Raw genomic sequence first — 88,646 nt, forward strand, 5'->3', positions numbered from 1 at the left:
CTTTCGATATCACACCCCTGCTGAAAAAGGGGAATGCACCGCAGGAAATTGTGGTAGGTGTATGGGACCCAACGGATGAAGGGCCGCAGCCCAATGGAAAGCAGGTCGTAAAACCGAATGGAATATGGTATACACCGGTTACCGGTATCTGGCAGACCGTGTGGCTGGAAGGGGTGGCGGAAAGTTATGTGGTGGCTACAAAGCATACACCTGACATTGATAAGGGAACAGTGTTGATACAGGCCGTGGTCGAATCGGCGCAGCCGGGCGACCAGATCCGGGTCTCCGCCTGGAACGGTACAGCGAAAATAGCGGAGGAAACCGTGCCTGTCGGCACCGATGCGTTGCTGCCCATCGCCAATGCCCGGCACTGGTCACCGACCGATCCTTTCCTGTACGACCTGAAAGTTGCCCTGATCCGTGGTAATAAACCAATAGATGAAACTTCAGGCTATTTTGCCATGCGGAAAATCTCCATGGGCAAAGATGGCAACGGCATCCAGCGTATACTGCTCAATAATGAATTCCGCTTCCAGTATGGCCCACTCGATCAGGGCTGGTGGCCGGACGGCTTGTATACCGCGCCGACAGACGAAGCGCTGCTGTTTGACATTAAAAAGACCAAGGCAATGGGATTTAATATGATCCGGAAGCACATCAAGGTGGAACCTGCCCGGTGGTATTACCATTGTGACCGCGAGGGTTTGCTGGTATGGCAGGATATGCCAAGTGGCGATCTGGGCGGCAATCACTGGGATATGCGGCCGGGCCTGACCTCCGGACGGCAGTACGATAAGGAGCGGACCCCCGAATCTGAGGCCATCTACCGAAAGGAATGGACAGCGATTATGGATGCGCTTTATAATTTCCCCTGCATTGTGGTATGGGTGCCCTTTAATGAGGCATGGGGGCAGTTCAAAACCCGGGATATTACAACATGGACCATGGCGCACGACCCCTCGCGGCTGGTCAACAGCGCCAGCGGAGGGAATTTTTTTGGCGTGGGCCATGTGCTGGATGTCCACAATTATCCGGACGCCGTGATGCCACGTCCGGAGCTGTTCGGTGCCAATCAGGCATTGGTGCTGGGCGAATTCGGTGGTCTGGGACTGCCCATTGTCGGTCATACCTGGCAACAGCAGGACAACTGGGGGTACCAAAGTTTCAAAAATGCGGATGAACTTCAAAAACGTTATCAGGGGCTGGTGAACGACCTGGCACACCTGATTCCGCTGGGCCTCTCCGCTGCCGTATATACTCAAACCACCGATGTTGAGATTGAAACCAACGGGCTCATGACATACGACAGGGCAGTTATCAAAATGCCGGAAACGGTATTGCATAACTTACATCAATTGCTTTATCAGCAGGATCCGGACTAAAATACCGTCATGCGTCATCGATGCCGTTTGTCATAAACCTTAGTTTCAGTATAGTTTAATTTCATGAGTGATCAAACCCAATTTATCGCGCGAATTACCACCTCCTATCGCCCGAAAGGCGCCGCTATTTTTCTCGGTGCAGGAATCCTGGACGGCCAGGTTGTTGCCGACGCCAAAGTAAACCTGGCGTTAAAAATGATGAACCGGCATGGACTCATTGCCGGCGCTACCGGAACGGGGAAAACCCGTACACTTCAACTGATTGCCGAACAGCTTTCGGATGCCGGCGTGCCGGTGTTCATGCTGGATGTGAAGGGCGACCTGTCCGGGCTGCATCAGCCCGGCGCATCGAATCCTGCGCTGGTTGAGCGGGGAGAGGCATTAAAATGGCCCTTTGTACCTGCCGGCTTTCCGGTTGAATTGTTTTCCCTATCGGGAGAGACGGGCAATCCGATGCGCATCACCGTGACGGATTTCGGTCCGGTAATGCTGGGCCGGATCCTGCAGCTTAACGATACGCAGACCGGTGTGTTGGCCGCACTTTTTAAATATGCCGAAGATGAGCAGATGCCTTTGGTGGATTTTGCGGATTTAAAGAAACTGCTGGCTTATCTTTCAGACGGGCCGGGGGCCGAAGCGATTAAAGCGACCTACGGCCGTATCAGCGGAAGCACTTCCGGTGCCATCCTACGGAAAATAGTTGCGCTTGAGCAACAGGGTGTTGCCCATATTTTCGGCGAAAAGCAGTTTGATGTCCAGGACTTGTTTGAGCGTGTCGACGGAAAAGGCGTCATCAGCCTGCTGAATATTTCGGATATTCAGCACCAGCCGATTCTGTTTTCTACGTTTTTACTGAGTCTTTTGGCGCAGCTGTTCAGGAATCTTCCGGAGGTGGGCGACCTGGATAAGCCCGAGCTCGTATTTTTCTTTGATGAAGCACATCTGCTGTTTAAAGATGCGCCAAAGCCATTCCTCTCGCAGGTTGAGCAGATTGTCAGACTGATCCGCTCCAAGGGGGTAGGGGTATTTTTCTGCACCCAGGCACCGACGGATATCCCCGAAACGGTACTGGGCCAGCTGGGAAACCGGGTGCAGCATGCACTGCGGGCGTTTACACCAAACGATGCCGAAGCACTCCGCAAAACAGTACGTACTTATCCTCATTCCGATTTTTACGAAATAGACCGTGCGCTTACCTCCCTGGGAACGGGACAGGCGCTGATTACGGTACTCAACGAAAAAGGAATTCCGACCGAAGTGGTGGCCACGCACCTGATCCCGCCCCGCGCGGTAATGGGACCCTTGGAGGGAACAGCCTATCAGCAGCTGGTTAATGGTTCGCCTTTTTATGCCAAATACCATGAAACGGTAAACCGTCGCAGTGCCAGCGAGATGCTGGATGAGCGGGAGGAAGCCCGGAAAGCGGAAGAGTTCCGGGAGGGCAATACAGGCACAAAACCCACGGCCCGGCGCGGAAGTGCCCGGCAAACCCCGATGGAAGCCGCGACCAAAGCGGCTTCGGCAACCCTGGCCCGTGAAGGAGTAAAGCTGCTCGGTAGGATCGCAAACGGCATATTGGCCGCCATGTTCCGCCGCAAGCGGTAACGGAAGCGGTACATTGCCGCGAAAAGCGGGATGCTAACGGTAACAACGCGATTTATTCACGCTGGTTTTTATCCTGCGATTATCGTTTGCATATCGAAGCAACTTTACCTAAGTTTGGCAACAATCGATGGGAAATTCCGTTTATTGCTTTAAAAACATACATTAGTTAAACATGAGTAAACCGACATTATTGATTCTTGCCGCCGGAATGGCGAGCCGTTATGGGAGCATGAAACAGACTGATGCCTTTGGCCCCAATGGAGAGACTATTATCGACTACTCCATTTACGATGCCATACGCGCCGGTTTCGGCAAAATCAGTTTTATTATCCGCCGGGAATTTGAGGAAAAGTTCCGTGATATTTTTGAGCCGAAACTGAACGGCCGGATTGCTACCGATTACGTGTTTCAGGATTTCGATCTTACGCCTTTTGGTATCGATAAGGAAATCGAACGGGCTAAACCCTGGGGCACTGCCCACGCGGTGCTTTCGGCACGTAATCAGATCAACGAGCCTTTCTGCGTGATCAATGCTGATGATTTTTATGGCTACGAAGCATTCGAAAAAATGGCGAAATTCCTGACAGCCGGCGTAAAGGATGATACCTTTTCCCTGATGGGATACCAGATAGATAAGACGCTTTCTGACTATGGATCGGTGTCCAGGGGGGTCTGCCAGGTGGATGACGAAGGCAACATGACCGGCATTAATGAACGCATCAAAGTCTATTTTAAAGACGTAGACGGACAGAAGCGGATCTTTTATGAGGAAGATGGAAAGGAAACCGAATTACCACGGAGCAGCCGCGTATCCATGAACTTCTGGGGATTCACACCGGCGGTATTTGCTGAAACCGAGGCCCTGTTCAAAGATTTTGTAGCCGCCAATGAACACAACCCCAAGGCAGAATTCTTTATTCCGCTGGTGGCTGACGCACTTATTAAAAGCGGTAAAGCGCGGTTTAAGGTGCTGCCCACTTCGGAAAAATGGTTTGGTGTAACCTATCAGGAGGATAAACCCATTGTACAGGAAAGCATTGCCCGGCTGGTCCGGGATGGTGTTTATCCTGAAAAGCTGTTTTAAGCTAAAGCAAAAAGCCCCGCAGATCATTTCTGCGGGGCTTACTTTTTATCCGTTCCTTCCGACTATTTTTTATCGTCGTCTTTCACTTCTTCATATTCCACATCGGTCACATCATCCGTGCCACCGCCTGCCTGCTGTCCGGCACCGGCATCACCGGCTGGCTGTCCGGAAGCTGCTGCGTCCTGTGACGCCTTGTACAATTCTTCCGAAGCTGCATTCCAGGCATTTTGCAGTGCAGCCTGCGCTGTTTCAATCGCGGCGAAGTCCTTGGCGGCATGTGCATCCTTCAATTTTTTCAGCTCTTCTTCGATCGGTGCTTTTTTGTCGGCGCTGATCTTATCGCCGTATTCCTTCAATTGCTTTTCGGTGGAGAATACCAGCGCATCTGCTGCGTTCAGCAGGTCGATTTCCTCTTTCGCCTTTTTGTCGGATTCGGCATTGGCTTCTGCTTCCTGCTTCATTTTCTTGATCTCATCCTCCGACAGGCCGGAAGAAGCTTCGATACGGATTTTCTGTTCCTTTCCGGTAGCTTTATCCTTAGCCGAAACATGCAGAATACCGTTGGCATCGATATCAAACGTTACTTCGATCTGTGGTATGCCACGCGGTGCGGGTGGAATGCCGTCCAGGTGGAACCTGCCGATGGTGCGGTTTTGCGCAGCCATTGGACGCTCGCCCTGCAGAATGTGAATTTCCACTGAAGGCTGGTTGTCAGACGCGGTGGAGAACACTTCCGATTTCTTTGTCGGGATCGTGGTGTTCGATTCAATCAGCTTGGTCATTACACCGCCCATGGTCTCAATACCCAATGACAACGGGGTAACGTCCAGGAGCAATACATCCTTCACCTCTCCGGTCAATACCCCGCCCTGGATAGCGGCACCAAGTGCTACTACCTCGTCCGGGTTTACACCCTTTGACGGATCTTTGCCGAAGAATTTTTTTACGGCATCCTGTATGGCAGGAATACGGGTGGAACCACCCACCAGAATAATCTCATCGATATCAGCGGGAGAGTAGCCTGCATTTTTCAATGCAGATTTACAGGGATCAATGGTACGCTTAATCAATCCGTCGGCCAGCTGTTCAAATTTCGCACGGCTTAATGTGCGCACCAGGTGTTTGGGCCCGGTTTGATCAGCCGTGATGTACGGCAGGTTAATCTCCGTAGAAGAGGAGCTTGACAGTTCGATTTTGGCCTTTTCAGCAGCTTCTTTCAACCGTTGCAGCGCCATCGCGTCTTTGCTGAGGTCGAAACCGCTGTTTTCGCTTTTAAATTCGTCGATCAGCCAGTCGATGATAACCTGGTCAAAGTCGTCCCCACCCAGGTGCGTATCGCCATCCGTGGATTTTACTTCAAATACCCCGTCGCCCAACTCCAGTACGGAAACGTCATGGGTACCGCCACCGCAGTCAAACACGACAATTTTCATGTCTTTATTGGCCTTGTCCAATCCATAGGCCAGCGCAGCAGCCGTAGGTTCGTTAATGATGCGCTTTACGGTTAAGCCTGCAATTTCACCTGCTTCTTTAGTTGCCTGCCGCTGGGCGTCGTTAAAGTAAGCCGGCACGGTAATCACGGCCTCTGTTACTTCCTGGCCCAGAAAATCCTCAGCGGTTTTTTTCATCTTCTGCAGAATCATGGCAGAGATTTCCTGAGGCGTATATTTACGGTCGTCAATTTCCACCCGGGGGGTGTTGTTGTCGCCCTTAACGAGGGTGTACGGTACGCGGTTAGCCTCTTTGCTGGCCTCATCGTAGGTAGTTCCCATAAACCGTTTGATGGAATATACGGTCTTTTTGGGGTTGGTAATGGCTTGACGTTTGGCAGGATCTCCCACTTTGCGCTCGCCATTCTCCACGAAAGCCACAATAGACGGTGTTGTGCGCTTTCCTTCGTTGTTCGTGATCACTACCGGCTCGTTGCCTTCCATCACGGCTACGCAGGAGTTGGTAGTACCTAAGTCGATTCCAATAATTTTTGACATATCTAAATTTTCCTTTTATACGTTGATGAACAAAATTTTACCTTTTAAGGTGTATCAATGGCTGTGCCAATCCCTGTACCGTGCCAATTATTTGCAGTTTAACGTATAAAGTACAGGTTGGGTTACAAAATCCTGACATTGTGTCATTTTTTGCTGCGGGGGACGCTGCGGAATCTGCTACATTGTACTCAGCGGACATTGCGGTCGTCTTGCCGTTTGCTTTGACTGTTCTTCGAGACTGGTTCGGGACTCCTTCGGGGATTCCTCGAACGTCTTCGGAACGCAACGGATTGCATGCCGAGCAGCCCCGAAGCGGAGTCGAACACGGGTCGAACCCGCCTCGAAGAACAGTCGAAGGAGCCCCGAAGGAGTCCCGACGCGCACTCGAAGCGCCCCCGAAGGATCCCCGAATAAGCGCCGGAAAGGGGGCAGCCGCGACACAGAAAGTGGATGATGCCGCTGGTTGGATTGCTGCTTTTTGCGTATAATTGATGTTCATTAGTAAACTGTTTGCCTATGCACATCGAACAATTGCGCGATTACTGCCTTCGGAAGCCCGGGGTTACGGAAGGCTGTCCCTTCGGACCGGATACCCTGGTGTTTAAGGTAACAGGGAAAATCTTTCTCCTGACCGGGATGGACAGCCGACCCCTGTCGTTTAACGTGAAATGCGATCCGGCGTATGCGCTGGAACTGCGCGAACAGCACCCGCATTCCGTGTCAGGTGCATATCACATGAATAAAAAGCACTGGAACACCGTTGTGTGTAACGGCGAGCTGGATGATCGGACATTAGCCGGATTCATTGACCATAGCTACGACCTGGTGGTGGCCGGGCTGCCCCGGAAAGACCGGGAGATGCTGCGTTAATTCCTGTGCCAGTTTTGACATTGGCAAGACCGGCTGCTCATCGGTAATGCGTATTTTTGCAGCGCAGCAAATAGCACATTGTTATGGATTTTACCGCTTACCTGTCCGAGTTCGGACGCATCCTGAATAACCCCAACCCACCGGCACCTTATGATCGCTCCGAATATCTTGATTATACGCGGCTCAATTGGTCGAGGATGAACCGCTGGCTAAAGAAAGGGCAGCTGGATCCAGCGTTTGTCGGAGCAGTAACGCGTATTTCCCATCCACAGCAATGGATCGTGATTACGGAACCCTGGTGTGGCGACGCGGCACATTCCCTGCCTTTCCTGCACCTTGCCAGTACGCATAACCCACTGATTTCGGTGACCTTCGAACTGCGCGATTCCCCGCCCTTCCGGATCAACGAATACCTTACTGCCGGAAGTAAATCCATTCCGAAACTGATTATCCGGAACAGCGCCGGCGAAGACTTGGCTACCTGGGGGCCACGGCCGGCCGCATGCCAGGAGGTGTATCAGCAGCTGCTGGCTACCGGGGCGGATTTCGAACGGGTTAAAACCGATCTGCAGCATTGGTACAATAACGATAAGGGGAAATCCCTGCAGGCCGAGCTAACCGTTGTCCTCACGGACATCCTTCCACCCACCGCCTAACGCCTTATATAGTGCTACTTTCGCATTCAGTTGCTGCTGTTTGATGGCCACCAGGTCCAATTCACTGGTGAGTGCACTGCTTTGGGCGGTGATCACCTCAAGGTAGGTTGCATAACCGCTCCGGAAAAGCAGGTTTGCATTTTTAACTCCCAAACGGGAAGTGGTCACCCGCTTTTCCGCAATTTCGTACTGTTCATGTAATTTGTCTATCATGGCCAGTGCATTGGTTACTTCGTTGACGGCATCGAGCACGACCTGCTGGAAACCAAGTTCGGCTTTATCGCGCTCCAGCCTGGCGATTTCGTGCTGGGTTTTCAACCGTCGTCCACTGAATATCGGCTGCGTAACCCCGCCGATAATCCCACCGAAGAGTGCGCCCGGGATATTGAACCAGTTCTGTGGTAGCATCGCATTCAGTCCGCCCGAAGCATTGATGGTCAATGCAGGGTAGCGGTACGCCTGGGCTACTCCCACCTGCGCATTGGCCGACCGGAGGGCCAGTTCGGCCTCCCGCACGTCGGGCCGGTTGGCTACCATAGACAATGGAACGCCCGCGGCCAGGTTATCCTCCGTTACGAAATCATCCAACCGGCCGGAGCGTACAACATCCCGCGGCATTCGTCCGGTCAGGGCCATCAGTGTATTTTCCTGTACGGTGACTTCCTGTTCCAACTGGGGGATTAACGAGGCGGCAACCAGCATCTGCGACTCCGTCTGTTGTACGGCCAGGGCGGTTACTTCCCCCGCATCGCGCTGCAGTTTGACAATGTGTAATGTGCTGTCGTTTAGTTGCAGGTTGCGCCGGGCTACCTCCAGCTGTTCGTCCAGCATCAGCAGGTTGTAATAACCATCGGCAATGGCCGCAACGAGCGCGGTCTGCACGGCTTTCCGGGCCTCATAAGTTTGTAGGTATTCCGCAAGGGCGCTTTCCTTTTGCCGGCGTATTTTACCCCAGATGTCGAGCTCCCAGCTGACATTGATTTCGGAAAAATACTGCGACTGCAATCGATACAGGTTTTCGGGTGCCTCGCCCTCGCCGGGCCGTTCGTACCAGTTGGACGATGGGTTGGAATAGTAATCACGCGACCGCCACTGCTGATTGACTCCGCCAAGCTGTGCTTCCACTTCGGGGAGGAAAGCCGCCCGCGACTGCCGAAGCGACTGGTTGGCGATTTCAATGTTTTTCAGTGCCGCCTGCATGTCATAATTATTGGCGATGGCGGTATCAATCAGTCCGACCAGGGTGCTGTCAGTAAAAAAGTCGCGCCAGGGAATATCGCCGATATGGGTGGTGTCGCGGTTCAGGCTATCGGCCTGCCGGTACGTATCCGGCAGGTCCAGATCCGGTCGGACATAATCTTTCCCTACGTTGCACGATGCGACGAGCAGCGGAATAAAAAGCAATGCTAATCGGCTATACTGCATACTGGATTGTTTCATGTTCATTCGTTTATTTTCAATGGTCCGCTCGTTAGTCTTCGTCTTCCGTCTTCAGCCTGTTTTTAACCCGTTCGTCGAGGTGCTTAAATAGCACATACAATACGGGGATGATAAAAATACCCAGCGTAACGCCGGCCAGCATCCCGCCGGCCGTACCGAAACTGATGGAATGATTACCCTGGGCAGAGGGGCCGACGGTCCACATCAGCGGAATCAATCCGGCCACAAATGCAAGTGAGGTCATCAGAATGGGACGAAGACGCATGCGAGCGCCTTCAATTGCCGATTCTAAAATGCTCAGTCCCGCACGGCGTTGCTGCACGGCGAATTCAACAATAAGGATGGCATTCTTGGCCAGCAGGCCGATCAGCATGATGAGCCCGACCTGCACGTAAATGTTGTTTTCAAGTCCAACGAGGTTTACGGCGGCATAAACACCGATTAATCCCACGGGTACCGACAGTAAAATGGCCAGCGGCAGGATGTAACTTTCATACTGTGCTGCAAGGAGGAAATAGACAAACAGGATGCTGAGTGTGAAAATCAGCGTGGTCTGACTGCCCGATTGCCGTTCTTCCAGACTCATTCCCGTCCATTCATAGCTGTAATTCGCCGGCAGGTGTTCGGCTGCCGCTTCTTCCATGGCATCCATGGCCTCGCCGGTACTGTAACCTTCCGCAGGACTGGCATTGATCGCGATGGCATTGTACAGGTTATAACGGTTTACGATTTCGGGCCCCATCACCTTATTCAGGGTGATCAGTGTATTGGCCGGTACCATTTCCCCCTTGTCGTTGCGAACAAAGATGGATTTGAATGATTCCGGATTCTGGCGGTATTCGAAATCGGCCTGCATGTATAGCCGATACTGCCGCCCGAACCGGTTAAAATCGCTTACCCGCACACGGCCGTAATACCCCTGGACAGTACGCATCAGGTCGTTGACATCCACACCCAGGGCTTTTGCCTTCACCGGGTCAATGGCCAGCTCGTATTGGGGGAAGTTGGCGTTGAAGGTCGTGTAGGCAGATGCAATTTCCTTTCGGCCTTCCAGGATGGTGATGAACGAATCTGCTGCCAGTCCGAAATCATACATGGAACCACCCATCCGGTCCTGCAGCACAAACTCCAGGCCGGAGAAATCACCGAATCCCTGTACGGTCGGTCTTGGGAACACACTGAATGAGGCTTCGTTAATCTGTTCCAGGTCTTTGCGTATGGTGTCCATAAAGGCATTGATGTTCCGGATTTCGCCCCGCTCCTTCGTGGGCTTGAGGTTAATGTACCCCACAGCAAATGCAGAGCTGGCACTCGCGTCAATGGCATTATAACCGGAAACCGTCGTCATCCCCTCAATTGCTTCGCGCTGCTGGAGAATGCTGTCGGCCTTGGCCAATGCGTCTGTTGTACGGGCGAGCGAGGCGCCCGGCGGCATCGCCATGGAGTACGTGATGAAACTGTCATCTTCTGTAGGAATGAAGCTCGACGGTGTCCGACCCATCGCCCAGATGCCCAGCAACGTAATGACCACCAATCCCGCGATGCTGAGTGCCTTCCGTTTGATCAGGAAATGCAATGACCCGATGTATTTGCCGGAAAAGGAATCGAAGGCGGTGTTGAATGCCGTGAAGAATCGATCTTTAAGCCGGTTCAGACCCGATAACGCCTGTTTTTCCTGCGGGAGCTCGGCTGTCAGTCCATCCTGGTGTTTCGGCCGTTTGAGCAAAAGCGCGCAAAGTGCCGGTGTAAGGGTGAGCGCATTCAGTGCCGATATCAGGATGGCCGTGGCCAGTGTGTACGCAAACTGCTGGAAGAATATACCCGATGGCCCGCTCATGAAGCCCACCGGAAAAAATACAGCGGCCATGACCATGGTGATGGAAAGGATGGCACTGGTAATTTCGCCCATGGTCGACAGCGTAGCTTTCCGGGGGCCGAGGGTGGTCCGTTCCATTTTCTGGTGTACGGCCTCGACGACCACAATGGCGTCGTCGACCACAATCCCGATCGCCAGCACGAGGGCAAACATGGTCAGCACATTGATCGAAAACCCGAACAATTGCAGGAAAAAGAACGTACCGACGAGCGATACGGGGATTGCGATGGCGGGAATGAGCGTGGAACGGAGATCCTGCAGGAAAATAAATACAATGAGAAAGACCAGGATAAACGCTTCAAAAATAGTGTGCTGCACCTGACTGATCGATTCATCAATCTGGTCGCGTACACTGTAGCTGATGTTGTAGTGGATGCCATCCGGAAAATTCCGGGATAACCGTTCCAGCACATCCCTGATCTGAATGTCAATTTCCCGCGCATTTGAGCCGGATGTCTGGATGATATTCAGCGTAAGTCCGGGATAGCCGTTAACCTTGTTGTCGCTCCCGAGGTTGGTGGCGCCAAGTTCAACCCGGGCAATGTCGCGCAGGTAGAGTACGGACCCATCCTCATTGGTTTTGATTACAATCTTTTCGAACTCTTCCGGTAACGTAAACCGGCCTTTGTGCCGGAGGATGGTTTCAAAAGCTTCATCGGAGGTTTCACCGAATTTACCCGGGGCAATCTCAAAATTCTGGTCGCGTATTGCAGCGGTCACATCTTGGGGCACCAAGCCGTAGAGTGCCATCTTTTCGGGGTTCAGCCAGGTACGGATGGAATAATCACGCGCACCGACGCGCCTGACCTGCCCGACGCCATCCACCCGTGATAGCTCACGCATGAGGTTAATCTGCGCATAAGCCTGGAGGAATGTTTCGTCGTATACGGTATCGGGATGGTCGCTGTAAATGTCGATGGTCATGATGATCCCGCTTTGCCGGGGCTCTACAGTAATGCCCGATTCGATTACCTCGGCGGGAATGTTGGCGTTGGCTTTTGAAACACGGGTCTGTACATTCACCGCTGCCTGGTTGGGATCGGTGCCGGTTTCAAAAAAGACGTTGATATTGCCCGACCCCGAGTTAGTGGCGGATGAACGGATGTACGTCATGTCGGGCACACCGTTGATGGCCTCTTCTATGGGCAGGAGTACCGCACCGGCCACCGTTTCGGCGTTTGCGCCGGGATACGATGTGGATACCGTAACACTTGGCGGGGCAATTTCCGGAAAACGGGTAATGGCCAGCTGCCACATGCTAACGAGCCCGATGATGACGAGCAACGTGGATACTACGGTAGCTAAGACCGGTCTGTTGATGAATGTTTTAAGCATAAAAAGTAACTTGTTCTGCCTGTGCAATAGCCCGAGGGAGGCTGTTACATGCGCACGGCCCTATTAAAAGCTGTTAAAAAATCAGTAAGTAGCCAGGTATACTAACTGCCTGCGGGGTTTTTGATAATGGGTTGGATCTCCATGCCGTCGGTAAGCTTATCAAAACCGGTCAGGATAATCCGGTCGCCCACCTCAAGGCCCGCCTCCACAATGTAATTGGAACCGCTGCTTCCACCCACTTTAATCGCCCGCTGTTTTACCGTGTTCTCCGGTGTCAGCGTATAGACAAAGATTTTGTCCTGTAAGGCGGTTGTAGCAACCTGGGGGACCAACAATACGCCGGATTGACTTTCTTCCATCTTCAACGTACCGCTGTTTCCGGAGCGGAGAATATTATCGGGGTTGGGAAATGTAGCGCGCAGGGATATAGCCCCGGTGGTACGGTTTACCTGCCCATTGACCGCGTCAACCACGCCTTTTTCCGGATAGGTTTCGCCATCAGCCAATACGAGTGATACGTAAGGAATCAGGTCGGACGATCCCGATTTGCCCAACGTGTCTTCCTGCGCGGTCTTTTCCGTTTCCGGTTGGTTCTGTCTTTTGTTGAAGTAGAGAAAATCCGATTCGCTCATGGCGAAATACACAAATACATCATGCGTATCCGATAATACCGTCATGGGTTCCGAATCGCTTTTGGTAACCAGGTTTCCGATCCGCTTCGGGATCCGTCCGATGTAGCCGCTTACCGGTGCTTTTATGGTGGTAAATCCAAGATTAATCCGTGCCGTGGCAACAGCGGCCGTGGCCTGGTCGAGCGACGCTTTGGCTACATCGTATTCCGATTTAGCCGTACGGAGCCGCACTTCTGAAATTACTTCATTCACTACCAGTGGCCGTAAACGCTCGACTTCCAGCTTGGCATTTTCCAATTTGGCTTTCTCCACATTTTCACTGGCAATCGCATTATTGAGCTGTTCCTGATAGGGCAGTGGATTGACCTTAAAAAGTTTCTGGCCTTTTTTTACAAAGGCTCCCTCATCCACGTAAATCTCTTCCAAAATGCCCTCAACCTGTGGACGTATTTCTACATTGGCTGTGCCTTCTATCGTTCCCAGATAGTCCCTTACAGTAATGGCTGTGGACGTGTCTACAACGTGTACGGGCAACGCCAATGCGGCCTGTTCCCGCTCGTTCGTTTTGGACGATCCGATGGTACAACTTGAAAAATTAATACTGGATATTCCTATTAAAGTGCTGATTATTAATGTGTTAATTTTATTTTCGGTTTTGATGCTCATAGCTGTTTCTCGTTTAATGTTCTAATAGCTGGTACTGTTGTTAATGATGATGCTGTTGCCGCAATTCAGTAAGCCGCGGTTGTTATAGGTAAAGTCAGAATACATGCCAAGGTTCATCTTGGCCGTCCGGGCACGATCAAACATTTAGGTAGCTTGCGTGTTACTATTTTCGATTACGGAGTCAACGGGAGGGGATGATGAACCATCGGAATAACGGATATGAAGTTACACTATTCGATAACAAGGGCACAAAGTCCCATTGTCGCTGCGGCAATACACGATGGCCATATTGTTGACCGCACATTGCGTGCTTACCTAACCCTGCAGGAACATGAACGTTTTCGGGAAGAGGACCCGTATACAGATTACTTGGCCATGCTGCCGGTAAACCGGGTAACGGTAAAGACATCTCGGTTTCAGCTCGACTTAAACCGGCGCCGCGACAGCGCTATCTACCACCGGCCCGAGGACGCGTGGGGATTGCAGGTCTGGCAGCCGGAACTGCCCAATGCCCTGCGCCAAGAACTGCTGCAGCAATACGATGCCTTTTACGGGGACATGGCTGCACTGCTGGACGATACGATAGCGGCATTTGGTGGTTTTGTGGTGCTGGACATTCACAGTTACAATTACCGGCGTGAATCGCCGGATGCCGAAGCCGAAACGGCGGAGAATCCGGAAATCAATATCGGCACGGCGCATAATCGGGCGCCATGGAAAACCTTCGGCGAGCGCTTTACCCGTTTTTTAACGCACCACCGGATTAGCAATCACCCCGCTGATGTCCGGGAGAACATCAAATTTGGCGGCGGCGGATTTTCGGAATGGATCAATGACCGGTACGGGTCTTATGGCTGTGTTTTATCGCTGGAGTTTAAAAAGGTATTCATGGACGAATGGACCGGCAGGGTAGACATACAGCACCTGAATGACTTGAAACAACTGCTGCGGTGCAGTATCCCGTATTTACTGGATATGCTTGACGAAAAGCAAAAGGAAAGGCCTGATGACCACTGAAGCAAAAAAATACATCAACCGTATTGCCGACAAACTCAAAAAGGGCAACCCGTTGCATATGGACCTGCCGAATGGCGGAAAACTGCACCTGGATCGCCCCGTACCTTTTTTACTGGTTTATCGGATACCGCCCGGGGCTGAAGACACATTTACACCCACACTCGGTGAAACGGAATCGGCCTACCTGGTTTCGTCCGCTCATCCGGATGATGAATCGACCCGGCTGACGATCAAAACGATTGCCAATAGCCTTGCTGATAAATTTGGCGGATTCATGCTGCTTGAGGTATGGCTTTCGGATCAGGCGGATGCGGCGGCATTTACCATTCACCTGAACCAGAAAAGTGCGTTGCCGGTAGCCGAAAAGCTGCGGAATGAATTGCAGGAAATCCGGCTGAGCCAGAGTCGCAAGATGGAAGCCGTGTTGGAACGGGAGAAAAAAATGCCCGCGCCACCGTACTATGATGCGCTGATGGGCAATGAGGAAGCCCGTAAAAGTGAGATCATCCTGATTGGCCTGGAAATCGCACCCATTTACATCGACCAGCAAACGGGATTGCCTTACCCGTTGATCCTGCGGGAATTGCGTGAAGGGTTCGGCAAAGCACTGAAAAAGAGCTTTTTTGAATTCGTGCGCATGCAGACTTCATACAATGCGGCGCATTTTGAAATGCTGGGAACGACGGAGCTGCACGAACTGGTATGGGAAATTGACGACAAGCTGGCCGAGTATACCCAGCTGTTTGATTTTCTGTTGCTGGTAACGCCAATCAACGTGAAGGAGGAGTGGGCCGGATTTTCCAAAAGCAAGTACCTCGGCACACCTTCGTTCCACTACCGTCCGATGCCGATAGACCCCGAGCTGATTAAACGTAAACTGTATAACCTGCCTATTGAGCACATTTCGGACCCGACACTTGCGTACCTGTTCCGCGACAAGCGGAAGGAGATCGACCGCATGCTGAACATGCTGGGCGAGCGGGAGAAACCCGATTTCCTGTACAGCAGCCAGCAGCTTTTCGGAAATATCGAGGAAAGCCTGCTTGAGACAGCCCGTGCCATACTGGTCGCCGCCGAGCCCAGCGAATTGCCGAAACAACGTGAAATGCTGCAGGCGGCCGAATTTGCCAGCCTGGCTGAGGCCGAACTGCAATTCTTAAAACGGCAGTATGGCCAGGTATCGACGGCCGTCCGGATCCGGGAGGATGTGGAAGGGGTGATGGTTTCCCGGGGTACACTGAACGTCAGCAGCCGGTACCGGATTTCCCGGGCCCGGGCATTTGCGCTGGTCCAGCATGAGATCGGTACGCACGTGGTGACCTACTATAATGGGATGGCGCAGCCGCTGAAATTGTTTTACCTGGGCGTACCCGGTTATGAACAATTGCAAGAAGGGCTTGCCGTACTAGCGGAATACCTGGTTGGCGGGCTTACCAACGAGCGGATCCGCACGCTTGCCGCGCGCGTGGTGGCCGTATACCACATGATTGCCGGCAATTCGTTTTCGGATACTTTTTTTATGCTGACGGATAAATATCAGTTTAAATCGGAAACAGCCTTTCACATTGCCATGCGGGTATACCGCGGCGGAGGGCTCACCAAGGATGCCGTATACCTGAAGGGCCTCCTCAATGTCATCGAGTACATTAAGCAGGGAAAGGATATCACCAAACTGCTTGTTGGCAAAATCAGGCAGGACTACCTGCCGGTCATTGAGGAATTGATGCACCGTGGCCTGCTTAATCCGTCGCCGTTGCGCCCCAGGTTTCTGGATAAACCATTCATCGACCGGCTGGATGATATTAAAAACGGCGGCAGCATTTTTAAAATGATCGGTTAATTAACGCTTTTATCGCTAACTCACGCAACATGAATATTGGATTTTTAGTTAATCAAACACACAAGGAAGGGGCTGAATATACGACTACCGGACTTGCGTTGGAAGCCCATCGGATGGGTCACCAGGTATATTATATCGGTGTGGGCGACCTGGCTTACCTGGCTAACGGGCAGATGGGCGCCCATGCGCGCAGCCTGCCGGATCGGGAATTCCGGTCGCCCGCCACCTTACTGGAGGCCTTGCGTGAGAGCAAGAAGGAACCGGTCAGCGCGAAACAACTGGACGCACTGCTCCTCCGGAATGATCCGGCAGCGGATCTGGAAAGCCGGCCATGGGCGCAGGATGCTGGTATCTCCTTTGGCCAGCTTGCCAGCGAACAGGGCGTTACTGTACTTAATGACCCCCACGGGCTGGTTTACGCATCGAGTAAAATGTACCTGCAGTATTTTCCGGAAAAGGTACGCCCGTCGACCATCATTACCCGGAATATCGCTGATGTGGAGGCCTTTTACCGCGACCACCAACGCAAAATTATCCTTAAGCCCCTGAAAGGATCCGGTGGAAAGAATGTGTTTCTCGTTGATAAAAAAGACAGCAAAAACATGAAACAGATCGTGGAAGCCATCTGCAGGGATGGTTTTGCCATTGCCCAGGAATACCTGCCGGAAGCGCGGAAAGGAGATATCCGGCTGTTTTTGCTGAATGGCGAGGTGCTGGAGACGGACGGCAAACCGGCCGCTATCCGGCGGGTTCAGCAGGGGGGAGATATCCGCAGTAATATCCACCAGGGCGGCGAAGCAAAGAAGGCGACCCTGAACAAACAGCTCCGGGAAATTGTGGAGGTCGTATCGCCGAAACTCAGGAAGGACGGTATGTTTCTGGTCGGGCTCGATGTAGTTGGGGATAAGTTAATGGAAATAAACGTGTTCAGTCCGGGTGGATTGCGCCACGCAGGGAAATTGCACGGCACGGATTTCTTTCCGACGGTTATTGCCGCAGTAGAAGAGCAGGCAGCGGCACGCCGGCATAAAACGGCGTAATGAAATGTTAAAATTGCCGCAAGCATTGGCGTGATTGGGCAAAAAAGAATATATTAGCCGGGTGTGCAAAGCTAATATTGACTTGAATGAGCCTGATCAAAAAAATCGCTTCCTGTTTATTTTTTAGTCTGTTTTTCGTAGCTGCGTTTGCCCGGCAGGATACCGTTAGTATCAACACGTTGGTTGAGCGTACCCAGAAACTGCTGGACGCCTACCCGATCGAAAAGGTACACCTTCACTTTGATAAACCTTATTATGCAGTCGGCGATACGGTATGGTTTAAAGCCTACCTGAACAGTAACATGTACGATTACGACCTGAGTAAGGTCGTGTACGTGGAGGTCATGAACGGCCGCGATTCGCTGATGCAGACGCTGCGTATCCCACTTGCCGACCGGATGGGCGACGGCCACCTGGTGCTCGACCAGGAATGGTATACCCAGGGCAATTACCGGTTCCGCGCCTATACCAAATGGATGGTCAATTTTGACCCGGCTTATTTCTTCAATAAGATTATCCCGATTGGCGATGTGCTTAACAATAACCTGCACCATACCATCTCATTCAAGGATGTCAGCAATGGCAAAAACGCCCGTTCGCAGGCTACCATTCAATTCAGGGATCGTGAAGGGAAGATTCTGAACAACCGAAAAATCAATTGGCAGGTGACTTCGGGCTGGGAGACCCTGGACAATGGAAAAGGGGAAACGGATGCCATGGGTAACGTCATTATCAATATTAATGGAAATGACCGGGAGCTGCTGCGCGCGGGCAACCTGCATGTATCGTTAACCCCGCAAAGCGGATCGGCATCGCCGCTTGTCGGAAGGTTTCCGCTTCAGGCAGCCCTTTGGGATGCCGATGTGCAGTTTTTTCCGGAAGGTGGTGAATTGATCGCCGGACTGACCCAGAAAATAGCCTTTAAGGCGGTCGGAAATGACGGATTGGGGCTTCCTGTGAAGGGCGAGGTAGTCGGTCCGGATAACCGGGCCGCAGCATCCTTCACCGACACACACCTGGGCATGGGACAATTTACTTTCGTTCCCCAGGCCGGAAGTTCCTATACCGCGAAAGTAACTTTTGAAAACGGGCAGGAACGGACCTATCCGTTGCCGCCGGTGGTTGCCGAAGGTATCGGTCTGACATTTTTAAAGGCTGATACAGCCCAGATCCAATTGGCTATTGTGGCCAATGAGGCCTTTCATAAAACCCACGAAAATGAGGTGTATTACGTGATCGCCCAAAGCAACGGCATCCTGTGCTATGCCGCCCAGGCTACGTTGCGGAATTCCTCGGTACTGATCAACCTGCCGAAGGACCGTTTTCCAACGGGTATCGCTCAGTTTACCCTGTTTACATCGAACGGTAAGCCGATCAGCGAGCGGCTGGCTTTTGTGGAAAATATCAAACCGCTCGATATCCAGGTGACGTCGGATAAACCGGCTTACAACGCAAAGGAACCGGTGAACCTTGATATCGCGGTAAATAACAATGGTGACCCGACCGCGGGCGGCTATTCGATTTCAGTGACAGACGAAACGAAGGTTCCTTTTGATGATAATCAGTCGGTTACGATTCTTAGTAACCTGCTGCTCACATCGGATATTCAGGGATATGTGGAGCAGCCGAATTTTTATTTTAACGGGCCGGACGGCATCCGGTGGGAGGCTTTGGATGTGCTGCTGCTGACCCAGGGCTACCGCCGCTTTTCGTATGAGGAAGTGCTGGCCGGGCAGTATCCACAGGTGTATTTCCTGCCGGAACAGGGGATCGAGATCTCGGGTGTGTTGCGCCTGAATAACGGGAAACCGGTACCCAATGGCGGACTGCTGCTTTCCATACCCGAGCGGAGTTTCCGGACGGATACCTACACCAATGAAAACGGGGAGTTTGCTTTTAAGGACCTGGTGTTTACGGACTCCGTGCGGGTGACGATCAATGCGCGTGGTAATGATAATTACCGGAATATGGTCATTAATGTAAACCCCACGCAGTTTCCGGCAATCGATTCGAGCAGCTACCGGGCCGATAACCTGCTGAACATCGACACATCGCTCGCCCCGTACCTCAGTAACAGCCGCAATGAATACCGGACTTCCATTCTGCTGGAAGAAGTGGAGGTGACCGGCAGAACCGGCCCGGCATTCACACATAAAGACTATCCAGCCCTTTCGGGGCTAAGCATGGCAGACCACCGCATTGAGCCGGATCGCCTGAAGGGCTGCAACGTGCTGATGATGTGCCTGCGTACGGTGCTGACGGGAATTACCTACGATGATCGCAGCCAGAACTTCTACATTACGCGTGATTACAATGCCGGAGGGCGTATACCCGTGCAGTTTTTTCTGAATGGCATGGCTGTGGATGTAAATGCGCTGAATGGCATTGTACCCGCCGAAATTGAGGGTATTGAAATATTTATGCGTGATGAGCTGGGCGTAGTAAGCCGCAGCTACCAGAATAATGGCGTCGTTTCCATATACACCAAAAAGAAAGAAAAGGCACCCCGGATGTCGCTGAGCGAAATTGAAAGCATGCTGCCTAAAAGTAATATTATTGACCTTACACCGCTGGGATATGTCAAGGAACGCAAATTCTACGTGCCGAAATATGACACCCCCGAACGCCGCGCGGTAAATGACATCCGCTCCACAATATACTGGAATCCGGATGTAACTACGGGTGACGACGGGAAAGCGCGGGTCAGTTACTATAATGCAGATGGAAAAGGCAGTTACCGTGTCGTTGTAGAGGGCACGGACGTGCATGGCAACATCGGCCGGACGATCTACCGGTATACGATAAACTGAGGCATGGTTATGTGCCGCTGCGTGGCGGCGCCCCGGGCTCAACCTCGAGTTCCTGCTGGATGATCCTTACCGCATAGGACGCGGGTGAAATGCCCTTGCCATACCGGTGTGCGTAGGCTTTCGTGAATTCGGCCCCAAAATATAGGATTGCCGCCGAATAATAAATCCATAGCAGCAATACAATGACGGCACCTGCCGCTCCATAAGCCGATGCCGGCGCACTGTATTGCATGTACAATGAAATCAGGTACCGGCCCAGCATGAACAGCAGTGCGGTGAAAATGGCGCCGCCGACGGTATCACGAAAACGCAGGCGTGCATCGGGCAACACGCCGAAAATGGTGCCGAACAGGGTGGTAATCACCAGGAACGTAAGCCCGATATTAATCCACTCCACCATCCAGAGGGAGATTTCGGGAAAATACTGTCCAATCTGGTTACTCAGTGCCACAATAATTCCGTTCAGGAGGAGGGAAGCAATCAGCAGGAAGCCCAGGCCAAGTACCATGGAAAAAGAAAGAGCGCGGTTAATCAGCATTTTCAGCCATCCCTTTTTAGGTTTCGGTTTTAAGCCCCAGATGGTATTCAGCGAGTCCTGTATTTCCATAAAGATCGTGGTCGAACCCACGATCAGTGTGCCGATGCCAATGGCAATGCCGATACCGGATTCATTGGCGAAACTGATCTTTTCGATGAGCTGCTGGATCTGTGCGGCGACGTCGGCGCCGAACAGGGAGGTCAGCTCGTCAAATACCTCGGTCCGCACACCTTCCTGCCCGGCGACATGCTCGCCATACAGAAACCCTACCGTCCAGATGACAATCAGGAGCAGCGGTGCAATGGAAAAGAGGGTATAATAAGCCAGGGAAGCGCTCATCTTCATTGCCCGGTCGCTTGAAAACGAACGGTAGGTTTCCATTATGAGCTCTCCTATTTCTTTGTAAAAGGAAATACTAAACGCCTTCATGGGCCAATATCATTGAAAATGGAGTCGTCTCCGTTAATAAAGCGCCATTATTCTTCCGGATAGATGCCGTCGATCACGGTTTCGTTGCGCTGCAGGATGACTTTGCGCTTCAGGCTAAGCTTCGGCGTTAGCTCGCCGGCATCAATCGTCCATTCCTTTGGCAATAGCACAAACTTCTTCACCTTTTCCCACTGGCCAAACCCCTGGTTGAGCCGATCAATTTCACGCTGGTATTTGTCAATAACCGCATCCGATTTAATGGCCTCTTCTCTTGATTTAAAGGGAACGCCCTTCACTTTGCACCATTTTTCAAGTTCATCAAATGCGGGCACAATCAATGCAGAGGGGAATTTCCGGTTTTCGCCCACCACCATCACCTGGGCAATCAGCGTGGATTCCATGAATTTATTTTCCAGTGCCTGGGGGGCGACATACTTTCCGCCAGCGGTTTTGAACATCTCTTTTTTCCGGTCGGTGATGCGCAGAAATCCATCGGGAGTCAGTTCGCCTATATCACCGGTGTGAAAATACCCCTCGCTATCAATCGCCTCGGCGGTGGCCGCGTCATTTTTGTAATAGCCGATGCTTACATTGGGACCACGGCAGAGGATCTCACCGTCGGCGGCAATTTTGACTTCGACACTCCGGAGCACCCGGCCTACGGTACCGAATTTTACGCCGTCTTTCTCCAGACTGTTCACGGCAATTACCGGTGATGTTTCGGTAAGCCCGTACCCTTCGAGAACGGGTATTTCGGCAGCCCAGAAAACACGTGAAAGACGGGGTTGCAGGGCTGCACCACCGGAGATGAGTAGTTTGATGTGACCACCCAGGGCGGCCTGCCATTTGCTGAATACCAGTTTGCGGGCAATTCCAAGCTGCAGGGCAAACCACCAGCTGTTTTTTCCCGGCTCCTGATAACGGAGACCCAGTTGCAGTGCCCAGAAGAAAAGGTGCCGTTTCACACCCGAGAGTTCCTTGCCTTTGGCTACAATACGGTCATATACCTTTTCAAGCACCCTGGGAACCGTCGTAAACCCGTCCGGCTTTACCTCATTGATGTCGGCCACAATGGTATCCATACTTTCGGCATAATGGATTTCCACGCCTTTCAGGAAGTATAGGTACACCACCATGCGCTCAAAAATGTGGCACAACGGCAGAAAACTGATGGCTTTTTTAAAGAAACCGGGCAATAGGTGCTGGCAGTCGTCTACATTACTCATCACATTCCTATGCGAGAGGAATACGCCCTTCGGTTTACCCGTGGTGCCCGAAGTATAGATCAGTGTCAGTAGGTCGTCCGCGCTCACAGCCTCCCGGTAAGGGGTTAGGTCAATGTCGCTTTGCTTGCCTTCATCGATCAGCTGCTGCCACGAAGGCTGATCCTTTACCGGATCGAACGTATAAATAGGAGCCGCCAGATCGTGTTGCTTAAGCGCCTCCTGCACTTTTTCATATAACTCGGTGTCGCTTAACAGGATGATTTTTACGCCTGCATCGTGGATAATAAACGAAAGGTCCTGGCTGGATAATGTGGGATAGAGCGGAACAATCGCCGCACCCAATTGGCTGACCGCAAAGTCGCAGAAATTCCATTCCGGCCGGTTTGCAGACATTAACGCAATTTTATCTCCCTTGCCGATCCCCCGGGCGGCCAGGCCCCTGCTGAGCTGGTCGACAACGGTCAGGAAGTCGTCCGTGGAGTAGGTTGTCCACTGTCCGTTCGCCTTTCCGGCGACCATTACGGATTTGGCGTGGTTGGCTTTATAATGGGGGAGAATGTCAAAAATGCGCATTGGAGCTGCCATATCAGGTTATTTTATCCCGGTTTATCGTGTTTGAGATATAATACACTAAAGATAACAATTATTCGCTGAAATTGTCGTTCTGAAATCGAAGAATTAGCCTACATTTGGCATTTGTTTTGAAAGAAAGGCTATGATAGCTTACTTTCGTTTATCGTTTACATTACATATTAGCTCGTTATCGCATGAAAAGAAAAGGATTTGTTTGGTTAGTGGTTTTGATGGTCATCGGGGTTGCACAGCAAACGGCGCTGGCCCAGGAGGGTCCAACCTATTCACGGGCCGTGGGTGGTCGCTTTGGTGTGGCAAACGGGATTACCTATAAGCATTTTCTAACGGAGAATAATGCGATAGACGGGATTGTGAATTTTCAGGGTAACCGGAACTTCACCATCTTTAAATTGCTGGGATTATACGAAATTCACCGTCCCATCACGTTTATCGATGTGGAAGGCCTGCAATGGTACTACGGCTTTGGTGGCGGGCTTGGGGTATACCGTTATAAAGATATCGACGAAAATGGCATGGCCTGGAGTTTCGATGGCGTAGTCGGGGCAGATTATAAAATCCCCACGGCGCCGATCAACCTTTCGCTCGACTGGAAGCCTACGATGGAACTGACACCCGAATCGGGCGTACGGTTTGACGGGATTGGCCTGTCTATCCGGTTTGTTTTTTAAAGATATGGACGATGCCGGCATCCCCGCGGAATGCCGGCAGCCTGTCGGCTATTGCTGGGGCTGTGAAAGCCAGATGCTGCCCAGCCGTTCCTGCTCTTCGGTTGCACCGGATAGCGGCATAATATTGAATGCACCCTTTGTTTCCTGTCTTAACGTGATCGCCAGTTCCCGCACCCGGCCATCACGCGACACCAACACCTGCAGCACATCACCTACCGCTGCCGTCTGCATCACCCGGTTCAGTTCTTTGCCGCCCGCATCGAGCCGTTCGCCGTTGATGGCAATCACCTCGTCGCGTACATTGATGCCGCCGTCCCAGGCCCCGGTACCGCGGCTGACGGCAGATACCATAATGCGCCCGTCGTTTACCGAGGTAGCGAAGCCAAGCTCGGGAATATTCCGGTCTTCATGATAATCCACCAGTTCGTAACCCACTGCATTCAGGTAGCGGTTATAGTCGATCGGTTCGGTCGTTTGGGCGGCCTGGAAAATATCGGCCAGCGATGTACCCGCCACTTCCTCCATCAACTGCTGCAGCTCCGCTTCCCTGAAGCCCCTCTTTTTTTCGACGTAGAAGGTTTGGTAAGCGGCTTTCAGCACATCGTCAAGCCGTTTTGCCCCGGTGGTCGCCTCGAGTATCCGCAGGTCGAGTATCAGGGCCAGTAACGCCCCCTTGTTATAATAGGATACCGACGTGTTGGCCGAATTTTCATCCGGGCGGTAATACTTGATCCAGGCGTCGAAACTGGCCTGTGCGGCAGACTGTATCCGGTTGCCCGCACGGTTCTCAACGGCATTGACATCGTTGACCAGCGCCTGCAGGTACGCAGATTCGGTCAGGAAGCCGCTCCGCCGGAGAATCAGGTTGTCAAAGTAAGCGGTAAAGCCTTCCATGATCCACAGTGACCGGGTGTAATTCTCCGCGTCGTAATTGAATGGACCGAGTTCGATGGGGCGAAGCCGTTTGACATGCCATAGGTGAAAATATTCATGGGCCACCAAACCGAGGAATCCCACATAGGAACGTTCGTTCTGGTAGCCGTTGCGACTGGCGCCCAGCACGGTTGAATTGAGGTGCTCCAGTCCGCCGCCGCCTGACTGGTAGTTGTGCACAATAAATACATAGCGTTTGTTGGGGTTCACACCAAAGACTCGCGTACACTCCTCAATGATGGTCGAGCAGTCGCGGATGAGCCGCTCTTTATTGTAATTGCCGCCGCCCACCATGGCTATTTCGTGGTGGACGCCGGCGGCCTCGAATGTGATAATATCCTGGTTGCCGACTTCAATGGGCGAGTCAAACAGCTGATCGAAATCCGCGGCTTCGAATGTATTGGGCTTCCCGGCCACAGGTTCGAGTCCGGTCGAAACCGAAGACCACGCAGGGTGGGGGACTACGGAAATTTCCGCGGGATGATCCAGCATCCCGTCCACATACAGGAAAGTCGCCGCAGGCGATAGGAATGCATGGCTGTCGTCAATAAAATTGGTGCGGACCGATACCTCAAAGCCATAAATCCGGTAGTTGATAACGATCCGGTCACTTTTACCCGAAGCAACGCGCCAGGTATTTTTATTGATTTTACTTATTTCAAGGGAACTCCCTGAAGCATCGTGTGCTGCAACACCTTCCACATGTTTGGCATACTCACGCACCAGGTATGAACCGGGTGTCCATACGGGCATTTTTACATCGATGAAATCCTTCTTCAGTCCAGAAATTTCCATTTTTATTTCGGCATAGTGTGCCTGGGGTTCTTTGAAAGAAATCTCGAATCGGATGTGGGTGTTACCAAAGGCAGGGGCGGTGAAGGTGACCATAATGATAAACAGATTGGTAAAAAAATTTTTCATGCTCATGTCAGACTAGGCGTAATGCAAAAGTATAAGTATAGGACGATGTGCCAAAGGAATTAACGGTTTTGCTGTAAAAAATGTGATACAGGTATTAATTACCCGGGTGAGAACAGTAGTTTTGACATGTTAAGTGTGTATATTTATTATTCCTTAAAGCGGATAAAACACAGTTTAGCATGCCAGATACTAAAAATGAAACGAAATTACCTTTATATTGCGATAGCGGTGGTCGCTGTGGCGTTTGTCAGTTACTTTCTGACACGTAACGGCAAGGCAAAAGTAGCCGCTCCCGAAGCGGGGCAACGGGGTGGCCCCATGACCGTGAACGCCCTTGTTGTCGAACCTCGTGCCTTTGCCAACATCATTACCCTATCGGGCTCCATCGAGCCCAATGAACAGGTACAGATCCGGAGTGAAGTGTCGGGCATCGTACGGAGCCTTGGCTTCCAGGAAGGGTCCATGGTGCAGAAAGGCCAATTGTTGCTGCACATCGATGATTCCGAGTTGCAGGCCCAGCTGATCCAGGCCCAAAGCCGTGAAAAACTCGCAGAAGATAACGAAAACCGGGCGCGGCTGCTGCTGGAGAAGGAAGCCATCAGCCAGCAGGAATACGACGTGGCCCATGCGGACCATGAATCGGCTAAGGCGCAAACGGCATTGATCCGTGCGCAGATCGCCAAAACAACTGTCCGTGCGCCGTTCAGCGGCAAAGTAGGACTTCGGTCGGTCTCCGAAGGAGAATACCTTACGCCCACTACCGTAGTGGCCAACCTACTGAGCATCAATCCGGTAAAAATCCTGTTCTCCGTGCCGGAGAAATACAGTACGCAGATCCTCGACGGGCAGGACCTTAAATTTTCGGTCAGTGGTTCAGACGCCAAGTACGATGCGAAGATTTACGCCATTGAACCCGGAGTCGATCCGGCAACGCGCACGATCAGCATCCGTGCGCTGGCCAACAATCCCGGGGGACGGTTATTCCCGGGTTCGTTTGCCCGCATTGAATTGCCGCTGGAGCGCATCGACACGGCGGTGCTGATCCCTACACAGGCAGTGATTCCCGTACAGAATGGGAAACAGGTTTACCTATTTAAAGATGGCCAGGCAAAGGCCACGCCGGTGGAAGCGGAAAACCGAACGGCCAGCGAGGTGTTGGTTAACGAAGGGATCGCCATTGGCGATACGGTGCTGGTCTCCGGCCTGATGTCGTTGGCCGACGGTACCCCGGTACAGGTCGATCTAGTTGAATCAAATAATTAACCGACGATGAGTTTATCCTCCACCAGTATTAAAAGGCCCGTGCTGACCATCGTGATGAGTTTGATGCTCATCCTCTTCGGTATTATTGGCTATACATTTCTGGGCGTCCGGGAATTCCCGTCGATCGATCCCCCGATTGTGTCCGTGCGAACCAGTTATTCGGGGGCGAATCCCGATATTATCGAGTCGCAGATTACAGAGCCGCTGGAACGGTCCATCAATCAGATTGACGGCATCCGCAACATTTCCTCAACCAGCAGCCAGGGGTCAAGCCGCATCAACATCGAATTTTTACTGAGCAAAGACCTCGAGGAAGCGGCCAATGACGTTCGCGATAAGGTATCACAGGCGATGCGGAGCCTGCCGCAGGACATCGACGCGCCTCCGGTGGTTTCGAAGGAGGATGCGGATTCCGAACCGATCATTGTCATGACGGCCCGGAGTGAATCGCGCTCACCGCTCGACCTTGGGGATATTGCCGACAACGTACTGGCCCAGCGGTTACAGACCCTGCCGGGAATCAGTTCGGTGCAGATCTGGGGAGAAAAGCGCTATTCCATGCGGTTATGGATCGATCCGATGCGGCTGGCTGCATATGGCCTGACGCCACTGGACGTACGGAACGCATTGAACCGGCAGAATGTGGAACTGCCATCGGGGAAAATTATCGGGGATAATACGGAACTGACCATTAAAACGATCGGCAACCTTACCACGGAAACGGAATTCAATGACCTGATCATCAAATCCGATGGCGACCGTATCATCCGGTTCAGCGACGTCGGCAGTGCCGTGCTCGGTCCGCAGAACCTGGAAACCGAATTCCGGGAATCGGGTACTCCGATGGTGGCGCTGGCAATCATCCCTCAGCCGGGGACGAATTACATCGATATTGCGGATGCATTTTATGAACGCATGGAACAGCTCAAAAACGAGGTGCCCGCCGATGTGCAGCTGGATATCGCGATGGATAACACGCTGTTTATCAAAAAATCTGTTCTGGAAGTCGCTGAAACGATATTGATTGCCCTGGTGCTGGTGATTCTGATTATCTTTCTGTTCTTCCGGAATTGGGGAATTGCCATCCGGCCGCTGATCGATATCCCGGTTTCGTTGATCGCCACTTTTTTTGTCATGTATTTATGTGGTTTCTCCATTAACGTGCTGACTTTGCTGGCCATTGTATTGGCCACCGGATTGGTAGTGGATGATGGGATTGTGGTCACCGAGAACATCTATAAGAAAGTGGAAGAGGGGATGTCGCCCATCCAAGCGGCCATCAAAGGGGCTAATGAGATTTTTTTCGCGGTTATCTCGATCTCCGTTACGCTGGCAGCAGTCTTTTTGCCGGTCATGTTTATGGAAGGCTTTGTGGGGCGGCTGTTCCGGGAGTTTGGCGTAGTCATCGCATCGGCCGTACTCATATCGGCATTTGTATCGCTGACCCTGACACCCATGCTCAATGCTTACCTGATCCGGAGTGAAGGGCCTAAACATTCCAGGTTCTATCATTTTACCGAACCATACTTTGAAAAGATGACAACGGGATATGCAGCTTCCCTGCGCCGGTTCATGCATGTCAAATGGCTGAGCTTTCCCATCCTGGCAATCTGCTTTGGGCTGATTGCCTGGTTTTGGGTACACCTGCGGAAGGAAACGGCGCCTTATGAAGACCGGGGGGCAATCAATGCCAGTATTACGGCCCCGGAAGGAAGTACATTTGAGTATATGGACCGGTTCATGCTGAAACTCATGACACTAGTGAATGACTCGGTACCCGAAAAAGTGGTTAATATGGTCAATACCTCACCCGGTTTCTCCGGTACGGGATCGCCCAATACGGGGCGGATGCGCATTGTACTGGTGCCGCCGGATGAACGGGTGCGCTCGCAGGATGAAATTGCCGAGGCGCTGAGCCGGCAAACCCACCGGTTCACCGAGGCCCGTACGTTTATCTCACAGCAACCCACCATTTCGGTGAGCCGCCGCGCGGGCATGCCCATCCAATACATTATCCAGGCACCCAATTTTGAAAAACTGGAAGAAAAAATCCCTGAGTTTATGCGATTGGCGACGGTTGATCCGGCGTTTGAAAATGTGGATGTTAACCTGAAGTTTAACCGGCCGGAACTGAATGTCAGCATCAATCGGGAAAAGGCACAGAGCCTCGGGGTTTCCGTGCTGGATGTTGCGCAAACGTTGCAGCTATCGCTCAGCGGCCAGCGTTTTGCTTATTTTATTATGAATGGCAAACAGTATGAGGTCATTGGCCAGTTTATGGATCAGGACCGGAGTTCGCCGTTTGATCTGGCTACAATATCGGTGCGTAACGCAGCGGGTGAATTGGTACAGCTGGATAACCTGGTGAGCCTCGCTGAACACAGCAGCCCGCCGCAGCTGTATCATAACAACCGGTTTATGTCGGCTACGGTTTCTGCATCCCTCGCCCGGGGGCATACGATTGAAGATGGAATCAGCGCGATGGATAGCATCGCCAGCAAGGTGCTTGATGATAGCTTTTCAACGGATCTGGGTGGTGAATCACGCGATTTTACGGAAAGCAGTTCCAACACGGCGTTTGCGTTCGGACTGGCGTTATTGCTGGTATACTTGATCCTGGCGGCGCAGTTTGAAAGCTTTTTGGACCCATTTATTATCATCCTGACCGTTCCCATGGCGGTTGCGGGCGCCATGCTCTCGTTATGGCTTACCGGCGAATCATGGAATGTGTTCAGCCAGATCGGTACGATCATGCTCATCGGGCTGGTTACGAAAAACGGAATATTGATTGTGGAGTTTGCCAATCAGCTGAAAGAGAAGGGTGTGCCATTGAAACAGGCCATTGTGGAGGCCGCCGAGGCACGGCTGCGGCCTATTTTGATGACAAGTCTGGCCATTGCACTCGGTGCATTGCCGATTGCCCTGGCATTGGGCGCTGCGGCCACAAGCCGCATCGGCATGGGGGTGGTTATCGTGGGGGGAACCCTGTTTTCATTGATCCTTACCCTTTATGTTATTCCGGCCGTGTATGCCATGTGGTCGAGGGAATACAAGGCAAACCGCGAACTGCAGGAGGCGGAAAAGGTGGAACAAGAGGTGGTAAGTATGACCCACGCCTAGTTGAAACGAGATGGATAGACGGCCTGATTCTTTGATGATAATGAAGATATTATTGTGTTGTGCCCTGCTGGTGTTCCCTTTTTTGGGAAAGACCCAGTCGATCATGACGTTGAACGAAGCCATTGCATTGGCACTCGAAAGCAATTATGACATCCAACTGGTGTCGACCGATGTTGCTGTTGCCGAAAATAATGTAAACATCGGTAACGCGGGGATGCTGCCGACCGTCAGCGCTGATGTGTCGGCCGCTGCGGGCATCCAGAATACCACGCAGACACTGCTGGATGGCGAGACCCGCTCGGTGCGTAACGGCGAGAGCCACTCCAGTGCCTACGGAGTGAGCCTGGACTGGACCATATTCGATGGCATGCGGATGTTTACCCGTTACGAGCAACTGAAGGCCTTCAGGGCCCTGGGTGAGGCCAACCTGCAGGCTTCCATCCTGAATACGGTGTATGAGGTTGTCAGTAATTATTTCAACCTCGTGCATCAGAAACAGCTGATTGCAGCCACGCAAACTGCATTGGAACTGTCGGCCTTCCGGTTACAGACGGCGCAGAATCAGTATCAGATCGGGCGCGCGTCCAAGCTGGAGGTGTTGGCGGCCCGCGTCGACCTGAATACGGACACCACGAATCTGCTGCGTCAGCGCGACCTGTATAACAGTGCCCATGTCCGGCTCAATGAACTGCTGGGTCGCGCTGTGGACACGGATTTCGGCGTGGTGGATACGGTGATTATTTCTCGCGATGTGCATTATGAAGACTTATTGCTTTCAGCACATAACCAGAACCCGACATTACAGTCAGCACAGATTAACCAGCGAATCAACGAGCTTGAACTTAAGCTGGTAAAAGGCAATCGCTATCCCGTAGTCAATGTTTCCTCGGCCTATACCCGGTCCCGTTCACGTACAGAACTTGGGTTTTCCACACAGTCAAAGAACAATAATTTTAATTACGGCATTACCGCTTCCGTCAACCTGTTTAACGGATTTTTACAGCGGCGGAATGAACAGAATGCCGAGTTGGGCATTGAATCGGCCACTATCCTGGTTGATCAGGTGAAAAAAAATATTGAAGCACAGCTTCTTACTGCATTCCAGACGTATCTGATGAACCTCGATCTCGTCCGGCTGGAGGCAAATAATCGGGCCATTGCCCAGGAGAATATGGATATTACGCTGGAGAAATTTAAACTGGGCAGTATTGCGCCGCTGGAATTCCGGGAAGCACAGCGTAATTTCGTGGATGCCAGTGCACGGTACAGCACCGCGCAGTACCAGGCGAAGCTGGCTGAAATATCCCTGCACCAGATTGCCGGTGCCCTGAAAATGGAGTAGAATACCGGTACTTGTGCCCGGAAAAATCGTTTTTCCCGGTACTATACCGGAACACCGTTCCCCGTACGCGAAGACCCGGACATGCGCTGTGTTTTCTTCTTTTTTTGTGTAAATTTGTGTTAACAATTGTTCGTTATAAAGCTAACTGGCTAAATAGTTGAGGGTTCAATGATATTAGTTGCTGATAGTGGTTCTTCACAATCGGATTGGATGCTGGCCCTGCCTGACGGCAACACGTTGTCGTTTACGACGAAGGGGCTTAATCCTTTTTTTGTGAATGAAAAGGAAATCGCTAAGATTATCCAGCATGTGCCGGATATTCAACCTTATATGGATCACATTGGGGAAGTGTATTTTTTTGGCTCCGGCTGTTCCAGTCCGGATCGGCGTGAGCTGGTATCCAATGCGCTATCACCGCTGTTTGCCAACGCATTTATTTCTGTCGAAACGGAGCTGATCGGTGCGGCATATGCAACATGTGGCGACCGGAAAGGGTACATTGCTACCCTGGGAACCGGGTCCGATGTAAGTTTCTTCGACGGGAAAGAGGTGTTACCTACCCGTCAGGGTGTGGGCTATGTCCTCGGCGACGAGGGTTCCGGTGTGTGGTTTGGTAAAAAGCTGATTACGGGATTCCTGTATCAGACCATGCCCGCTGATCTGCGGGATAGCTTTGACGCGCGATTCCGCCTGAATAAGGAGGCCGTTATAAAAAATGTATACCAACGGGCCTCTCCTAATGTATACCTGGCTTCGTTCGCACCATTTATGAGCGACCACGCTGACCACCCCTATATCGATGGGATATTACGGGATGGGTTCCGGGAGTTTGTGATGACCAATATCAAACCCTTTCCGGATTACCGCGATTACGTATGCCATTTTGTGGGAGCTATTGCCTTTTATTTCCGTGACCAGTTACGTCAGGTCTGTGAACAATACGGGGTTAAGGCCGGGAAAATACTCAAGAGTCCCATCGAGGAATTGTTCAAGTTTATCGTTGAACGTGAACATTACTACGAAACACAGCCTAATCCTTAGGGATTAGCCGCAATAACACATGATTAATTAAATACGTAAAGCAATGAAATGGTTATCATTATTATTAAGCATGTCGGTGATGGCATCTGCCGATAATGTGCATCAGTTTACGGTTACATCCGTAGAAGGCCAACCGATTCAACTGTCCCAATATAAGGGCAAGAAAATCCTGATTGTGAATACGGCTTCGGAATGTGGTTTTACCAAGCAATATGCGGGACTACAGGAACTGGCCGAGCAGTATGCGGATAAGGTGGTGGTGATTGGCTTCCCGGCAAATAATTTCGGGGGGCAGGAGCCAGGGAGTAATGCGGAAATCCTGGGATTCTGCCAGAAGAATTTCGGCGTAACTTTTCCGCTGGCGGAAAAGAGCAGCGTGAAAGGCGCAGATATTTCACCCTTGTTCCAATACCTCATTACGGCGAGCAACCCGGATTTCACAGGCGAAATCAAATGGAATTTTGAGAAATTCCTGATTGATGAACAAGGGAATCTGGTTCACCGGTTCCGATCCGACGTAGAGCCCATGAGTCTGGAGCTGACCAGCAAACTTTAGTCCGGGCACAATACAAAATGATGAAGCCTCCTGATGGGCAGGAGGCTTCAAACTAACCAATTATAAACCTAAAATTATGAAAAGTCTTCGTTTAGGGATTGCCGGTTTGTTACCTGCCATCCTTTGGTACAAAGATACACGCAATATTTTGGGTAGCCTGATTTTTTATGTTAATTTTTGTTAAACAAGTTGATAAAAGCAGACCCTGCAGCGTGGTTCATAACTCTCTCTTTCGCCCAGCAGTAGCTTTTCGTCATTATCGGCAATCCGGAACGAATAGTTTGCCGGCGCGCCGCACTGCATACACACCGCGTGCACTTTGGTGACATGCTCGGCAATTGCCATCAGTGCCGGGATCGGGCCAAAGGGCCGACCCTTGAAATCCATGTCTAACCCTGCCACGATCACACGGATACCTTGATTAGCTAGGGTGTTGCATACACCGGGCAGCCCGTCATCAAAAAACTGCGCTTCATCAATGCCCACAACCCTGATTGCGCTGTCGAGCGATAAAATATCCGATGCATGGCTTACCGATTTTGACCTAAGACTGTTACTGTCGTGGGAAATGACGTCGGCTGCATGGTACCGGGTATCGGTCGTGGGTTTGAAAACTGCGACATCAAGACGAGCGAGCTGTGCCCGGCGCATCCGGCGGATAAGTTCTTCGGTCTTTCCCGAGAACATAGACCCACAGATGACTTCAATGCTGCCGTACCGCGCATCATTATGCATAAAACGATGTTCTGAAAATAACATGGTGCAGGGTTTTATCAACCCGCTTATGCCTTTGCTGTGATGCAGGAGCATAAACGGAACCGCTAATATCCAAATTAATATTAAATTTCATCAATTAAGGTGCCGCTTTTGACTTGTATATAAACGCAAGTTTAACTAAGTTTGATGGATATTCAAATGTGTACATAATCAATGATATGGCTACGAAACAGCAGATTTTTGAGAAGATAGGTGTATTGCTGGAAGATATTAACGACCAGATGCAGGCGCTTGGAACGGGCGTGGAAGGCGATACGCTGAAAACGGATTTGTTTGAAGCAACGGTAAACTATTTTGCAGCACATGTTGGTGTTTATAATAAGCTGCTGAAAGAAGAATTGAAGCAACCGGCTGAAACGGGAACCGCTGAACAGCATATCGCGGATACCGTTGCTGTTCCGGCAGATGATGAAATAATAGCGGAAGACGGCAAAGGAACGACGACGGAGGAACTGGATGATCCGGGGGTGGACGATGGAGTCAGGGAATCAGATGAAGTAACGGAAGAACCGGCAGATGAAGAAAGTGCGATTATCTTTACACCGGAATCGCAGTCGAACGATGTAGAAGATGAGCCATTGGAAACAGCGGAGCCCGTGGAAGAAATAGTGGATCAGGATCCGGCGGACGAACCTGTGGAAGATACGAAGGAGATGAAGGAAGACAGTTCAGCGGATCAGGGTGAGCAACCGGACGAAGCCGATCCAAAGGCGACTCAGGGTAACGGTGATGAACAGGAGTCTGCACCTGCGGCATCGGTACCAGTGGCCGATGATGTGAAAGATGAACCGGTTCAGCCAGATACCGGTCAGCCCGCACCCGACGATCAACGGGACGCCAATGAGGCTACCCATGAAGTGACTATTGAGGAGAAAACGTTTGCCGCGACGGAAGCGGACCTGCCTGCTCCGGCGGAAGAAAAACCACAACGACCCCTGTCCATTAACGAAATCATGTCGGCCCAGCGCAAGGCGGGAAGTAATCCGGTTTTGGGTATGCAACGGGGCGACGGGGCTAAAATAACCGATCTGAAATCAGCCATCAGCCTGAATGATAAGCTGCTTTTTATCAAGGATTTGTTCAATGGGTATAGCTTGGCCTACAGCGAAGCGATTGAATTGCTCAACCGCTACGATGATTTTGCTTCGGCGGAGACTTTTCTGCAAACCAACTATGCGCAGAAGAATAACTGGGCCGAAAAACCGGCGACCGTCGATAAGTTATATGCCGTTATGCGGAAACGGTTTGGCAATTAATCGAGCCGTACACTGCCATATCGGGAACTGATGCTGACCGAATTGCTGCCTGATTTACTCCAATAACCGGTATAGCTTTTTGAGGTGTTCCCACCCGACTGGCTATTGATATAAGCATGTTGGTCGTTGTAATCGAACCCGCCGTAGCTTACCGCTACATTGAAATTAAATGCAGCGCCGGGAGCGGGATTAATGTCAACGCTGGAATAAGCGGCAGCGACGTTGGCCTTTTGAATGTTTTTCCCTAATCCCATTTCAAAGCCTCCGCTATATTTTAAGCTAACATCGGCCTCCCGGTTAACCAGGCCGATTTCACTTCCGCTGGTGTAACTCAGCGCTAAGGTCAACCGTTCGGCTTCACCCAGGGTGAAACCACCATACCGTACCGATACTTCGCCTTCATTGACATAAGCGACATCGCCCCGGGAATAGGCAATGGAAAGCGTATTTCCACGCGCATTCAGCCGGCCGGCTGCCAGGCTGCCGTAGCTCACGGAAATATGTGCCTGGCCATCGCGGTCATCCAGTTCAACGGCGCCGTAGCTGTTGGAAACCGCAAGCGCATTCTGCCGGGGCATGTAAACTTCATAGTCAATATTCAACGCCCGGTTATTACCCCCGGACGTCAGCATCGACCACCAGTTGCTGGATTCGGCCGACCCAATGACTGTTTTTAACGTAATACGGTTGCCTGTTTTGGATTCATCAATGGATACCCGGTCTAATGCTTCTTGGGCCCGGTTCTCGGAACTTTCAGCGGTACGCACCCGGATGGTTATTTTGATCTCGTTTCGATCCCAGTTATGTACGGCCACCTTGCCGTATCGATTGTCGATATGGAGTGAATGGCTGCCGGTAACCGGATAGCTCTTTTCAATGCGTTTTTCTTTTTGGAATGCAAAAGCGGTGGCGAACGGCTGGTCCCAAAGGTGCTGCCAATCCATATCCGTTGCTTCAGCGGCCAGCGACCGGGCCTGTTCTGCAAGCGCCGGAACATCTATTTTTTCTATTTGAGCCCTGATTTCCTGCCGCTGTACTTCGGATACCCGGGCCAGTTGCTGGGCATCTTTCACCAATGCCGGGATGTCAATCTGCCTGATGGCATCTGATGCTTCCATACCGATCCGGCGTGCGTTTTCGCTGATATCCCGGATTGCTTCATCGATATCTTTATTGCTGTTGTGGGACTGGGCCAACAGGGGGACTGCAGGTAACAGGAGCAGCGCGAATAACAGGTATGGGTTAAATCTGTTCATTTTTGGTGGCATTATGTTTTTCTTTTTTTACATAGTTCATAATTTCCATCTGCTGGCCAAGTACTTCAATTTGTACCTGCAGATTGCGGATCATTGCCTCCAGGGTTAATTCCTTGTTGGGGCTCTGCGAAAGTTCCTGTTTCAACGCATTATAATTGGTCTCCATCTGACGGAGCACCTCGGAAAACTCGCCGTAAAGCACCGGGTTGGAGGCTGCAAAATCGGCAATGGAATCCCGCTTTTGTGTTACCAGTCGTGCATAGGCCTGCTGTTCCGCGGCAAGTGCGGGATTGATGCGGCTGTAATCGTCATATGCCCGCTGCCTTCCGTAATGATAGATCGTTAGGCCCGCCATCCCTGCCAGTACGATTGTGGCGGCTATCCGTATCAACCGCCTTTTCCAGAATTTGCGGGCCGGAGGTTGGCTTTCTTGCTGTGCATCAAGTGCCGCTGCAATGGATAACCAAAGCCCCTCTGGTGGGACAGCATGGTCGAAATCTGCCCGGTTATGCTGTATGAATTTTTTTAGCTGCTGTTTCATCTCCTTACCTTTATTCTTTTTTCTATACTCGCTTTCGATCTTAATTAGCCAGATAATCCAGCAATTTTCGCCTACCCCGTAAAAATTGACTCCGGGAGGTCGCCTCGTTGATATGCAAAATGTGTGCAATTTCCTCGTGATCGTAACCTTCGAGTAGATATAGTGTCAGTACCAGCCGGTAACCTTCGGGCAGCCTGTTGATCGCCTGTTTGACCGCTTCGACCCGGAAGGTAATATCTTGTTCTTCGGTATCTTCTTCAGCCACATACTCCCCGTCTTCAATCGGACACCATGTGACTTTCCGTTTGCGCAATGCGGAGATCGATTTATTGACGACGATCTGCTTCATCCAAAGGCCAAAGGTGCTTTCCTGCCGGAAATTATCCAACCGGGAAAATGCATCGATGAACGCCTCCTGCAATACATCTGCTGCTTCCGCTTCGTCCTGTACAATGCGAAGCGCCGTATTGTACATGGCTTTTGCATATAAATGGTACAGCCTGAATTGCGATTGGCGATCACCCCGTTTACAGGCCAATACCAACTCATAGTGTTCATCATTGAATGAGGCTTTCAATTAATTGTGTTTTGCTATACTATCCAAAAATACATGATTTCACTGACGGTCCCTCTGCTTCTGATTCACTTGATCAATAGACGTTGAAATCACCGGGGCGTTGCACCTTTTTGAAAAAAAAATGATTATCACGTTTTCCAATAAATTATTTTTGCGGTCCATGCATATCATACAACTCAAAAAAGGGAAAGACAAAGCCGCTTTTCAGTACCATCCGTGGATATTTTCCGGGGCCGTAGCGCAGTCACCGGAGGTCACGGAAAACGGAGAACTGGTACAGGTAGTTAATCATGCAGGTGATTTTGTTGCCTATGGCTATTACAACGGCGAATCGCGTGTAGCCATCAGGTTGCTCGAGTGGCGTGCCGACTGCCCTCCCGATGAGCAGTGGTGGCGTCAAAAAATACGACGTGCCGTGCAGGCAAGGACAGCTCTGCTACAGTCGGCGGATACCGATACCTTTCGGCTTATCTTTGGGGAAGCTGATTACCTGCCCGGTTTAATTGTAGACCGTTATGCCGATTTTATTTCACTGCAGGTTCATGCTTCCGGCGTGGAGCGGATGAAACCAGTCATCATTGATGAGCTGAATTCGCTCCTACACCCTCATGGGATATATGAACGTAGTGATGCCCGGGCGCAGCAACATGAGGGACTGACCACGGAGAATGGGTTGTTGGCAGGTGTATTACCCCCGGAATGGGTAACGGTAAAGGAGCACGGGATTTACTACGGTGTAAATATTGCGGAAGGGCAGAAATCGGGTTTCTATTGCGACCAGCGTGACAATCGGTTGATTACCGCTGGATATGCCCGTGATAAACGGGTACTCGATTGTTTTTGTTATTCGGGTGGTTTTTCACTTAACGCACTTGCCCGCGGTGCCCGTGAAGTGATCAGCGTTGACAGCTCGGCGTTGGCGCTTGAGGCACTGGGAAAAAATATGGATCAGAATGCATTTGACCGCCGTAATCACCGGATGATCCATGCCGACGTAAACAAACAGTTACGTGCTTTTGCAGATGCTGGGGAGCGGTTTGATCTCCTGATACTTGATCCACCGAAATATGCCCCTTCGCGCTCCAGCCTCGATAAGGCGGCCCGCGCTTACAAAGAGTTAAATAGGAGGGGACTATTGCTGCTCGAAAGCGGCGGTTTGATGGCTACGTTCTCCTGTTCGGCAGCCATGGATATGGATACATTTAAACAGGTACTCGCCTGGGCGGCAATGGATGCTGATAAGGAAATTCAGTTTATCCATCAATTTTCCCAACCGGAAGACCATCCAATAAGGGCTTCGTTTCCTGAAGGGGAGTACTTGAAGGGGGTACTGGTCCGGGTAGTATAAAGCGGCAGAAATACGGCATTTGGTGCAGGGATAGCGATGCGATAAATACGCAAAGGTAAGTTTATTCCATATAAGGAAAGGGCGGTTAGTCTTTTTGGGAGAGCGCGGCCAGAATCACATCGCAGGCAGCAATGATTTCTGCCTCACTGATGGTGAGTGGCGGCGCGATACGCAGGGCAGTTTCGCAATGCAGAAACCAGTCAATCATCACACCGTGGGAAGCACAATAGGTGCTGACGGCAGACACTTGGCGGAAGGTGTCTAGCTGCAGGCATAACATCAGGCCTTTTCCGCGAATTTCGCGTATTGCCGGATGTTGCAGTCGTTGCCGGAATAACTGCGCTTTTTCCTCCACATGCTGCAGGAGACCATCTTCGGTAATTACGCGAAGCGACGCCAGCGCGGCTGCACAACTGACTGGATGGCCACCAAAGGTGGTAATGTGTCCTAATATGGGGTTTTCTTTAATGACATCCATAATCCGTTTATTGGCGATAAACGCCCCGATGGGCATACCGCCGCCCATGCCTTTGGCGAGGAGCAGGATGTCGGGTACTATTCCGTAATGTTCAAAAGCGAATAACCGGCCTGTGCGACCGAAACCGGTCTGTATCTCATCGAAAATAAGCACGGCGCCCACTTCATCGCAACGTTTGCGGACGGCCTGTATATAGGCCGGTGCTGGCACCTGAATGCCTGCTTCGCCCTGTATGGCCTCAAGTATAACCGCTGCGGTAGCATCGGTAATCCGGTCGAGATCATCAAAATCGTGATATCGGATAAATCGGATATCCGGTAACAGGGGAGCATAAGCCTGCCTGTATTCGGGGTTCCCAATAAGGCTCAGCGCACCTTGGGTACTGCCATGATATGCCTTGTCTGCTGCAATAATCTCCCGCCTGCCAGTAGACTTTTTAGCGATTTTCATTGCCCCTTCGGTGGCTTCGGTCCCGGAATTGGTGAAGTAGACGCTGTTGAGGTGCTGGGGAAGTAATGTAAGTAGCGCGGTAGCCAGCTGTACCTGCGGCGCCTGGACAAATTCACCATAAACCGTTACGTGCAGGTATTTGTTGAGTTGATCGGATATGGCTTCCAGCACTTTGGGATGGCGGTGACCGATGTTGCTGACTGCAAAACCGGACACCAGGTCGATGTATTTCTCGCCGTTGGGGCCAAAAAGATAGACTCCTTCTGCACGGTCGATCTCAATAAGCCGTGGGGCATCCGAAGTCTGGGCAGTATTCAATAAGAAGAGCTGGCGATTATTAAGCATACTTCGTACTGATGGACTTAATTATTCCTGGTCCCGTCCATTACGGCGTTGCTGTAGTTCGCGCATTAGGTAGTTGCGAAATTCTTCTTCCACAGCGAAGAACTGCGAAGCACGTGCCGCACCAATGACATTGGAAAAGCGTTGGCGATAAATTTTCTTAAGTTCCAGTTCCTTAGCGTCAAACGCCAGGACATCACGGCTGGAATTAAATCCATTAGGTTGCAGCGATTGGCTCTGGCTTTGCAGGTAAGTACGGGCGGCTGGGCGCCTGTCCCGTTTTTCCTGCCGCAGCTTGGAAAACTCCGCCCGGTATTGGTTATAAATCGGGAAAAACTTTTCCGCCTCTCCGGGTGATAAGTCGAGCTCCTTCGTGATAAACGCAATCTTTTCCATTTCGATCCGCTCAAAACGCGCTGCCCGGCTTTCTTGCGCCCATACACTGGTTGCTACGGATGATAGCAATACAGCGATCACGATCTTGAAATAGTTAACCATGGTCATGTTACAGCGTATTATTGAGGTATGCTTCAATATCCTCTTCACTTAATTCGTTTAATTCGACGGCAATGTCATCGTCCCGGTCCAGGTACTCCGCAATATATGTGATATCGGCTGGCTCGCCGTAAAACTCGAGGTAACTCAGTATTTCCTGATCAGATACCGTTGCTAAACGGCTTTCTTCCCGGTTGACTAATCCGAGATATCCCATTATGCCCAATACACCCACCACACACGCCGCCGCGGTATATCGCAGCCATGTCCGGGGGATTATTCGCCTGACCGGGGGAACTGCCAGCGCACGTTTATCCTGGCTTATCCGGTTGAGTAGGGAGGCTTGGGAGACTTCAAAATAGCCGGCTGGCACGGTAAAACCCGATGTGCCGGCCTTCTCCCTTAGCTTTTCTTCTGCAACCTTAATCAGTATTCGATCCTGCAGTTGATCGAAATAATCCGCATGTGGAGTGAATGCGGCTTCTGAAGCAGCGATGTGCTGGCACCGTTGAAGGATACGGCGATTTGATTCTTCAAAATAATGATCCGGCACGGTAAATGGAGTAGCTTGCAGGGAACCAGCTACTTCCTCCAATCCGTTCAAATCATGATGTGTATCTTTTTCCTTCATGGTACTGCTTAGATACAAATGGTATCCGAAGGTTTAATCATGCGCCTCAAAAAACTGCGCTATTTTCTTTACTGCCAAATGATAAGAGGCTTTCAACGCCCCGACACTGGTGCCGACAATTTCTGAAATTTCTTCATATTTCAAATCGTCAAAATATTTCATGTTAAAGACCAATCGTTGTTTTTCAGGAAGGGTCAGCAATGCCTGCTGTAATTTCAGCTGCGCTTGGGTTCCATTGAAATACGTATGGTCGGCCAGCGAATCAACTAAATATGCCGAACCCTCATCATCCAGGGAAATTTGCTGGCGCTGTTTCTTTTTGTTCAAAAATGTGATGCATTCATTCGTGGCAATCCGATAAAGCCAGGTGTATAGTTGCGCATCCTCCCGGAAGTTTCCCAGATTTTTCCACACTTTGACAAAGATATCCTGTACCAGGTCATCGGCATCATCGTGGTCGATGACCAGCCGGCGCACATGCCAATAAATCTTTTGCTGATACTTTTTCAATAACTGGGCAAACGCCTCGTCACGTGTACGCTCATCTGCAAATTTTTCCAGTATTTGGGCGTCTTCCATAGCTCAGACATGTGCGAAGCCACACACGCAGGGATTACTTTCGTTTAATTACCCGTTGTACGGCAGCCACGATGTTAGCCGCGTTTAAGCCGTACTTTTCCATTAATTGCGCCGGTGTACCGCTTTCGCCGAAGCTGTCGTTTACCGCCACATATTCCTGGGGAGTAGGCCGGTGTTTGGCTAATACCTGGGCAATGCTATCACCCAGCCCACCGAGCCGGTTGTGTTCTTCGGCAGTGACCACGCAACCCGTTTTGGCTACTGACCGCAGCACGGCCTCCTCGTCGAGTGGTTTAATGGTATGAATATTAATAATTTCTGCATCAATACCCAGGTCGGCTAACTGCTCACCGGCCTGTATCGCTTCCCACACCAGGTGGCCAGTGGCGAAAATGCTTACGTCTTTACCTTCGTTAACCATCCAGGCCTTGCCTATTTCAAATTTTTGATTGGTATCGGTGAAAACAGGAACAACCGGCCGACCGAAACGCAGGTAAACGGGGCCGTGAAGATCGGCAATGGCCATAGTAGCCGCCTTTGTCTGATTATAATCGCACGGATTGATTACCGTCATTCCGGGCAGCATTTTCATCAGCCCGATATCTTCCAGAATCTGGTGCGTTGCTCCGTCTTCCCCTAAAGTCAGGCCGGCATGTGAAGCACATATTTTTACATTTTTGTCGGAATAGGCGATCGATTGCCGGATCTGATCGTAAACACGTCCGGTTGAAAAATTGGCGAACGTCCCCGTATAAGGAATCTTTCCGCCGATCGTTAACCCTGCTGCGATACCCATCATATTGGCCTCAGCTATTCCGATCTGGAAGAATCGGTCGGGAAACGCTTTGATAAAATCGTTCATTTTAAGCGAACCGATCAGATCCGCACACAATGCAACCACCCGGTCGTTGCGGCGACCAGCTTCCAATAATCCCGCCCCGAATCCTGAACGGGTATCTTTCTTTTCAGTATATGTATATTTTTTCATGGTTATCCGTTAATAGTCTCCCAGGGTTTCCTCCAATTGGGCCAGTGCGGCGGCGAGTTGCTCGTCATTAGGTGCCACGCCATGCCATTTGTGTGACCCCATCATAAAGTCTACACCATTACCCATCTCGGTTTTCATAAGGATTAATACCGGTTTTCCTTTGCCGGTATGTGCTTTTGCCTCCTGAAGCCCTGACACCACTTCGGCCATGCTGTTGCCATTCATCTCCAGTACATCCCAGCCAAAAGATTCCCATTTAGCTTTCAGGTTGCCGAGCGATAAAACGTCTTCCGTAGCGCCGTCGATCTGTTGGCCATTATAATCGATGGTAGCAATCAGGTTGTCCACCTTATTGTATGGAGCGTACATGGCGGCTTCCCAAATCTGTCCCTCCTGTTGTTCACCGTCTCCCATCAGCGCATAAACCAGGTTATCGTCGTGGTTCAGCTTCTTTGCCAGTGCTGCGCCGATTGCCACGGAGAGTCCCTGTCCCAGTGATCCGGATGCCACCCGGATGCCCGGAAGCCCCTCGTGGGTAGTAGGGTGACCCTGCAGGCGGGAATCAATTTTTCTGAACGTCGCCAGTTCACTGACTTCGAAATACCCGGCCCGGGCCAGTGTGCTGTAGAACACGGGGGATATGTGACCATTGGAGAGGAAAAAAAGATCTTCTCCGATGCCATCCATTTCAAACCCCTGTTTCCGCTTCATGATGCTAAAATACAGGGCTACAAAAAAGTCAGTGCAGCCTAACGATCCACCGGGATGTCCCGACTGACAAGCATGTACCATACGCACGATATCGCGCCTGACCTGCGATGCAATTTTTTCCAGTTTGGTGATGTCTTCGCTCATTTTATATACTTGCTTCAGATTTTGGTGCTAAAGTTAGTTATTTTAGGTTAGATATGGGATGTAAGATGTCAGATTGGATAACACGGAGTACCGGTTGGAACGATGATACGGTGTTGCGACTATAGCATAGGTGCCAGTATCTTCCACACATTGTCTGCCAGTATCTGATGGCCTTCTGCGGTAGGGTGTATGCCATCCTGTTGATTCAGTGCTGTCTCTCCGGCCACACCATCAAGTAGGAACGGAATAAATGCCATGTTGTTTTCTTTGGCCAATGCCGGAAATATGGCCCTGAAGGCCTGTACATAAGTGCCTCCCATACTCGGTGGTACCATCATGCCAGCCAGTACCAATTGACACTCCGGATACTTCTTTTTTACCTTGTCGATGATGTTTTGCAGATTTTTATGCGTCTCATCTGTAGGGATGCCTCGAAGCCCGTCATTAGCCCCCAGTTCGAGTACGAAAATAGCTATCTCCTCATTAAGCAGCCAATCGATGCGTTCGTTTCCACCCGCCGATGTTTCACCGCTTAATCCGCCGTTGATTACCCGGTACGGCAGTTCGAGGGAATCAATCCGTTGTTGAATAACTCCAGGAAAGGCAAGGTCCTGATGTTCCAGACCCAGTCCGGCTGTAAGGCTGTTGCCGAAAAAAAGAATGTTTTTGATTTTTTCCTGGGACCGAATTGCCGTATCCTGTAATGTTCCGGTTGCGCTAGCCGATTCTTTTTGCTCAGACGAATTGCTACAGGCAGCAAAAAAAGTCGCAACCAACATAAAAAACGCCCCCGGCAGCTTATATTTTAAGAGAAAAGGAAGAATAACAGACTTCATATCGGCGGTGGAGTTACATAGCCTCTGCTACCACTTCCTGTACCTCAGGTACCATCCGCTTTAACAGGCCCTCTATACCCGCTTTTAGCGTAATAGTCGACGAAGGACAGCCACTGCACGAACCACGCAGTTCAACAACCACGGTTCCTTCCGCAAAGGATTTGTAACTGATGGCACCACCATCCTGTTCTACCGCCGGCCGTACATAATCGTGCAGGATCTGCTGGATTTTAATCTCCGTTTCCGTGCCTTCAAAATTTACATTTTCGTCTTTTTCAATTTCCTGTACCTTAAGTTCGGCTTCTACCGCGCCCTTGACAAAATCCTTGAGGATCGCTTCGATATCTTCCCACTCGGCATCGTCGGTTTTGGTAATGGTTACGAAATTACTGGCAAAGAACACACCGTTTACGAAATTAAACTTGAAAAGTTCGCGTGCAAAAGGGGAGGCATTTGCTTTTTCCCGATCCGGAAAATCCAAGCTTCCGTTGATCAATAATTTGTTGACCAGGAACTTCATCGTTGCCGGATTAGGGGTATATTCGGTATATACGTTAATAGTAGCCATTTTATACACTGTTTTTACAAAGGTATTAAATTCCATGTGTATTTCAGTCAGCGTGAAGTCAAAGGGTAGATTTCCACATGTTACGTGCGTATACGGGTACATTTATGTGATGATAGTTCAGTCAGATTCGTCACGTAAAAAGACACCCAGACCTGCAAACTGCTGCAATGGGTATCAAGGTTTGTAGGTTCTGAAACGCGGGGAGCGCATACATAGGCCAGCTTATACGCTTATCGCCGGGAAATGAATAAGAGAGTCTATTCGGCGTCATTAGCAGGAGGCGCTGGATCCTGCTGTGACTCTTTCACCTTATTAACGAGTTCCTTACCTGTTTTGCCTGCTTGTGTGGCTAAATCGGCAATCTTATTACCCGCTCCTGTAAATAACTGCTGTAACCGCTCGCCATCGTCCGTTTTGAAATCCTGTAGTGAAGTGACCTCATTCATCCCCGATACATCAAACTGCAAATAAGGTGCTTCAGGGAACCCCATTGCCCTGGCAATGAATACTGTTGGAATCCGTAACCTTTTCGTGTTGTATTCCTTAACGGCGTGATTGTATTTTTCGCGGCTTTCCTGGATATTCTGCTCGCACTGCTGTATGCTATCCACCAACCGGTGATACTGTTCATTGGCTTTTAGGTTGGGAAATTTTTCAGCAATTCCCTGCACTGTGGCTAATACAGTGCCGGATTGCTGATAGGAGTTGGCTAGGTTGGTAGCCGACGTATCCTGCGATACCTTGAGCTGGATCAGCTGCTCACCTTCCTGGTAATTTTTCACCACATCGATTAACTGGTTAATTAATGCTAACTTTTTGCTGATTGCTACCTGGGCATTGGAAGCCTTTTCACGTACATCCTGCGCCAATTTCTGCAATCCATTGTAAGAACTGGCGGCCACGATGAGGAAGAGTACGAGCAGAGTAATAAAGGAAAATAACATAATACGATATGTGTTAACGATTCTGGTTGGATAGCAGGATAGGTACATAAAATTCGCCATCGGTAATGATTACTTCTTTCAGGTCTGGATACGGTGTATAAGCACGCATCGAAAATGTGCCCTTGACGGTTGTATCGTTAATCTGGCTAAACTGGGCAGATGCAACGTCTTTCACTTCAAATGGAAGTGATGGCGATTGGTAAAGCTGCGCATGGTACTTTTCAGCCGATGCGCTGTAATGCGAACCGAAGACCTTCGAAATACGTTGATTGTATTCGGGCCACTCAAGCCGTTCCGAAAGTTGGTAGACCGTGCCTGTCTTGAGTGGTCCGGCGTCCGTAACGGCAAGGAAAATCGCATCCCTATCCTGATCGTTTTCCTGCAAACGTCCTTGTATGAGGCATTGCCTGGCATCAGTATCGGGTAGCGTAAGAAATATTGCGTAGACTAGTTGCTCATCTGTGTATTCGTGGCTTACCCCGTTGGCTTTATATCGAATATAATATGCCCCGGGAGCATCCGCTTCTTCAATGGGTACATCATCCGATTTACTGCATGCACCTGCCAAAAATCCCAGACAAACCAGTATGGCGATAAAACGTAAAGGATAATTGCCCATCGTGGTGATTTTTTTTCAAATAGAAGCTTCTTCTATGAAAAAAACAACACTCAATGATTAACTGCCGCTTCATGATGATTAACTGCTGATGCCGGATGAATATGTGTGATGGGCCTGATAGCTGCAGGCTGATCACCCATGGCATTGCGATATTTTAAATTGTATATGCCCTTATCTTTCTGTAAGTTTGATTCAGAAATCTCTGCAAATGAAGAAACTGACAACCTTTACCTGTGTTTCAATGATTTGTTTATCTGCTACGGGGCAAACGCTCGTTGATTCGCTTAAGAATGAATTGGCCGGCCTTTCCTCTGCCGATACAACCCGCGTAACCTTACTGCTCAATATCGCTGATGCGCTTGTGTGGAATGATCCACAGGAAGCCTTAACATACGTAAAACAGGCGGCCCGGTTAACCGACGATCTCCGATGGCAAAAGGGTAAAGCGTATGCCTTACGGCAAGAAGGCGTTATATACTATGAGCAATCAGATCCAACACGTGCAATGGACCGGTTTCACGACGCACTGAAGGCTGCAGAATCGCTGCAGGACCGATCTTTCGAGGCTTCTATTTATAACAACATTGCCAATATTTACAGCGATCTGAAACAATACGATATGGCGCTTGACCATTACAGGCGCTTATTAACCGTTTCCGAAGCACTTCAGGACACGACGAAGATCATAATTGCTACAGTAAACATAGCCAGTGTGTATATCGAACAGCAACAGCTGTCGATGGGTATCGCTAGTCTGAACCGGGCACTTTTATTAGCCCAGTATATTAAAAATAAGCGGTTTGAAATGGCTATCCAAAATAACCTGGGAAGGGCACTGGCTAAACGGGGTGATGATGAGTTGGCGCTCGGGCATTTCAACAATTGTTTACAGCTCGCCGAACAATTGGGTAGCGACGGCATCAAAGCCAACGTGCTCAATAGCATCGCCGAAATCATGTTCAATCGGCACCAATATGCCCAGGCCGAAGATCGAAGCAAAGAGGCACTTGCACTGGCGGAAAAAGTAGCTGCCCTCGAATGGCAAGCTAATGCCTGGCAGACGTTAAGTAACATCCATGAACGCCAACGCAAGCCAGGTGAGGCGTTGCACGCTTATAAACAGTTCATCGCTCTTCGTGACAGCGCTGTAAATGATGAAAAGAAAGCGGAGATCACCCGTAAGGAAATGCAGTTTGCATTGGAGAAACAGGAGGCGGCTGCTGTTGCTGAGATGGTACGCCAACGAAGCATCACCTATGCCGTCATTGGCGTGGCTTTAGTGATCATGGGCGCATTTGCTTTTGGTTGGCGCTTGTACAAGCGTAAACGTGACAGTGATGAGCTTAAGAAGATCGCTGAATTTGAAGCATTGGTGGCCGACACGGAGATGAAAGCATTGCGGGCCCAATTGAACCCACATTTTATCTTTAACGCATTGAATGCCATTGGCAACAGTATTGCTGAGCGGGATTTTGATACTGCGGGAAGTTACCTCACCCGATTTGCCAAACTCATTCGGCAGATTCTGGAAAATTCAGAGCGTAAGGAAATTTCCTTAACCACCGATTTGGAACTGTTAACGGGATACATTCAGCTCGAATCAATGCGTTTACAAGGAAAATTCACATATTCAGTAGACGTCGCGGCAGATATCGATCCTGAAAACACCCTTGTACCACCGCTGATTATGCAACCATTGATCGAAAATAGTATCTGGCATGGAATCCTGCCGAAGGAAGGTCCTGGACACATACAAATTCGGGTACAGAAGGAAGAAGAATCGCTTTGCTATACCGTGGAAGACAATGGTATAGGAAGGACGAATGTAAACGGGCAGTCTGCCACAGCTAAACGGTCCATGGGAATTGCTTTGACAAAAGCGCGGGTTTCGATTGCGGGTACGCATCAAAATAAACCGTCGGCTATTTTGTTTGACGATTTGCCCGATGGGCTGGCGGTAACAATTAAACTGCCACTGTCGCTACAATTTTAATCAGATATCGCATGATCAATGCCGTTATTATAGACGATGAGCCACACTGTATCCAGCATCTGCAGCGACTCCTGCAACACTATGCTCAAGATAACGTGCGGTTATTGGGCACATTTGAGAATATTGAACAGGGGATTGTTGCAGTTGGAGAACTGAAACCTGATTTACTATTTTTGGATATTCAACTGCAGGGACAGACTGGTTTTGACCTACTGCGCCAGCTTGATACCAGTCGGATAGCCATTATTTTCATCACAGCATATGATCAATATGCCGTGCAGGCATTCCGGTTCAGCGCAACGGACTACCTCCTCAAGCCTGTTGATGGCGACGATTTGATAGAAAGCTTACGAAAAGTAACCGATAATATCGAAAAAAAAGAAGCAGCTGCCCGATATGAACTTTTATTTGAGCATTTAGATTATCCGCCGGGTATGCAGGCCAAAATTGCGTTACCATCTGCGGAAGGGTGGGATTTTATTTCGATCGATAATATCATTCGATGTGAAGCCCAGGGTAATTATACGTTATTTATTTTGCGAGAAGCAAAACCACTCCTAGTTTCCAAGACATTAAAGGGGTACGAACAGTTGCTGGAGAGTCGAGGTTTTTTCCGGATTCATCACGCACACCTGATCAACCTGAATCATATCAATAAATACCATAAAAGTGGATTTGTGACCCTGAACGACGGGTCCAGTGTTGAAGTGTCCACCAGAAGACGGGAGGCCTTTGTAGCCCGGTTAACCGCACGTAGCAGATAGTCTTCCTTTCGCTTGGGGAATCGAATGCTTTACCAGTATGGTAGTCAGGAAGTCATTTTTTAGGATCTTTCCAATAGGAAATAACCAATACTCGTATCTTTGCTGCTATAGTAATTACGTCTAATTTGATGAAAGCGATTCAGTTATTGTTAGCCGGGTTATTTATAACTGTTGCCGTAGCCACCGGCCAGGAAGCGCCCGCAACGCCTAAAACGGTATTAGTAGATTCCGCCTTGGCCCAGCGTTTATTTGCGGTGGACGGTGAGCAGACCACCGTAGGCCAGGTATTGGCTGCCAACCGGGGAAAGACTGTGCTGCTATACGTATGGGCTACTTGGTGTCCTGATTGTATCAAGGGGTTTCCGGCACTTTATGCGCTCCAGCGCGCTAATCCGGATGTTCATTTTTTATTCCTTTCCTTGGATCGAGAAGCGCAACGATGGACCGATGGGATTGAAAAATATCAGCTAAAAGGTGAGCATTACTGGTTTAAAACCGGGTGGAAAAATGCATTTACGAATTACATCGACCTGAACTGGATTCCGCGGTACATGGTCATTGATCCCAAAGGTGATATCGCTAGCTATTATGCGATTAGTGCCGATGACCCAGCTATACAGCGGGCCATCGACGAGGTCGCAGACCGGTAACGGACGGGTTTAAACCCCCGTATAATTCGCCGGTGTGATGGACTTAAGTTCGGTTTTTACACGCTCATCGACGTTAAGCCCGTCCACAAAGCCAGCAATTGCCTCTTGTGTCACCGCCTCATTGGTTCGGGTCAGTTCCTTAAGCGCTTCATAGGGCTTCGGATAGCCTTCGCGTCGCAGTATGGTCTGTATGGCTTCAGCCACCACAGCCCAGTTTTGCTCCAGGTCGGCTTTTAATGCGTTTTCGTTCAGAATGAGTTTCTGAAGCCCACGGACGGTTGATTTTATTGCAATCAATATATGCGCCATCGGAACGCCGATGTTACGCAGTACAGTGGAGTCGGTCAGGTCGCGCTGCAACCTGGAAATCGGCAATTTAGCCGCCAGGTGTTCCAGCAACGCACTGGCGATACCCAAGTTACCTTCCGCATTCTCAAAATCAATGGGATTCACCTTGTGGGGCATAGCCGACGAGCCAATCTGGCCTTTGGTGATCTTCTGCTTGAAATAATCCATGGAGATATACGTCCAAATGTCCCTGCAAAGGTCAATCATGATCGTATTAATGCGTTTCAGCGCATCACAATGTGCGGCAAAATAATCATAATGCTCAATCTGGGTGGTGGTTTTTGAACGGTGCAGACCAAGCGTGTCCTCAACGAATGCATTGCCAAAAGCAACCCAATCCGTTTCCGGGTAGGCGACCTTATGGGCATTGAAATTGCCGGTAGCCCCCCCGAATTTAGCGCCATAGGGTATCGCTTCCAGTTGCTGGCGCTGCGCGATCAGCCGTTCGGTGAAGACACGTATTTCCTTCCCCAGCCGCGTAGGAGAAGCTGGCTGCCCATGTGTCCGGGCAAGCATAGGTACCTTTGACCAATCGGTAGCCAGGCGGTCCAGCGCATCGATCAGCGTATTCAGCTGTGGCAGATAAACCTCCATGAGGGCCTTCTTCCAGGAGTAGGGAATGGCGGTATTATTTATGTCCTGTGAAGTCAGGCCAAAATGGATAAATTCGAGCGAATCGGTCAACCCCATTGCTTCAAAACGGTCTTTCAGGAAATATTCGACCGCTTTTACGTCGTGATTGGTTTCTTTCTCTTTCGTTTTGATCCATTGCGCATCTTCGAGTGAAAACTGTTCGTAAATGGCTCTTAATCTACCATTAAGTGTGCCGTCGAAATGCTGCAGTTGCGGGATACCGCTGTTGCAAAGACGGATAAAATACTCAACCTCAACAAACACCCGGTATTTGATGAGCGCATATTCGGAAAAGTAGTCCGCCAATTCCTTCGTGGCGTTATGGTAGCGGCCGTCAACAGGAGAAACAGCCGTAAGCGGTAATAAGTCCATGCATTGTGATTTGTCGCAAAGGTAAAAAAATGTAGGGAGAAACTTAGGGAAACGAAGGACTCTGCATGGAATCTGTGGTTTTTAATGAGTCCACGCTCCTGGCGCGCGAAGTGTCGCCCCAGGTCGGGGAGTCATCCGACAGTGTATCAGTTAACATGGAATCGCCGACCGAACGGTCAGGGTAAGGCGATCGTTCTTCATTTTGCCCGCGGTTTCCGCAGGATAATACCATCAGGCTAACCGAAATCAGCAGGACTAGCGTGCCCGCTTTCAGGATCGGTGTTTTTTGTTGTGAAGTGTTCGAATAAGAAGTCATCGTCGTCTGTATTATGTGTGCTTACTGAAAGCAACAGTGGCTTCTGCCAGATGTTTTAAAAAAAGCCAATTTCGAATTCATGTTAACAAAAACGGGCTACGGTTGTTACCTTAACAGACAAACAGACGTTCCGCACATGGATCATAATGAAAGTCAACATAAAATACTTATTGCACTGATTGCAATTCATAAAGAACGCATCGCGCTGTACGAAGAGCTAGTGCGGCATGTGCCGGGAAATCCCATCGAATTGCGGTCGGCACTGGAAGACCTGATTGCCCAAGCGCGCATGTTCAAGCAGGCCCTTATTGAAGCAATAACTGGCTATGGTGAACTGTCGGACATTGGGAATGAATCCGACCGACCGGCGTTCTATGAAACCTGGTGCAGGCAGGTGGCGGCCATACGCGATCGACCATCCACGGTGCAACTGATGCACATTGAGCAGGCGATGCAGCTGGCTTATGAAATGGCCCAAGCCGACTTGCAGGATGAAACGATCGGCGATATGCTCCAGAGCCAGCGGGACGAGCTTGATTATAACATCACCAAACTTCATCTTCTTATCCGGAAAACAGCGGATAACGCCGAATAAAAGTAATCACGGATATGAAAGTAGTGAAACAGGAACTGACAACTATTTATCGGGATGCATTGAAGTTACTGCTCGATTCAGGATGTGAATTTATGGTGGGCGGCGGTTTCGCGGTTGTTCAATATACCGGCATTTTTCGGGATACCAAAGACCTGGATGTATTCTGCAGGGCAGCAGATTATCCAAAAATACTGAAATGTTTCGCCAATAACGGATACCGAACGGAACTGACGGACGTGAGATGGCTTGCGAAAATCTTTAAAAATGACTGTTTTATCGACATTATCTTTGATACCGTAAACAACATTTGCACGGTGGACGATGTATGGTTCGATCATGCGCAGAAGGGTAATTTCTGCGGCCTGGATGTGAAATTCATTCCGCCGGAAGAATTGATCTGGTGCAAAATATACGTTCAGAACAGAGAGCGGTATGACAGCGCCGACATTAATCATATTTTATTGAAATATGGGCGTAGCCTGGATTGGTCGCGCCTGCTGCAGCGGCTCGATGCACATTGGCACCTGCTACTTTCACAGCTGACCATTTTTCAGTTCGTTTATCCGGCTGATTACCGGGATATCATTCCGGATTGGTTGTACCACGATTTGCTGGCCCGGGCCCGGGAACAATATGAACTGCCTCCGCCCGTTGAAAAAGTATGCCGTGGACCATTAATTGATCAAACCCAGTATGCGACCGATATCAAATCGTGGGGATATAAAGCGTACACCATTAAAACCGTATGAGCACAATGGAAGCAGTAAAAAAGCGGGTCCGCATTGCGGCCACAGCCGATTTGCATGTCCGTGAAACCGATCGCGGGAAATGGAAAGATTACTTCAAGGCAATCTGTCAGGAGGCTGACATCCTGGTGTTAGCGGGCGACCTGACAGATACGGGCGATGAGGATGAGGCGGCATTGTTGGTGGAAGAACTGAAAGGGTGTAACCTAGCTGTCGTGGGGGTGTTGGGGAATCATGATTATGAAAAGGACCGGCAGAAACTAATCAAACAGGTACTTAATGAAGCAGGCGTTCAGATCCTGGATGGAGAATCAGCCATTATACAGGGGGTGGGTTTTGCAGGGATAAAGGGCTTTGGCGGTGGTTTTGGCAATCATATGCTCGCTAAATTCGGTGAGGGCATGATGAAAGCGTTTGTGCAGGAAGCCGTGGAAGAGGCGCTCAAACTGGAACGCGCCCTTGCTCGACTGGGGCAGCATCATGGTCAATTGAATAAGATCGCTATCATGCACTATGCGCCGCTGGCAGCCACCGTTGAGGGAGAACCGTTGGAGATCTATCCTTTCCTGGGATCTTCGCGCCTTTTGGAACCGTTGCAACGCAATAAAGTGGCTGCAGTTTTTCATGGCCATGCGCATATGGGCCAATACGAGGGGCAGACTGCAGACGGTACGAACGTCTGGAACGTATCCCTGCCGGTGCTGGCCAGACAGGGTAAAATCCAACCGTTCCACCTGCTGGAGGTCGAAGCCCTAGACGACGTAACACAACGTATTCAGTAGGGTATCAATGGACGAAGCATATTAATTTGAATAATAATAACATGAATAAACACCTCTACCAAAGCGGCATTATCGGAAATTGCGCCTATATGGCTCACGTGCAGATGAACACCAATATTTCCTGGTTGTGCTGGCCGTCGTTTGACAGTTCATTTATTTTTGGCAGCATGCTCGATGAGGACAAGGGCGGGGAATTCTCCATACTTCCCGTAGGTGATTACAGCAGCAAACAGTATTACATTGAAAACACCAATATCATCCGCACCGAAATAACGGCCGGTGACGGTACCTATCGGATTACGGATTTTGCCCCGCGCTTCAGGCAGTACCAGCGCTATTTCAAGCCGCTGATGCTGATCCGTAAGATCGAACCGCTGACCGATCGGCCCCGGATCCGTATCAAATGCCGGCCGGTGCACGCGCATGGCCTTGGGCACTTCGAAAAATACAGGGGCAGCAACCACGTGGAATTCCGGAATGGTACAGAACAGCTGCGGCTTACAACCAATATACCGGTAAGTCATTTTTTCGGGGAAACCCCAATCGTTTTAAGCGAAACCAAGTACCTCGTACTCACGTATGGGAATCCCCTGGAAGCTCCGCTTGAGCGGACCGTGGAAGAATTTCTGCGGGAAACCATTACCTATTGGCGTACCTGGATTAAACATGCGACCATTTCAACGTTTTATCAGGAAGAAGTGATCCGTTCGGCACTTACGTTAAAACTACACCAGTACGAAGATACCGGCGCAATTATCGCCGCGAGTACCACCAGTCTGCCTGAATACCCCGGCAGTGGCCGGAACTGGGATTACCGATATTGCTGGTTGCGGGACAGCTATTATGTCCTTTCGGCCCTGAACCATATCGGTCAGTTTGAGGAAATGGAACAATATGCGCATTATATTACGGATATCACACATGCCGACCCCGGTCGGCTGCAGCCGCTTTATGGAATTAACGGGCAGCTGAAGCTTAGCGAGAAAATGCTTGACCATCTCGCCGGTTATCAGGGCAATAAACCCGTTAGAGTGGGTAACCAGGCTTATGAGCACATTCAGAATGACGTATACGGACAGGCTATGATTGCCCTGCTGCCGTTGTATACTGATCACCGGTTTGTATTCAGGGAACGATCGGACACTGCCAGATGGGTAGATTACATCCTTAAAAAAATAGAAGAGACCATTGACGAACAGGATGCAGGGATATGGGAGTTCCGGAATTTCGCCAATCACCACTGCTATTCCAATTTATTTCAATGGGCCGGCTGCGCTGCAGCCCAGAAAATCGGCGTGGCCATCGGTGACGACGAGCTCATCCAGCGTGCCAAGGCACTTAGGCAGCGGGCTGCCCAGTATGTCGAACGGTGTTACGACGAAAAACGACAGGTGTATACTAATGCGGTAGATAGCCCGCACCTGGACGCCAGTACGCTACAGCTGATCATGATGCATTATCTCGATCCGGCGTCCGACCGGGCGCAGCATCATCTCCGGGCGCTGGAAAAGGAATTGAAGACCCCTCAGGGCCTTTTTTACCGTTACCTCCATGCCGATGATTTTGGCCGGCCGAAGTCCACGTTTTTAATCTGTGCTTTCTGGTATGTGGAAGCACTGGCATGCGTTGGACGCATTGACGAAGCTGTTTCGACATTTGAACGGCTATTGAGTTATTCCAACCACCTGATGCTATTCAGTGAAGATGTCGATGAAAACGACGGAAGCCAGTGGGGTAATTTTCCACAGGCTTACAGCCACGTAGGGTTGATGAACGCAGCCTACCGGATTTCAATGAAATTGGATCGTCCGATCTTTCTTCCGTAAAAAACGGAGCCTGCCGGTCTGTTATTGAATGAGCGATCCGAGCAACTGCCGCACATCCTGCCACCGCTTGACATAGTAGCGGGCAGCGGACATTACATCCCCCACTTTAATGGTAATGGCCGTTTCGGGGAGCACTTCGAATGTATCCTCATCGGTGCGGTCGTCGCCAATGGCCAGTATAAAATCATAATGATTGCCATGCAGGATATCCAGTGTTGCCCGTCCCTTATTTACTTCGGCACTCCTTATCTCCACCACTTTGTCGCCATCCAGCAGTTGAAGGCCAAAGGTTGAAGAGAAATTTTTCAGGCTGTCAATCAGTTCGTTGGCTCGGAGGATCCCCAGGCCGGTTTCTACTTTGCGGTAGTGCCACGCAAGCGAAAAGCTCTTCTCCTCTACAAAAGCGCCCGGCGTCCGGTCGGCATACGATTCCATTAAGACGCCGACCTCTTCTTTCCATCGGTTGGATAATCCGGATTTAAGCCGCCAGGGTGTTTCCGGATCCTTGGTCCATACCCCATGCTCGGCCACGAGGCTATACCTGGTTCCATTAAACCATTTGTCCAGTGTTTGGTGTTTTCGGCCGCTGATAATCACCATGTGATTGGCCACATCGCGGTCCAGGGCGTTCAAAAGCGTGTAAAGCGCCTCGTCGGGAGAGGCTTTGTCAATGTCGTCGTGAAACCCGACCAACGTTCCGTCGTAGTCGAGCAGTAGCAACCTGCTGGACGCCTGCCGGTAAGCTGAAATAATACGGTCATTAATTTCCTCGTGTACCAGCCTGGCTTTTGTCGATTGTTGCAATGATTTGATTTCTTTTAATCGGTTCATAAATAATCTGGCCCAATGGTGTACGGTGAATTTAAACACCAATGCGCGCATGTTTTCCATCCTTCGTCGTTCTTCCTCGCGGGGCATATCCAACGCCGTCAACAGCGCATCCCTGATGTCGTGGATGTTATTCGGGTTTACGATCAGCGCATCGATCAGCTCCTTGGATGCTCCGGCCATTTCACTTAGGATCAGGATCCCGTCAAGATTCTTCCGGCAGGCGACATACTCCTTACATACGAGGTTCATCCCGTCGCGCATCGGCGTCACCAGGCAGATATCAGCGGCATTATACAGCGCGGTAATCTCTTCCATGGGGTAACCGTGATAAAAATAAGCGATCGGATACCAGTCAAATGTGCCATATCGCCCATTGATATTACCAACAAGCTGGTCGATATGCTCCTTTAATCTGCGGTACTCCGGCACCGTGTCCCGCGAGGGAACCACTACCATATACAGCGTAATCTTTTTCAAGTACTCGGGATGTTCGCTGAACAGCAGCTCAAAAGCGTTAAGTCGCTGTATGATGCCCTTGCTGTAATCAAGGCGGTCAATGCAAAGGATAATTTTTTGCCCGTCAAAGTTCTGTTTCAGCTCCCGGACCCGTTTCAACACCCCTTCGTCGACCGAAAGCCGCGCAAATTTTTCACTGTCAATACCCATGGGGTAAGGTTCGGCGAAAACAGCGCGCCCATCCACCTCCAGACGGTTAAAGCGGCTGTGTATTGGCGAGAGCCGGGTGGCTGAACTTACAAAGTGCCGGACATCATCAAACGTATGAAAACCCAGTAAATCGGCGCCCAGCATGCCGCCCAGCAGTTCGCTGCGCCATGGAATCAGACGGAAAAGCTCCTGCGAAGGGAATGGGATGTGTTGAAAGAAAGCAATGGTGGCATCCGGCAATGCCTGGCGAATCAGGCCCGGCAGCAGCAACAGCTGGTAATCGTGAATCCAGATCGTGTCGTTCGCCTCCGCATGTTCCAGCACGGCATCACGGAAACGCTCGTTTACGCGTTTGTAGGTTTCCCAATTATTGATGTCATAATTGGCATACGTACTGATGTAATGGAAAATTGGCCAGAGTACCTCATTGGAAAAACCTTCGTAAAATCCGTTGATTTCTTCCTCGGTCAAAAATAGCGGCACCAATTGCTGTTTTTTCAGGGCCGTCCGGAAATAAGCCTGTTGGTCTGCATCCGCGATGTATAATCCCGACCACCCGATCCAGATATTTCCTTCTTGTTTATGGATAGATGCCAACCCTGTGGCCAGTCCGCCTTCGCTGGGCTGGAGTTCCGGTCCGTCCGCGCCTTCAGAAATCCTGACGGGTAACCGGTTGGAGACAATAATGGTTTTACTCACGCTTCTTTGGTTTCACGCTGATGGGCATCGCGTCCATCAAGCACAATCGTAGTTACTTGGTGCTTAATATAATCAATATAATCCGTTTCCGCAATCAGATCGTAATCCGTCCACCGGTAACCGGCAACGTTGCGCCAGATACATAGTTGGCCTCGTCTGATGCTAGAAATACATATGCGGTTGCCACTTCCGCAGGCTGTCCCGGACGTTTAAACGGAGTGTTTTCGCCAAAATGTTCATGTTCCGGTATTGTAGACGGGATAAGTGGCGTCCAAATCGGTCCGGGTGCAACCGCATTGACCCGGATTCCCTTGCGTTGCTCCAGCAGGATCTGACTGAGATTAGCAGAAAAATTCTGGATTGCCGCTTTGGTTGCAGCGTAGGGGAGGAGCGTGGCATTTGGTTCATAAGCATTGACCGATGTCGTATTGATGATGCTCGATCCGGGGCGCATATGCGGGACGGCAGCCTTACACAGGTAAAACATGCTGTGAATATTGACGGCAAATGTCTTTTGCCATTCGTCGGCAGAAATGTCCTGCAGGGTTTTGCGCGACATCTGGAACGCCGCATTGTTGACCAGTATGTCAACGGTGCCAAATTCACTTACTGCTGTTTCGATAATGTGCTGGCAGTGTTGCTCCCGGCTGATATCACCTTTAATCAATACCGCCTGCTGTCCGGCTTCCCGTATGTAAGCCGCGGTATCTTCGGCATCCTCGTCCTCCATATCGGCCAGGTAGCTGATGAGCACATCCGCCCCTTCACGGGCAAATGCAATAGCCACAGCTTTGCCAATTCCCGAATCGCCACCGGTGATAATGGCTTTTTTGCCCGTTAACCGGCCTGATCCGCGGTAGGTTTTTTCTCCATGGTCGGCCCGGGGTACGAGGTCGCTTTCCTTTCCGGGGATTTCCTGGGGTTGTTTTGGAAAAGGCGGGCTGGGGTAACGGTCGGCCGGATTCACCTGTTTCCCCGCAGTGCCGATGGCCGGGTGTCCTTCTTCCTGATTGGTTTGATTCGTCATCATTGAAAATTATTACTGAACTGTATACCACTAACAATTTACCGGATGTGTAGTTTTGATTTAATGGGATCCGTTATTGCAGCCGGCCGCTTTCCATCTAAAAGGAGGTTGTCATCATTACGTTTCAAAACATTTAAGCAGCCTCCACTGTTAAGGGGAAACAACAAGACAGCTACGTATGGCAATTAAGAAAGAAAGTGAGGCACTCTCTGCCGGAGGAAAAGCGCTACCCAATAAAAAGGCGCCTGACCTGATTCGGGCACGGCACGATCTCAAGGACAAAAAGGCGCAAAAGAATTACGAAGGGGGCATTGACCCGCAGGACGAACAGTTGAACACCCTTCCCGAAGGGACCGGCTCACAACGGGGCAATTCCAAACCGGGGGGCGGAAACCGCATACATCGTGATCCGGCCGGACCGGATAAAGACCGGGATTAACCAGATACATGCTTAATATACACCAAAACGATCCGGTGCCATTGCCCGCAGTAGCCCGTTGTGCGCGGTTACTCACCGATAAGGAGTTGACGGTTGCATTCGCCGAAAGTGCAACAGGGGGGCGCCTGTGCGCCGAATTCACCCTTGCGCCGAATGCAGGAGCGTTTCTCAAGGGATCCATCGTGTGTTATGACGCCTGCATTAAGCATACCTTACTGGGGGTGCCCATGGCAGTCATTGAACGTCACACCGCAGAATCCAGCGAGGTAACCCGTTTGCTGGCCCTTGGATTAAGAAACTGGATCGACGCGGACATCTACATTGCCGTAACCGGACTGACGCATCCCGGCGGCAGCGAGAGCGCAGCAAAACCAGTAGGTACCATGTTTATCCACCTGCTGGACAGCCGTGGAGAGGTTAGCCTTCGGAAAACATTCGAGGGAAGTCCAGAAACCATCGTGTTGCAGACCGTATCGGAGATCGCCAATTACCTGATACGGCATTTTTAATGCTGAATAAATATGTTTATCTTGTAAAAATTTTTGAAACAAAAAGACGTATATATTGTATACTTCCCAAAGTAACCATTTGAGCAGTATATAATCGTTTTTTAGGGGATATAAACTTAAATTATTCTTACATTTTTCCAGCGCACTACTTCAATGAAGAAAAAAATTCTTTACATCGAAGACGATCCGGACATGGCAGAAATCGTTTCCGAAATCATGCAATACGAGCATTATGAAGTGATCACGGATAGTGGAAAGTCAATGTATAAATACCTGGCAGATGGGGAAGTAGGTCTTATCCTCATGGATGAAGGGCTAAGCTGGTGCTGGGGCAGCAATCTTTGCCGGGAGCTGAGGTCAAATAAAGACACGGCCGAGATTCCGATCATTATGATCTCGGCGGTGCGGGAGATTCAGGATATTGCAGCGAACTGTGGTGCCAATGCGTACATACGCAAACCGTTTGAAATATATGACGTGATTGATGCGATCAATGAACATTACCCTAAAAGCCTTTCCTGAATTGGTGAGCTCTTAGTGTTTTTGAACTTTAATCCATCGATGTATATGTTTGAGGGGGCATTGGCCCCAGGGAGTCATTTAATAAATTCAGTGAATCAACACAGATTGGTATGAAAGCAAACAAAGTACATCGTAATTTGGCAGGCGCTATGCTGGCTGCCTCTTCCCTTGGTTCAGCACAATTATCCGATTCAGGCCGGAGGGATTGGAATAAACATGACAGCAGCAATGACGATGCGTCTTTTCGAAGCCTTGAAAATTTTAAGATGGCACTGCTTTTTAATGAGGTCCAGGGCCAGTTCGGAAAAAAATAGAAAACCTAAAACATTCCATCCCCGGCCGTGTATATGTACATGGAGGAAATACAGGATGACTTATGTTGCACAACAGCTGTTGCAGCTATTGGGGAGGTGGTCGGTTGGTTCGATACAAAAATTTGCTGAGGAACTTCATGTCGACCCTTCCGAACTGTTTAGTGCCGTAGCCGAATTGCGTGGAGCGGGCTATCTGGTAACCTACGCCATGAAAGACAGCCAGCTTCCCGGGAATAAAATGCTGGAGATTACCCAGGAAGGCCTCGATTTTATTGCTACCTATGATGGACAAACCGAGCAGGGACGGTGAATCCCGGCCTGCTGTGCCCCGAACCAGATTACGGTACATCCCGGATAACGTACCAGGCTATACCCGCGTCAAACGAGGCAGGGGAGTTTATTATGCAGACCCTGAAAATAATCGGATAACCGATGAAAAGAAGCTGGACCGCTTCCGGGCACTGGCCATTCCGCCTGCCTGGCGTGAGGTGTGGATTTGCCCCAGTAAAAAAGGACATTTACAGGCTACTGGAGTGGACGAGGAGGGCAGGAAGCAATATCTTTATCATCCCGCGTGGACAGCGGAAAGGCAGCGGAAGAAAATGCAAAGGATGGTGGTCTTTGGCGAGGCATTACCGCGTATCAGGCGGCGGATGACACGCGATCTCCGGTATCATACGCCAGTAAGGGAAAAAGCCATCGCCATTGCACTTCGGGTGATGGAGGAGACACTGATCCGGGTAGGTAGCGATCAATACCTGCGACGCTACAGCAGTCATGGCTTAACCACGCTTAAAAAGAAGCACATCAACATTTCGGACAATACCATCACCTGCTGTTTCCTTGGGAAAAAGAAAGTATATCATGAAATACGGTTTCAGCACTCCCGGCTAGCTGCCTGGTTAATGGAAATGCAGCAATTGGCCGGACCCTTCTTCTTTCAGTACGTGGATGAGGCAGGTAAACCATGTCGGCTCCGTGCCCGTGATATCAACAGTTACCTGCAACGAAATTCAACGGTTGCATTTTCGTCGAAGGATTACCGTACCTGGTATGCCGGTCTTTGGACATTCCGTCTGCTGGCCGGGTATCCTGAATATACCGATGACAAAACATGCAAGACCAATATTATTGAAGTGCTTGATGCCGTTTCCGAACGCTTGGGTAATACACGTTCCGTTTGCAGGCAATATTATGTGCCGGATAATCTCCTGGCTGCTTATGAAGATGGCACGCTGCTGCCCTATCTTTTTCGAAGCAGGCAACGCCGCAGGTTGCCGACATTGAAGCAGGCGGAAACCCATTTGCTGGCATTTTTGCGTAATCGCATAGGCAAAAATAAATAGCCTATTTCCCAGGTAAAAGCCGTTTCAAAAAGTTTAACACCGATGTGCGGCTATTCGGGGATCTGATCGGGCCGATCACAGCCCCGTAAGCATGTAATTCAGGTACATTGTCGCATACTATCTTTACAATTCCCAGCAGAGGAATGGCCATCGCCATACCGGCAATACCCCAAAGTAACTCGCCAACCACCAGGGCGATGATCGTAAACAGCGGATTTATGTTTACCCGCTGTCCGACAACAAGCGGTTCCAGAATATAACTTTGCAGAAACTGAATGGTCAGGTAAACCGCCAGGATACCCAATACCATTGCCGCGTCGCCGCCCTGGGCCAGTACGGCCAATACTGCTACCAGATTGCCGACGAGGTTACCGATGAACGGGACGATCTCGAAAATGCCGCATAATATGGCAAAAAATACCGCTCCCGTCAGTCCTACAAGACTGAATCCAATGCTGTACATAACCCATAAAATGGCCACCATATTAAATAGACCGATCAAGTAATCGCCTGATACGTCGACGGATTTGCGGATAATCGTGCGTACGTGGTCCCGGTTTGACTGAGGAACCGCTTTCAGGATAAATCGTTTGATGTGTGAGCGGTAATACAATAGCAGGTAGGTATATACCACCACCAGCACGGCATCGACCAATAGCCCGGTCAGTTTGTTAATAAACTTCAGGAAGAAATTACCTGCCTGGGACCCGCTGCCCTGGGCTTGCTGGGCAACCAGCTGCTGTTGTTGTATGAAATCAATGCCGGTCGACCGGCTTATCCATTCACGGAGCATACGGAACTGCGAAATAACCTGTCCCTTCATCTTATCGAAATTGTCGGTCAGGCCGCTGATTTGCCAAGCCAGGATAAAGCCTATTAATATAACCGTGCCCAACAGTGCAAGCACTGAAAACAGCGCGGATAGACCACGAGGTACGCCTTTCCGTTCCTGCCATTCACTGAACCGGTAAAACAGCATCGCCAGCAGTGCAGCGAGCGACAATGGAATAAGAAACGGAGCGGCGAGATAAAGTGCAATAATGGATACGGCTGATATAACGACAATATTGGCAGCACGTGTCGTGCGATGTATCTGCATACAGCCTCCGGATTATATCATGCACGTTATGAATAAGGGTAATGCTGATTAATCAGCTGCCTGTGAATAGCACTTCAGCTTTTTCTTGAGTTGCTGACGGGCTACATGGATCCGTGTTTTTACCGTTCCGATGGGTATGCGGAAATGTTCGGCAATCTCATGGTATTTGTATCCTTCAAAATACATCGAAAATGGCAGGTAATATTCTTCGGGCAATTTGGACAGTGCGGACTGGATATCCTGCATCATAAATTTTCCCTCTGCACTGTTGTTGCAGGCACTTTTAAACAAATCAGCCGATGAAATTTCGTTTGATTTAAGGATGATGCTGTTGGTCTTCGTCTGGCGGCGGTAATAATTAATGAACGTATTCTTCAGAATGGTGTAAAGCCAGGCTTGTAGATTGGTGCCTTCCCTGAATTTATTATAGTAGGAAAATGCTTTAAGCATGGTGTCCTGCACCAGATCATGTGCATTTTCCTCGTTATGCGTAAAATACAATGCGTAATTATTCAATGAACCAACTTCTCTGACTACTAAGGTATTAAATTCTATCTTATTCATAATCGATAATTTATTTATTCGTTAATTCCGCTAATCGCGGGGTTTAACCGACGGTATTACCTTTGCGCAATTCACGTTAAACCAGTAGCATGAACCTGTTTGACACACTGATTTTTATCATCCCGGTAAATTTCTTTTCATATGAACGAGATTTTTAACTGATGGCGTTATATTTTCATTTTAGTAGTGTTAGTTGTAATTGAAGAAACAGAACCGCCGCTATTTTGTTTGAAAAAAAGTAAAATAATCCAAAGGCTACGGTAAATTGGTACGTTTTGACGCTTGCGCTTTTACCCATTCACTGTGCCTGCACCTTGCGCAGGCATGCCGGCCACTAACCAGCTGCTTCACCTGGCCGCAATACGCACAAGCATATAACCCCGTATTGTCTACTCTTGCCGTACGCTGGTTATATATTTTTGGCAGGATAGGAAGTCCCGGTTTCACTTTTTCATTCGGATAGTAAAATACACTCATATTCCCATTAGTCTCCAGAATGGCCGTTTTAACCTGGCCAAGGTGCTCCACCCCCTTTTCCCGGAGTTCGGCAAAAAACTCATCTTTTGATAGCGTATCCTTGGCGTCGTCCTTAAAGACCATAATTCCTTCCTCGACAATATATACCGGTTCACCCTCCAGTATTCGCTCAAAGCTTTCAGATTTGGGTGTGATCCAGGTAATAATACGATATAGGCCAATGGTAGTGATGCACACGATGACGGCAGGCAACACCGCAATATCTTCGTTGAACATCGGATCTCCGGCTGCCGAACCCAGACTGATGATAATGGCCAACTCAAAGATCGAAAGCTGCCGGATACCCCGTTTGCCCGAGAGCCGCAGAATGACCAGCACCACGACAAACATAAAGGCCGTTCGAAAAATGATTTCCAGGACGAACTGGCCAGTTAATTCATTGATGAAAATTTGCTGCCAATCAAAAGATTCCATAGGGTTAATAATCGCCGTTTATTCGAGATGTTCGTGTTATGCCAGGCTGGCTTTCAATTGCTCCAGCAGATCGGTTGCTTTGGTGTTTTTTACCTGTATTTTCCGGATAGCCGGACGCTTACCTTTCGCCTTCGCCTGGATGATTTTCATCAGGTCCTTGCTGTATTCATCCCGGTAGCCGCTGATGTCAAACTTCCGGTTATGGCGCTTAATCAACTCAACAGCCATATTCATCTCTTCCTTATTAAGGCGTATGTTACCCGGTAGTTTCAGGTCTTCCGGTTCACGGATTTCTTCTTCAAAACGTAACGTATTCAGAAGAAGCAACTGGTCGTGCGGCCGGATAACCGCCAGGTTATCCGTAGTACGCATAACAAAAGTGGCCAAGCCCGCCATTTTTGTTTTTTCCAGTGCTTTCAGTAATAGCCGATAGGCTTTTTCACCGCCTTTTTGCGGCTCAAGGTAATACGGCGTATCGTAATAAATCGCATCGATCTCTTCTTCCCTGACAAAAGATTGCAGGTTGATAATTTTATTTTTTTCAGGGCTTGCCTCTTCAAAATCGGCCTCGTCCAGGATGATATACCGATCATCCAGGTAAAAGCCGCGGACGATATTGTCCCAGTCTACTTCCTTTCCGGTATTTTCGTTTACCCTTTTGTACCGGATACGTCCATGGTCCTTACGATCCAGCATGTCCAGGTCGGGTCGGCTGGCTGTCGTGGCACTGAACAACTTAACAGGAATGTTCACCAAACCAAATCCGATGGCTCCAGTCCATATTGCACGCATAGTTTCTGTGGTTAATTTACTGGTATTAACAGTCAGACTGCCAAACTGTTTCGTCGCGTGTTCGCTTTCCTGTGCAGCGGATGTCCGGCTGAACCGGATTGTGCGATATTAAACCTTTCATGAAAAACACCGTTACATAAGTATGACGTTTTTATTATTTGCTTTATTAACATCGCAGCTGCCGGGCCAACCGGATACTACCCGTGAACTTTCCATTTATAAGAAGAACAAGCAGATTCCGCATGCTATCGAACGGCAGGTGCTTACTGCGCTTTCCCATTATCCGGAACTGGAGGAAACAACCATCCGCTTTGTATTTACGCGCCGGTTGAAGCGCTCGGTCATGGCCGCGCGGCCGGTAGTGGCTTCGCTGCTGAAAGGTAAAGACAAACGTGCTTACTCCATCCTCATCAACCCCGTGTTTAAATTGAAGCATCACATCGACCCCCTGCGCCAGATACCGGACAGCGTGCTTATTGGCTGGATCGGTCACGAACTGGGTCACATTATGGATTACGAACGCCGGAGTGCGTGGGACATGGCCGTGTTCGGCATTTCCTACGGGCTCTCGAAAAAATACATCCGCAAAGCGGAACGGACAGCCGATACCTTTGCCACCAATCACGGTATAGGACCACACCTCGTGGCAACAAAAAATTTCATTCTGGATCATACGGAACTGCCGGCCCGTTATCGCGATAAAATCGCCGAGCTTTACCTGTCGCCCGACGACATCATGGAGCTGGTGACAGAACTGGAAAAAGAGGAAGGGTATGAGGCTGCTGAAACACTGGAAGAGGAAGCAGGACTGGCGAAGGAAATAGACGGGGAAAACACTTGAAGCGGTATTCATGAAATCCCGGGGTGCCGGATTCCGATATGCGTGGCGCAGGGCATGAATATGCAATGATGCTGGCACCGTTGATATTCGGTGGAAACGGCGCTATCCGAAACAATTAACCCGGTCAGGGGTTGTAAGAAAAAGCATGGCACGCAATGAACGGGTTTGTACGGATAGGGAAACAGAATCGTCCGACACGTTTCATGATTTTTAAAACAACGTCAGGCATGAAAATTTACCGGCAGAACGAAAACCTAAAGTGGACCGTAAATAACTTTCCATTCGACGAGGACAACTTAAATCCGAATGTGCAGGAAAAGGCGGTGGAAATCGCGAACCAGTTGTATGCGTCCGGACGTATCGAGGGACCGTTGCTGTATCGCGAGGCCGTCCGCAGAGCTAAGAAATGGTTTTTGGATATGGAGGGCTAGCTACACGCAATGGATAAACATCCGTAATTTTCATTTACGCTTATGGATCTGTATTCCGGATTACCCTACTGGCTGATAAAAAACCAATTAATCAATCATTACAATCCATTAAAAGCCGATATGCGGGTTGATGTAGCCATTATCGGCTCCGGCATAACAGGTGCGTTAACCGCTCACGAACTCTGTGGTGCCGGAATTGACTGCGCGGTCTTTGATAAACGTACGGTTGCAACAGGCAGCACCGCCGCAAGCACTTCCTTGCTGCAATATGAAATCGATGTCCCGCTTGCGGATATGGAGCGTTTAATAGGAACAGATGCAGCGGTAAAAGCCTATCAGGCAAGTTTACAAGCGATCGCTGATATTGAAAATGTATTCAGTCAGGTAAACCATAACCCCGATTTCAGTCGCATATCAAGTATTTATCTCGCAAGTAATAAAAAAGGAAAGCGATTGCTGGAAAGCGAGCTGACTGCTAGGCAGAAATATGGGTTTCCCGTTACCTGGCTGGATACAGACGAGCTTTGGAAGAAACATCGGCTTAAGGCACCCGCTGCACTTAAAAATACGGAGGCTGCCCAAATGGACTGTTATCGGGGTGCCACTTATCTGTTGAACTATCACGAGCGGCGTAATGGCCTCCGCGTGTTTTCGCCAACGGAAATCAGGGGATATCAGGAGACGAAGTACGGTTATGATTTGGTAACAGCAGATGGGTTCCGGATACAAGCTAAATATGTTGTGATTGCAGCCGGATTCGAAGCGGGGTACTTTTTGCCGAGAAAGGTTATGGATCTGGATTCGACCTATGTCCTGATTTCCCAGCCGGTGGATGAAGACCAGCTTTGGCCGGAACGGAGCTTGATCTGGGAAACCCGGAAACCCTATTTCTATATGCGCACCACATCCGATAACCGGATGATGATCGGCGGGGTGGATATTCCCTACAAAGACGCAGAGCGAAGGGACAGGCAACTTCGCGCTAAGGTCGAACAATTGAAACAGAAGTTCGGAAAAATTTACCCAGACATTCCGTTTGAGGTCGATATGGCATGGTGTGGTACGTTCAGTACCACAAAAGACGGTCTCCCCTATATCGGTTCATGGCCAGGTAAGAACCGCATGTTTTTTGCACTGGGTTACGGGGGCAATGGTATTACATTCAGTATGATAGCTGCGCAGGTAATTAAGCACAGTTTGCTCGGCAAGGACGATGAACGAATTAAGATCTTCGGTTTTGACCGAAGCTACTAACTTCAAACGCGTGATGTAGGATAAAAAACGTAAATTTGCTTAAAAGATGAAAGATTACAAGGCATACTTTATCATACCTGCATCCCCGTCCCAGGTTTACCTGGCATTAACGGTGGAAACAACTATCCATTTGTGGACCGGCGAGGAAGCGCAGATGGAAGCGGTTCCCGATACCGAATTCTCCATGTGGGGCGGGTCAATTGCTGGAAAGAACCTGGCATTTGAGCCGGATAGAAAAATAGTGCAGGAATGGTATTTCGGCGATGAGACGGAGCAATCGATCGTTACCATCAAGCTTCACGAACATAAACAGGGTACGTCCATGGAAGTCCGGCAGTCCAACATACCCGATGAAGCTTATGATGACATCGTGGACGGTTGGCAAAATACCTATGCCGCCGCACTGATTGATTTTTATATGGAATAACGGATTTTAATCCAATGGCGATGAAGCGATTCTTTTTTTGCATCATGGGCCTGGTCATCCTATCGGTATCCGCCCATGGCCAGCAGCGGGAGGTGCTGGACATTGATCTTTCCAATTATGACTATCCCTACGAGGTGCATTTGCTGGCACTGGAAAATCAGCAGCAACCGCTGCAGATGGCATACATGGACGTACACCCGGAACAACCCAATGGTGAAACGGTGATGTTGTTTCATGGCAAGAATTTTAATGGCGCTTACTGGGGAACCACCATCAAGGCACTTACCCGCGCCGGCTACCGGGTGGTCGTGCCCGACCAGATCGGATTCGGAAAGTCGACCAAACCCGCACATTACCAGTATAGTTTCCAGCAGTTGGCACAAAACACAATGAAAATGCTGGAAACGCTGAACATCAGCAAGGTTCATCTACTGGGCCATTCCATGGGTGGCATGCTGGCCATGCGGTTTACCCTGATGTATCCCGCGGTGGTTAAAAAGCTGGTGCTTGAAAACCCCATCGGATTAGAAGACTGGAAATTGGTAGCGCCGTACACGGCCATCGATCAGTTATACCAAAAAGAGCTGAATGCCGATTTCAATTCGGTTAAGAAATACCAGCTGGACAATTACTACGACGGAAAATGGCGCCCGGAGTACGACGAATGGGTATACCTGCTGACCGGATGGGTAGATCACCCCGACTATCCGCTGGTAGCCTGGAACAATGCGCTTACCTCAGACATGATTTTCACCCAGCCGGTTTACTATGAAATGGAACAGATTAAGGCACCTGCCTTACTGATTATCGGTACGCGTGACCGCACTGCCATTGGTAAGCAGCAGGTGTCCGAGACTGTCCGCGCAACGATGGGCCTTTACCAGCACCTGGGTAAGGCTGCGCAACAACGTATAGCAGGATCAACCTTAGTGGAACTTGAACATGTGGGCCACATGCCCCATATCGAGGCTTTTGACCGGTTCATTGAGCCGTTACTTCGTTTTCTGAAGGATTAACAAGTACCCGATGGCGGCGTGCTAAAACATTCACCGCATCACGGTGTTCTTTTAGTAAATACTAACGTGATGAGTACATACGCAACCATGACACCACTTTCCGTGGTATTGACGCGCCTTAAGGAAAAAGGTTACGGACGGGAGTTAACAATAACCAAAACGGGAGCCCGGCTGGAAGGCGGGGAAAAGACCTATGGACCCGAACAGCTGACAATCGTCAAAATTTACCGGTTTGAAGGGGCATCTGACCCGGCCGACATGGCCATTGTTTACGCCATACAGGCTGCTGATGGTGAAAGGGGATTCCTGCTCAATGCTTATGGTACTTATTCCGATCAGGATAATCCCTTCTACGATACCTTTATAAAGGACGTCGCCGTCGATGAGGTAGACGCTATCTAAGCCGGGGCCGGTGATGTACTACCTCATCGCCCACAATGAGGTAAATGGCCGCGTCTTCAGCGGGCGATACCGTATGCAATCCCGTATATTTACCGAATGCCGGCAGAATAAAGGTCTGCCGTTCCCGGTAAAAACACGGCAGCCGGTACCGCTGCTTTCCCCTGGCACGGATCGTATAACCGGGATGTACGTGACCCGTCACATTGATAAAAGCATCGGGGACACTCGCCATTGGCTGATGGGTAAAGATCAGCTGATTATCCAATTCCCACCGATCATATAGCGCTAAACGGCCGGAACCGTTGCGGTCAAAATCGATGATGTCATGATTGCCAATGATCAAGCTGAATGTTAATGACGTACGCTCCGCTAAGTACGTGAGCAGCATATCCCATTCCGGGTTCCAGCTGCTATGGAACAGGTCGCCCAGAAATAATACATGCCGTGTCGGATATACCGCAGTTAACGCAGTAAGCTGCTGAAGTTCGTCGGCTAAGGTGTTCTGAGGAATAAATATCCCGTTTTTCCGAAAATGCTGTATTTTGCCCAGGTGCCAATCGGCGATAACCAATAACTGGTGCGCGGGGATGTACAGGGCCCGCTGGGGGAGGAGGTATACCGCTATCCCGCCCAGGGTAATTGGGAGCGCGTTACCCCACATGCAGTTCCTTTTTTAGTTTTTCCAATTGTTTTGTCCAGTCTTCGTTACTGTATCTTGTCCGGAAAGACTCGGTAAAGATAGGGAATGCAAAAGGGGAAAACCGGTCATTTTTCATATAAATAAGCTGCTGCTGCTGCATCCGCAGGAAAGCCCGGTGCATCCGGGCCATTTGCAACTGCAGGTCGTACACCTCATCGAATGCTTGTTGATACAGGAGATTTTCCGGTTCATATTCAGCAAAAACCTTAAAAAAAAGCGAAGCGTGCGCCTGCAGGTGTTTCGTTTTCTGCTGTTTTCCCGGATACCCATTGAACATTAGTCCGGAAATGGATGCAATGTCGCGGAAAGTCCGCTTTGCCATTTCTTCCACATTGACGCCGTGGTTAATGTCATGCATCAGGGCCGCCGGATCAAACAACTGGACCACCTGTTGCCGGTCCAGTTCAAAAGGCTCGGCCGACAGGAGCTCAAATCCGTAGTCATTGCTGCTGATACTGAAACTGCGGGGGTTCGCCTGCCCAATCCGGTACGCCAGGATAGCAGCCATCCCCTCATGTACAAGTTTTCCCTCAAATGGATATACAAAAAGGTGGTACCCGTATTTGGATTGATTGTATTCAACCAGCAATTCGTTCTCCCGGGGCAAATGCGAACGGGTTTGCTGTTCATCAAACAGCGGCCGCAGGAAAGCGAGTTCGGGATAGTTGCCATGGGGATCGTCAAGCACATGGCGGATAGACTTTCCGTAATCGACGGATATGGGAAACCTTCCCCCCAGCCAGGAAGGGACGGCTGCCCGGGTAGCGTGGGATGGCTTTACCACAGCGGCGTTTTCGCGGATATATAATAATTCCAGGGACCTGCCGCCGAACCAGAAGACATCGCCCACCGACAGGCGGCTGATAAACCATTCTTCGACCACACCCAGGTACTTGCCGGATTTGAATACCACCCGCATCATCATATCGGACACAATAGCACCGATGCTTAAGCGATGCTGCATGGCAACCTTCCGGGATACCACTTTATAAAGGCCATCTTCCACCACCACTTTATGGAATTCATCATAGCCGTGCAGCGTGTTACCCCCTTGTGTAATCAGTAGTAAACACTGATCAAACTCGTCGCGGGTGATCTTTTCGAAACAATGCGTCCGGGTCACCTCGTCAAAAAGTGCATCAGCCCGGAAACCGTCGCTCACCGCCAGTGTCATCATAAACTGGATGAGCAGGTCGAAACTTCGGATAAAAGGAAGCCGTTCCTCGATCATGTGCTGCCCGATCGCATACGTGAGGGAGGCTCCCTCCATGATTTCCAGCGAGTGTGTGGGGAGGAAATAAATCTGGCTGACGGCGCCGGGTCGATGCCCGCTTCGGCCGGCGCGTTGTAAAAAACGGGCAATCCCCTTCGGCGACCCAATCTGGATCACGCAGTCCACCGCGGGAAAGTCTACCCCTAAATCGAGGCTGCTGGTACATACAACCGCCTTAAGTTCTCCCTGCCGCAGCATGTCCTCTACCCATAGCCGGAGTTCCTCACTCAGCGAGCCGTGGTGCAGCGCCAGCTGACCCGCTAAACGGATATCCGCTTCCAATAACTTCTGATACCAGATTTCTGCCTGTGACCGCGTATTGGTAAAAAGCAGCGTGGTATGATTTGCGTAGATGACGTCCAGCGCTTTAGCCACCAATCTGGTGCCCAAGTGGCCGCTCCAGGGGTATTTCTCCAGCTCGTCCGGAAACAGCGTCTCTAGGCGGATGGCTTTTTCGATATCCGCCCGTATCAATGCGCTTCCCTCGTCACGCGTAAGTATGGACTTTGCCTCCGCCAGGTTGCCGATGGTGGCAGAAATACCCCAGGTCATAAGCGCAGGCTGGATAGTCCGCAGATGCTGGATAGCCAGCTCGGCCAATACACCCCGTTTATTGCCCAGCAACTCGTGCCATTCATCCACAATAATAAAAGCCAGGTTTTCAAAGAAAGATCGGTATCCTTTGCTCGCCAGAAGGAGGTGTACGCTTTCCGGTGTGGTAATCAGCGCCTGGGGTGGGTGTCGCCGCTGCCGCTGCCGCTCGTGGGTAGGTGTATCCCCCGTACGCAGCTCAATGCGGTAATCCAGTTCCAGTTCCTGGCTTACGTCCTGTGTAGCCAGTAATATTTCCTTTGACAATGCACGGAGCGGCGTGATCCAGAGCGTGTGTAATCCCCGACGGCCAGTCGCCGTGTCCTGGCGATAATAATGATCCAGGATGCCGAACCACATTGCAAAGGTTTTGCCGTAACCGGTGGGCGCGTTCAGTAATCCGGATTTCCCCTGGGCCATGGCGGCCCAGCAGGCCTCCTGAAAAGGGTGCGGCGTCCACTGTTTATTGAAAAAATATGCGGAGGCAAAAGCGTTCATTGTCCATATAAACGTAAAAGATTCAGCAAATCGTCTTTTGTATTAGCTTCGGCCGCCGTTTTGTCCAGCCGCCATCGCAGCATACGGGGAAACCGAAGTGCCACACCAGACTTATGGCGGTTACTTGCCTGGACGCCCTCAAAGCCGATTTCAAAAACGTGTACGGGCTTGACGCGCCGTACCGGGCCGAATTTTTCGATTGTGTTCTGCTTAATCCAGCGGTCAAGCGATTTGATTTCCGTATCGGTCAGGCCGGAATAGGCTTTAGCAAAGGGAACCAGGGTGTCGCCGTCCCACACAGCAAATGTATAATCGGTATACAGATTTGCCCGCCGGCCGTGGCCGCTCTGGGCATAAATCATGACGGCATCGATGGAAAACGGGTCGGCTTTCCACTTCCACCAGTCGCCTTTCCTTCGCCCCACGCCATAAGCGCTTTGCCGTTGTTTGAGCATCAGCCCTTCGCAATGAAACTGCCGCGCCCGTTCCCGAAACTCGGCTGCCGCCTGCCAGTCAGGGAATGCCATTTCTTCCGATCGCAGCAGAATGTGCTGTCGTGCGGGGTTATCGATGAGTGCCGCAAGCCACGCCCGCCGGATCATGAGCGGTTCATGCCTGATATCCCTGCCCTCGTACTCCAGCAGATCAAAGCAAACCATTACCAAGGGCACTTCCTGTAGCATTTTTGTCGAAAGGCTTTTGCGCCCGATACGCGTCTGCATCCGTGCAAAGGGCAATGGATGACCGTCTTTCCAGGGGATAATTTCGCCGTCAATGACGGTACCATCCGGCAAAAGGGTTGTAAGCGGTCCAAACTCGGGAAACTTATCGGTGAGCAAATCCTCGCCCCTCGACCAGATGAATAACTCCCCGTTGCGGCGGATCAGCTGGCCGCGGATACCGTCAAGTTTTTTCTCCAGGAGCCAATTGTTGATGTCGCCCAGATCGGCTGGTTCCCGGTCCAGCGCATAAGCGAGGTAAAAAGGGTAGGGGATGTGGTGGGGAAGCGCTGTCCCCTGTTGGGGAAACAAGTCGGTAAAACGGGTGGTCATGGGGTCCCATTTGCCCATCAGTTGATGGGCTACCGTTGCCTCATCCCGGTCCAGGTGCCTGGCAAGCGCATTGATCACGAGCTTACGCGAAACGCCGACACGCAGGCTGCCCGTCAGCATTTTATTGAAGAGGAACAAGGCCGTACCCCCGAGTGTTGACCAAAAGGTATACAGTATTTCCCGCTGTTCCGTCGGGCCATATTGCCGCAGCGCGGTCATGGTCGCAAATACGGCCTTCAGTGTAGGCATTTCCTCCGGCCGCGACTGCTGCGGCATAAGCAGCGTAAGCGTTTCGCCCAGGTCGCCAACGGCGTAATAGCTTTCTTCAAAGAGCCAAGATGGGATGCCCGCGCGTGCGGAAGCCCATTCCCGTAGCAACGTGGTCGCTACCGGGCGTTTCGGTTTATTGCCGATCAGCAGCGCAACGGCAAACAATTTCTCTTCATCGGATACGCGGTTGAAATAGTCGGTCATGGCGGCCACCTTGCGGCTGGTTTTGGTCGAACTGTCGATGGCTTCAAAAAGCTGTGCAAACACTCTCATAATTCTTCCAGTTCCATATCCTCATACAGGGTGTTCATAATTTCGGCTGGCAATCCCCGTTCCTCGCGTACCCAACGGGTAAACTGGCTTTCATAGCCATGCGTTACATAGATGTGTTCGGCTCCGGTTACATCAATAGCCTCGTTAAGCTGCCGGAAATCACAGTGGTCCGAAAGCACAAACCCTTTATCCACCCCGCGTCTTCGCCGCGCGCCGCGCAGTTGCATCCATCCGCTGCACAGGGCTACCCGATAATTGCCCAGTCGCCGCATCCAGGGCGATCCGAGGGCTGATGGAGGAGCGAGAATCAATGCCCCCTTCGGTACCTTGGTCATTGGCTCCGTTTCCATCCATTGCCCCGGAAAATGATAGCCCCGTGCGGCGAGGGCTCCATTTACGTTGGCCACGGCACCATGCAGCAGGATAGGGACATCTGTTTCTTCACGTAGCTGATTTAAAATGGACTGTGCTTTCCCCAGCGCATAGCAGAGTAATACCGTATTCACGCCTTCCTGCTGATTTTCCCGCCACCAGTCCTTTATTTCTTTATAGACAGCAAAAGGGGACTTAAAGGAGTATACCGGCAGTCCAAAGGTAGATTCCGTAATCAGGTGATGGCAAACTATGGGCTCATAAGGTTGGCTTAATCCGTCATTGAGCAATTTATAATCGCCCGTTACTAACCAGATCTCACCTTTATAGGCCACTCGGATCTGCGCAGACCCAAGGATGTGCCCAGCCGGGTGAAAACTGAATGTCACGCCGTTGATTTGTATCGGTTCACCGTAAGACACGCGCTGGATCCGGATATCGGCACCCAGCCTTAGGGTTAAGATCGGAGCGGTATCGTGGTGACAAAGGTACTGCCCGTTGCCCCACCGGGCATGGTCGCTATGGGCATGTGTGATGAGCGCACGTTGTACCGGTTGCCAGGGGTCTATATATACGTCGGCCCGCTCGCAATAAATCCCCCTGTCGTTTACCTGTAATAACCGTTTCATAGCTGCTTGTCCCTGGCTGTTGCTTATAATAAGGCGAAAGCCACCATTTTGTTTTAGCCGCCGGACAACAGGCTACGGATGGCTGCCGGGTTGGGCCAGCAGATAGAGGTACGGGTGGTGGCCATGATGCACAAACGGGGTCTCCGGATTGTCCGGATATCGTTTGTAATAGGCTTCGTCGCCCATCAGAACCACAGTGGCTCCGGTTCTTACGTAATGGTTACTGCTGTAATAATCGGGAGGTACATATCCGGGAAGGGTGTTTTTAACCATCTTGGATGTCATTTTTCCCAGGAATTTTTCATAATTCCGCTGGGCACGTATGGTGGGCTTGTTTAGCCGGTTGTATACGTACCGAAGCGTAAGCCGCTTTAAGAACCGCTGTTTTTTGATAAGCATATCCGCATTGACAAAGGGATTGGTTTCATTAAAATCCGCCAGGGTCTGGATCGACATCGGCGTCTCCGGCACCCAGTCTGCCGCATTGACCACATTGTATGCCCATCCACCCTGCGTCATCACCTCATAGGCATAGGCAAAATACAGATTGCCGGGTTTGGGACTGGCACTGCAGTAGGTTTTGAAGCGGATATCCGCAGGCAATCTCCCCTGTTTTTGCAGGTTATACAGATAAGCCGTCAGCAGAAAGGTGATTGCCCCGCCCTGGCTGTGGCCGGTCAGGATCACGTTTTTTATACCTGCGCGGTAGCACGAATCAAGTTTGGGAAGCATATCCTGCGATAAGAATGCCAGGCTAACCAGCCAGCCCACATGCACCGCAGCCCGGGGATGGTCGGCAAGCGCATACGTAAAGGTGTCCGTCGCGCTGATCGCTACCTGCCCTTTTGCGGGTACCATGGCCGCGTAGAAGTTGGCCAGCCAGCTTTCTGCCTTTTCCGTCGTGCCCCGGATGCTGATGACTGCAGTGGAACGGTCATTTAACCAAAGTTCCCAACGGTTATCCAGCCCCATGACTGCCGACCGGTAGGCCATGTGATAATCCGGCCCGGGAATATCCCCGTAGTAGCTGCTGTCAAAAGCGCCGGTCCTTGCCGAAATACACAGCAATTCCCGGAACTCTGCTTTATCAAAACCGGGCGCAAGCTGCTGCCCCCGGGAAGAAAGGCTGATACTGAGTCCGATCACGACCAACCCGTAAATACATGCGTTTTTCATCATGGGAAATCGTTATGTAATGAATAAATATAGGCACTTTTGTCCGTTTCGGCACCTTCAATATACTATTCCCATACCGTAATGCGGCTCAACTATTTCTATTCCCGTTTGTTCTACTACGAAAAAGGGCATTATCATGACCGCAAAACGACGACAAACACCTACAGAAATGCCCGACCGGATTTCACCTATGCTTTGCACACTGGTTAAGCAACCGCTGGACAATCCGGAATACCTGTATGAAATCAAGTGGGATGGCTACCGTATCATATCGTTTGTACAAAAAAAACAGGTACGGATGACATCGCGGAGCGGACTTGATTATACCAAACGGTATCCGCTGATTGAAGCGGCATTGAAAGACCTGGGTCACGAGGTGATTATCGATGGGGAAGTGGTCGTCTTCGACGAACATGGCATGGCAGATTTTGATGCGCTGCAATTATACAATGGCAAGCGAACGCCAATCCGGTATTGCGTATTCGATCTGCTCTGGCTCGATGGTAATGACCTGCGGCCGTTGCCGCTTGTTGAGCGAAAAGAGCTGCTGCGTTTGCTGGTAAAGAAAAGCAGCGTATTCCAGTTCAGTGAGAGCGTCGATGATGGACCCGCGCTATACCGGCAAGTACTTGAAGAAAACAGGGAAGGCGTGATTGCCAAACGGCGTGAAAGCAGCTACCAGGAGGGAATACGCAACAACGATTGGCTAAAAGTACCGACGCGCAAGCGGCAGGAGTTTGTGATCGGCGGCTGGGCCGAGTCCGACAAAAGCCGCGCGTTCAAGAACCTCCTGTTCGGCGCGTATGAAGATGGCAGGCTGGTCTGGATCGGCCGCAGCGGCAGCGGCTACAAAGAAAAGGAAATGCGTGAAATCCTGGATAAGCTGAAAGCCCTGGAGCGCGATACTTCCCCGTTCGTAAACCGTGTGCTGGACACCAAAGGAGCCGTATCCCATTGGGTCGAACCGAAACTGATCGCCAATTTTGAGTTTGCTACATGGACCAAATCCGGCAGGATCCGAAAACCCGCTACTTTTTTGGGATTCCGCGACGATAAAAAGCCGGCACAGGTTGTCCGTGAACTGCCAAAGCCACTGGCCGAAATTGAAACGGAAACGGAAGCCGGGGCAGCATCGCTGGGCGAATATTACGGAAAAAGAACTTTTGCCGATAATCCGGAACCCACGGGGGGCAAACCATCGGATGCCCGGCTTCGCTTTGTGGTGCAGCAGCACCGGGCAACCACCCTGCACTACGACCTGCGCCTGGAGATGGGAGGTGTGCTCAAAAGTTGGGCCGTGCCCAAGGGACCTTCCATCGATCCGGCCGTTAAGCGGTTGGCCATGATGACAGAAGACCATCCATTTGACTACCGGAATTTTGAAGGTGTCATCCCCAAAGGCAACTACGGTGCAGGCGCAATGATCATCTGGGACGAGGGTACCTACCAGCCGGTCGGGAACGCAGGAACCAAAACCGAACAGGACCGGGAGATGCGCCGGCAATGGCATAAAGGAGCCATGAAATTTAAACTCAATGGCAGTAAATTGAAGGGGGAGTACGCGCTGGCCAGGACAAAAGGCCGGGCAGAAAATGCATGGCTGCTTATCAAATTGAAAGACCGCTATGCCGGGGATACCGATATCACGGAAAAGGATAAATCAATACGGTCCGGCCATACGGTAGAAACCCTGGCAAAACCCAAAGCGATGACAACACCCAAAAAACGTACGGCATCCGTCCGGCAGCGGAAGCCGCTGCTCGATACCACAGGTAAGGAAGCGGTGGTGACCATAGACGGACACGAACTGAAATTGACTAACCTCAATAAAGTGTTCTGGCCAGATGCAGGCTATACCAAACGCGACCTGCTAAACTATTACCATCAGGTGGCGCCTTATATTTTACCTTATTTAAAAGACCGGCCGCAATCCCTTAACCGTTTTCCCAATGGCATCCGGGGTAAGAGTTTTTATCAAAAAGATGTCACCGGCAAGGTGCCCGGCTGGATCGATAAATATCCGTACCGTTCGGAAGATGAAGACCGGCGAAAAAACTTTATGCTGGGTAATAACGAAGCCAGCTTGCTTTATATGGCCAATCTCGCGGCCATTGAAATGAATCCGTGGAGCAGTACGATCCGTAAGCCAGACCATCCGGATTGGTGTATCCTGGATCTCGACCCCGATAAAGGCAATACGTTTGAGCAGGTCATTCAGGTAGCCCGCGTCATCAAAGACGTCCTCGATGAAGTGAATATTCCGGGTTACTGCAAAACGTCGGGCTCCACAGGCCTGCACATTTACATTCCATTGGCTGCAAAATATACGTACGACCAGTCCCAGCTGCTGGCCCGATGGATAGCGGTCCATGCAAACGGACAGCTGGATTTTACAAGCGTGGAGCGGATGACCGACAAGCGGAAAGGAAAAATTTATATCGACTTTCTTCAGAACAGGCCTTCCGCCACCTTAGCGGCTCCCTACTCCCTACGACCCAAACCCGGTGCCACCGTATCAATGCCATTGCACTGGGATGAGGTAAAGCCGGGCCTGGACATGCGGGATTTCAACCTGGCCAATGCGCTGGACCGCATCCGCGAAAACGGAGACATCTTTAAACCCGTGCTGGGCAAGGGCATTGACCTGAAAAAAATCCTGAAGAGCCTGGAATAGCCGCCGGGCAATTAAAGCGAGGCCCGGACTTCTTTTACCAATGCTGCCGATACCGTATCCGCCCGGTTTCCGAAGCTGTTGCGAATGTACGATAGTACATTCGCAACTTCCTCGTCGCTCAAAAAAGCATGAGCCGGCATGGCATTACTGTAAACCGCGCCGTTCACTTCCAGTCCCACATTTGAACCATTCAAAACGATGCCGATCAGCCGGTTTTTATCTCCCGTTACGTAGTCGGTACCGGCCAGCGGCGGGTTCAGGCCCGAAACGCCTTTCCCGTTGGTCTGGTGACACGTCACGCAATGCTGTTCGTATATGGCTTTCCCTGCCGTCATGCCCGCGGTGAGTACCGGCGGCTCCTGTGCCACGGTTTGGGGCGTATCCGCCGCGGTAGCGGCAGCGCTGCTGTCTTTTGGCTGGTTTCCACCGCAGGCCATGCAGATACCGGCTACCAATGCAACCAATAGGCCCTTTAGCAGTGTGCGGTTATGCACCTCCTTCATAGATAACGCGGTAAATTGTGCCGTTAACGTCGTCAGAAATGTACAATGAGCCATCCGGTCCCTGTGCAAGACCGCAGGGACGGTGTTTTGCATCGTCCGGGGCGGCTATTTTTTCCACACCGGCGAAACCGTCTGCAAATACTTCCCACTCACCGCTTGGTGCGCCGTCTTTAAACGGAATGAAAGCGACCATGTAGCCGGCCTGTTCTTCCGGTGCCCGGTTCCAGGAACCGTGGAAGGCGACGAACGCGCCATTTTTATATTTCTCGGGGAACATATTTCCCGTATAGAACAGGAGGTCGTTCGGACCCATGTGGCCAGGGAAAGCGACCGCCGGTGCCAGGTAGTCTTCCGTACTTTCTTTCTTGCCGTCGCCGCCATATTCCGGGGCTACGACGATTTTCTTCTGTTCCTGATCGTAATAGGTGTATGGCCATCCGGCATTAGCTCCCTTGTCGAGGCGGAACAGTGCCTCCGCGGGTAACGTTGCCGAGGCTTTGGTATCGTACAGCTCGGGGAAAAGGTCATGCAGGTTATCTCTGCCATGCTGTGTAACGAAGAGCGTATTGGCTTGGTTATTCCAGTCAATGCCCATCACATTGCGCAGGCCGGTAGCGTAACGCTCACCGTCGCCATAGGTCTGCCTGATGCCGTCGGCCCTGAACTGCCAGATGCCACCGGCAGAATCGAGAATAGGGCACGGTTGCATTGCAGGGGAACCTTTGGTACGGTCCTGTACCTGGCAGGCATTGGAATAAGCGCCGATGTTTACGTAAAGATTACCGGCACCATCAATAGTAAATGGCTTGGAATTATGCGCCCGGCGGTCGATAAGCCCCGTAACCACGGTGTCCGGTGCATTCGGGTCAATGACGTGGCCATTTTCATCCAGCGCATAGCGGAAAATGTCGGTGTTGGACGACGCGTATAAATAGTTGCTGTCCAGAAAAATGCCGGTTCCATTGTAATCGCCGAACCCGGTTTGCTTATCCGCACGGCCATCGCCGTCGGTATCGGAAAGCATCACAATGCCCCGGCCGTCTTCGATGTTACGGCGCTTGACAAATATGTCACCATTGGCGTTTACGGCCAGGTGCCGTGCTGCGCCGAGGCTGTCGGCAACGACCAACGCGCCAAAGCCTTCCGGCAATGTCAGTCCTCCGTTGTCGGCGTCGGTGGCAAGCTTGCTGTCACCGGCCGGGTTGCACGAAGCGAGTACCAGACCCGAAAGTAAAGCAAGGCACCAGTTACTTCGCCCGTTTACGATGTTGGTCTTTTCAGTTTGATTTTTCATAGTTGCAGTTTTCTATTGGTAAAGAATGATGTAATGCAATATAAATACAACACAAAATTGCACTTTTTAACGGTCAATCCAATTGATTCTTCTTTTTTTTATCACTGGGGGTGTCTGATGTTACACGATTGTTACGCGTCCTTCACCGGCGTAAACAGCATTAGCGGTGTCCGGCTGCGTAGTCCTGCATGCCGGATACCGGTTATTATCAGCGTTATTTGGCTAAGTTTGCAAAATAATTCCGGCGCAGGTAAGGGTAACCGCGCGATGGATTGTCACAGGTGAGAAAAACACAAACGATTGAAAGAAGAGCCAATAGTAACACACACTGGCGACGTGCCCCGTATGGATGATAGGCAGTTTGAGCAATTGTTTAAAGCGTATTACAATCCGTTATTTGCCTATGCCTACACCATCGTCCACGACGAGGCGCTGGCCGAAGAAATTGTACAGACGGTTTTCCTCAGGCTCTGGGAGAAGCGGGAGGCCATTGCCATCCAGGTTTCCTGGAAGGCCTACCTCTATAAGGCGATTTATCATGAAAGCCTGAACAGCAGGAAACGGTGGCACCTGCATCAGCTGTATGTGCAGGGACAAGGCGAACCCGTCGGGGTGACAGACAGCACGGACGGCCGGGAACTGGAGGCTCGCCTCGAGGAAGCACTGCGGCAGTTACCGGAAAAATGCCGGACCGTTTTCCAGCTGAGCCGCTTCGAGGAGCTGAAATACCAGGAAATTGCCGACCGCCTGCAAATATCGATTAAGACCGTGGAAGCGCACATGGGAAAAGCACTGAAGGTACTGCGTGTGCAGCTGGCCGATTTCCTTGTAAGCCTGGCTTTTTTGCTGATTAATCTATTTAAGTTATGAACGACGAAATTCTGGTAAAGCATATGTTGGGCGAAAGCGATGCCGAAACACAGCAAACAGTACAGGACTGGCTTGCCGGAAGTCCGGAAAATGAGCGGCACTACCAGCAGTTGCTGTCGGCGTGGAAGTTAAGCCGCGACGCGGCGATGCCTGCCCACCGTGACAGCGATGCGGCATGGGAGCGGTTTAAAGGACGCCTGGCCGAACAACAGCGGCAGACCCGGTTGCGGCCAACAGCCACAATGCGATGGATGCGCGCTGCGGCAATACTGCTGGCCTTCCTGTCGGTGGGCGCGATCCTTTATGGCGTGCTGTACACGCCGATGGAGCGATTTGTAGGAAAGGACCTGACCTCCACGCACGCCGTGCTGCGCGATACATTGCCCGACGGTACCGTAGTTACCCTGAATAAGGGCAGTTCCATCCATGTTGCACCCACGGCACTCGCGCGCAGACGGGTTGTCAATATGGGCGCCGGTGAAGTCTTTTTCGATGTTGCCCGCAACGAAAGCAAACCCTTTGAGGTAACCGTGGGCAATGCCCGGATAACGGTGCTGGGCACGGCATTTAACATCCGGAAAATGGGCGACCGGGTCGCAGTCACCGTATCATCCGGCCGGGTCAATGTGCAGTACGATGCTTGGGCGCGGCAACTTGGTGCAGGACAGCGTGTTGTCATCGATCCGGATAACCATACATTTGTTGTAGACCGGGTGGAAGACAACCTGTACCAATACTACGTGGAAAACCGGTTTGTACTAAAAAATACCCCGCTCAGACGCGTCACCGAAATCCTGTCGGATGCGTACGGACAGCCCATCCGGATCGAACGTCCGGAACTGGAAAACCTGACGCTGACAGCGACCTATGAACGTAATTCGCTGGAGCAGATCCTGCATGTTGTTGCGGAAACATTGGCAGTAACGGTTGTAAACGAAGGGGGTACATGGGTAATCCGATAGCGGGTAAGTCCGCCCGCCGCGGGGGCTTTGTCTTCCTCGCCAGTTTACTATTGGCCGTTCTGACAGCTGGCCCGGTCCGGGCGCAGCACCTGCAGCAGCAGGTTGCTGTCCGGGAAATCACGCGGCAGCCCATCGCCGCCGTTCTAGAAACGCTGGGAGCCGGCGGAAATTTCCATTTTTCCTACAGCAGTGACCGCGTGCCGGCGGACAGCATCATTTCCATGCCTGCTTTTAACGGCTCGTTGCACGACTTTCTGCTGCGCCTGCTGGGGCCGCGGTACGACTTTAAAGAACTGTCGGGTTACGTAATCATCCGGTATTCGCCCAACCGGTTGCAGCCGGCCATCGAAATAGGAGAGGCCACGGACCAGCTGCTGGTAGTAGCGGGCCGCGTCACCGACGCACAGACGCAAACGGGTGTAGCCAATGTGAGTATCTATGATCAACATTCCTTTGCGTCGGCACTGTCGGACGGGCAGGGTTATTTTAAACTAGAGATCAGGAAACCCGAACCAACAGTATGGATGGGCGTGAGTAAGGAAAACTACCGGGATACCACGCTTGTGATATTAATGCCGGTAGAAGTACGCCACCGGAATCGGCAGCTTACTTTTCGGTATTATCCGGGATACGATAACGGCATGCCGCTGTGGCGAACGCGTTTCGGCCGTTTTTTTACCAATTCGAAACAGCGCGTGCAGCAGCTTAATATCGGAGCGTTTTTGGCCGAGCAGTCGTACCAGCTATCGTTGCTACCGGGCATCAGCACCCACGGGCTTTCCAGTAGCCGGACGGTCAGCCGTGTATCGTTCAACCTCATTGGCGGCCATGCTGGCGGGGTGAGCGGCGTAGAGCTCTCCGGCGTGTTTGCGCTCAATGAGCTGGATGTCGCCTATGCTCAGGCCGCAGGCCTATTCAACCTGGTCGGCGGCAACGTACGGGGGATCCAGGCGGCGGGCATTGCCAATCGTGTGGTGGGTTCATTCGAGGGCCTGCAGGTGGCCGGATTGTACAACGCTACGGGAAAACACATAACGGGCATGCAGCTGGCGGGTATCATGAACCGAGCTGGAAAGGTAAATGGCGTCCAGCTGGCCGCGCTGGTCAACCTGGCCGACAGCAGCGACTACCCCATCGGACTGGTCAATCTGATCAAAAACGGGCACCGTAACCTCTCAATAGAAGGCGACGAACAGGGTTATCTCCGGCTCAGTTTCCGGTCGGGGGGAAGGGTGCTTTATGGCATCATCGGACTCGGGTACGGACTGGCAGGCCAGCAGCTTCCATACCAGGTACAGACAGGTATCGGAGCACGGCTGATTACCGGGGCACTGGTAGGACTGAACGCCGAATTAACGGGCAGAGCAAACACCGATTTTCACCGGCAGCAGTTCCGGTATGACATGGCATTGCTGCCGCAGGTACGACTGACGCCATGGCTGGACCTCTACGGCGGCCCTTCGCTTGGCGCTGTTTCTAGCAATAGGCCGTTGCTAACCGATGAGCAGCCGTGGACGATACGCAGGTTCCGCGACGGAAAAGGAGCCTGGGTTGCCGGTTTTACGACCGGCATTCGCTATAGCTGGTAAATATTTTAAAAACGAGTAGGGGTAAAGCGCCGGCCGGTTGTCTTAGGTCAAAAATCGTAATAAAATGCAAGTTAACATGAAAAAAACAACTCGTTTGATGACCGTATGCAGCATCCTGATGCTGGCTTTCGCTTCCTGTGATAAGACCAGCGTTGTCGGAGCTGATGAACTGCCGAAAGAAGCCAGCATGTACCTGACCCAGCATTTTCCGGCACATGAAGTTACCCAGGTGGTAAAGGAGCGGGACGACATGAAGACCACGTATGAGGTTTACCTGGCCGAAGGCTACCAGCTGGAATTCGGTAAAAAAGGGGAGATCCGCAGTGTGGAAGGTGTTGCAAAGCTGCCGGACAGTACCGTGCCCGCACCCATTCTCGATTATGTAAAAACCCAATATCCGGATACGTTCATCGTCAGCTGGGAACTGGATGACCGCGGACAGGAAGTGCGGCTCTCCAATCGGATGGAACTGAAATTTGATCGGAACGGCAGCTTCCTGATGATTGACTAATGTCGAGGTAATCACCTGTTTGTCCGGGGACGGCATGGCGCCGGCCGGTACCGTCACCGGGCAATTTACAACCTGGTGACCTGTCCTGAAAGCGCGTGGCGACGCATAAAAAATCATCGGATAATTTCCTGGCCGGCACACCGCAATAATTAAGGAAAGAAAGCGTTTATTCCAGCAGTGGCCTGCGGAAGCACGGCACCGGTACATAAACATATCCGCCGATATGCGCGATAAAGAGACAACAACGGGCATTCAACGGCCAGACGCCATTGAAACCGTAACGCCACCACCGGCCCGGCCATTGCGGCACCGGTGGTTTGGTATGTTAAAGGAGACCTTTATCAGGACCAGTCATTGGGAATACTGGCCGGTATATGTCTTTTATGCGCCGGTTATTCCCTACTGGTTGTGGCTCAGCCTCCGTGCGCGCACCTTATTTTTCTTCAGTGCCGCCAATCCCGGCATGCAGAATGCCGGATTTACGCTGGCTAAAAAGACCGCTATCTATCGCCTCATTCCGGCAGCCTATTACCCGAAGACATTGCTTTACCCAGCCGGCATTGCCAGCGATGCACTCCGGCAATCGCTTGACGAAAACGGACTGCATTTTCCCCTGATGGCCAAACCGGATATCGGCGACAGGGGTGTACAGGTGAAACTCCTGCACACGGTGTCCGACCTGGAAGCCTATTGCCGGAGCAGCAAGGTGGATTTCCTCATCCAGGAGTTTGTGGATTACGAACACGAAGCCGGTGTGTTTTATTACCGTTTTCCGGGTGAAGCGCACGGGCATATCTAAGGTATCGTCCATAAAAACTATCTGACGGTAACCGGCGATGGGGTGTCGAGCATGGAACAGCTCCTGCAAAAAGAAGACCGGTATTTTATCCAGCTGCCGCGGCTCCGCGCGACCCACGGTGAGCGGCTGGATGAGGTATTGCCGAAGGGCTTGCGGTATACACTGCCTTATGGCAGCCATTGCCGGGGAGCCAAGTTTACCGATGCCAGCCATCAGGCCGATTACGCGCTCCGGCAAACCATGGATGAGCTATTCCAGCAGATCCCCGGTTTTCATTACGGACGCATGGATGTTAAATTCAAAAGCTGGGACGACCTCCGTGCCGGAACGAATTTTTCGATTATTGAGCTGAATGGCGCGGCGAGCGAACCCGCTCATATCTATGACCCTGCGCATTCTGTTTTTTTCGCCTGGAAGGAAGTCTGCCGGCACTGGCGGTTACTGTATCAGATCAGCAAAGCAAATGCGACCCGCAGCGGACTGAATCTCATGCGCATGTCCGATGGGCTTCGCATGATGAAAACACACTTCCGTAACCTGAAGCTCATGCGCTGACTTGAATGGGCTACAGCTGGTACTCCAGGTGCTCGCAGTAGATGTTTTCGTTGCGGAGCAGTCCTTCAATCAGCGCCGGCTGTATACCGGCAGTAACCACCCGTAAAATCCGGTCGCAGTCTTCCAGGTCAAAACTCCAATGTTTGACAAACGTGATTGACCGAAGGACAGTTTCCGCCCGTTGTACATGTTCCCGTGCGTTTACATCCGTTTTAAATATAAGTATTTGATCCATGGTAGCTATTTTTCATGATTTTGGGTATCTTCTTCCCGGTCCCGTACAGGGTCTGCGTCTTCCCATCCGCACCACCTGGCGCGCATTCGGGCTTTCATTTTCTCCCGTTCCGTTTCACTGAGATCCCGGAACCGGGCATCCCGGTATTTGCCTGCCCAGGGAGGACCTCCCCGTTTAGGGCCACCTTTTCCAAAGCCGAAGAGAATTTTACATAAAAAGAAAAGGGCCGTAGACTGCCATAGTGTGATGGTACTCACGCCCAAGAGCCCCGGCAATGTGTAATTCCACAAGACCATCACCAGGTAGCTCACCAGAAAAAGGAAGGCAATTGCCAGGATGGGAATGACTACAAACCGCATCCTGCTTTTAAATATTCTTTTCATTGATTAATTCGTTATTCATGTTCGTTCATTGATATCCATACGGTTGCGTTATTCCGCATGGTTTATTGCTTACCATTAATGATCCGTCAGTTCGTCGTAAAATACTTTCATCCGTTGCCGGAGGTGCAGCACGGCGTACCGTTTGCGCATCACCAGTTTCGTTATCGGCTCGCCGGTTAACTCAGCGATCTCGGCAAACGGAATACCGTCCAATGCATGCCAGATAAAGACATCCCGCTGTTCGGGTGGCAGTTCATCCAAAGCCAGGTACAGCTGCTGCCACATCATCCGTTCCTGGTATTCCGTTTCCGGATTGCCATCCGTGGCCGCCGGTGCGTCCGCGATTTCCGGTAATTCAGGATCATCATCCGTACGGGCGGGCCAGGTATGTTCCTTTTTTTTCCGGTGCCTGTCGATAATTTTGTTCCGGGCAACGCGGTACAGCCAGGCACCCAGCTGTTCCACGGGCTGTGAGTTGATGATGGAGCTCAGTTGGAACCAGACATCCTGCAACACATCCTCGGCATCCGCATCGCTGGCCACGCGTTTGCGGATAAAGCCGAGCAACACCCTTCCATAAGATTTTACAGCTGTTGAGATGTGGTGCTGTTTTTCATCGCTCATGAGATATGTCCTTGTTGCCGTTTCCATTAGCTGCTTATGAGTATAGACGAACGGATGCCGGAAACATTTCAAAAAAAATCATTTTTTTCTGACGACGCCATTTGCTAAGGCAGGAACCGCCATCCATCAGCGCCGTTTCGGGGCTGGCTGATACCCGATTCGAAGCGTGTCCACCCTGAGTCCGCGGTGTGTCCGCTATACATCCACCTGCGTGCGGCAAAACGTGGACTCAACGTGGACTCACGGTGGATTCAACGTGGACAGATGCCGAAGCAAGCCCGGCGATGTCCCGGAGCACGTACATGCCGGCGCGGCTTGTAGCAGTGGGCGATTTTCGTAAATTTGGGGTAACGTAATTAATTACCTATTAGCGTATGACAACGGAAGCATTCAGGAAATTTGCACTGACATTTCCGGGAACGGTTGAAAACCCTCATTTTGACCGTATGGCCTATAAGGTGGAAAAAAGGCGGATATTTGCTACCCTGCATGAGGTGTCCAATTCGGCGAATATAAAGTTGCCGCTACGCGATCAGGGTGTTTTTTCGACGTTTGGCAACGGGGCCATCTATCCGGTTCCCAACAAGTGGGGGCTTCAGGGCTGGACGACCTTCGAACTGCACCGGATTCCGGATGAATTGCTGCGGGATGCGCTGGAAACGGCTTACAACGACGTGTTTACGGCCCGCCCGGGAAAATAACCGGATCATATAACGCAGCTGTCCCCTGTATTTGCCGGACAAACACAGGGGACAGCATCGGGTAATCGGGTCTAAAGGCGCCTAATTCATCGCCATATCGGGCCGTTTGGAGTTGACGATCACCGCCCGCACGTAATTGCTCCGGCGGCCGGAGGGTGCGATCACCGTGGCTTTAAATACCCGTTCTTCACCCGGGGGTACCACCACTTTTACCGCTTCGCGGTATTCCAGATCGGTATCGGACGGATCAAAGTTGTCGATCGTATAGTAGATTTTCCCGCCCGCTACGGAAGATTTCAGCTGGTTAAACGTGTATTCCGATGCGTATATGACCGTATCCTGTAATCCCAGTACCTCAGGTACCCGGTATACCGTTTCGGTCCGGTCCAGCCTGGCCAGGTGCACAGGCACCCGGAGGGTGGAAAAGTCCTGCCAGTTTTTCTTTTTGGGGTCGGTCCATGCGATTTCCGATAGGGCAAAAAGCCGCGGAAAAATCGTGAATTCCACCTTATTCGGTGTTTCGATGTATTCCGTCCAAACATTGG

The 88,646-nt window shown here is 50.8% G+C and carries 84 protein-coding genes; 44 read left to right on the top strand and 40 right to left on the bottom strand.

Going from position 1 to position 88,646, the window contains the following annotated elements; all coding sequences use genetic code 11:
• From ABWO75_RS02900 to ABWO75_RS02910, 3 genes are all read left to right on the top strand, one after another.
• A partial coding sequence (locus tag ABWO75_RS02900; RefSeq protein ID WP_353182364.1) for a glycoside hydrolase family 2 protein occupies positions 1–1,382 on the top strand: 1,382 nt, incomplete at its 5' end.
• 63 nt (positions 1,383–1,445) lie between these two features.
• On the top strand, positions 1,446–2,987 hold the full coding sequence (locus ABWO75_RS02905; protein WP_353182366.1) for a helicase HerA-like domain-containing protein: 1,542 nt from the start codon (positions 1,446–1,448) through the stop codon (positions 2,985–2,987).
• Positions 2,988–3,159: 172 nt separating this feature from the next.
• Positions 3,160–4,071: a nucleotidyltransferase family protein gene (locus tag ABWO75_RS02910; protein WP_353182368.1), complete on the top strand. Its 912-nt coding sequence runs from the start codon at positions 3,160–3,162 to the stop codon at positions 4,069–4,071.
• 62 nt (positions 4,072–4,133) lie between these two features.
• Here the strand turns inward: ABWO75_RS02910 and dnaK are convergent, their stop codons facing one another.
• The gene (gene dnaK / locus ABWO75_RS02915; protein ID WP_353182370.1) at positions 4,134–6,059 is read right to left on the bottom strand and encodes a molecular chaperone DnaK; all 1,926 of its coding nucleotides are present in this window, start codon (positions 6,057–6,059) and stop codon (positions 4,134–4,136) included.
• A gap of 516 nt (positions 6,060–6,575) precedes the next feature.
• On the opposite strand from dnaK, the gene ABWO75_RS02920 reads away from it, so the two are divergent.
• Both ABWO75_RS02920 and ABWO75_RS02925 read left to right on the top strand, forming a co-directional pair.
• Positions 6,576–6,929 (top strand): MmcQ/YjbR family DNA-binding protein, encoded by a 354-nt coding sequence (locus ABWO75_RS02920; protein ID WP_353182372.1) that lies wholly within the window; start codon positions 6,576–6,578, stop codon positions 6,927–6,929.
• An 83-nt stretch (positions 6,930–7,012) separates the two neighbouring features.
• Positions 7,013–7,585 (top strand): thioredoxin family protein, encoded by a 573-nt coding sequence (locus ABWO75_RS02925; protein ID WP_353182374.1) that lies wholly within the window; start codon positions 7,013–7,015, stop codon positions 7,583–7,585.
• Here the strand turns inward: ABWO75_RS02925 and ABWO75_RS02930 are convergent.
• The 3 genes from ABWO75_RS02930 to ABWO75_RS02940 all read right to left on the bottom strand — a co-directional run bounded on the left by ABWO75_RS02930 (position 7,544) and on the right by ABWO75_RS02940 (position 13,534).
• Positions 7,544–9,025: an efflux transporter outer membrane subunit gene (locus ABWO75_RS02930; RefSeq protein WP_353182376.1), complete on the bottom strand. Its 1,482-nt coding sequence runs from the start codon at positions 9,023–9,025 to the stop codon at positions 7,544–7,546. The genes ABWO75_RS02925 and ABWO75_RS02930 overlap by 42 nt on opposite strands.
• Before the next feature lie 31 nt (positions 9,026–9,056).
• A complete protein-coding gene (locus tag ABWO75_RS02935; RefSeq protein WP_353182378.1) occupies positions 9,057–12,236 on the bottom strand; it encodes an efflux RND transporter permease subunit in 3,180 nt (1,059 codons plus the stop codon).
• A 101-nt stretch (positions 12,237–12,337) separates the two neighbouring features.
• Positions 12,338–13,534 carry an efflux RND transporter periplasmic adaptor subunit gene (locus ABWO75_RS02940; RefSeq protein WP_353182380.1) on the bottom strand — a complete coding sequence of 399 codons (1,197 nt, stop codon included), beginning with the start codon at positions 13,532–13,534 and terminating at the stop codon, positions 12,338–12,340.
• Between the two features lie 219 nt (positions 13,535–13,753).
• Between ABWO75_RS02940 and ABWO75_RS02945 the strand changes: the two genes are divergently transcribed.
• From ABWO75_RS02945 to ABWO75_RS02960, 4 genes are all read left to right on the top strand, one after another.
• Positions 13,754–14,551, top strand: coding sequence for an N-formylglutamate amidohydrolase (locus ABWO75_RS02945; protein WP_353182382.1), 798 nt, complete (start codon positions 13,754–13,756; stop codon positions 14,549–14,551).
• Positions 14,541–16,391 carry a flavohemoglobin expression-modulating QEGLA motif protein gene (locus ABWO75_RS02950; RefSeq protein WP_353182384.1) on the top strand — a complete coding sequence of 617 codons (1,851 nt, stop codon included), beginning with the start codon at positions 14,541–14,543 and terminating at the stop codon, positions 16,389–16,391. The genes ABWO75_RS02945 and ABWO75_RS02950 overlap by 11 nt, the downstream gene beginning before the upstream one ends.
• Positions 16,392–16,420: 29 nt before the next feature.
• Positions 16,421–17,431, top strand: a complete 1,011-nt coding sequence (locus ABWO75_RS02955; RefSeq protein ID WP_353182386.1) for an ATP-grasp domain-containing protein — start codon at positions 16,421–16,423, stop codon at positions 17,429–17,431.
• An 86-nt stretch (positions 17,432–17,517) separates the two neighbouring features.
• A complete protein-coding gene (locus ABWO75_RS02960; RefSeq protein ID WP_353182388.1) occupies positions 17,518–20,241 on the top strand; it encodes a carboxypeptidase-like regulatory domain-containing protein in 2,724 nt (907 codons plus the stop codon).
• Positions 20,242–20,248: 7 nt separating this feature from the next.
• On the opposite strand, the gene ABWO75_RS02965 is transcribed toward ABWO75_RS02960, so the two are convergent.
• Both ABWO75_RS02965 and ABWO75_RS02970 read right to left on the bottom strand, forming a co-directional pair.
• A complete protein-coding gene (locus tag ABWO75_RS02965) occupies positions 20,249–21,160 on the bottom strand; it encodes a YihY/virulence factor BrkB family protein (protein WP_353182390.1) in 912 nt (303 codons plus the stop codon).
• Positions 21,161–21,255: 95 nt separating this feature from the next.
• Positions 21,256–23,019, bottom strand: a complete 1,764-nt coding sequence (locus tag ABWO75_RS02970) for an AMP-dependent synthetase/ligase (RefSeq protein ID WP_353182392.1) — start codon at positions 23,017–23,019, stop codon at positions 21,256–21,258.
• 182 nt (positions 23,020–23,201) lie between these two features.
• Here ABWO75_RS02970 and ABWO75_RS02975 point away from each other — a divergent pair, with 182 nt between their 5' ends.
• Positions 23,202–23,696: a hypothetical protein gene (locus ABWO75_RS02975; RefSeq protein WP_353182394.1), complete on the top strand. Its 495-nt coding sequence runs from the start codon at positions 23,202–23,204 to the stop codon at positions 23,694–23,696.
• Positions 23,697–23,744: 48 nt separating this feature from the next.
• Here the strand turns inward: ABWO75_RS02975 and ABWO75_RS02980 are convergent, their stop codons facing one another.
• Positions 23,745–25,550, bottom strand: coding sequence for a M61 family metallopeptidase (locus ABWO75_RS02980; RefSeq protein WP_353182396.1), 1,806 nt, complete (start codon positions 25,548–25,550; stop codon positions 23,745–23,747).
• A gap of 195 nt (positions 25,551–25,745) precedes the next feature.
• On the opposite strand from ABWO75_RS02980, the gene ABWO75_RS02985 reads away from it, so the two are divergent.
• The 5 genes from ABWO75_RS02985 (at position 25,746) to ABWO75_RS03005 (ending at position 32,872) form a co-directional block, all read left to right on the top strand.
• Positions 25,746–26,813 (top strand): efflux RND transporter periplasmic adaptor subunit, encoded by a 1,068-nt coding sequence (locus ABWO75_RS02985; protein WP_353182398.1) that lies wholly within the window; start codon positions 25,746–25,748, stop codon positions 26,811–26,813.
• A 6-nt stretch (positions 26,814–26,819) separates the two neighbouring features.
• Positions 26,820–29,933, top strand: a complete 3,114-nt coding sequence (locus tag ABWO75_RS02990; protein ID WP_353182400.1) for an efflux RND transporter permease subunit — start codon at positions 26,820–26,822, stop codon at positions 29,931–29,933.
• Between the two features lie 40 nt (positions 29,934–29,973).
• Complete coding sequence (locus ABWO75_RS02995) at positions 29,974–31,275, top strand: TolC family protein (RefSeq protein WP_353182402.1); 1,302 nt, start codon at positions 29,974–29,976, stop codon at positions 31,273–31,275.
• A gap of 168 nt (positions 31,276–31,443) precedes the next feature.
• Positions 31,444–32,316 carry an N-acetylglucosamine kinase gene (locus ABWO75_RS03000; RefSeq protein ID WP_353182404.1) on the top strand — a complete coding sequence of 291 codons (873 nt, stop codon included), beginning with the start codon at positions 31,444–31,446 and terminating at the stop codon, positions 32,314–32,316.
• Between the two features lie 43 nt (positions 32,317–32,359).
• Positions 32,360–32,872 carry a glutathione peroxidase gene (locus tag ABWO75_RS03005; protein ID WP_353182406.1) on the top strand — a complete coding sequence of 171 codons (513 nt, stop codon included), beginning with the start codon at positions 32,360–32,362 and terminating at the stop codon, positions 32,870–32,872.
• 180 nt (positions 32,873–33,052) lie between these two features.
• On the opposite strand, the gene ABWO75_RS03010 is transcribed toward ABWO75_RS03005, so the two are convergent.
• On the bottom strand, positions 33,053–33,631 hold the full coding sequence (locus tag ABWO75_RS03010; protein ID WP_353182408.1) for a thymidine kinase: 579 nt from the start codon (positions 33,629–33,631) through the stop codon (positions 33,053–33,055).
• A gap of 176 nt (positions 33,632–33,807) precedes the next feature.
• On the opposite strand from ABWO75_RS03010, the gene ABWO75_RS03015 reads away from it, so the two are divergent.
• Positions 33,808–34,905 carry a DUF8457 domain-containing protein gene (locus ABWO75_RS03015; RefSeq protein WP_353182410.1) on the top strand — a complete coding sequence of 366 codons (1,098 nt, stop codon included), beginning with the start codon at positions 33,808–33,810 and terminating at the stop codon, positions 34,903–34,905.
• Here the strand turns inward: ABWO75_RS03015 and ABWO75_RS03020 are convergent.
• Genes ABWO75_RS03020 through ABWO75_RS03030 form a run of 3 tightly spaced genes read right to left on the bottom strand, consistent with a single transcriptional unit; the run spans position 34,902 to position 37,279 of the window.
• On the bottom strand, positions 34,902–36,161 hold the full coding sequence (locus ABWO75_RS03020) for a hypothetical protein (protein ID WP_353182412.1): 1,260 nt from the start codon (positions 36,159–36,161) through the stop codon (positions 34,902–34,904). The two genes, ABWO75_RS03015 and ABWO75_RS03020, sit on opposite strands and share 4 nt — an antisense overlap.
• A complete protein-coding gene (locus tag ABWO75_RS03025) occupies positions 36,148–36,702 on the bottom strand; it encodes a hypothetical protein (RefSeq protein WP_353182414.1) in 555 nt (184 codons plus the stop codon). Before ABWO75_RS03025 ends, ABWO75_RS03020 begins: the two co-directional genes overlap by 14 nt.
• Positions 36,703–36,742: 40 nt before the next feature.
• Complete coding sequence (locus ABWO75_RS03030; RefSeq protein ID WP_353182416.1) at positions 36,743–37,279, bottom strand: RNA polymerase sigma factor; 537 nt, start codon at positions 37,277–37,279, stop codon at positions 36,743–36,745.
• Between the two features lie 160 nt (positions 37,280–37,439).
• Here ABWO75_RS03030 and ABWO75_RS03035 point away from each other — a divergent pair, with 160 nt between their 5' ends.
• A complete protein-coding gene (locus ABWO75_RS03035; RefSeq protein WP_353182418.1) occupies positions 37,440–38,627 on the top strand; it encodes a class I SAM-dependent rRNA methyltransferase in 1,188 nt (395 codons plus the stop codon).
• Positions 38,628–38,712: 85 nt separating this feature from the next.
• On the opposite strand, the gene ABWO75_RS03040 is transcribed toward ABWO75_RS03035, so the two are convergent.
• The 10 genes from ABWO75_RS03040 to ABWO75_RS03085 form a co-directional block, all read right to left on the bottom strand.
• The gene (locus ABWO75_RS03040; RefSeq protein WP_353182420.1) at positions 38,713–39,900 is read right to left on the bottom strand and encodes an aspartate aminotransferase family protein; all 1,188 of its coding nucleotides are present in this window, start codon (positions 39,898–39,900) and stop codon (positions 38,713–38,715) included.
• A 21-nt stretch (positions 39,901–39,921) separates the two neighbouring features.
• Complete coding sequence (locus tag ABWO75_RS03045; RefSeq protein ID WP_353182422.1) at positions 39,922–40,401, bottom strand: hypothetical protein; 480 nt, start codon at positions 40,399–40,401, stop codon at positions 39,922–39,924.
• Position 40,402: 1 nt separating this feature from the next.
• On the bottom strand, positions 40,403–41,023 hold the full coding sequence (locus tag ABWO75_RS03050) for a hypothetical protein (protein WP_353182424.1): 621 nt from the start codon (positions 41,021–41,023) through the stop codon (positions 40,403–40,405).
• Positions 41,024–41,056: 33 nt separating this feature from the next.
• The gene (locus tag ABWO75_RS03055; RefSeq protein WP_353182426.1) at positions 41,057–41,602 is read right to left on the bottom strand and encodes an RNA polymerase sigma factor; all 546 of its coding nucleotides are present in this window, start codon (positions 41,600–41,602) and stop codon (positions 41,057–41,059) included.
• 34 nt (positions 41,603–41,636) lie between these two features.
• Positions 41,637–42,590, bottom strand: a complete 954-nt coding sequence (locus ABWO75_RS03060) for a transketolase family protein (protein WP_353182428.1) — start codon at positions 42,588–42,590, stop codon at positions 41,637–41,639.
• A 9-nt stretch (positions 42,591–42,599) separates the two neighbouring features.
• Positions 42,600–43,445: a transketolase gene (locus tag ABWO75_RS03065; protein ID WP_353182430.1), complete on the bottom strand. Its 846-nt coding sequence runs from the start codon at positions 43,443–43,445 to the stop codon at positions 42,600–42,602.
• Positions 43,446–43,564: 119 nt separating this feature from the next.
• Positions 43,565–44,281, bottom strand: coding sequence for an arylesterase (locus tag ABWO75_RS03070; RefSeq protein ID WP_353182432.1), 717 nt, complete (start codon positions 44,279–44,281; stop codon positions 43,565–43,567).
• A gap of 13 nt (positions 44,282–44,294) precedes the next feature.
• The gene (locus ABWO75_RS03075) at positions 44,295–44,849 is read right to left on the bottom strand and encodes a NifU family protein (RefSeq protein ID WP_353182434.1); all 555 of its coding nucleotides are present in this window, start codon (positions 44,847–44,849) and stop codon (positions 44,295–44,297) included.
• A 257-nt stretch (positions 44,850–45,106) separates the two neighbouring features.
• Entirely contained in the window at positions 45,107–45,793 is a 687-nt protein-coding gene (locus tag ABWO75_RS03080; protein WP_353182436.1) for a LemA family protein, read from the bottom strand.
• 13 nt (positions 45,794–45,806) lie between these two features.
• Positions 45,807–46,412, bottom strand: a complete 606-nt coding sequence (locus tag ABWO75_RS03085) for a hypothetical protein (protein ID WP_353182438.1) — start codon at positions 46,410–46,412, stop codon at positions 45,807–45,809.
• Between the two features lie 241 nt (positions 46,413–46,653).
• Here ABWO75_RS03085 and ABWO75_RS03090 point away from each other — a divergent pair, with 241 nt between their 5' ends.
• The 3 genes from ABWO75_RS03090 (at position 46,654) to ABWO75_RS03100 (ending at position 49,819) form a co-directional block, all read left to right on the top strand.
• Positions 46,654–48,405 carry a tetratricopeptide repeat protein gene (locus tag ABWO75_RS03090; RefSeq protein WP_353182440.1) on the top strand — a complete coding sequence of 584 codons (1,752 nt, stop codon included), beginning with the start codon at positions 46,654–46,656 and terminating at the stop codon, positions 48,403–48,405.
• Positions 48,406–48,416: 11 nt separating this feature from the next.
• A complete protein-coding gene (locus tag ABWO75_RS03095; RefSeq protein WP_353182442.1) occupies positions 48,417–49,169 on the top strand; it encodes a LytR/AlgR family response regulator transcription factor in 753 nt (250 codons plus the stop codon).
• 128 nt (positions 49,170–49,297) lie between these two features.
• On the top strand, positions 49,298–49,819 hold the full coding sequence (locus tag ABWO75_RS03100) for a TlpA family protein disulfide reductase (RefSeq protein ID WP_353182444.1): 522 nt from the start codon (positions 49,298–49,300) through the stop codon (positions 49,817–49,819).
• A gap of 9 nt (positions 49,820–49,828) precedes the next feature.
• Here the strand turns inward: ABWO75_RS03100 and purB are convergent, their stop codons facing one another.
• Positions 49,829–51,172, bottom strand: coding sequence for an adenylosuccinate lyase (gene purB / locus ABWO75_RS03105; RefSeq protein WP_353182446.1), 1,344 nt, complete (start codon positions 51,170–51,172; stop codon positions 49,829–49,831).
• 43 nt (positions 51,173–51,215) lie between these two features.
• Positions 51,216–51,488, bottom strand: a complete 273-nt coding sequence (locus ABWO75_RS03110; protein ID WP_353182448.1) for a hypothetical protein — start codon at positions 51,486–51,488, stop codon at positions 51,216–51,218.
• 136 nt (positions 51,489–51,624) lie between these two features.
• Here ABWO75_RS03110 and ABWO75_RS03115 point away from each other — a divergent pair, with 136 nt between their 5' ends.
• From ABWO75_RS03115 to ABWO75_RS03130, 4 genes are read left to right on the top strand one after another with little or no spacing between them, the layout of a single operon-like run.
• Entirely contained in the window at positions 51,625–52,083 is a 459-nt protein-coding gene (locus tag ABWO75_RS03115) for a hypothetical protein (RefSeq protein ID WP_353182450.1), read from the top strand.
• 14 nt (positions 52,084–52,097) lie between these two features.
• Positions 52,098–52,832 (top strand): nucleotidyltransferase, encoded by a 735-nt coding sequence (locus ABWO75_RS03120; protein WP_353182453.1) that lies wholly within the window; start codon positions 52,098–52,100, stop codon positions 52,830–52,832.
• A complete protein-coding gene (locus ABWO75_RS03125) occupies positions 52,829–53,611 on the top strand; it encodes a metallophosphoesterase family protein (protein ID WP_353182455.1) in 783 nt (260 codons plus the stop codon). Before ABWO75_RS03120 ends, ABWO75_RS03125 begins: the two co-directional genes overlap by 4 nt.
• Before the next feature lie 41 nt (positions 53,612–53,652).
• Entirely contained in the window at positions 53,653–55,437 is a 1,785-nt protein-coding gene (locus ABWO75_RS03130; RefSeq protein ID WP_353182457.1) for a glycoside hydrolase family 15 protein, read from the top strand.
• Positions 55,438–55,458: 21 nt separating this feature from the next.
• Here ABWO75_RS03130 and ABWO75_RS03135 read toward each other — a convergent pair whose 3' ends face one another.
• Both ABWO75_RS03135 and ABWO75_RS03140 read right to left on the bottom strand, forming a co-directional pair.
• Positions 55,459–57,633, bottom strand: coding sequence for a bifunctional alpha,alpha-trehalose-phosphate synthase (UDP-forming)/trehalose-phosphatase (locus ABWO75_RS03135; protein ID WP_353182459.1), 2,175 nt, complete (start codon positions 57,631–57,633; stop codon positions 55,459–55,461).
• A gap of 94 nt (positions 57,634–57,727) precedes the next feature.
• Entirely contained in the window at positions 57,728–58,663 is a 936-nt protein-coding gene (locus ABWO75_RS03140) for a glucose 1-dehydrogenase (protein ID WP_353182461.1), read from the bottom strand.
• A gap of 175 nt (positions 58,664–58,838) precedes the next feature.
• Between ABWO75_RS03140 and ABWO75_RS03145 the strand changes: the two genes are divergently transcribed.
• The 6 genes from ABWO75_RS03145 (at position 58,839) to ABWO75_RS03170 (ending at position 61,790) form a co-directional block, all read left to right on the top strand.
• Positions 58,839–59,099, top strand: coding sequence for a hypothetical protein (locus tag ABWO75_RS03145; protein WP_353182463.1), 261 nt, complete (start codon positions 58,839–58,841; stop codon positions 59,097–59,099).
• A gap of 8 nt (positions 59,100–59,107) precedes the next feature.
• On the top strand, positions 59,108–59,608 hold the full coding sequence (locus ABWO75_RS03150) for a CinA family protein (RefSeq protein ID WP_353182465.1): 501 nt from the start codon (positions 59,108–59,110) through the stop codon (positions 59,606–59,608).
• A 153-nt stretch (positions 59,609–59,761) separates the two neighbouring features.
• Entirely contained in the window at positions 59,762–60,130 is a 369-nt protein-coding gene (locus ABWO75_RS03155) for a response regulator transcription factor (RefSeq protein WP_353182467.1), read from the top strand.
• Between the two features lie 110 nt (positions 60,131–60,240).
• Positions 60,241–60,444 (top strand): hypothetical protein, encoded by a 204-nt coding sequence (locus tag ABWO75_RS03160; RefSeq protein WP_353182469.1) that lies wholly within the window; start codon positions 60,241–60,243, stop codon positions 60,442–60,444.
• A 55-nt stretch (positions 60,445–60,499) separates the two neighbouring features.
• Positions 60,500–60,754 carry a hypothetical protein gene (locus ABWO75_RS03165; RefSeq protein ID WP_353182471.1) on the top strand — a complete coding sequence of 85 codons (255 nt, stop codon included), beginning with the start codon at positions 60,500–60,502 and terminating at the stop codon, positions 60,752–60,754.
• Complete coding sequence (locus ABWO75_RS03170; RefSeq protein ID WP_353182473.1) at positions 60,726–61,790, top strand: DNA topoisomerase IB; 1,065 nt, start codon at positions 60,726–60,728, stop codon at positions 61,788–61,790. The genes ABWO75_RS03165 and ABWO75_RS03170 overlap by 29 nt, the downstream gene beginning before the upstream one ends.
• A gap of 1 nt (position 61,791) precedes the next feature.
• Here the strand turns inward: ABWO75_RS03170 and ABWO75_RS03175 are convergent, their stop codons facing one another.
• The 4 genes from ABWO75_RS03175 to ku form a co-directional block, all read right to left on the bottom strand.
• Positions 61,792–62,889, bottom strand: a complete 1,098-nt coding sequence (locus ABWO75_RS03175) for an AI-2E family transporter (protein WP_353182475.1) — start codon at positions 62,887–62,889, stop codon at positions 61,792–61,794.
• 48 nt (positions 62,890–62,937) lie between these two features.
• The gene (locus ABWO75_RS03180; protein ID WP_257658101.1) at positions 62,938–63,453 is read right to left on the bottom strand and encodes an RNA polymerase sigma factor; all 516 of its coding nucleotides are present in this window, start codon (positions 63,451–63,453) and stop codon (positions 62,938–62,940) included.
• Between the two features lie 255 nt (positions 63,454–63,708).
• Positions 63,709–64,404 (bottom strand): DUF421 domain-containing protein, encoded by a 696-nt coding sequence (locus tag ABWO75_RS03185; RefSeq protein WP_353182478.1) that lies wholly within the window; start codon positions 64,402–64,404, stop codon positions 63,709–63,711.
• 36 nt (positions 64,405–64,440) lie between these two features.
• The gene (gene ku / locus ABWO75_RS03190; protein WP_353182480.1) at positions 64,441–65,196 is read right to left on the bottom strand and encodes a non-homologous end joining protein Ku; all 756 of its coding nucleotides are present in this window, start codon (positions 65,194–65,196) and stop codon (positions 64,441–64,443) included.
• A 142-nt stretch (positions 65,197–65,338) separates the two neighbouring features.
• On the opposite strand from ku, the gene ABWO75_RS03195 reads away from it, so the two are divergent.
• The 6 genes from ABWO75_RS03195 to ABWO75_RS03220 all read left to right on the top strand — a co-directional run bounded on the left by ABWO75_RS03195 (position 65,339) and on the right by ABWO75_RS03220 (position 69,567).
• Positions 65,339–66,037, top strand: coding sequence for a hypothetical protein (locus ABWO75_RS03195; RefSeq protein WP_353182482.1), 699 nt, complete (start codon positions 65,339–65,341; stop codon positions 66,035–66,037).
• Positions 66,038–66,264: 227 nt separating this feature from the next.
• Positions 66,265–66,468, top strand: a complete 204-nt coding sequence (locus ABWO75_RS03200) for a hypothetical protein (protein WP_353182484.1) — start codon at positions 66,265–66,267, stop codon at positions 66,466–66,468.
• A 42-nt stretch (positions 66,469–66,510) separates the two neighbouring features.
• Positions 66,511–67,722, top strand: coding sequence for an NAD(P)/FAD-dependent oxidoreductase (locus ABWO75_RS03205; RefSeq protein ID WP_353182486.1), 1,212 nt, complete (start codon positions 66,511–66,513; stop codon positions 67,720–67,722).
• A 46-nt stretch (positions 67,723–67,768) separates the two neighbouring features.
• Positions 67,769–68,149, top strand: a complete 381-nt coding sequence (locus ABWO75_RS03210; RefSeq protein WP_353182488.1) for an SRPBCC domain-containing protein — start codon at positions 67,769–67,771, stop codon at positions 68,147–68,149.
• A gap of 20 nt (positions 68,150–68,169) precedes the next feature.
• A complete protein-coding gene (locus ABWO75_RS03215; protein ID WP_353182490.1) occupies positions 68,170–69,165 on the top strand; it encodes an alpha/beta fold hydrolase in 996 nt (331 codons plus the stop codon).
• Positions 69,166–69,234: 69 nt separating this feature from the next.
• Positions 69,235–69,567, top strand: coding sequence for a hypothetical protein (locus tag ABWO75_RS03220; RefSeq protein ID WP_353182492.1), 333 nt, complete (start codon positions 69,235–69,237; stop codon positions 69,565–69,567).
• Here ABWO75_RS03220 and pdeM read toward each other — a convergent pair.
• The 5 genes from pdeM to ABWO75_RS03245 form a co-directional block, all read right to left on the bottom strand.
• A complete protein-coding gene (pdeM, locus tag ABWO75_RS03225) occupies positions 69,560–70,228 on the bottom strand; it encodes a ligase-associated DNA damage response endonuclease PdeM (protein ID WP_353182494.1) in 669 nt (222 codons plus the stop codon). The genes ABWO75_RS03220 and pdeM overlap by 8 nt on opposite strands.
• A complete protein-coding gene (locus ABWO75_RS03230; protein WP_353182496.1) occupies positions 70,218–72,629 on the bottom strand; it encodes a ligase-associated DNA damage response DEXH box helicase in 2,412 nt (803 codons plus the stop codon). The genes pdeM and ABWO75_RS03230 overlap by 11 nt, the downstream gene beginning before the upstream one ends.
• On the bottom strand, positions 72,626–74,224 hold the full coding sequence (locus ABWO75_RS03235; protein WP_353182498.1) for an ATP-dependent DNA ligase: 1,599 nt from the start codon (positions 74,222–74,224) through the stop codon (positions 72,626–72,628). The genes ABWO75_RS03230 and ABWO75_RS03235 overlap by 4 nt, the downstream gene beginning before the upstream one ends.
• Positions 74,221–75,225: a ligase-associated DNA damage response exonuclease gene (locus tag ABWO75_RS03240; protein ID WP_353182500.1), complete on the bottom strand. Its 1,005-nt coding sequence runs from the start codon at positions 75,223–75,225 to the stop codon at positions 74,221–74,223. Before ABWO75_RS03240 ends, ABWO75_RS03235 begins: the two co-directional genes overlap by 4 nt.
• A gap of 72 nt (positions 75,226–75,297) precedes the next feature.
• Positions 75,298–76,404, bottom strand: coding sequence for a lipase family protein (locus tag ABWO75_RS03245; protein WP_353182502.1), 1,107 nt, complete (start codon positions 76,402–76,404; stop codon positions 75,298–75,300).
• Between the two features lie 133 nt (positions 76,405–76,537).
• Between ABWO75_RS03245 and ligD the strand changes: the two genes are divergently transcribed.
• Positions 76,538–79,075, top strand: coding sequence for a non-homologous end-joining DNA ligase (ligD, locus tag ABWO75_RS03250; RefSeq protein ID WP_353182504.1), 2,538 nt, complete (start codon positions 76,538–76,540; stop codon positions 79,073–79,075).
• Positions 79,076–79,086: 11 nt separating this feature from the next.
• Here the strand turns inward: ligD and ABWO75_RS03255 are convergent, their stop codons facing one another.
• On the bottom strand, positions 79,087–79,578 hold the full coding sequence (locus tag ABWO75_RS03255) for a c-type cytochrome (protein ID WP_353182506.1): 492 nt from the start codon (positions 79,576–79,578) through the stop codon (positions 79,087–79,089).
• Positions 79,562–80,872 carry a PQQ-dependent sugar dehydrogenase gene (locus tag ABWO75_RS03260; protein WP_353182508.1) on the bottom strand — a complete coding sequence of 437 codons (1,311 nt, stop codon included), beginning with the start codon at positions 80,870–80,872 and terminating at the stop codon, positions 79,562–79,564. Before ABWO75_RS03260 ends, ABWO75_RS03255 begins: the two co-directional genes overlap by 17 nt.
• Positions 80,873–81,172: 300 nt before the next feature.
• On the opposite strand from ABWO75_RS03260, the gene ABWO75_RS03265 reads away from it, so the two are divergent.
• The 6 genes from ABWO75_RS03265 to ABWO75_RS03290 all read left to right on the top strand — a co-directional run bounded on the left by ABWO75_RS03265 (position 81,173) and on the right by ABWO75_RS03290 (position 86,158).
• Complete coding sequence (locus ABWO75_RS03265; RefSeq protein ID WP_353182510.1) at positions 81,173–81,742, top strand: RNA polymerase sigma-70 factor; 570 nt, start codon at positions 81,173–81,175, stop codon at positions 81,740–81,742.
• Positions 81,739–82,704, top strand: a complete 966-nt coding sequence (locus tag ABWO75_RS03270; protein WP_353182512.1) for a FecR family protein — start codon at positions 81,739–81,741, stop codon at positions 82,702–82,704. The genes ABWO75_RS03265 and ABWO75_RS03270 overlap by 4 nt, the downstream gene beginning before the upstream one ends.
• Positions 82,689–84,293 carry a peptidase associated/transthyretin-like domain-containing protein gene (locus tag ABWO75_RS03275; protein ID WP_353182514.1) on the top strand — a complete coding sequence of 535 codons (1,605 nt, stop codon included), beginning with the start codon at positions 82,689–82,691 and terminating at the stop codon, positions 84,291–84,293. Before ABWO75_RS03270 ends, ABWO75_RS03275 begins: the two co-directional genes overlap by 16 nt.
• Before the next feature lie 76 nt (positions 84,294–84,369).
• Complete coding sequence (locus ABWO75_RS03280; RefSeq protein ID WP_353182516.1) at positions 84,370–84,804, top strand: PepSY-like domain-containing protein; 435 nt, start codon at positions 84,370–84,372, stop codon at positions 84,802–84,804.
• A 223-nt stretch (positions 84,805–85,027) separates the two neighbouring features.
• Complete coding sequence (locus ABWO75_RS03285) at positions 85,028–85,603, top strand: hypothetical protein (RefSeq protein ID WP_353182518.1); 576 nt, start codon at positions 85,028–85,030, stop codon at positions 85,601–85,603.
• A 51-nt stretch (positions 85,604–85,654) separates the two neighbouring features.
• Entirely contained in the window at positions 85,655–86,158 is a 504-nt protein-coding gene (locus tag ABWO75_RS03290; RefSeq protein WP_353182520.1) for a hypothetical protein, read from the top strand.
• A gap of 10 nt (positions 86,159–86,168) precedes the next feature.
• On the opposite strand, the gene ABWO75_RS03295 is transcribed toward ABWO75_RS03290, so the two are convergent.
• From ABWO75_RS03295 to ABWO75_RS03305, 3 genes are all read right to left on the bottom strand, one after another.
• Positions 86,169–86,393, bottom strand: coding sequence for a hypothetical protein (locus tag ABWO75_RS03295; RefSeq protein ID WP_353182522.1), 225 nt, complete (start codon positions 86,391–86,393; stop codon positions 86,169–86,171).
• 5 nt (positions 86,394–86,398) lie between these two features.
• The gene (locus ABWO75_RS03300; RefSeq protein WP_353182524.1) at positions 86,399–86,776 is read right to left on the bottom strand and encodes a hypothetical protein; all 378 of its coding nucleotides are present in this window, start codon (positions 86,774–86,776) and stop codon (positions 86,399–86,401) included.
• Positions 86,777–86,851: 75 nt separating this feature from the next.
• Positions 86,852–87,400, bottom strand: coding sequence for an RNA polymerase sigma factor (locus tag ABWO75_RS03305; RefSeq protein WP_353182526.1), 549 nt, complete (start codon positions 87,398–87,400; stop codon positions 86,852–86,854).
• A gap of 374 nt (positions 87,401–87,774) precedes the next feature.
• Here ABWO75_RS03305 and ABWO75_RS03310 point away from each other — a divergent pair, with 374 nt between their 5' ends.
• Positions 87,775–88,101: an MmcQ/YjbR family DNA-binding protein gene (locus ABWO75_RS03310; RefSeq protein WP_353182528.1), complete on the top strand. Its 327-nt coding sequence runs from the start codon at positions 87,775–87,777 to the stop codon at positions 88,099–88,101.
• 81 nt (positions 88,102–88,182) lie between these two features.
• Here ABWO75_RS03310 and ABWO75_RS03315 read toward each other — a convergent pair.
• The coding region (locus ABWO75_RS03315; protein ID WP_353182530.1) for a family 20 glycosylhydrolase at positions 88,183–88,646 on the bottom strand (464 nt) is incomplete at its 5' end.

It is taken from the genome of Parapedobacter lycopersici (assembly GCF_040395035.1).
Taxonomy (GTDB): domain Bacteria; phylum Bacteroidota; class Bacteroidia; order Sphingobacteriales; family Sphingobacteriaceae; genus Parapedobacter; species Parapedobacter lycopersici_A.

Coding starts and splice junctions, on each gene's coding strand:
- ABWO75_RS03090 (WP_353182440.1), top strand. CDS start 46,654: ATGATTTGTTTATCTGCTACGGGGCAAACGCTCGTTGATTCGCTTAAG.
- pdeM (WP_353182494.1), bottom strand. CDS start 70,228: ATGTGGGGTAACGCGCTCCCAATTACCCTGGGCGGGATAGCGGTATAC.
- ABWO75_RS03150 (WP_353182465.1), top strand. CDS start 59,108: ATGCTTAATATACACCAAAACGATCCGGTGCCATTGCCCGCAGTAGCC.
- ABWO75_RS03085 (WP_353182438.1), bottom strand. CDS start 46,412: ATGGGCAATTATCCTTTACGTTTTATCGCCATACTGGTTTGTCTGGGA.
- ligD (WP_353182504.1), top strand. CDS start 76,538: ATGACCGCAAAACGACGACAAACACCTACAGAAATGCCCGACCGGATT.
- purB (WP_353182446.1), bottom strand. CDS start 51,172: ATGGACTTATTACCGCTTACGGCTGTTTCTCCTGTTGACGGCCGCTAC.
- ABWO75_RS03005 (WP_353182406.1), top strand. CDS start 32,360: ATGAAATGGTTATCATTATTATTAAGCATGTCGGTGATGGCATCTGCC.
- ABWO75_RS03195 (WP_353182482.1), top strand. CDS start 65,339: ATGACGTTTTTATTATTTGCTTTATTAACATCGCAGCTGCCGGGCCAA.
- ABWO75_RS03115 (WP_353182450.1), top strand. CDS start 51,625: ATGGATCATAATGAAAGTCAACATAAAATACTTATTGCACTGATTGCA.
- ABWO75_RS02910 (WP_353182368.1), top strand. CDS start 3,160: ATGAGTAAACCGACATTATTGATTCTTGCCGCCGGAATGGCGAGCCGT.
- ABWO75_RS03110 (WP_353182448.1), bottom strand. CDS start 51,488: ATGACTTCTTATTCGAACACTTCACAACAAAAAACACCGATCCTGAAA.
- ABWO75_RS03035 (WP_353182418.1), top strand. CDS start 37,440: ATGCATATCATACAACTCAAAAAAGGGAAAGACAAAGCCGCTTTTCAG.
- ABWO75_RS03025 (WP_353182414.1), bottom strand. CDS start 36,702: ATGAAACAGCAGCTAAAAAAATTCATACAGCATAACCGGGCAGATTTC.
- ABWO75_RS03155 (WP_353182467.1), top strand. CDS start 59,762: ATGAAGAAAAAAATTCTTTACATCGAAGACGATCCGGACATGGCAGAA.
- ABWO75_RS03055 (WP_353182426.1), bottom strand. CDS start 41,602: ATGGAAGACGCCCAAATACTGGAAAAATTTGCAGATGAGCGTACACGT.
- ABWO75_RS02965 (WP_353182390.1), bottom strand. CDS start 21,160: ATGGAAACCTACCGTTCGTTTTCAAGCGACCGGGCAATGAAGATGAGC.
- ABWO75_RS03040 (WP_353182420.1), bottom strand. CDS start 39,900: ATGCTTAATAATCGCCAGCTCTTCTTATTGAATACTGCCCAGACTTCG.
- ABWO75_RS02945 (WP_353182382.1), top strand. CDS start 13,754: ATGAAGTTACACTATTCGATAACAAGGGCACAAAGTCCCATTGTCGCT.
- ABWO75_RS02985 (WP_353182398.1), top strand. CDS start 25,746: ATGAAACGAAATTACCTTTATATTGCGATAGCGGTGGTCGCTGTGGCG.
- ABWO75_RS03180 (WP_257658101.1), bottom strand. CDS start 63,453: ATGAATAAGATAGAATTTAATACCTTAGTAGTCAGAGAAGTTGGTTCA.
- ABWO75_RS03165 (WP_353182471.1), top strand. CDS start 60,500: ATGACTTATGTTGCACAACAGCTGTTGCAGCTATTGGGGAGGTGGTCG.
- ABWO75_RS02980 (WP_353182396.1), bottom strand. CDS start 25,550: ATGAAAAATTTTTTTACCAATCTGTTTATCATTATGGTCACCTTCACC.
- ABWO75_RS03095 (WP_353182442.1), top strand. CDS start 48,417: ATGATCAATGCCGTTATTATAGACGATGAGCCACACTGTATCCAGCAT.
- ABWO75_RS02990 (WP_353182400.1), top strand. CDS start 26,820: ATGAGTTTATCCTCCACCAGTATTAAAAGGCCCGTGCTGACCATCGTG.
- ABWO75_RS03120 (WP_353182453.1), top strand. CDS start 52,098: ATGAAAGTAGTGAAACAGGAACTGACAACTATTTATCGGGATGCATTG.
- dnaK (WP_353182370.1), bottom strand. CDS start 6,059: ATGTCAAAAATTATTGGAATCGACTTAGGTACTACCAACTCCTGCGTA.
- ABWO75_RS02975 (WP_353182394.1), top strand. CDS start 23,202: ATGAAAAGAAAAGGATTTGTTTGGTTAGTGGTTTTGATGGTCATCGGG.
- ABWO75_RS03145 (WP_353182463.1), top strand. CDS start 58,839: ATGGCAATTAAGAAAGAAAGTGAGGCACTCTCTGCCGGAGGAAAAGCG.
- ku (WP_353182480.1), bottom strand. CDS start 65,196: ATGCGTGCAATATGGACTGGAGCCATCGGATTTGGTTTGGTGAACATT.
- ABWO75_RS03000 (WP_353182404.1), top strand. CDS start 31,444: ATGATATTAGTTGCTGATAGTGGTTCTTCACAATCGGATTGGATGCTG.
- ABWO75_RS03170 (WP_353182473.1), top strand. CDS start 60,726: ATGATGGACAAACCGAGCAGGGACGGTGAATCCCGGCCTGCTGTGCCC.
- ABWO75_RS03185 (WP_353182478.1), bottom strand. CDS start 64,404: ATGGAATCTTTTGATTGGCAGCAAATTTTCATCAATGAATTAACTGGC.
- ABWO75_RS03255 (WP_353182506.1), bottom strand. CDS start 79,578: ATGAAGGAGGTGCATAACCGCACACTGCTAAAGGGCCTATTGGTTGCA.
- ABWO75_RS02930 (WP_353182376.1), bottom strand. CDS start 9,025: ATGAAACAATCCAGTATGCAGTATAGCCGATTAGCATTGCTTTTTATT.
- ABWO75_RS03245 (WP_353182502.1), bottom strand. CDS start 76,404: ATGATGAAAAACGCATGTATTTACGGGTTGGTCGTGATCGGACTCAGT.
- ABWO75_RS03285 (WP_353182518.1), top strand. CDS start 85,028: ATGCGCGATAAAGAGACAACAACGGGCATTCAACGGCCAGACGCCATT.
- ABWO75_RS03210 (WP_353182488.1), top strand. CDS start 67,769: ATGAAAGATTACAAGGCATACTTTATCATACCTGCATCCCCGTCCCAG.
- ABWO75_RS03045 (WP_353182422.1), bottom strand. CDS start 40,401: ATGACCATGGTTAACTATTTCAAGATCGTGATCGCTGTATTGCTATCA.
- ABWO75_RS03230 (WP_353182496.1), bottom strand. CDS start 72,629: ATGAACGCTTTTGCCTCCGCATATTTTTTCAATAAACAGTGGACGCCG.
- ABWO75_RS03300 (WP_353182524.1), bottom strand. CDS start 86,776: ATGAAAAGAATATTTAAAAGCAGGATGCGGTTTGTAGTCATTCCCATC.
- ABWO75_RS02970 (WP_353182392.1), bottom strand. CDS start 23,019: ATGGCAGCTCCAATGCGCATTTTTGACATTCTCCCCCATTATAAAGCC.
- ABWO75_RS03295 (WP_353182522.1), bottom strand. CDS start 86,393: ATGGATCAAATACTTATATTTAAAACGGATGTAAACGCACGGGAACAT.
- ABWO75_RS03130 (WP_353182457.1), top strand. CDS start 53,653: ATGAATAAACACCTCTACCAAAGCGGCATTATCGGAAATTGCGCCTAT.
- ABWO75_RS03260 (WP_353182508.1), bottom strand. CDS start 80,872: ATGAAAAATCAAACTGAAAAGACCAACATCGTAAACGGGCGAAGTAAC.
- ABWO75_RS02950 (WP_353182384.1), top strand. CDS start 14,541: ATGACCACTGAAGCAAAAAAATACATCAACCGTATTGCCGACAAACTC.
- ABWO75_RS03065 (WP_353182430.1), bottom strand. CDS start 43,445: ATGAGCGAAGACATCACCAAACTGGAAAAAATTGCATCGCAGGTCAGG.
- ABWO75_RS03280 (WP_353182516.1), top strand. CDS start 84,370: ATGAAAAAAACAACTCGTTTGATGACCGTATGCAGCATCCTGATGCTG.
- ABWO75_RS03235 (WP_353182498.1), bottom strand. CDS start 74,224: ATGAGAGTGTTTGCACAGCTTTTTGAAGCCATCGACAGTTCGACCAAA.
- ABWO75_RS03020 (WP_353182412.1), bottom strand. CDS start 36,161: ATGAACAGATTTAACCCATACCTGTTATTCGCGCTGCTCCTGTTACCT.
- ABWO75_RS02955 (WP_353182386.1), top strand. CDS start 16,421: ATGAATATTGGATTTTTAGTTAATCAAACACACAAGGAAGGGGCTGAA.
- ABWO75_RS03310 (WP_353182528.1), top strand. CDS start 87,775: ATGACAACGGAAGCATTCAGGAAATTTGCACTGACATTTCCGGGAACG.
- ABWO75_RS03290 (WP_353182520.1), top strand. CDS start 85,655: ATGGAACAGCTCCTGCAAAAAGAAGACCGGTATTTTATCCAGCTGCCG.
- ABWO75_RS03305 (WP_353182526.1), bottom strand. CDS start 87,400: ATGAGCGATGAAAAACAGCACCACATCTCAACAGCTGTAAAATCTTAT.
- ABWO75_RS03270 (WP_353182512.1), top strand. CDS start 81,739: ATGAACGACGAAATTCTGGTAAAGCATATGTTGGGCGAAAGCGATGCC.
- ABWO75_RS03100 (WP_353182444.1), top strand. CDS start 49,298: ATGAAAGCGATTCAGTTATTGTTAGCCGGGTTATTTATAACTGTTGCC.
- ABWO75_RS03200 (WP_353182484.1), top strand. CDS start 66,265: ATGAAAATTTACCGGCAGAACGAAAACCTAAAGTGGACCGTAAATAAC.
- ABWO75_RS02905 (WP_353182366.1), top strand. CDS start 1,446: ATGAGTGATCAAACCCAATTTATCGCGCGAATTACCACCTCCTATCGC.
- ABWO75_RS02935 (WP_353182378.1), bottom strand. CDS start 12,236: ATGCTTAAAACATTCATCAACAGACCGGTCTTAGCTACCGTAGTATCC.
- ABWO75_RS03010 (WP_353182408.1), bottom strand. CDS start 33,631: ATGTTATTTTCAGAACATCGTTTTATGCATAATGATGCGCGGTACGGC.
- ABWO75_RS02995 (WP_353182402.1), top strand. CDS start 29,974: ATGAAGATATTATTGTGTTGTGCCCTGCTGGTGTTCCCTTTTTTGGGA.
- ABWO75_RS03160 (WP_353182469.1), top strand. CDS start 60,241: ATGAAAGCAAACAAAGTACATCGTAATTTGGCAGGCGCTATGCTGGCT.
- ABWO75_RS02925 (WP_353182374.1), top strand. CDS start 7,013: ATGGATTTTACCGCTTACCTGTCCGAGTTCGGACGCATCCTGAATAAC.
- ABWO75_RS03175 (WP_353182475.1), bottom strand. CDS start 62,889: ATGCAGATACATCGCACGACACGTGCTGCCAATATTGTCGTTATATCA.
- ABWO75_RS03070 (WP_353182432.1), bottom strand. CDS start 44,281: ATGAAGTCTGTTATTCTTCCTTTTCTCTTAAAATATAAGCTGCCGGGG.
- ABWO75_RS03075 (WP_353182434.1), bottom strand. CDS start 44,849: ATGGCTACTATTAACGTATATACCGAATATACCCCTAATCCGGCAACG.
- ABWO75_RS03015 (WP_353182410.1), top strand. CDS start 33,808: ATGGCTACGAAACAGCAGATTTTTGAGAAGATAGGTGTATTGCTGGAA.
- ABWO75_RS03215 (WP_353182490.1), top strand. CDS start 68,170: ATGAAGCGATTCTTTTTTTGCATCATGGGCCTGGTCATCCTATCGGTA.
- ABWO75_RS02960 (WP_353182388.1), top strand. CDS start 17,518: ATGAGCCTGATCAAAAAAATCGCTTCCTGTTTATTTTTTAGTCTGTTT.
- ABWO75_RS03140 (WP_353182461.1), bottom strand. CDS start 58,663: ATGATGACGAATCAAACCAATCAGGAAGAAGGACACCCGGCCATCGGC.
- ABWO75_RS02920 (WP_353182372.1), top strand. CDS start 6,576: ATGCACATCGAACAATTGCGCGATTACTGCCTTCGGAAGCCCGGGGTT.
- ABWO75_RS03060 (WP_353182428.1), bottom strand. CDS start 42,590: ATGAAAAAATATACATATACTGAAAAGAAAGATACCCGTTCAGGATTC.
- ABWO75_RS03050 (WP_353182424.1), bottom strand. CDS start 41,023: ATGAAGGAAAAAGATACACATCATGATTTGAACGGATTGGAGGAAGTA.
- ABWO75_RS03205 (WP_353182486.1), top strand. CDS start 66,511: ATGGATCTGTATTCCGGATTACCCTACTGGCTGATAAAAAACCAATTA.
- ABWO75_RS03080 (WP_353182436.1), bottom strand. CDS start 45,793: ATGTTATTTTCCTTTATTACTCTGCTCGTACTCTTCCTCATCGTGGCC.
- ABWO75_RS03220 (WP_353182492.1), top strand. CDS start 69,235: ATGAGTACATACGCAACCATGACACCACTTTCCGTGGTATTGACGCGC.
- ABWO75_RS03240 (WP_353182500.1), bottom strand. CDS start 75,225: ATGAAACGGTTATTACAGGTAAACGACAGGGGGATTTATTGCGAGCGG.
- ABWO75_RS02940 (WP_353182380.1), bottom strand. CDS start 13,534: ATGAGCATCAAAACCGAAAATAAAATTAACACATTAATAATCAGCACT.
- ABWO75_RS03275 (WP_353182514.1), top strand. CDS start 82,689: ATGGGTAATCCGATAGCGGGTAAGTCCGCCCGCCGCGGGGGCTTTGTC.
- ABWO75_RS03125 (WP_353182455.1), top strand. CDS start 52,829: ATGAGCACAATGGAAGCAGTAAAAAAGCGGGTCCGCATTGCGGCCACA.